This window comes from Pseudoalteromonas sp. MSK9-3 (assembly GCF_003590335.1).
Taxonomy (GTDB): domain Bacteria; phylum Pseudomonadota; class Gammaproteobacteria; order Enterobacterales; family Alteromonadaceae; genus Pseudoalteromonas.
In genome coordinates this window covers 1-115343 of record NZ_MIET01000004.1, presented here as the reverse complement: position 1 = coordinate 115343, position 115343 = coordinate 1, and the positions used below count along the sequence as shown (strand labels likewise).

Genomic DNA, 115343 nt, shown 5'->3' with positions numbered 1-115343 from the left:
TTGTATCTGCGATCAAGAGCCTTAAATAAGAATGCAAAATGCCATCTACCTATGTCATCTTAATCGCGTTCGATAGACTAATATGTAGCTTAATAAACACTAAGCTCTGTGTTTCTCGCATTATTTCTCTGCTCAGGTATAATCCACCCCTCAGGACATTGAGGTAGCTATGCTCTCTAAAAATCAATCGAAACTCTTACGTGCATTAGCACAAAAAAAATATAGAAAACAACATCAGCAGTATTTAGTTCAGGGTGAGAAAAATATCTTGGAGCTTCTTGATGCTGGGTTGAATGTAGTACATCTTTTTGCGACTACGGAGTTTTTATCTGCGCATTCAGCAAAGTTAGCAGGCGTGACCTGTACAGAAGCTGACAGTGACAGTTTATCAAAAGTCAGCACTTTAGTGAGTAATAACGCAGCGATTGCAATTGTCCCTTTTCCTGAAAGTGCAGAAGTCGATACGTCAGGGATCGTATTAGCACTCGATGGCGTGTCTGACCCAGGTAACCTTGGTACGATTATTCGGTTGGCTGATTGGTATGGACTAAATCAGGTCGTTGTCAGTGAAGATTGTGCTGATCACCTAAATCCCAAAGTGATCAGTGCTACGATGGGCTCTTTTGTACGTATTGATGTTGTGCGTTGCGACCTTCCAGAGTTTTTAGCGTCTTATTCAGGTGATATTTATGGCGCATATTTAAATGGCGAAAATGTACATGGCACAGCTTTTTCTGCGCGTGGTGTACTCGTTATGGGAAGCGAATCACACGGTATTCGTGAACCTGTAGGTCAGTACATTAATGCCCCGATTACCATTCCTGCGTTCGGTGTTGCAGAGTCTCTTAATGTGGCAATGGCGACAGGTATTATTTTAGATAATATGAAACGCCAGAACTAACGATGTTTGATTTATAGCCCTTTATTTTGATGAGTAGCTAATTAGCATATGCGCTTAAGTAGTATTAAACTTGCGGGTTTTAAGTCTTTTGTTGAGCCAACAAAAATCCCCTTTATTGATCAGATGACGTGTGTTGTTGGCCCTAATGGCTGTGGCAAGTCGAATGTCATTGATGCGGTACGGTGGGTGCTCGGTGAAAGTTCGGCGAAAAACTTACGCGGTGATGCGATGACCGATGTCATTTTTAATGGCTCAACAAACCGTAAACCGATATCACAAGCATCTGTAGAGTTGATGTTTGACAATGCCCAAGGGCGTTTACCAGGTACATTAGCCGACCGTAACACGGTATCAATTAAAAGGTTGGTGACGCGTGATGGCCAGTCCTTGTATTTTCTTAATGGCAGTAAGTGCCGTAAGCGAGATATTACCGATATTTTTTTAGGCACAGGTCTGGGGCCTCGCAGTTACGCAATTATTGAGCAAGGCATGATCTCGCGGCTGATAGAGAGTAAACCCCAAGAGTTGCGTGTTTTTCTTGAAGAGGCTGCGGGCGTATCTAAATATAAAGAGCGTCGAAGAGAGACGCAAACAAGGATTAAAAGTACTCGAGAGAACTTAGAACGATTACTTGATGTACGCAAAGAGCTACAATTGCAGCTAGATCGTTTAGCAATACAGGCAAAAGACGCACAGTCTTATCGAGCATTAAAGCAACAAGAGCGGACTTACAAAGGTCAATTAGCAGTTTTAAAGTGGCAGGGCTTTCATCAAAAGCAGCAACAAAAACTACAGCACATCACAAAAGTACAATCTGAGATTACATTTTTAAATACTGCGCATAGCGGCCATCATGACGTGCTTGCAGCACTGGAAGGGCAAGTAACACATTTAAATGACGGGATCGCAGAACAACAACTCAGTATTCATCAAATTCATACTAATTTAACCAAGGCTGAGCAGCAGAAAATACATTTAGTGGATAAGCATAGTGAGCTTCAAAAGCAGGCGATTATCTATAAAGCAGACACAACGGACGCTCAGGTACAACTGATGGCACTAAAGGTTGAAGCAACAGAATCTCATGAACAATTACAAGAGAGTATTGAAAGTCAGTTAATTACGCAATTGCAGCTAGATGAATATCAACACATGCATGATGAGATGTTGTCAAAAAACCAAGCTGATGAAATACAATTGCAGACGTCTATTGGGTTACTTGAACAATCCCAAGCTGAACATACTAAAATAGAACAGCACTATATTCAGGCTCAGCAATCTCACAAGCATAACCAAGAAAAGCAGCAAGAACTAACCGACCAAGTTACCGCTTTGATTGCCGATGACCCTCGAGAGAAAAGCAAGCAAGACCAGCAAGCGCTTGTTGAAAAAACACAGAAAGTTGCTCAATTACATGCAGCTGGACACGCGCTTACTTCACAGATAAACACCCTTACTCAGCAGCACAATGAAGCACAGCAAGCACTCATAGAGCAGCAACAGGCGCATACGCATTTAATCGCTAATATTGATGCATTGGCGACAGTCTTAGCGGTAACAAATACAGATGAACACCGTAACTTGCTGAGTACTTTAAGAGTGACAGCGGGTTTTGAGATGCTGGTGGAACGTGCTCTGTTAGGGTTGAGTACGTTAAACGTGACAGACAGCCCAGCTGATAATGCGGTCTGGCCATTTGAGCAACAAGCTAAAGTAGGCTCGGTAGCACAATTTATTGAAAGTGATATTTACCCATCATTGTTAAACAGAGTGCAACTAATAGAAAATAACGGGTCATTTAATACGCATGAACAGTGGATTTTTGGTATTGATTTATCTGGCGGATTACATGGAGAAAATTGGCGCGCAACGGTAAAAAATGACGAGCAAGATAACATATTAAGCCAACATGCACGGTTAAGAACGCTTGAGCAAAGTTTACCTAACGTAGTCGCTAAATTAGCTTTAATAGAGCAAGATGTTTTAACACTCAAAACGCAATTAGCGGACTGCCAGTCAGCCCAAGCAGATAATAAAGAGCAAGTGCATCAGTTGTCTCAACAGGTTGCGGCATTGCAATCTCGCCATGAAATACTAAAGCAACAAAGTAGCCAGTGGCTTGAAAGTTATGAGTCTTTGCAGCACAAGCTGCAAATATTAAACGGGCATGTGGCGAATGATCAAATAGACTTAAATAATGCAGAGCAAGCGTATACTGATTCCAAGATAAGGCTGTCGCAGCGCCAATCTCAATGTTTACAGTTTAAAGAACAATTTGAGCTGAAAAAAAGTGAACAAAAGCAAGCGCTCATTAATAAAGAATTAGGGCTAAAAAAGCTGCATGCAGCGACGCTCGCAGAGCAGCAAGCTAAAAGCGCTTGGCAATTAATTCAATCAAAAGTAGTACACAGTGAAAAAAGTTATACTCTCGCTTTTGAGCAGTCTCAAAGAGTGAATGAGGAGCTGCAACGATTAACTACGCCGATGAAAGACATCGATGACAGTATCATGCAATTGCTATCAAGTCAGTCTAAGCAACAAAAGATATTAGATGACCTGCAACAGCAATTACAACACGCGAAAGTGCAGCTACAAGAAAAGCAAATTGCGTTAAAAGGGGCGACCAGTGAGGTTGCACGTTTACGAGAGCTGCTACAAAAACATCAATTAGATGAACAAGGTTTGGCGATTAAAGCACAAGCTGCGTTAGAGCCGCTAGAGAGTTTAGAGCAAAATGTGCATGACGTCTTGGCGACATTGCCTGAAAATAGTAATGTTAACGCGCTACAATTACAGTTAAATACAGCTTTGGACGCATTACAGGCTTTGGGTGCGGTAAACTTAGCGGCAATCAGCGAATTTGATGAAGCCAGTGAAAGGAAGCGTTACCTAGATAGCCAACTTGATGATTTAACCTCAGCATTAAAAACATTAGAGAATGCGATCAGAAAAATAGATAAAGAGACCAAAATTCGCTTTAAGGCGACATTTGATCAAATAAATGATGATTTAAAAGAGTTATTTCCTAAAGTTTTTGGAGGGGGTAGTGCATACTTAGAGTTGACCAGTGATGACTTGCTAGAAAGTGGTGTGAGCATCATGGCAAGACCACCAGGAAAGAAAAACTCAACAATTCATCTGTTAAGTGGTGGAGAAAAAGCGCTGACCGCATTATCATTGGTGTTTTCGATCTTTAGACTGAATCCGGCACCGTTTTGTATGCTAGATGAGGTTGATGCACCGTTAGATGATGCAAACGTCGGACGTTTTTGTCGTTTAGTTGAGGAAATGTCTCAAACGGTACAATTTATTTATATTAGCCATAACAAAATTGCAATGGAAATGGCTGGTAAGCTGACGGGGGTAACTATGGCGGAACCTGGTGTTTCGAGAATGGTTGCCGTTGACATAGAACAAGCAGTGCAAATGGCACAAGCATGAGAATAAAAAAGGTGAGCAATGGCCACAGAATTGAGATGGGCGTTAATCGTGATCAGCGCATTAGTAATTGGTGGATTACTGATCCATGGTTTATGGTCGGTGCGTAAAAAGGACCAACCGGATGAGCAACAACGAGAACAAGAGGCGGAGCCTCAAGTTGAGCAGCCTTCGTCAATACAAAGTAACGATGAACCAGACATTGGTGAGTTGAACTTTGCTGCCTTAGATGATGAGCCTATTGCGACTAAAGATGCTGACACTGCCACAGTGCACACACAGCAAGATACGCAGGTAGACTCTGGTGCAGAATCAAGCACACAGGCGCAACCAGAACCATCTGATTTCATTATATTGCACATTGCTATGCCAGAAGGGTTAACAATGGCAGGTTCAAGGTTGTTACCTGCAGTATTAAGCTTAGGCTTTAAATACTCAGATGAAGGTTTTTTTAACCGCCATGTGGAGCCGTCAGGTAATGGGCCGGTATTATTTCGTTTAGTTAATATGTTCAATCCAGGGACGTTTGACATTGATAATATGGAACAGTTTGGTACCGCAGGGGTTAGTCTCTTTATGACCCTACCGTGTGAAGGTGACAGTCTCGCTGCATTTAACATGTTGCACGGTGCGGCAAAAAAACTGGCTGATGAATTTGGTGCGACAGTGTTAGACAGTAGTCGTGAGCCTTTGTCAGTCAATGCAGTGCGTGCTTACGTTGAAAAAGTACGTGAGTATGCAGTTTAAGTAAAGTGTTGGGCGTCAGAGCCATTTTTGTAAACCACGAGTAGCCGCGCCTACTCGTGGTTTTTGTTTTTTAGAGGTTAAGATGTCAGAGTCTATCAATAATCAAATCCAGTCGTTAAAGCAGCAACTAGAAGAGCATAATTATCAATATTACGTCATGGATAACCCGTCGATACCGGATGCTGAATATGACCGCATCATGCGGGAATTAATGGCGCTAGAGCAGGCAAATCCTGAATATTTAACGGCTGATTCACCTTCGCAAAAAGTCGGAGGGGAGGCCCTAGGTAAATTCGAGCAAGTGAATCATCAGGTCCCCATGTTGTCATTAGATAATGCCTTTGATGAAGCTGAATTTACGGCGTTTAATCGTCGTATCAAAGAGCGGTTGCTTGAAAATAAAGAACTCGATTTTTGCTGTGAGCCTAAATTAGATGGGTTAGCGGTTTCTATTTTGTACCGTGATGGAGTGCTTGTTCAAGCAGCCACTCGTGGCGATGGACAAGTGGGGGAGAATATTACAGAGAATGTTAAGACAATTCGTAATATTCCGCTTCGCTTGCGCGGTGACAATATACCAAAAGAAGTTGAAGTACGCGGCGAAGTGTTTATGGATAACGCCGGGTTTGCACGTTTAAATGAAACAGCTGCTGCAAAAGATGAAAAAATCTTTGCTAATCCGCGTAATGCTGCAGCAGGTAGCCTTAGACAGCTGGACTCAAAGATCACCGCCAAACGGCCATTAATGATGTATGCATATTCCATGGGGGTGGTCACAGGGGCTGATCTGCCCGATACACACTTTGGACAATTAGAGCAGTTAAAAGACTGGGGCTTACCGATGTGCCCTGAAACTAAACTCGTGTCAGGCGCAGATAAGGCCCTAGCTTATTATCAATATATTATGCAGCGACGCCCTGAGTTGGCCTATGAAATTGATGGCGTGGTGATCAAGGTAAATAATAAAGCGTATCAGCAGCAGTTGGGTTTTGTTGCGCGAGCGCCAAGGTGGGCAATTGCTTTTAAGTTTCCGGCTCAAGAAGAAATTACCCAGTTACTCGATGTTGAGTTTCAAGTAGGGCGTACTGGTGCTATAACGCCTGTAGCAAGGCTTGAACCCGTGTTTGTTGGAGGGGTGACGGTTTCTAATGCGACCTTGCATAACCGAGATGAAATAGAGCGGTTAGGGGTTAAAGTTGGGGACACTGTGATTGTGCGGCGTGCAGGTGATGTGATCCCGCAAGTAACGCAAGTGGTATTAGAGCGTCGCCCTGATACGGTGCGTGATATTACGTTTCCAGATACTTGCCCTGTGTGTGACTCGCACGTAGAGCGGGTAGAAGGGGAGGCGACAACTCGTTGCACGGGCGGTTTGGTATGCCAAGCGCAGCGTAAACAAGCCATTAAACATTTCTCATCACGTAAAGCGCTTGATATTGATGGGTTGGGAGACAAAATTGTCGAACAATTGGTTGATAGAGAACTTATACATACGCCTGCAGATTTATTTATTTTAAAACAAGGTCATTTTGAATCGCTTGAGCGTATGGGGCCTAAGTCAGCAAAAAACTTGGTTGGCGCACTAGAAGATGCCAAAACAACATCGTTGGCGAAGTTTTTATATGCGTTAGGTATTCGAGAAGTGGGTGAAGCGACAGCGCAAAATCTGGCGAATCATTATTTAACGCTTGAAAATGTGTCAACCGCCTCCATTGATAGTCTACAAGAGGTCAGTGATGTGGGGGTGATCGTTGCTCAGCATTTACATGCCTTTTTCAATGAACCACATAATCAAACGGTAGTGAGTGCACTCCTTGACGTTGGTGTGAATTGGCCTGAGATTGCTGAAAGGTCGACACAAAGCCAGCCATTAGATGGCTTGACTTATGTATTAACAGGTACACTCACACAGCTAAATCGAAATGATGCGAAAGCGCGTTTACAGGCGCTGGGAGCCAAAGTATCGGGCAGTGTATCTAAAAATACCCATGCTCTGGTCGCAGGAGAGAAAGCCGGTTCTAAATTGACCAAAGCGCAAGACCTAGGCATTGATATATTAGATGAAAATGCACTGATTGAGTTGTTAACAGAGCATGAATCATAATTAAGACTGTTAAGTGTTATCGGCAAAAAGGTGAGTCAACTTTTTGCCGATAAGTGGAGTAGTATAATGAAACAGTATGGCCCTGAATATTGGGATAAATACGGCGTGTATCGCACCCCAATAGGGTTTAATCTCACTTTGGTAGTATTACTTCGAGCTTATTTTCTTTGGGTTTTTTCTGCTATTGCTCGCCGGCCTGATTTAGATTTTATGTCTTTATTTTTTCAATCCAAACACCATTTTTTTGTTGCCTTAGGCATTGGTGCTATCGCGTTAGTGCCCACCATTATTTTTTCATTACGCAGACCTTCTAGTTCACGGTATTTAGCAAAATACTGGCGTTATATGCGTTGGCCTTTGCTGGTGGCTGCACTGGCGGATCTTAGTTGGCTTATTATACAGGCATCACAAAGTTACTATCAGTTTTCGTTATATCTTGCTGTGCAGATGGTGATGCTGCTTTGGGTGATTTTATATTTAGTACGCAGTCGCTATCTAAAGCATTTTTTTAATGACTGGCCTGAACCAGAAAAAAGCGCTAAAAAAGCTTAACTGTTATGCAAAAGGGCTCGGGGATAATTCAGGTACAAAATAAGGTGACAATGATGTGCGTTTGTGAGCAGAGGTCTTACATTGTCTCTTTGCATAATTGAGCCAAATAGGTAGCCATAAACGTAGTACAGTAATTTGGTTCTCACTCTAACAATGAAAGGTGAATAATATGCTTAAATGGCGCGATATACTAAGATTGGCGAACGATGGTAATCTAGCTCCCGATAAGCGAGTTGAAAAAACACCTGAACAGTGGCAAATGCTACTGGATGATGATGTGTATTATATTACGCGCAACAAAGGCACTGAACGGCCGTTTAGCAGTGGCAGTTGCACATTGTTTGAACCTGGGAAATATGCGTGTGTGTGTTGTGATAACTTATTATTTGATGCACATGAAAAGTTTGACAGTGGGTCGGGTTGGCCATCATTTACACAGCCTGCAGCAGAAAATGCCATTGCTTATATAGGCGACAATTCTCATGCAATGCAACGCGTTGAAATTGTATGTAATGTATGTGACGCCCATTTGGGCCATGTGTTTCCTGATGGGCCTAAACCAAGTGGATTACGCTATTGTGTGAATGCCTTATCGATGGTCAAGGTACAAGACTAATCGACAGACAACCCCATTTCATTGAGCTGTGCCATGAGCTTATCGAGGCGGGTTATTTGCTCTGGTTCTAAAGTCGTGCTTTGATTAAGCGCAGACACACATTTTTTGGCTAATGTGGAATTGAATGTCTGGCCATTTTTACCCGTATTATCGAGCAAGCATTGTAACAAGTTGAGAGCAATGCTTGCATTTTTAGGCATGATCCTAAATGCCTGAGAGAATGCTTCAAGCGCCATATCTAAATGACCTCGGTTAAATTGATTAACCGCATGGTTATTTAATTCTTTAGGCCCCATGGTAATATCACGACGCTCACTTTGCTGCTGCTGAATATAGTGCATAGTAATTGGGTCACTCACATTATCGTGGCGTTCACAGTGGGCGACTATCTGCGTAAATAGCTCTTGTGCTTTGTGATGAAAGCCGAGTTCATGGTAGGCTTTTGCTTTGTCTAGTGAGGCATCTACAGACCGTATTGAAGGTTCATCTTCTAACTGTTCAATGAGCTTCCGTGCATTTCTGCTTTCATCTTTTAAATAATGTATGCGCGCATTGAGCACATCAATTTGAGCTTGATTATCGGCATTTGGAAATTGTTTTTTTAATTCCCCTAAATATTGCTGAGTCTGACGCGTTATGCGGTTTACTTGCTCGGTTTGGTCGGTACTCAAAGCAAAATCAATTCCGGCTCTTACGGCGTTTAAATACACCTCTGGACTATCATGAATGGAATGTTTGGCATATTGGGCAATATCTTTTTGCGCATGGTAACTGCGTTCATAATCATGGTTTATGAGCGCGATACGACTGAGTGATTTTTGACGGTCGATATTACGTGGTGCAATTTTGGATGCTTCGCTTAAAAAGCCTTGAGCTGTTTCAAATTGGCTTAGCTTTATTTCCAGTCTTCCTAGTAGGTCTAGGGCGATTAAACGGGTCTCAGAGCGCTCCAGCATAGTTTTAAGCATGCGTTGTGCAAGGGCGTCTTCATTGTTAGCAATTAATGCTTCAATAAGGCCTATTTTTGCCCAAGTAAACTTTTGCAAATTGAGCGCCGACTTATAAAACTTTTTAGCATCTTTGACACGGTTGAGCCGCAATAAAGCTTCGCCTTTTAGCTTAAGTAATATTGGGCTATACGCATGACCACGTTTATCTAATTCAATGTCAATTAACTTAACGGCTTTGGAGTCGTTACCATCATCAATAAAAGTATATATTTTCTTTAATGAGCGCTTGCGCTTTAATACGCGCTCAATCCGGCCTCTTAATTCTTTAATGGTAAAAGGTTTAACTAAAAAGTCGTCGGGCTGTAGTTCAATCACACTATGAACGAGCTCTCCACTGGTTTCTGCAGAAACAAAAATAAAAGAGGTCGCATTTCGTACGAGGCGTTTACTTTTCAGTTCTTCATAAAGCTGGTAACCGTCTTGTCGCTTAGTAAGATCAAAAGAGCAGATCACTAAATCAAATTTTTCAATACGACAATGTTCAATTGCTGCTTGTGCATGTTCAGCAAATTTCAAATTCCTAAAGTCTAATTGCTCTAAAGAACGCTTCATATGGCTCAGCGCCAAAGGCTGTTCTTCGACAATTAAAATTTTGGTGTTGATAAAGGGCTGAACACTCATGCAAATGAATAACTTATAATAAAATGTGCTGTGAATAGTTTAGTCGCTTAACAAGCATTTTGAAATAGTTTGATTTTAAGATGAGGGGTTTATTGCGAAATTAAGAATATATATGAAGATAATAGGAGATTTAAACGATATGTGGTGGGTGATACTGGACTTGAACCAGTGACCCTCGCCTTGTAAGGGCGATGCTCTCCCAACTGAGCTAATCACCCACATAAAGTTTTTTGATTATTTGGTGGGTGATACTGGACTTGAACCAGTGACCCTCGCCTTGTAAGGGCGATGCTCTCCCAACTGAGCTAATCACCCAAATAATCAATGCTTTGCTTTCACCATAAAATGGTGGGTCGTACTGGACTTGAACCAGTGACCCTCGCCTTGTAAGGGCGATGCTCTCCCAACTGAGCTAACGACCCGCAAAGTTTCTAAAATGGTGGGTCGTACTGGACTTGAACCAGTGACCCTCGCCTTGTAAGGGCGATGCTCTCCCAACTGAGCTAACGACCCATTTTAGAATGACAAATAATCTGGTATCCACAAAAAAAGTGGTGGGTGATACTGGACTTGAACCAGTGACCCTCGCCTTGTAAGGGCGATGCTCTCCCAACTGAGCTAATCACCCAGATAATCTATTCTATTTGGTGGGTCGTACTGGACTTGAACCAGTGACCCTCGCCTTGTAAGGGCGATGCTCTCCCAACTGAGCTAACGACCCAAATAGAATATTTAGATAATGGTGGGTCGTACTGGACTTGAACCAGTGACCCTCGCCTTGTAAGGGCGATGCTCTCCCAACTGAGCTAACGACCCATATCTAAATCAACAACGTTTGCCGCGTCGTTGTGGGGCGCTATTATAGGGAGACTTGAAATAGTGTCAATACTTGAAGTTACAAAATTAGTTTATATGCGGTTTTTATCGCCAATAAGTAAAAGCGCTACATTTATTACCTATAGCGAAATTATTTTGTTATTTAATGAGAGTGGGGAGCAACTTAGTTACTGAGGAAGTTGAAAAGGGGCGTTGCGACGGGAGGGTGAAGCAAAATAGATGTGTGTGTATGGTGACTTCGGATCTTCATTCATAACAAACCACTGTTATAGATAGGGTGTTAAGTTTAGGGCTGTTGATCTTTCAGGTTCATTTCCATGTGAGTCAGCTGATAACATAGTAGAAAAGCCAATCAAGCGCTGTCTACCGGTTCTTTTGAGCGCCCTTTTCTCTTTGTTGCTTAATATTCGCTAGTCCCTATTGTTCTGAAAGCGATTGGTGTGAATAGAGCTGAAATTAATATCATCTAAAAAGCGGGAGAGGGCTTTGTAGCAGCCAAATACTCACCTTATCTAACTATGCACTCAATGTGTAAGCGCAAGAAACGGCAATAATCTTTACTCTTAAAGTTTTATATAGAATGAAAGCCCAGAAGGGCACTGATAGATTTACTGAGTTTACAGCGTTTATCAGTTAAACCAGGTATGTCATGCAAAAGTGCCTGTGAATTGGCATGTATTGTGGAATCCCTGTTTAGACCAAACTGGTACTGTAAGTAGGTGAGGTGAAAGAGGAATAGAAGAAGGGGATCACGTTTTGTCTTTGATGAAAGACGTGCTTGATAAATCTTCGATGAATTAATTTGATACTTTTTTGAGCAAAAACAAGGGTTTTAATTGAAGTTCGATTTTGATGTGGTTATATTAGCAACAACCTGATGGTTTTTAGAACGCTTGATAAAAAGTTAACTGAAAACTGTTGACTTTGTTTGTGTGCCTGCATAGAATGCGGCCCGCACTCAGCGATACAGGCTCGCAAGTTATTTTGCTAAGTTTGTTACTGGTTTGGGGCTAAATAACAAGGTATGGTCGACTTTTCTATCCTTCAAGCTTAAGTAATGATTTATTATTGTTTTTTAATCGTTTGAGTGAAGATTATGGCTACAGGAAGATCAGACTATACTAATCGGGAATACGATTACCCCAATACATATAACCTTTTATCTACGACGAATACGAATGGCCAGATCAAGTATGCAAATAAACAGTTTTGTGAAGTTGCAGGGTTTGATCTCGCTGATTTAGAAGGTAAACCACATAATATAGTGCGTCACCCAACCATGCCAAAGGCGGCTTTTAAAAACCTTTGGGACTTTATTGGTTCAGGAAAGCCTTGGATGGGGTTAGTAAAAAACCGTTGTAAAAATGGAGACCACTATTGGGTAAACGCATATGTCACACCAATAGCCGATAAAACAGGAAAAACCGTAGAGTACCAATCTGTTAGAACGAAACCAGATCGAGATGTTGTTGCCAGAACTGAAAAAATATACGAACAATTGAATAATGGCACATCACCAGAGTCGATAGCAAAGCAGTCATGGTCATTGTCGAGCCAAATGATAGCCATTATTATCGGCTTTTATATCCTTACTATGTTTTTAACTTCATTGGCATCGCCTTGGTCTTATATTTTAGAAACCGTATTGGTGATTGGTGTCGTTGCGCTAACATACTCTCGGTTAGCGCCGGTAAGGGTGCTCAGTGAAAAAGCTAAAAAAGTTTACGACAACCCAATGATGCAAAAAATTTTCCTTGGTCGAGTGAATGATATAAGTGCGATTGAGTTAGCGCTTTTAGCAAGAGAATCGGAGCTTAGAGCTGTACTTGGCCGAGTAAAAGACTCAAGTAGTACGGTAACAGAGCATGCAGATGAAACAGTGGCTGAGTGCAACCGTAGTGCAGACTTATTAAATAGTCAGCAAGCGCAAACGGGGTCGTTAGCAACAGCCATTAATGAAATGACGGCAACCATCGCTGAAATTGCCAATAATACCACTAATGCTGCGTCTCAATCAGAGTCTGCACTAGAGTCAGTAAAGGCGGGTAGTGTTGCAGTTAATGAGAATATGGAAAACAATTACGAGCTGTCAGAAGAGTTGTCTAAAACACAAAAAGATATTGAAGACCTCAATGCTCAAACGGTGAATATTGGTGGGGTTGTTGATGTGATCCGTGGCATATCTGAGCAGACAAATTTGCTAGCGCTAAATGCGGCAATAGAAGCCGCAAGGGCAGGGGAGCAAGGCCGAGGGTTTGCGGTAGTCGCTGATGAAGTAAGAGCACTTGCGCAACGTACACAAGAGTCAACAAAGGAAATTGACAGTATTATTGCTGATCTGCGTCAGCGTGCAGAACGTGCGGTAGGTGCGATTCAAAATGGCGTAGACAAGTCTGGTAAATGTGTAAGCAAAGCCGAAGGAACCAAAGAGAGTCTAGAGAGTATTAACTCGTTGGTAAATGAAATATCGAGCCTCAACTACCAAATAGCGTCATCTACCGAGGAAATGTCTGGAGTATCAAACGAGCTTAATAATAATGCGGTGACGATTTCTCAGTTGGCAAATGATTCGTTAGAAAGTTCGGATCGAACCTTAAAAACCATGTCTAACACACAGACTTCATTGGTCGATCAAGAAAGCCTTGTAGACCAGTTTATGGTGAAGTTTGTTAAGTAAGGGAGCGTTAGGGAAGCTGAGTTGATGACAATGATAGCGCCAGCTTACTTCCCATTTGTTATTCTCTAAAAAATTAACGCGCTACCACCTTGGTAGCGCTTGTACATAGGCTTCCATATTCTAAAAGTCGAGTGATATTGCGATGAAAAGGGGCAATATTAGCCTCTATTATGCACAGACATATAATCAATTCTCGGACCTGACGGCACGACTTGAGTTGGGTTGATAGTCTTATGGCTATAATAATAATGGCGTTTAATATGATAAAAATCGACCGTATTTGCGATCTCAGGGTGTTGATATAATGCCCTGATATAATTAGAAATATGGTGGAATTGCTCTAGCTGACGTTGATTGCATTTAAAATGACCAAAGTACACCGAATCAAAGCGGATCAAAGTGGTAAATAGGCGCCAATCGGCTTCAGTGAGGCGCTCACCTACTAAATAACGCTGTGTTGATAATCGTAATTCGATTTTATCAAGGGCTGAAAATAAAGCGTTGTAAGCCTGTTCATAGGCACTTTGAGTCGTCGCAAACCCGGTTTTGTACACCCCATTATTAATGGTGTGGTAAACAAAGTCGTTCATTTCGTCAATTTCTTGCTGCTCTTCTTCAGGGTAAAAGTTCAGTGTATTACCCGTAATGAGATTAAATGCGTCGTTAAACATACGGATAATTTCCGAGGATTCATTACTGACAATACAGTTTAGGTGTTTATCCCATAGAACAGGGACGGTTACTCGGCCACTATATGTCGGTGAGTGTTTGGTATAAATTTGATGCATATATTCAGCATCAAATAAGAGATCTCCACTACTGTGGCTCGCAGTGTCAAAAGTCCATCCACTCTCTAACATATCAGGACTAACCACAGAAACAGAAATGTGGTCTTTTAAACCTTTTAGTGCCCTAAAAATAAGGGTTCTATGTGCCCACGGGCATGCGAGTGAAACATATAAGTGGTAACGATTAGATTCAGCTTTAAACCCACTTCTGCCTGTAGGTCCCGCTTCACCTTTTACGGTGATCCAATTACGAAGTTGAGCATCCTCTCGTTGAAACTTTCCTTTAGTTTCTGCTGTGTCATACCATTGGTTATGCCAAGTGCCATCTATTAATAAACCCATAATTTTATCCTCTTCTATTTTTAAATCTATGCTGTATTAAGGCAACTCAAAGATTAATGCAGTAATATCGCTGCGACTTTCATTGCAGAAAGTTAGCGTTTCTTCATGCGTTATTTGGGCACCATCACCTGCAGATAACACGGTGTTATTGATGTGAACTGTTCCCGTTATTTGATGCACGTATAGGTTATTTCCCTGACTTTGACTAAACTGAAATGTTTCACCAGCTCCAATGATGAGCTGATGCAGCTTTGCCTCTTGAGTGATTTTGAGCGTGTTATTTTCTCCCGTCGGGGTTGCAATGGTGGTTAATCCAAGTGCTTTACCAAAGCTCTTTTGTTGATAACTCGGTTTTGGACCAACTTTGTTGGGTTCAATCCAGATTTGAAGAAAGCGTAAAGGGTGATGTTTTGATGCGTTATATTCACTATGAAATATCCCTTTACCCGCCGACATAAGTTGAAACTCTCCGGCAGGTAAAGTTTGAATATTACCTGAGCTGTCTTTGTGTTCGATAGAGCCTTCGAGCACGTAACTGATAATTTCCATATCCCGATGTCCATGAGCATCAAAGCCTGCACCAGGGGCGACTATATCGTCGTTGATCACTCTAAGTACTGAAAAGCCCAAATGTTCTGGGTCGTAATAGTGACCAAATGAAAAGCTATGTTTGCTGTTGAGCCAGCCAAAATTAGCTTGACCTCTGTCTTGTGACTTTCTTAATATGAGCATTTTATTCTCCAAATACTGGTGAAATAATGTGTGGTTAAGCTAATTTCTTTGCTAAATAATTGTCCAGAGAAAGCTTTCCGCTGCCTGAGATGGCGACTGACACGCTCGCGGCTAATAGTGCCAATGCAAACTCATATCCATTATTTGACATAAACAAACCATTGCTGAAGTGGACAGAGAAAATAGCCACGATCATCGTGATAGCGAGCACAGCAGCGGCAGGCCTAGTTAATAGCCCTAATAAAATAAATAACCCCCCGAAGAACTCTCCGCTACCTGCTAACACCGCCATTAAAAAACCAGGTGCTAGGCCAATTGATTCCATCCATCCGGCCGTACCTTCTAAGCCGTAAGCACCAAACCATGCAAATAATTTTTGCGCACCATGGGCCATAAAAATAATACCAATGGGTATACGTAACGATAATGCAGAGTAGCTTGCATGAGAGGTCGTCACCGTTTTAAGTAATGTTTTCATCTGTAATCCTCACTATATTTAAATGTATATCATCGCTGTTGAGCATCTAACTTACTTGTTGAAATCAAGTATAGGTGTGATAGGTTCTATAAAAAATCGAAACATTTTGAGTTTTTGGTTCAAAATATTTGAATAAAGGTTAATGGAGAAAGTTATGCATCAAGCTATCACCATTGAGGCGCTAAAGGCGCTTGATGCGATTGATAAAAAAGGCAGTTTTGCCGCTGCTGCTCAATCGCTTTACAAAGTGCCTTCAGCACTCACTTACACCATAAAAAAACTGGAAGAGGATATTGGTACTGCGTTATTTGACCGCTCTAAGCAAAGGGCACTATTAACCCCCGCTGGAAAGTTGGTTTTAGCGCACGGTCGCGAAATACTGTATGCCACTCATAAAATGGTAGACGCGGTTGCTTTACTCGAGTCTGGTTGGGAGAGAGAGTTGTGTATTGCCCGTGACACGATAGTGCCTCAGGATATCTTATTTGAGCTATTGGCCGAGTTTGCCCGGTTACCTCAAAGTGTTGATATTACTTTAAGTGAAGAAGCGCTAGGGGGAGGGTGGGATGCACTGCATAGCAAACGGGCTGATATTGTCATCGGTGCATCAGGTGAATTGCCTAAAGGCATGTTTAATACCCATAAAATTTATGACGTAAGCTTTATTTTCGCTGTGGCACCTGATCACCCATTGGCAAGTATTAACGAAGTGATAGATGTAGAGCACTTAAGGTTATACCCGTCAATAGTGGTTGCCGATACATCGCAAATATTACCTACTCGGGAAACCGGCTTTTTTAACAGTAAGCAGGTTATTAGGGTAAATAATATGAATGCCAAGTTAGTGGCGCAGCGACAGGGCATTGGCGTTGGTTTTTTACCGCAACATCTCGCTGCACCGTATTTAAATGATGGTTCTTTGATACAAAAAGAATGCGCCATTCCTAGACCTAATCAAGATCTATTTATTGCATGGAATAAGGGGCAGCAAGGGAAAGCGTTAAGTTGGTTTATTGACAAACTATGTAATGTTACCTGGCGGTTTTAAATTGGCTAAATAACCTCAGCTCTGGATAAGCGAATTTGCCCAATAAAGTTATTTTTCTCACTCCCGGGTTTGCTTTCATTTGTAATAGCTCGCTATTACTGCATAAAAGCGCCTTGATATTGAGCAAAATATCATCATTGGATTGTAGTTAAATTTGTTTTCAAAACATTTACTATTCCAAAACCCTAATCCCAACTTGAGGTTAAACAAGATCTTCACTTGCAGCGCTAAAGTAAAAGTTGATCAACTCATAAAAGCGAGAAACATGAGGGGGTTTATTAGCATGATAGCGGTGGATAAAATAGAAATGCCACGCTTGTCCTGTAATTTCGGGGAGGATCTGTACGAAGTTGTGTTTAAAAGTATGCGTTAGCTGCCCGGATAAGATTTTTTTCTTAATAATTGAGTGTGGTAATAGCGCTATCCCCATATCTTGTTCCACCATATCGACTAAGGTGACCAAGCTGTTTGTAAACATAGTGTGTGGTAACACATGTTCAATTGCTTTGCCATTTTCGAAGAGCTTGATGCGACCACTTTGCCACGGGGTAGCGATCAACTTGTGATCTCCTTTAATTAAGTCTTGTAAAGAGCCTATGTCTGCATGTTGTTTCAAATAACCCGGAGATACCGTAAATACATCGTGAATTCGACCAATAGATTGCGCTTTATATTCACAGTCTCTCATTTTCCCGCCAAATATTGCCACATCTAGTTGATGCTCAATCAAATCAACCCAGCTGCCAGTCACAACGAGCTCAGGTTCTATTAGGGGATATTCAAGGAGCAATTGTTTCAAGGCCGGTACCACCATGTTTTGCTCAAAAAAAGGCGGGACAGATACTTTAAATCGTCCACTAGGTTGTGCTTTAACCTGCTGTATATCTTGCACTACATGGTAGATTTGGCCACTCAAAGACTCGCTTCTTTTAAATAAAGCCTCTCCAGAGCCTGTAAGTACAACACCGCGAGTATTACGTGCAAGCAACTGCATTTTAACGTCATGCTCCAAGCGCTTTATTTGCAGACTGACGGCTGATTTACTTAAGCCAAGCTTTTTTGCCGCTTTAGTAAAAGACTTCTGTTTAGCAACTTCGACAAAAATGAGCAGTAACGGAGCAAGCTTTACGGTGTTCATAATATTAAACAATCAGTTTATTTTTTGGTTGTTGTTTAATAATTACATCAAAAATAGAATGAGTCTAGCTGTTCAAATGTCTTAAGGAGAATAAAATGGCGTTCGTAATCGTAGAAAGTAACGTGAAAAATCAAGAGTTATTGCAGCAATATGGTCAACAAGCGGGGAAAACGGTGGCAAAATTTGGTGGTAAATTCATTGCCAAAGGGCCAGCAGAGTCACTACATGGTAAATCGCGATTTGCTAATAGGGCTGTCATTGAGTTTAGCTCGGTAGCACAAGCTCAGTCTTGGTATAACAGTGATGAGTATCAAGTGCTCATTGAACTGAGAGAGCAGGCAATAGAAAGCCGCTTTGTTGTAACAAATTCTATTTAAGGCGACTTAGTTCGTATAAATAAAGCCAAGCACAGGTAAAGTACTTGGCTTTATTAACGCTTTGCGTTACTGAAATATAACTAAGCTGTTGAGCGTATAGTTTGATAATTTTAATTTACTATCACGGGCCAACCAAAACAGAATAAAGGTAGATCAAGCGTTTATATTGTGGCCTTTTTCATTTTCTTTCCCAGTAAATATTTTGTTTGCATCCGTTTTTTTGATCATCGGTCTTATTTTCAACCCCTTTAAACCTTTGTTGCCTTTTTAGCGACTAATACTGTTTAAAGAGGAGAATTTGAATGAAGAAATTGTTTGTGAGCTTGTTTTTTATCCCTTTATCTTTAACGGCTTGTTCAAAACCGGTAGTTGATTGTACGGTATTTCCAGCTCTAGAAAGTTCAGCCTATTTGTTACCTTACGAGGTGGGTACTACCAGAAGTGTTTATGCTGCGACTGAGCATTATCGCGCTTCAAATAATGGAGTCGGTACTTTTGCAATAGATTTTGTAATGCCTATTGGTACAAAGGTACTGGCATCTAGAGCAGGCGAAGTAGTAAGTGTTCGAGAAGTTTTTGAAGATGGAAATAATATAGATTTGGAAGAAAACTACATTTTTATTCAACATGATGATGGCTCAGTAGCAAGATATTTTCACCTTACAAAAAATGGGTCGTTTGTATCTGAAGGGGACAACGTAAAAGCGGGAGATATTATCGGGTTAAGTGGTAATACAGGGCAAAGTGGCGGCCCTCACTTACACTTTGATGTGCAAAAGTGCGGACCAAATTTACCACCGAATTATAATGCGCTTCCTTGTGGGCAAACAATTCCAATTACATTTAAGAATACGCAGAGCCATACCTGCGGCTTAAAGAGCGGAACAGAGTACAAAGCACTTATACATGATAAGAAAAAGGCATAGTGCTATCTAAATTAGACCATGGTGTTAGTAAATCGGCTCTTCCAAGACTGAATAGCTTAATGCGCCTGTACTAGAATGTTAATTAGATCAGAGTATTACCTGTATAACTCTGATCTTAAAGCAGGCCTATTCGGTTTTATCTTTAAGCTCACACAAACCTTCAATGAGGCAAGAATCACACTTAGGCTTACGAGCGGTACACACATAACGGCCATGTAGAATAAGCCAGTGATACACGTCGACTTTAAATTCGGCAGGCACCACCTTTTAGAGCTTTTTTCGACCTCAACCTCATTTTTACCCAGAACAAACTTATTAGTACAATTTAAAACACGGTCAATATGGGAGTCGATCGCTATGGTTGGTTAGCCAAAAAAACCAAGATAGATGGTACAGTTCACCATTACGGTAGCCTCTAGCATTGCAGACGTTAGTCTCAATGAATACCTTATGAATTCATTTAGTTGTAGTAGCTTTAGTTCTTTTTTCGATCCATCACTTTCATAGGGATATTAATGAAACCGCTATTTAACCACTCTATCTTAAGTGGTATCGCACCATCTGCATTACTTTCATCGCTCACATCTTTGCCTGTACCAAAATTAATTTGCGCCATTTCATTTTTATTGACATTCAAAACGACGACTAATCGACTTCCCTTTTTAAATAATTTACCAGTCATACGAGTATCTTTAAAAGGAATGGTTTCTACTTTATGAGGGGTGAGTAACTGTCTATTACTGGGATCTTTCGCATAACTAGCTCGGCCAATATAATAAAAAAGTTCAAAGTACTTTCCATCAGGCGTTAATTCGTAAAACGTCATACCCAAATCAAAGTCTTTTTTATTAATTTTTACTTTTATTTCACCAGAAAAACTACCGTGTACCGAGGTGTCTTGTGCAAACGGTAAGCTCGCAAATGTAAAGCCTGTTGGATCAGTGAGTCGATCTTTGATAATTGGCCAATAATAAGATTCGGTATTAGTACTTGTTGTTCGATCTGCTAAATCAACAACTTGCTTCAAAGAGTCTACTTTACTGCTAATTTTTTTAGTTAATAGGTAAGTACTTTTGTATTTCTCAGTACTCAAATAAAAGCGCTGATAGTCACTATTTAGCTCAGGTAATGAATTCGCATGCTGCCAAGAGTTGTCTCCCATCAGTTGATAGTTAACTTTACTTTTTATTAAATCAGGCTTTTTTTTACCTTTTAAAACATAGTCAAACCATTGAAATGCAAGTTCTGTTCGATCTAATTCTGCTACGGAATCTTTCAGATAACCATTAATTTTTTTCGATTTACTAAAAAAGTGGTTGTAGGGGCCGATAATCCAGTAATGTTCAGCATTTTTATTATGTTTTAAATGTTGATTTAAATAATACAATGCGGATATGTGACCATCATCGTAATAACCATTAATAGATAAAACCGGTATGTTTATCTTACTGTATTCATTTCCCCTTGGCCCCATATTTAGCCAAAAGTCATCATGAGATGGATGATTTAAAAACTTTTGTAATAAAGGGTTGGGGGTTCCTTCAATTTTATCAATGTCACGATATGAACGGCCGCTCAAATACCAGTCATTAATAGCTTTATGCCAATAGTCTCTATTGTTATTTACTTTCTTATCTAGTGTTTTATTATTCATTACATAAAACGGCCACTGATAATTAGGGGTAATAAAAATGTTATTTTCCATCGGCAAGCCTTGCATAGGGTTGTTGGCAACAGAAGGCACAATAGTTTTTAAAGCTGGATGCATATATTTAGTTGCGGCCCATTGGGTAAACCCCAAATAACTGCCACCATACATAGCAACACGTCCGTCACTAAAGTCTTGTTTACTTATCCAGTCAATTACGTCATTGATATCTTTTGCATCATGTTCATACGGAATAATTTGGTCAGGGCTTAGACGCTTACCTCTGGTGTCAACAACAATGCCAATATAACCATGCTTAGCGGCATTTATCGCTGTTTTTACATGCTCTTTTACATCAGTGTAAATATGAAACTGTAACGCTGTTGGTTGAGGCTTTTTCATGGTTTTGGGCAGAACAATAACGGCAGAAAGTGTTGCACCACTAGATGTTTTTATCAATACATCAGTATTGATGACGAAATCTTTACTATGAGTTGCTTTGTTACCTTGGAGTGACTCTGTTCCGTGAATTGTTTGCGTGAAAATAGCTATAAAGCAGTATAGGCTTAAGTAGATTAATTTTTTTAATATCATTATGTAGTCAACGTGTTTGTAGAGAGGGCTGAACAATATCTAAAACATGAAATACAGTAGTGATTTACCGATGATTAATGATGATTAGTTGTGATCAAGGTATAATTTGCTTTAACAACTAACCAAAGATATTGTGTGAATGACTGATATAATCTATAAAATCAATGGTATAGTTTTTTCAGAGGTAAAGCAGACACTTACTTTTGAAAAACATACCATTGAGCTTGAAGTTAGAGAGTCAGAGGTTTTAGCCTACTTTTGCAAGCATGCACATCAACAGATCACCCGAGGTGAGTTAATTGATAACGTATGGCATGGACAAATTGTTACTGATAATGCAGTAAACCGGGTCATTACTAAGCTAAGAAAAGCACTCGGTGATGACGCCAAAAAATCAACATTCATTAAAACTTTACCGCGTATAGGCTACAAGTTTATTGCCAATACAAGTTTAGTCGAACCACATAAACTTAAAAGTGCTGACTTAAATAAACCGTCATTTCAATGGAAATTAACCATTTTCTTTCTGCTAATAGCCATGACTTATTTAGTCTTTATGTCGAACACGTCAGAGGTTAAACCGCTAAAAGTTGTTTCAGCATTAACGCGAGATGCAGGGTTAGAAAGTGACGCGGTTATATCTCCTAATGGTCGTTTTTTAAGTTACAGCAGCCGAAATAAGGGATGGGAAAAACTTATTCTGAAGAATACTGCAACAGGTGCTATTTTTCAGTTAAGTGATAACGCGGGCGATGCGAGTTCAGCGACCTGGTCAGCAGATAGCACTAATCTTATCTATATGTATAATAATCATTCGGTTTGCCAAATTAAACGAGTGTTTCTATTAGGTAATACAATAAGCAGGGAAGAGGTTATACATAATTGTCCAATTGGCAGCTTTGGGCGAGTAGCATATAACCATAACAATTCGAAAATTGTCTACAGTGAAAGAAGAACGGCTGAGCATCCTTATTTATTATACGTAATGGACCTTCATAGTGGTTATAAAAAACAGTTAAATCAACCACCTCCTTTCAATGCCGGGCACGTTTTTTTTGACCTACATCCGACTGAAGATAAATTACTACTCTCTACCCCCGACGAGCAGCAATGGCATGCTTTTTACTTGTTGGATTTAGAAGAAAGTATTTCTACTTATTTATTTAAAAAAGACGAATACATTTGCTGCGCAATTTTTAATCATTCAGGTAATAAAATTGTGGTAATGGGCCCTTACCCTAACCAAAGTTTGGTTGAGATGGACCTTGCTGGTAATAACACGAAAAAAATCATAAATACGACTCACCTTATCAGTCCAGTTAGTCGTATACACAACAATAGTGACTATATCTATAGTGGTAGCCAGCTTAACTTCGATATCCGTTTTTATGAAGAAAAGTTAAAAAGCAGTGTAGCAATTATTGATTCTTCAGTTGTTGATCGATTACCCGATATTTCAAGTGATAATAAACAGCTAGCCTATATATCGAGAGAGGCGAATACGTCGCAAGTTTGGCTTTACAACGTTAATAACAATTCTAAAAGGCAAATATCTCAGTTTACAGATTACCAGCACTATCAAGATCTACAATTTTCCCCAGATAATAAAAAATTAAGCTTGTTAATGTCTTATGGCATAAAGCTGTTAAATATAAGTACTAAAGAAATTAAATTAGTAAAAATTCCACTGCAAGTGGCTCGGGGGATGTCATGGTTTGATGAAACTACTTTAGCTTTTAGCCTAAGGGTTGAAGGAAAATGGCGAGTTCACCATTATTCTATTCTTACTGAAGAGATTACTTTGATTGACGAAGATTGGGCATACATTAAATACAGTAAAAATCCAAAAGAAACAGCGTTTATATCTCAAAATAAGGAGCTTTATATTAATAACATTCATATGAATTCGGCAACATTTACTATGATTGACTACATCGGTGTGTTTAATTTTCAAGTTAAAGGTGAGCACCTGTATTACCTCGATGATTCATCCAACTCATTGAGTGTTATTAAAATGAATTTAACAAATAAACAACAAGAACTATTGTTAGAAAATGTATCCCCTACTAAATTAACGATTGTGGAGAATGGGATTTATTATACTCATATAAAAAGTCATAGCAGCGATATATTTAGAACGTTGGATCAAGACTAAGCAATAAAAATAGATCACGCTAAAACCCAGTAATATTGTATGTAATTTTCTATCGTGATTGAAAGCCATTATGACCATTAGGGGGGTGGCTTTTTCTACTGTCAGTAACAAAAACGATTAAAGAATCTACATAGCGTAAATACTAATTAATGTAACGTACGAGTTCGTATCGCAGCAGACAGAAGTTACTCTGTCTTATCTTTAAACTCACACAAATCCTCAATGAGGCAAGAACCACACTTAGGCTTACGAGCGGTACAGACATAGCGTCCATGCAGAATAAGCCAGTGATGCACGTCGACTTTAAACTCAGCAGGTACAACTTTCTCAAGCTTTTTTTCGACCTCAACAACATTTTTACCCATGGCAAATTTAGTACGGTTGGAAACGCGGTCGATGTGAGTGTCTACAGCTATAGTCGGCCAACCAAAAGATAATAATGGTAGATGTGGGCTGGACCAGTTGGTTTAATCGTGGTTTAAGTTTAAAAAAGTCATTATCTCAATACTCTTTCACAGAATCTTCCTGAAAACGATAATCCAAAGAAGTCATAACTTATCCCCAAAATAATCTAGTGATGACTTCTTATTTTGATTGCAAATATCTAGGACTCTTCTTGTTCAAAAAAATAACTTGTGAAAAGCAACCAAGTATATCATCATGCTGTTAGTTGCACTAGCTACTAATAATTATGCATAATTTAGAAAACATCGCAGAGAAATTTAAAATATTGGGTTTTACGCTGCTTGAAAGTGATATTTACTGTTATTTGTTACGCCATGGTCTTAGTACTGGATATTCTATTGCTAAGGGTATCAATAAGCCTGCTGCAAATGTATATAAAGCGTTAGATACTCTTAGCCAGAAGGGAGGCGTGGTTGCGTCACAAGGAGCGAGTAAATCGTATAACGCAACACATTGGAAGGAACTGCTTAATAGTCATCAGAAGCAATTTGAAAAAGGGCTAGATGATTTAAGCGACAAGCTAAAGTTAATTGAAAAGCAAGAAGCTGACGAACAAGTTTATCAAGTAGATAACTACGCACAGGTAATAGATCACACTATAGATTTAATAAAAAGTGCTAAAAAAGTTGTTTTGGCTGATATTGAGCCAGACGCGATTCCATTATTTGAACCTGCATTGGTTGAAGCAGCTAATCGAGGTGTTGAAGTTAGAATAAAGGCTTATGAAGAAGTTGAGTTAGTCGGGGTGCATGTGACATTGCGACGTCACGGCTTGGATATTCATAAAAAAACTACCGATGTATCTTTCACTATTTGTATTGATGGAAATGAATTCTCAACAGCGATGTTGGCGCCGAATAATCTAAAAGTCATACAAGCATTTCGCAGTCAGAGTGCGTTAATGAATTCAATCGTACACAACTATGTTTTGTATGGGCAAGTGCTCACCGAACTTAAAGCTCAACTTAAAGACAATGATTTCGAACAGGCAAAAATGACTTTGAAAAATACAGAACATTTGCATCCATTAAGTGAAGAAAACTTTGTCTTTTATAACCTTAAACAACGATATGATATCTAATACATCGCTGCGAAAGGATATACGTAGTTAATAAAACATTTATCAGGGAAAATAATTGATATGAAAACGAAACTCTTTTTAATACTGCTTTTTTTGGGGGGGTACAGCCCTCTTTTAATGGCCGCTTCCGCACAGAAAGCAGCAAAGCAAACGGCTGAATACCTTAAAGGGTTTCCAGATCTTAATCCCGGTTATGGGCTAGTAGTAGTAACGCCTGATGAACTGGTGTTAAATCATGTTCAGGGGCTGAGAAATAGTGAGACCAAAGCACCATTGACAGTCAATACACCTATTTACATTGCCTCTCAAACAAAGGCTATCGTAGGGTTATTGGCTCATAAGTTGGATAAAAAAGGGGTTCTCAAATTAGATTCCACGCTGGCTGACCACTGGCCTCAACTTAAGTTGCCAGGAGCTATAAATGCAGCAGAGTGGACCATGTCTGATTTGTTAAATCATATGTTGCCCATCTATGCAGATGATCTGGTTTATTTGGAAGCGTATGTAACAGAGCTAAATTACCAAGATTATCCCAAAATTATCGAAACGACCGCAGTTAAAAGAGAGAGTGGATTTGAGTACGATAACCTAGGTTACAATATTTATACTGCCATTTTGCATCAGGCCACCGGGAAGCCTTGGCAACAATGGTTGCAGGAAGAAATATTTCAACCATTGAAGATGACTAAAACTTCTGCGAAAACATCTGACTTTCCTCTTACTGAATTGTCATGGAATCATGTCTGGCTAGGGGATGACAAAGGCTATATCGCCGTTCCTCCTAAAACAGACGCGATGATGCAGTCTTCAGGTGGCGTTGTCACCTCTACAACAGATTTGGCGAAATGGTTACAACTTCATTTAAAACAAGGCAATCAGATTGCTGGATTCAGTCATAAATTAATGACTTCAGCGCAGCAGTTGGGAACCAGTTATGAAGCCAGTGACCGTAATCCTTATGGTATGTTATGTGACGGTTATGCGTTTGGCTGGAATACGTGCAGTTTTAAAGAGCATCAAGTCTATTTGCACGGCGGGGGCTATACAGGGGCTAGAACAATCATGGCTTTTGTACCTAAGTTGAATGTAGGTATTGGTATATTTTCTAACTCCGACAACCAAACCGGTTGGCATACCGGTAACACCTTATCTCAGTTTCTTCATTATATGATTGATGAATCAACGGCCGAAGTGGCGGCCAAAGAACGTCAACTAGCCTATCCAAAGCGGATCAAAAGAAGTTTGGAAAATCGTCATAAGCGTATAGCCAAAAAACGTGGCGAAGCGTTATGGGGTAGCTGGCTGTGGAAACCAGCTAGGGCCGAGCTGCAGAACTATGTTGGTACTTATCATCATCCCTTGTTTCCAAAGCCAGTAATGGTAAGCCTTAATAAACAAAGCCTTCACATTCAGGCTGATAGTTTACAAGGAAAATTGGAGCCTGCGGTCGAAGACTTATTTGGGATGACGTCCAGCCCTTTGGGCAGCCCGATGCCAATTCAGTTTTCTCGAAATGCAGACAGTCTGGTAGAAGGCGTAACTTTGTACGGCCTTCAGTTTAAAAAACAATAGGGCGCAGAGTAAAAGGCTAACTGAGAATATATTGATCTAAAACAAGCTAGCGGTTTGGGCTTTATTTAGAACAGTCATGGCTCTTGCCTTGTTTGGTAATTTCCTTACTGGGATAACTTGAGAGAAGATATTCGAATGTTGACCAGACGGTTATAAAGTAATTGAGCCTAAACAACAAACAAAGTCATGTTGCTAAACTAAAAACCGTAATGGGTGTTTATGGAAGTTGTAGGTATCCTTTTAACTAAAAGGTTCCTGGTATTTAGGTGCACATTGAAAAATTTTAAATTCAAGCTTCTATAGTAACAATTGTGCGGTTAGTGAGAATTAGTCGCTAACCGTGCTCTTAAATAATTACTCTGTCTTATCTTTAAACTCGCACAAATCCTCAATGAGGCAAGAACCACACTTAGGCTTACGAGCGGTACATACATAACGGCCATGTAAAATAAGCCAGTGATGCACGTCGACCTTAAACTCAGCAGGTACAACTTTCTCAAGCTTTTTCTCAACTTCAACCACGTTTTTACCCATGGCGAACTTAGTACGGTTGGAAACGCGGTCGATGTGAGTGTCTACAGCAATCGTCGGCCAGCCAAACGCGGTATTTAGCACCACATTAGCTGTTTTTCGGCCTACGCCCGGGAGTGCTTCAAGTGCTTCACGGTTTTCAGGCACAATGGAGTTATGCTGTTCGACCAATATATGGCACATTTTATAGACATTATTGGCCTTTGAGTTAAATAAGCCAATGGTTTTTATATAATCTCTTAACCCTTCTAGACCAAGATCAATGATCTGTTGTGGGGTATTGGCAACAGGAAATAGTTTTCGAGTCGCTTTATTTACGCCGACATCGGTCGCTTGTGCTGAGAGTGTGACGGCTACTAACAGCTCAAAAGGAGAAGAATATTCTAGCTCGGTTTCAGGGTGTGGATTGTCATCCCTTAACCGAGTCAGAATTTCATAACGTTTTACTTTATTCATGACGGTAGTACTTACTTGTTACGTTAAACTGGTTACTCGAGCTCTTGGTGCTTTCTCTGGCGTATCAACGGTTATTGCTTTCGCTTTGATTTGCTCATCAATGACATTTTTACCTGCGATCAGCAGACCCAACCCTAAAAATGCGCCTGGTGGTAAAATTGCCACTAAAAACTGGCTATCAAACGTGAATAACTCAATACGTAAGAGGGTTGCCCATTCCCCAAGCAGTAAATTTGCACCATCAAATAATGTCCCTTGGCCCAGTACTTCTCGCATTGCCCCCAATACAAGTAATACCATGGCGAAGCCAAGGCCCATCATAATGCCGTCCCATGCTGAGAGTAAGGCATTATTTTTTGAAGCAAACGCTTCGGCGCGTCCAATGATGGCACAATTAGTAACAATGAGTGGTATGAAAATACCAAGTGATTGATACAGTCCAAAAGTGTAGGCATTCATCAGCAGTTGTATAATGGTGACGAATGCGGCAATGATCATGACAAACACCGGGATCCGGGTCTCTTTTGGCACCCATTCTCGTACCAATGATACGGTAACATTAGATCCCACGAGTACCAGTAATGTGGCAATACCTAGCCCTAGTGCATTGGTTACTGTACTACTTACTGCAAGCAGCGGGCACAATCCAAGTAATTGAACTAGCGCGGGGTTATTGCCCCATACTCCTTCTTTCATTAAAGCTTTTAATTGACTCATAGCGTTGCTCCACAGGCATTGTCTGCTTCGAATAATTCATCAAAATGTTGAATTGCATACCAGGTTGATTCTTTGACTGAGTCGACGACAGCGCGAGGTGTGATAGTTGCGCCAGTAAACTGATCAAATTGACCACCATCTTTTTTGACGGCAAAGCTGGCATCATCTTTCGTATTAACTGTTAAACCATTGAAGGTCGTAACCCAGTCGGATTTAGCTAATTCAACTTTATCTCCCAGCCCCGGGGTTTCTTCATGGCGCGTTATTCTCACACCAGAAATGCTTCCATCACGCATGACGGCAGTCAGGATATCAATATTACCGCTATAACCGCGTGGTGTGATATGCCTGATAAGTAAGGCCGTTGGTTGATTATTCATCTTGGCACGGTAAATCATGTGCGGCCCTTTAGGGCCTAACTCTGGTGCATTACTTAGTACACAGTCTTTATACAGTACATTATCGTAGTTGCTTTGTGGCAGTACTTGATTGAGTTGTTTTACTAAATTTTGTTGCTCTTGTTCTGCGATCCGTTCAGCGGTAATCGTTTGGATCAGTGCCACGCTGCCAGTGGTAGCCAATGCAAATGCAGTGAGGATCAAGCCATTCTTGTACATAGATTGTACGATCATTTCTTCGCTCCATGTCCGTACGTGCGGGGCTGAGTGTAATGCTCAATTAAAGGAACCGCCATGTTCATTAATAACACGGCAAATGCGACTGCATCAGGGTAACCACCGAAATGGCGTATCAGGTATATTAATAACCCAATTGCTGCGCCAAAAATGAGTCGACCTTTATTGGTGGTGCACGCAGAAACAGGATCTGTCGCGATAAAAAATGCCCCAAGCATGGTCGCACCACTAAATAAATGAAACATAGAACCGGCTTGCGTACCCGGGCTTACAATGTAGCCAATTGCACTACATATGGCGAGTGTCGCTATGAGTGAAACAGGAATGTGCCAGTTAATAACCTTGGTTTTAATTAAGTAAATACCCCCCAGTAAGTAAGCAACGTTAACCCATTGCCAACCAATGCCAGCATAATCAGAAAACTGTGCGCCTTTCATTGCTTCAGAGACAGTAAAACTCTGGCTCACTGCGGTTTTAACAGCATCTAACGGCGTTGCCATGGTTGTGCCATCAATACTGGTACGGACATTGTCTAAGGTTAATCCTGCGCTGTTGGTATGAGTAAATATCAAAGAGAATTGGTCCGTGAGGGCAATGGGGGCTCCAAGAAGCTGTTCTACGGGTATCCAGCTCGTCATTTGTACTGGAAAAGAAATAAGCAGTAAAACATAAGCTCCCATAGCAGGGTTAAATATGTTAAAGCCTAATCCGCCATATAGCTGTTTCACCATACCTATGGCAAAAACAATACCAATAACGGTGATCCACCATGGTGCGAGTGGGGGAATACTGATGGCAAGTAGCACTGCGGTAAGCCAAGCGCTTCCATCGTTTAACGTGGATAATATAGGTTTGTTGCGTAACTTTAAGATAACAGCTTCAACCAAAGTTGCTGTAACTAACGCAATAATGAGCTGAATTAGTACTCCAAACCCAAAGAAATAAGCTTGAGTAAGTATGCCTGGAATACAAGCACACATCACAGTGATCATTAATGTGCTCACTGATTTTTGGCTGTGATTGTGTGGTGATGAGGCCATGGTTAATTTCATGACGGGTCATTTCCTTCTTGTTCTTTACGTTTTTTCTTGGCTTTTGCCCGTGCAATGGCGGCAGCAACAGCAGCTTTTCGTGGGTCAACGTTGGCTTCAGTACTTACTGGGTCGCCAGTGTCTAATTCAGGCTTAGATACAGACTCAGCATTGTTTGCAAGTGGCGCTTCATCGCTGCCTTGTTCTTGTGCAAGCTTGGCCGCTTTTTTGGCTTTTGCCCGAGCAATGGCAGCAGCAACAGCTGCTTTTCTTGGGTCAACGTCGGCCTCAGTACTTACTGGATCGCCAGTGTCTAATTCCGGTTTCGATCCAGACTCAGCATTGTTTGCAAGTGGCGCTTCATCGTGGCCTTGTTCTTGCGCAAGCTTGGCCGCTTTTTTGGCTTTTGCCCGAGCAATGGCGGCAGCAACAGCAGCTTTACGTGGGTCAGCGTCGGCCTCAGTAGTTACTGGGTCGGCAGTATCTAATTCAGGCTTAGATCCAGACTCAGCATTGTTTGCAATTGGCGCTTCATCGCTGCCTTGTTCTTGCGCAAGCTTGGCCGCTTTTTTGGCTTTTGCCCGAGCAATGGCGGCAGCAACTGCGGCTTTACGTGGGTCAGCGTCGGCCTCAGTATTTACTGAGTCGGCAGTGTCTAACTCAGGTTTCGATCCAGACTCAGCATTGTTTGCAATTGGCGCTTCATCGCTGCCTTGTTCTTGCGCAAGCTTGGCCGCTTTTTTGGCTTTTGCCCGAGCAATGGCGGCAGCAACAGCAGCTTTTCGTGGGTCAGCGTCGGCCTCAGTATTTACTGGGTCGGCAGTGTCTAACTCAGGTTTCGATCCAGACTCAGGGTTGTTTACATGTGGCGCTTCATCGCTGCCTTGCTCTTGCGCAAGCTTGGCCGCTTTTTTCGCTTTAGCACGTTCTATGGCTGCGGCGACTGCGGCTTTTCGTGGATCAGTATCACTGTGTGTTTTCGCCGTTTCTGAGACTTCTTCAGGTACATTACCGTCAGAAGGTTTGGCAGCTTTTTTCGCTTTAGCGCGTGCAATGGCTGCGGCAACCGCTGCTTTGCGAGGATCAGCCTTTGTTTCATCAGGTGATGGTGTTTCAGAGGCGCAAGGCTTAGTTGTATCCAGATCTGCGATTGCCTGATCATCCGATAACTTTGCTGCTTTTTTCGCTTTGGCACGAGCGATGGCAGCAGCAACGGCAGATTTGCTATCGTTAGGTGTGTCATCATGTTGCTTTTGCGCTTTGTACTGACGAGCTTGTTCTTTACGCTTTTCGCGCTCTTGCATCATTTCACTGTTATCAGGCTGCACACTGCCATCGGCCATTTTTTTGGCTTTAGCGCGCTCAATAGCTGCTTGAACCGCTGATTTTTCGCCTTGCTTTTGTGTCACGCGTGACAGGGCATCAGCGACCTTCGCTTTTTCAGCTGCGGGTTTAGCTGGACGAGAAGAGGTGCGTGAGTGACGATTTTTACGTTCTTCTTGCTCTTGTTCCAAACGTGCTTTACGCGCTTCAAAGCGCACTTTAGCTCGCTCGGCATTGATCTGCTCTATTTTTTGTTCTCGGATCTCGGCTTTTGCCACACGATAATATTGCACAAGTGGTATTTCACTTGGACAAACATAAGAGCAAGCACCACATTCGATACAATCGAATAGGTTATAACTCTCTAATTTGTCGTACTCTTTGCCTTTAGCAAACCATTGTAGTTGTTGTGGTAATAAGGTTTGTGGGCAAACATCAGCACAGGCGCTACAACGAATACAGGCTTTCTCTTCACCTGCATGTGCTAATTCTGAATTGTCTGGCGCTAAAATACAGTTGGTTGTTTTGACCACTGGGATCCGAACGGTTGGGAGCGTAAAGCCCATCATTGGCCCGCCCATCACAACGCGTTGCGCCTCTACGGGTTCAAACCCTTGGCTATCTAATAGGTGCTTTATTTCAGTGCCAATTAATGCCCACACATTACGTGCATCTGTAATGGTACTGCCTGTTACGGTGACGACGCGCTCAATTAACGGTTTACCTTTAAATACGGCTTCACTTACAGCAAATAATGTACCGACGTTTTGCACCAACACACCTATGTCAGCGGGGATCCCGCCACTGGGTACTTCTTGAGAGGTGAGTACTTTGATTAACTGTTTCTCACCACCAGATGGATATATTGTTGGTATTGCTCTGACAATAATATTTGGATTATGTTTACTGGCATTTTGCAGCGCGTCGACAGCTTCAGGTTTGTTATCTTCTATCCCAATAAGCGTGATTGTGGGCGTAAGAAGATGCTGCATTATTTCAATGCCTTGTACGATTTGCTCTGCGTGTTCACGCATTAACATGTCATCGGCAGTGATATAGGGCTCACACTCTACGCCATTGACAATTAAGAACTCAACGGGGCGTTGACTGTCAGCTTTGATATAAGTTGGAAAACCAGCGCCGCCCATACCGGCGATGCCTGCATTGTGAATTAGATCTATCAAAGCTTGATGAGATAGCTGCTCTATGCTGGTTACTGGAGTGAGTTCAGTCCAAGTGTCTTTACCATCTGGCGTTAAAATAATACTTAATTCAGGTAATGCGGATGGATGAGCTGAGGGCATTGGAGCTATGTCAGTGATTTCGCCTGATGTTGGCGCATGAATCGGCAATGACCAATTCCCACTGGGTTGTGTGAGCGCTTGCCCTTTTAAAACATGTTGCCCTTTATTTACAATTAATTGCCCGTTTGCGCCAATGTGCTGTTTGAGCGGTAAAACTAGCTTAGACGGCAGGGCTAAACGTGCAATTGGCTTGTCGTTTGACAGTGTTTTTTGCTGTGGCGGGTGGATCCCGCCAGGAAACTGCCAAAGCGTCCCTAGTTCTATTTGTTCAAGTAATGTATCCACTTAAACCTCTTAATCTATTTGCGTCACGGAGATAGCATTAAGCTGCCATTTCCATGTTTGCTTTGTTTGTTCTACTGGAAGCATATCAATGCAATCGACGGGGCAGGGTTCTACGCATAAATCGCACCCTGTACACTCATCATCGATGACGGTATGCATTTGACGGGTCGCACCGACAATTGCGTCGACAGGGCAGGCTTGAATACACTTTGTACACCCAATACATTCATCTTCTCGAATGTAGGCTACTGTTTTTATGGGCTCTGCTTCTTCGCCACCGGCAAGGGGTTTGGCATCAACCCCCATTAAATCTGCGAGTTTTTTAACCGTGGCGTCACCACCTGGCGGGCATTTATTAATTTCATCGCCATTTGCGATAGCTTCAGCATAAGGGCGACAACCTGGGTAGCCGCATTGTCCACATTGGGTTTGAGGTAAAATAGCATCAACTTGTTCAACAATGGGGCTACTTTCAACACGGTATTTTACGGCGGCATAACCTAAAATTATACCGAAGATGAGCGCTAAGGAGCCCAGCGCGATTAAAGCATACATCAACGTCATCGTTATAACTTCACTAATCCAGAAAAGCCCATAAAGGCGAGAGACATAAGGCCTGCGGTGATCATAGCGATTGACGCGCCTTTAAACGGTGCTGGCACGTCGGCAAGTGCTAAACGTTCACGTAATGCGGCAAACAAAACAAGTACTAACGAAAACCCGACCGCAGCACCAAATCCATATACAGCTGACTCAATGAGCGTATGGTCATTTTTTATGTTTAGCAGTGCAACACCCAGTACTGCGCAGTTAGTTGTGATCAATGGTAAGAAGATACCAAGCAGGCGGTAGAGCGTTGGGCTGGTTTTACGCACCACCATTTCTGTAAATTGGACCACAACCGCTATCACTAGAATAAAGCTCATCGTTCTTAAGAAATCGAGCTCTAGTGGTAACAAGATATATTGATTCACTAAATAACTGGTCACTGAGGCCAATGTCAGCACAAATGTTGTGGCTAAGGACATGCCTATGGCGGTGTCTAACTTACCTGATACACCCATAAATGGGCATAAGCCAAGAAATTGCACCAATACAAAGTTGTTTACCAGCACCGTGCCAATAAGCAACATAATATATTCAGTCATTAAAGCCCCTTTGCTAAAAACTGATGGATGGTCATTTGGTTGGGATTTTAGCAATTTTAAACGAGAAGATCATAATAAATACAAAGGTGTTTATTTAATATCTACCTGATTTGCGCGTTTTTGTTGACAGCCTAGTTAGTAAGTCATAATACCAATACGGTATTATGACTTATATAGATTGGCGTAATGCTTATATTTCTTTGGGTTTTTCGATGTAATAGCCTTGCACGCCATCTAGGCAGAGGGTTTCTACAATGTGCTTTTCTTCTTGGCTTTCAACACCTTCGGCAAATACACTGACCCCAATCCTATGGGCAAGATCGACCATTAATCTCATAAAGTATTGGTTATTTTTATCTTCTTCTAAACCTCGGGTGTAGCTTGCATCCATCTTAATGAAATCAGGTTTCAAGTCTCGGAAGAATTTAAACGAGGTTAGGCCCACACCAAAGCGTTCAACGGTAATACGCGCACCCACGCGGTGCACCATATCAATAAAACGTTTACTTGCTTTAATATTTTGCTGTAACCCAAATTCACTGACTTCAAAAACCAGTTTAGAGGCGATGTTAGCGTCTTTAAGTAATCGTCTCTCAAGCCAAATAACGAATTGGTCGCTGTGAGCACTTGAAGCCGTCACATTGATGCCAAAAAACTTTTCAGTAAAGTTGCGTGTTTTAATTAATTCTAGTGAGCTGTCAATAATTAGCTTATCAATTTCGATTGCCATATCGAGCTTTTCTGCCATGGCAAGAAAGGAAGCCGTTGGCAGCATTTGGCCTTCTTCTGTTTTAAAGCGCGCTTGAATTTCAGCATACGCTTTCACATTTTTACCAATGGGCATGATGTTTTGCATCATTAAGCTAACGCGTTTAGAGTCGATTACATCGTGAATGACTTTGCGCCAGTTTTGGTTACCAAATCCAGCCCCTACATTATTTACCAGATCCGACTCGCGCTGAATATGCCATGCATTGGCTTGTTTACTTTGTGCCATACTCATTGCGTTATCTACTACTGATAGGAGTTCACCGAGTGGTTTGCCTGTTTCGTAAGGCACAATGCCTGTGTTTGCTACTGAGCTGAGCTCTTGATTTTGCTGAAATTGCGTAAATCTTGCTTGTAAAGTTTCGCCGAAATGCTCAGCTTCTTTAGAAGGAACATTTGGTAATATAACCGCAAAATCAGAGCTATTTAAACGAAACGTTTGGCTGCCTGTATAGGTGCCACTTACATGCTTTATTATGTCAGAGACTGACTTAATGTACTCATCGCCTTTTTGGTAACCACGAGTTTGGTTGATCACTTGCAATTCGCTACAGCGTATCATTGCCAAAGTACCAAAGCTTTTCTTATTGCTAGATTCAATCTGGTGCTCGTAATATTCCACAAACATATTTCGATTGCCTAGACCTGTTATTACATCTTTGTAGGCTTCTTGCTTAATACTTTGCGCGGCTGTTTGAATATCTTCTTGCTTGCTTTTTAAAAAGTGGGCTAAGCGATTGAAAGAGGGGGCGAGTTCTGCACCCAAAGCCTGCATTTTCGTGGTATTGAATTCGTTTTCAATGCTTTCTGTAACTTGATTTTGCGTTATGTACACGTCAACGGCATTTGCAACGGTAATACTCACATTCCGGTTTAAACGTTTATATATTGCTTTCATATAAATGATAGGAATAAAGGCAACGAGTGCCGTGAGGATAAAAAGCAAGAGTAGGGCTTGCTGCAGCAGCTGAGCCTGACTTTGCGCATTAATCATAAATTCAATTTTTATATCTTTTGCGACATTGACAGAAAACTGGGGGCGAACGGCATTTATATTCGCTTCAATCATTTCTGCCAAAACAGGGAGTGGGGCAGCGGTATCGACATTTAACACGGTATCGCCGTTAAAGTCGCGAACGATAAATGTAGAAAACACATTGCCATTAGATAACGCCTGGCGAATATGATCAGGTGTTACGTTATTCATTGTTTTGTTTTGGATATATTGCGTCACCATGACTTGCGCGCTTTGCTGGGCTCTGCTCACTGCGGAGTCAAAACTAGAAGCAAAGAAGAATGTGCCAATCAATGAAAATGTTAGCCACAGAGACAATTGTAAAAATATAAGTTTTTTAAAACCAGCCATTGTTTTATCTATCTGTTAAGGAAGAGAAAATTTTGTATTTTTAAGTAACCAGTGATGGTTTTCGAAAAACTTTTGTAGAGTAGTGCAAATAAGAGGAAAAGTCTATTAGATTCGTCATATTGGCTCCCCCTCCCCGACTCGAACGGGGGACCTGCGGATGTTACAAATAGGCCTCTTAAACAAAAGTGGTGAATTTTAAGCATTAAGGTGTAATTTTGACCAAAAAGCCTGTTTTTTACAAAATTGATTTTGATCATTCTCACTCAGTGCAGATCTACTGGCCTTGATCATGGCTTTTATGAGACAAAAGTTTGCATACTAACGATATAAGGTAGGTAATTTGTGCTGTTGTCAGGATCATTCAGAGTACTTTTATTCATTGTAAAAAGAATTTTATTTTAAAACATGAACTTATCGTTGCTTTTCCGAGCAGTGCATTTTCTACCAAGAAATGCTCATAGCACAGAAATAATATTGTGAAGAGAAAGATCATCATCAAAGTGTATAAAGATCGTTCAGTACCAAAAAGCGTATAATAGTTGATCGTGCCGTAGGGCCTTATTTTATTGGCGTTTCTAGAGTTACCCACAGAATCTGTGGATAACACTGTTTATTAATATTTAAGAAGTGTGTCAACGCTATGAATATAGGGCAATACAGGCATTTCAATATCTTTTTAAAGAAAATTTTTTCTCAATATTTTCAGTTGGTTACTATGTTTTGCAGAAATTGGCTGAGAATATGTTTTTGATGAAGGTTTTGTGACCAAATTGCCGTTTGTCTGTGCAAAAAAAATACGTTTTACTCGTGTGATTGTAAGTAAATTGTCATCTAAGCGATTTAAGCCTTATTTTACGACATATTCCACTTAAAACCATTCCATGAGGACGAAGTAGGGGGTTTCTCAGCTTATTAAAGTAATTATTCGTTTATGGTCTGGGTTTAGTGAGTGGGATGATCTAGAATACTTGGCTCACCAACAGAGGTCCTAAACGTATGGCATCCGTGCAGCAGTCAGACAAAATTAATGACATTCTTGAAGGGTCAATACCTGCCACCTTAAAGAGAATGACCATCCCCATGATATTTGGCATGATCACTTTGATGATGTTCAATTTAGTAGACACATTCTTCATCAGTATGTTGGGTACCGAACAATTGGCAGCCGTTAGCTTTACCTTTCCTGTTACTTTTACTGTGATCAGCTTAGCTATAGGTTTAGGAATTGGCACATCCGCTGTTATTGCTAAGGCACTGGGCAGTGGAAATATAGAAGAAGCGCGCTTTGATGCGACGGTTGCGTTACTTATTTCTGCCGTGTTTGTGTTTTGTTTATCGATAATTGGCTATTTACTCATTGAGCCAACTTTTTATTTACTTGGTGCAAATAATGATGTGATGCCATATATCTATGACTATATATCAGTATGGTTTCTTGGGAGTGTGTTTTTAATCACCCCTATGATTGGTAACTCGGTTCTTCGTGCCAGCGGAGATACTAAAACGCCAAGTTTTATTATGGGGTTTGCAGGGTTAATAAATGCCATTCTTGACCCGTTATTAATATTTGGTGTTGGTCCATTTCCCGAGCTTGGTATTAAAGGTGCTGCCATTGCAAGTGTCATCGCTTGGTCTGTTGCTGTTGCCATCATCCTGTACTTATTAGCGGTAAAAAAACGTTTGTTGAGTCTGAATCCTGGGCGACAAGGTGTAATAGCGGCGAGTAAAAAAATATTGAAAATCGGTTTCCCCGCAGCTGGCGCTAATATGTTAACGCCGATTGCGATGGCGGTTATGACTGCGATTGTTGCAAAATATGGCCCAGAAGCAGTCGCAGCATTTGGTGTCGGCAGCCGTATTGAGTCAATTGCGAGTTTAGTAGTACTCGCGCTGTCTATGACGCTACCCCCATTTATCAGCCAAAATTATGGTGCAAAAAGCTACGATAGAGTTAAAGAGGCGTACCGTACCAGTCTAAAGTTTGTGATGGCTTTTCAATTTGCGGTTTATCTTGTACTACTGATCAGTTCTGGGTTGATTAGTCGAACATTTGGTCATGAGCCGGAAGTAATACGAGTTATAGAGTTGTTTATTTATATCATGCCTTTAAGCTATGGTTTTCAAGGGGTGATTATTTTAACTAACTCATCGTTGAATGCCTTACACAAACCTATGAATGCTTTGGTGTTGAGTGTGATCCGTTTATTTGTGTTTTATGTACCATTGGCGTATGTCGGTTCGCGTTTAGGTGGGCTGCCGGGGTTGTTTATTGGTGCCGCGTTAGGCAATTTATTAACGGCGTTAGTGTCATATCAGTGGTTTTGTCGCAGCATTGAACGTATGCATAGCGCGTCATTAAAAAGGTCAATGTCATGAGTGAAGATTTATTTAAATTGGTTTCTCCGTTTACGCCTAATGGAGATCAACCGAGTGCCATTGCCCAATTGTGCGACGGACTGGAAGCAGGGCTTGCACATCAAACCTTGCTTGGTGCAACCGGTACCGGTAAGACATTTACAATGGCCAATATTATCAACACATTAAATCGGCCAACCATTATTATGGCGCACAATAAAACATTAGCGGCGCAGTTATATGGAGAAATGAAAGAGTTTTTCCCTAATAACTCTGTTGAGTACTTTGTGTCATATTATGATTATTACCAGCCAGAAGCGTATGTTGTTGCCAGTGATACGTTCATAGAGAAAGATGCGTCAATCAATGAACACATTGAACAAATGCGCTTATCTGCGACGAAGGCGCTATTAGAGCGCAGTGATACCATTATTGTTGCATCAGTGTCTGCTATTTATGGTTTGGGTGATCCCGATTCATATATGAAGATGATGTTATTACTTAAGGTTGGGGAGACCATAAATCAACGTGATATGTTAAGGCGTCTTGCGGAACTACAATATACGCGCAACGACACCGACTTTAGTCGTGGTACTTATCGAGTGCGGGGTGAAGTGATTGATATTTTCCCAGCTGAGTCTGACACTTATGCTATTCGTGTGGAACTTTTTGATGATGAAGTTGAACGTTTAAGTGTTTTTGATCCATTGACTGGGGCCGTTGAGAAGTTGCTAATACGTGCCACAATTTACCCTAAAACTCACTACGTGACGCCACGAGAAAAGATTTTATCAGCCATTGATAATATTAAGGACGAGCTAAAGCTTAGGCGTGAACAGTTATTATCTAATAATAAATTGGTGGAAGAGCAACGTGTTGCGCAGCGTACACAATATGACATAGAAATGATGACCGAGCTTGGTTATTGTTCAGGTATTGAAAATTATAGTCGGTATTTATCAGGACGAAATCCTGGAGACGCGCCTCCGACCCTATTAGATTACTTACCAGATAATGCATTAATGATCATAGATGAATCCCATGTCACGGTTTCTCAGATTGGTGCCATGTATAAAGGTGATAGAAGTCGTAAAGAGAATTTGGTCGAGTATGGTTTTAGGTTACCTTCTGCGATGGACAATAGACCATTAAAATTTGATGAATTTGAAGCCATCGCACCACAAACGATTTATGTGTCGGCAACACCGGGTGACTTTGAACTGGAGCGTTCTAATGGAGATGTTGCTGAGCAAGTTATTCGTCCAACAGGGTTGTTAGACCCTGTTTTAGAAGTGCGACCCGTATCAACCCAGGTTGACGATTTACTTTCAGAAATATATTTACGAGTAGAAAAGAAAGAGCGGGTATTGGTTACCACTTTGACTAAGCGAATGTCGGAAGACTTGACTGATTATTTGAGCGACCACGATGTCAAAGTCCGTTATTTGCATTCAGACATTGATACCGTTGAACGGATGGAGATCATTCGAGATTTGCGCAAGGGTGTTTTTGATGTGTTAGTTGGTATTAACTTACTTCGTGAAGGCTTAGATATGCCAGAGGTATCGTTAGTAGCCATACTTGATGCTGACAAAGAAGGGTTTTTACGCTCGGCACGTTCACTTATTCAAACAATAGGGCGAGCAGCTAGGCATCTTAACGGTCGCGCTATTTTGTATGGAGATAAAATTACAAAATCAATGCAAAAAGCCATCGAAGAGACTGAGCGCCGCCGCACTATTCAGCAAGCATATAATGAAAAACATGGTATAGAGCCACAAGGTTTAGTGAAAAAAATCATTGATGTAATGGATGTTGGAGAAGAAGTCAGTGACGGTTCAGTAACAGAAGCTATAGTTAATACTGAAAATCGTGCCGGTGGTACACTGGATGCCAAACAGTTAGCTCATAAAATTAGTGAATTAGAAACACAGATGATGCAGCATGCACGTGATCTCGAGTTTGAAAAAGCTGCTAGAGTGCGAGACGAAATTCATGAATTACAGCAGCTGTTAATTAATATTTAATCCGAATTAATAGCGTAATGTGGATAATGCTTGTACATATTCACACTTACTCCATGATTCCTGTTTAATATCTGATTGGGTTTTGTTATTTGCAAGTATTGATCATCTCTATGCAGTTTATTATTTTTAAATGAGACATTGTTTACTATGTCGACGCACTTTTGGGGTTATTGGGTTACTTTTACTAAGTCGCTTCTCTTGGGCTATGCAAGATTTAGTCGATATTCAAGCACAATTAGCCCATGAACCAAAAGTTGCATTGCAAGCAGTTACTTTAAAGCTAGAAGCGCTGAACGATGAAACTTTATCTATTAATCATGAAGTGTGGTTTGCGTATAAAGAAGTCGAAATTACAGCACAGATTAAGCTGGGTTTATTAGATGAAGCTAAAGCCAGTGCTCTGGTGTTGTATGCACAATATGACGCCGATGGTTTTCCTATTTACCGTGCTAAAACAGCATTTTTATTAGCTGTTGCCAATCAATCTACCAGTAATTCACAGCAGAGCGTCGCTTACTTAGAAGAAGCAATGGCCTTGGTGGCAGATAAAAATGAGCCAGAGTTGCAAGCGGATATACTTGCTAATTTGGGACGTGCTTACCGATACAAAGCGGAATATGACAAAGCATTAAATTACACCACTCGTGCGTTAGAAATAGCATTTGAATTAAAAAGCCCTTCAAAACAAGCCAATTTTCATAACCAAATAGGCGTTATTTACGATTATATTGGCAATGTAGAACTTGCGTTGCTGCATCATGAACGGTCATTGCGGCTGCAGCAGCAGCTAGGGAACCAGCAAGGGATTTCTAATTCACTCTATAATATTGGTGAAATCTATCGAGATTTAAACAAGCTGCCATTGGCACTCTCTCACTTTCGTCAAGCATTGGCCGTTGATGAGTCATTAGGTAATCCCATTCACATTGCGAATAGCCATAGTAAGTTAGCTCAAGTGAATATGAGTTTGAATAAGCTCAGCATCGCCAAATCACATGTTGAAACCGGCTTAGCATTAGTCAGGGAGCTTAATGCACCCAGTGATATCAGTTGGCAATTGAGTATATTAGCCAGTATTTACTTGGCGATGGGAGAGTTTGGGCAAGCAAAAGTTTCTGCCAATGAGGCATTAGAGCTTGCTATTTCGGCGCATGCAAAAAGAACGGAGAGGTCTGTCAGGTTAACGCTGATAGAAATTGCTGTTGCGCAAAACGCTAACCCTGAAGCGTTAAAACAAATTGAGACGATGCTTGCTTTACCTGGTTTAAGTCGCACATATCAGAGCCGCTTATATCAACTTCAAGCAACTGTGCATGAAAGAAATAAGGCCTTTGAGCTTGCGATTGTCAGTTATAAAGCCTATCAAGATGTCCAACAGGCGTTATTTGAGCATTTAGATAAGCAGCAGACAGAACGTCTAAAGAAAAGTGTTGAAGTGGTACGTCAAGATCAAGAATTATCCTTGTTGCAAAAAGAACGTGCATTGCAAAAAGCAAGCTTAGCTAATTTAGAATTACAACGCGGCATAGTCATTCTGTTATTACTCTTACTGTTCGGTGTGCTGTGCTTGATTTTTACACGACAAAAACAAAAGCAGCGCTTATTTGATGTAAAAGCCAAGCTGTTGGCTGATAACTTAGAGCAGAAAAACCGTTTACTCGCAGATGTTTCTCATGAATTGCGGACACCTCTGACCGCTTTGAAGCTTTCTATAGAAGCGCTTCAATTCAATTTAGAGCCCAACATTGAACGTGCATATACTAAAGTTCACAGTAAAATATCTCAGTTGGATAATTTGATAGCCGATATTTATCGTTCAGCACAATTTGATAATAATGCTTTGCGGCTAGACAAAGAAGCCTGTTCAGTTAATGCGTTGATAGAAGATGTAGAGCAAGATTTTATACCTCGTTATAATGGGAAGCAGCACACATTGACGACAAACTGCCAAGATAATGTTGCTATCACATTGGACTCAGAGAGGGTTAAGCAAGTTCTAATTAATTTACTCAATAACAGTTTGGCATATACGAATGAGGGGGGGGAAACTCGCCTTACAATGCAAGAAACTCATGAAGGAGTTGAGATCACGGTGGAAGATTCTGCTCCGGGGTTAACTGACGCTGATCTAACACGTGTTTTTGAAAGACTGTATCGATGTGAAGAGTCAAGAAGTCGGGATTTAGGCGGTTCTGGGTTGGGTTTATCTATTTGTCAGCAAATCCTGTTAGCACATGAGGGCCGTATATATGCCGAGCATAGTTTATTAGGGGGTGTGAAGTTTGTGGTGGTACTGCCATCAGAGTAAGGCGTGATTGATTAATTTTGTGAAAATAACCCTCAAGACTGGTTATTTTATTGTGCTGGTTATTTTATTGCACGAAATCTGTTGCGGGTTCAGCTCGCTGAATAAGAAGGCGAGTGTCACCTTCTTATTTTATTCGTGTATAGAATTTCCTAGAAACGGTAACTTAGTCCAACGCCTAAAGTATTCACTTCCAGATCACCCATATCCATATATTGCCATGCTAAGTTTACGGCAACGCCATTGTCCCAGTCATACTGCCAACCGGCTTCTGCAAATATGCCCACACCGTCTTCATCTACAAGTACTTTACTCGATTGTGCGATTTCGTATTCATAAAATTGTGCCCCTAACTTTGCGTAAACATAATTGTTTTCGGTAAGTTGATACTGACCCTTTGCAGCCGTAATAAAGTTGGAATAGTCCAACTTGTTTGCATTTAAATCAAATAACAACTCATCCTGACGATCACAGGTGAATTTGTTATCTGTTATTTCTTTGCATTTCCAATCATCTGACTCCGAGCCGGCACTGATCCCAGCTTCAAATGCCCATACAGCGTTAAACTGATAGTTATAATAAGTATATAGTTGACCTACGCCGTCACCATCTTGCTTTGAGTTTTGATACGATGCACTGCCGCCAGATAATTGAACGCCAATACGGTGTTGTTCATCGTTTTGTGCCGCTTGGCTAGTAAATGTTAAAGTGCCGACTAATGACAGTGCGATAGCAGAGAGTATTTTCATAGTATTCATTCCTGAGTATGTGTTTTAAGGGCTATCTTAAGCAAGGGGCGTGTTAGTGTCTGTTGCAACTCTGTGAGTGGATGTGGGAGACTGTAAGTGTTTGTAAGCACCCTACGTATTTCATGCGCAGATTCATTAGGAATGTTTTGTAAAAACGTACTTTACCTCGATTTCGTATAGATAAGTCGCTAAAAGAAAGGCGCCCACATATTTGGGCGCAGAAACGTCTGATGGAAATACTTTATTTTGCTTGAGTGATCACGGTATCGATTAAGTGGACTATGCCATTGGAAGTGTATATGTCTTTAATAATGACATTACTGCCTGCAATTTGTAGTGATGTCGTGGGTAAATTGACCGTCCACCATATATTATTGATACCATTGCCATTTTTATCACCCATCTGCTTGTCATTGATGTAGTGATAAAGTGGGCGGCCAAGATAAGCAACTTGTGTTGTTGCATCATCTCGGGTGATCAGTGACAAGCCTTGGATGTTTTGAATACTTTGCTCAGTACCTAGTACCGGTGGCCAGGTGTCTTTGCATGCATCGTTACAGGTACTGCTAGTTTGCTCGAGATCGTTATCAAAGACATAAACAGTCATGCCTTTCTTGTCTGCACCATTACCCGTCACTAACCCTTGTTGTGCGCCGCTGTAGGCTATGCTGTCGTTTGCTGTGTTAGACGTTGAGCCAAAGTTATAGATAGACACACTCAATTTGCTGTTGGCAAGCGTCGTCACTTTTTTTGCATTATTGGCATAAGCAGACTGGCTGTTTATGGCTCCTTCAATCGCGTGTTGAGTGAGTATGTTGGTGAGCGCACTTGAGTCTGCAAGTAGCGCGGTTAAAGTGTCAGCTGGTAGCTTTTTAAAGGCGGTATTTGTAGGTGCAAACACCGTGTATGACTTAGTCGTATCGTTAAATGTATCGACGAGGTTAGCTGCTTGTAGAGCACTCACAAGCGTTGACAGTTCGGGTGTATCTATTGCGGTTTGCGCTATTGTCTTGGTTGGCTCTCCCATACTTTTTGGCGGGATCATGACTGAATTGACCACATGTATTACGCCGTTGTCAGCGTTAACGTTTGCGGTGGTAACAGCAGAGGTATTTATAAACAACACCATATCAGAATACGACAGAGTCGCTTGGCTCTCATTGGCCATATTTATCATCTGATTGTTGCTATTGGCTACCGCAACAGCGGCATCTTGTAACACGGTACTGTCTGCAATAAGATGATAGAGTAGTATATTTTTTAATTGCTCGGTGTCATTTAGTAAAGCGGTGAGTGTTTCTTGGCCAAGTGCAGCAAATGCATCGTCTGTTGGGGCGAACACGGTAAATGTTTTCGTTGGATCTGCAACGAGTGCATCGAGGCCTGTCGCACTTAGCACACTCAATAAAGTAGTGAAGCTACCCGCTTCGGTGGCAACGTCAGCTAAAGTACCATAGCTTTCAGGTAATGCGACATCTGCAGTTATTACAGCGTCAATAATGTGGATCACGCCGTTGGTTGTCATAATATCAGTCGTCGATACAGGAACGCCAGCAAATAAAAGAGTGTCTGTTGCTGGATTAATTGTGATGTTTAATTCATTGCCTAGTGCGGTGGTTGCAGTTTTGCCATTAAGTGACATCGCGGTTACCGAATCTACTTGCGCCGTGATGACATGTTGTTGCAGTATTTTCTTTAACGTCTCAGGGTTCGCTAGCAACGTATTAATTGTTTTTTGCCCCAGAGCTAAGAATGCAGCATCTGTTGGTGCGAATACGGTGTACTTGTTTTCACCGTTGCTTAATACGGTGTCTAACCCTGTAACTTTCAAAGCTGATAAGAGTGTGGTGAATACCCCAGCATCGTCAGCCGTCTCGACTATATTGCCGGTTGCTTCGTCCGTACTATTTATGGGCTGCAATACGGCATCGATGACGTGAATTACTCCATTACTGGCTTGGATATCTGTGGTTGTTACTGACGCTTTGTTAACGAGTAAGGTATCCGAGTCTAATGATAAGGCGATATTTTCTCCATTAACGGTCGGGACAAGGCTTCCTGCTAAGTTAACTGCGGCTTGCGCTGCAACTTCGCCAGCGACAACATGATAAGTTAGTATACTGCTGAGCGTGTTTGTATCTGCCAACAATGCATCAATTGTTTCTTGGCCGAGAGCTTCAAATGCGGCATCAGTTGGTGCAAAAACGGTATATTTTTCGTTCTCATTGGCCAAAGTGCTATCAAGCCCAGTTGCTTCAAGTGTTGCGATTAGCGTTGTGAAGTTCCCCGCGCTTTTTGCAACCTCAACAATCGTTGTTGCTGTTGGTTGGACGGTTGGTGTAACTGCGTTGTGATCATCATCGCTGTTACAAGCAACGAGTAAAATAGCAGCAAAAGCTGCTGATAGGGTGTGTGTTAGTGCTTTCAATGTTCCATTCCTTCAAGTTAAGAACTAAATGAAAGTACGCTGTATTATTTATGAACGATCAGTGCGATATTGAATTAACTCAGTTTAATGTACAGCCTTTTAAAAGAGCTCCACTTCTTGATGGGACAGGTTGCCTCGTAACTTTTCAACCATCACGTTAAGATCATGATTGGCATTTGCAACGGTTTTACTTACTTTGTCACTCTGTGCTAACGCTTTGTAATTATTTGATATTGATTGAAGTTGAAGTAAGGTTTGTTGCAATGATTCTGTAATGTTTGATTGCTGTTCTGCAGCATGTGCCACTTGATTATTTAACTGTGTCATTTGCACCATCTCTTGCATTATTTCTTTCAAAGATTGTTGGGCTAATGTTGTCTGCTCTGCATTTTTTGTTGTGATAGAGATTTCTTCTTGCATCGCGCTAACCGCATTTTGCGCTGCACTTTGTAAATTATTAATAACTGAGGTGATACTCAAAGTCGATTGTTGGGTTTTTGATGCCAAACTACGTACTTCATCAGCAACGACGGCGAACCCACGACCAGCTTCACCTGCTCGAGCGGCTTCAATTGCTGCGTTAAGTGCTAGAAGGTTGGTTTGTTCTGCAATACTACTTATGACATCTAAAACAGAACTGACACTGCCTGCTTGTTGTTCTAAGTCTTGTATAACAGCAGAGGTTTTTTCAACCTCAGTAACCAGTATTTTCATACTGTTTGCAGAGTTATCAACGATGTCTGTGCACTGTGTTGCCTGATTCGTCACTGTGTTAGTTGAGTTGAGTGCCATTTGGCTGTGCTGTTGTAACTGCTCAGCAATATCAGCGAGACCTGCGATGGTTTTTTCCATGTCTGCACTGCATCGCTCTTGGTCATTAGAGCCTTGCGTTATTTGTTCACTGACGTTATCTATTTCGCCAAATGCCTCTTCAACTTCTCCTTTGACCACCGTTATATTCGAAACAGCTTCGACAATATGTGTTTTAATATCGACAATGGCATTCGATAAATCACCGAGTTCATCTTGATACGGGTAGCTCATGGGTAAATCATACTTTCCTTGTGCGATGAGTACGGTATTTGCTATCAGTGCCCGCAGTGGCAAGATGATGGTTCTTTTTAAGAGCTGTAACATGACGACGATGACTACCAATGAAATAATAAGTGCAATAATTGGATAGACGGTCATCACGAGAGTTTGCTGGGCATTAATAGCTGCTAAATGTTGGTTGGAGGCTGTTTGCACATCAATTCGTGTTTCTTTTAAGAAGTTCGCCATATCTCGGTCGATACCACGGACCATTTTATCGGTGTTTACAATGCTTTGTGTTGCGTTAAAAGCTTGATAGGCCGTTAAGTACTTAGGTAACAGTGTGTTATGTTTATTTTTGACTTGGGTTAGAAGTGAAATATACTCAGCGTCTACCTGTGTTAATTGGTTTAGGCTATTTTTGATATTTTTTTGTATGGTAGAGTGGTGAGTCTCAAATTGTTGCCAATATTTCTCTTCGTTACGGATCAACACATTTTTCCATGCTTGAACTTGGCTTTTAAATTCGGACTCTAAGCTTGCGATATGATTTAAGCGGTGAATATCTTGTTGGAATAACTCTTGATATTGATGGATAAGTAGTTCTAGACGAACAATGCTAAAAATACTGCAAGTGAGGATCAGAGTCATCGCACATACAACAGGGAGAGTCACTTTATATCTGATATTCATAACGTCACACTTCAAAGGTAAGTCACACTCAATTGTTGATGACAGTGGACTATTTGTCTAATTTTATGCGCGTTAACCGATAGGTTAGGTTGATTTTACGAGATTTTTGTTAACAATAAGGCGAATAGCAAAGAGCATTATCCCGAATTTAACAGTTAAGCTCGGATATATATCAGAGAAACGTTTAATTGCATATGGGTCAAACGTCACATAGTGGCAGTGACACACTGGAAAAACTAGGTGGTTTATTCTACACCGCGAGATTTATCCCAGTTTGACATACTGGGAGTATCCATATAAGTCTTTTAATATTCTAAATAAATTGTAAACCCATATTGAACGAATGTTATTTTTAACGTGTCATTTGGTACCTATTTTGGGTTTTTATCCAGATATTGAGAAATTTAATCAAATGAAAAAAACTTTATTGTCTTTAGCCTTGTTAGCTTGCTCCTTTTCTCCAAGTTCTAAAGCGGAACAAACCGAAGGCTTTGACTTACAGCATTTAGAAATAGTTTTAAACTGTGATTCAGTTTGTGAGCCAATTAAAACATTAGGTTTGATTGCTCCCTCATTAAAGAAACTTAACATCGACCCTTCATACAAATTTACTTTTGTCAGTAGCGATGGAAATACGGTAGCTTATACCGTAGGAGAAATATTAATCTTACTTCACGGAACAGGGTTATTTAGTAACTCTTCTTCATTGACACCTGAACTTTCCAGCTTTCAAAGCCTTGAATCCACCCAAGAAATTGGTGGGGAGTTGTTGTTTGATGAGTATGAGCATTATTTAAAGGAAGCCCTCGAGACAATGCCAGTAGTGCAAAACGTGACTCAAAAGTACCTTGATAGCCAAAAGCAAGCACGCTCTTATGTAATGAACACTCTCACCTGGACCTTCTTTGGTACTGTTTCTTTAAAGGTAGGGATTAAAGTCGCTGGCGAGAGCGGGTTTGTTGCTCAAGCATTAGCGTCATTAACAGGAGCATCTTTAAGCGCTGTATTCAATAATGACATACCATTTTATACAGAAAATAAAAGAATTGGTGATAAAATGGTTTTTTTGAACGGTCAAATGGGATTATACAGGAATGGAGAGTTTTTATCTGAGCTGTCTACTAAAGGTTTCCAAAACGCGCTTTTAAAGCTGCCAAACGACAAAAAGAATGGATTATTAAGAATTGTTGGCTCGAGTTCTAATGCTGCTGGTGGTTCGTCAGGTGGGGGAAGCAATTATAACTTCGGCTCCAATGAAAGCGGAAGCCGTGTGTCAATTTCTTGTAGATCAGTAAGCACTGGTAGTGGAGCGGGTTGGGTTTCTGATACCATATGCTGGCCTGTACGCGCGTAACTTTTTGTAACTTTGGCTCAAGCTAAATACTTAAGAGCTTTTTAATGATGTTTTAAGTAATGATAATTTTATATATAGCGTTAATATTTTTAATTTCTTTTGCTTTTAATGAGGATTTCAAAAAAACGTTTTTTTATATTTGTATACCTAGCTCCTATTTTATTAGTTTAGAGCTACCTTTACCCTTTGGAGGTATTATTTGCTTTATAGTGTTTTGGGGCGTATTTAAAGTAAATAAAGTAAAAGCAATGGATGTTGAGTCTGTTATTAACATGTTTTTATTTTTTTCATTGGGAGTTACATTTACCTCGCTACTAGGCTTATTGAATGTATTTGAAGGTACAAATATGTATTATCTTAATTGGATAATAACAGCCTCTCTGTTATGGATTTTGTTATTCTTCAGTAAAAAATATCAAAAGGAATGAGTCAGTAGGTTGTTAGAGTCAGGTTTTACACTGAACGATAGTATTCAAAGGGGTCAGAGTCATTGACCCCATTAAAAATATTTAGCTCTAACTAGTTGAACATTCAAATCCGAAGTGAAAGAGTAATATGGGATAGGCACATAATTGTACATTCACTATTGCAAGCCGGGCGGGATCACACTTTGTAAACAAGGCAAATCTATGATCTAATAGCATCAGTTTTCCTATTTATCTATCGCAATATCTTTATTTTCTCACCTCGAACTAAGGGGCTAAAGGCCAGTATTGATACACATTATTACCTGAGTTCATCAAGAGATAACACGCTCATATCAAAAGCAATTCGCCAACACTGGTTGATAGAAAATCAACAGCATTGGATACTGTATGTGGTGTTCAAAGAAGGCAGTTGCCAAATTCATGAGGCACTGGGCGCCCAGCATATGGCGCTATTTAGGCGAGTTGTTCGCAACATGGTTAAGCAGCACAAAAAAGCAAAGGGTCGATTCGAAGTAAACTCGTTGCCGCAAGTTTTGACGATGATTTTAGAGCTGAACTTTTGTTTGGTTAACAGGAATTAACAAAGTGTGCTCGCGCACTGGGCCTTACCCAAGGAGTGAAGTTTTTATCAGCGTCATGACAAGTATAACAGCAATAATAATCATCGATGTACCAATTTTATATAGATAATCAATCCGCTATGTTATCGAGTTTTACCATACTGTCTATCTGACTAAAACGAACTTAATCGCAAATAATATCTGATTATGCGTTGACATAGTCCTCAATTTTGATACAAATGTAATCCTTGTACAATTTTTGACAAACACAATGATCTTACTAACTACAGCATTTTCTAATCGACCATGGCAAAGTACACTTGTCGTGTTGTCGTGGATGCGCTGCGGTTAAGTTTTTGGCTAACCGTGATGTTAGAAGCGGTTAGTGAGTCTATATTCTCCCCCCACTTTTATCATCCTTTTTAAAGGAGTTATCTAATGCCAATACAGGCATCGTATATTTTTGTTATTTTTATTTGGTCAACGACCCCGCTCGGTATTGTCTGGAGCAGTGAAACTATGCCGGCGACCTTAAGCGTATTCTTGAGAATGTCTATTGCGTTAGTGTTAGCGGGACTCGTTATCGCAATGAGTAAAATTCGTGTGCCATGGCACCGTCAGGCATGTACTTTATACAGTTACTCTGCATTAGGTATTTTTGGTGGGATGTTATTGAGCTACCTTGCGGCAAAAACAGTGCCGTCTGGGGTCATTTCGTTAATTTTTGGTATTGCGCCGATTTTATCTGGTTTGCTAGCTCAAAGGTTACTCAATGAACCCCGCTTTACGTTAGTTAAATTGATTGCTTTAAGCTTGTCTCTTATTGGCTTATATTTGATCTGTGCAGTGCAAATACAAACCTTTCAAGTACCGCCATTAGGATTGTTATATGTATTTTTGGCAGTATCTTGCTTTAGCCTGAGTGGCGTAATGACCAAACGTGTACAACTCGCTGTTCACCCCATGGCAACGACATTTGGTGCGTTAGTATTTGTCACACCTTTGTTTGGTATCGTTTGGTGGGTTATGAATGGAGAGCTAACTCCTGCACTTTGGAGTGAACGCTCTATTTTGGCAACCGTTTATTTGGGCGTTTTTGGCTCATTACTTGGCTTTTTAGCTTACTTTCATATTTTACAAAAATTGCCGGCGAGCACGGTTGCGTTAACAACCTTGATAACCCCTGCCTTTGCAGTGGCTTTGGGAAGTTGGTTAAATGGTGAAACATTGACGGTGACACTATTGGCAGGTGCCGCAATTATCTTACTTAGTCTAGCTCTGTTTACTTTTGGAGAGCAGTGGGTGGGCAGTAAAAAGAATGTTCCGGCGACATAGCCGTTCGAGGAGAACCAAAACAAACTGCAACTGCAGTAAGTCAAGGGCCATTGTGCCCTTTAAACGGTGTATACTATTGATATGATAGCTAAATAAAAAGTTTTAGATTGAATAAGTAATTACAGAGGACGGAACCACTTTTTGACAACAATTGCATTTCATTACCCGAGTCAAATCATTTGCACCGACAGCTTTACGACAACCCATGATTGTATCGTAACGTCACATGCTAAAAAGTACTTTGATGTAGAGCAAGGCCGGGTGTTTGCTACGGGGAATTGTGCTGAAATATATCATTTAAAAAAACATTGGAATGATGGTGAGTTTAAACCCATTACGTGTGAGTTTTTTATGGTCGATAAGCATAAAAAAATATTTTTTGGCGAGGTTAGGAGAGGATTTAAGTATTTAGAGCCTCTCGAGCAAAACTGGGCCATCGGCTCTGGCGCTAAATGGGCTATTGCAGCAATGGATTTTGGTAAGGATGCTGTAGAGGCATTGAGTTATGCTTGCACGAGAGATAAGTCTACTGGTGGGGCGTTACAATCATTTGATGTTAAAGGCTGTGCATTATCAAAACGGGAGCGTGAATCAGTGTGACGACTTTATACATTACAGGTGCTGGTGTGAGCGCCCAAAGTGGGATCCCGACCTTTCGAGGAACCGATGGTTTTTGGACCATAGGAAGTAAAAATTATACACCGCAAGAAATGGCAACTCGTGCAATGTATCAAACGTACCCACGAGAATTTCTCATTTGGTATTATCACCGATTTGCACAGTATCGAGATCACGGACCGAATGAAGTACACGCATGGTTGGCCGATAAACAACTTATTACCCAAAATATTGATGGACTAGACGGTAAAGCGGGCAACGAAAGTTATATTTCAATACATGGTCGGTTAGATCAAATTACCCTGTTTCATACGCAAGGAGATGATGTATCGCGTCACGTGGCGCCATGGCATGAAGTCGATGAAACTTATTTGGGTGACTCGCTACTGTCTTTATTTAAAATAGGCACTCAAGGTCCTGAGCTTAATCAGTCGTTCAAACCTTATGTGCTGTTGTTTGATGAATATTACACCGAGTTATATCAAATTGGCTTGGCGGAACAGCAAATGCGTCACGCCAGTAAAATTGTATTTATGGGTACGTCCTTTAGTGTGAATATTACCCAGATTGCATTGGATATTGCAAGACAGCGGTCTATTCCCATCGAAATTGTTGATCCTGAGCCAGTGCACGTTTTATACGATCAGGTGCAGTATCACCAGATGACTGCACTTGAGTATATCAACCGATAAAATTCAGCTTTAAAGTGCTTTGCATAGTGCTTTATGTAAGGCTTTTATATCAATGGGCTTTGCGAGGTAGTCATCCATTCCGGCGGCATAGCACTTTTTGGCTTCACCACTCATTGCATTGGCGGTAAGTGCGATGATATGCGTGTCTTTATCGTTACTTGTGCGTTGGCGTATTGCCTGTGTTGCTTGATAGCCATCCATATTAGGCATTTGACAATCCATTAAAATCACGTCATAAGGGTCATCGGGTGCTTGATCTAAGCGTGCCAATGCTTGCTCTCCATCGAAGGCAAACTCATAACGCACCTGCCATTTTTTCAGTATTTGTGCTAACACAATGCGGTTTACTGCGTTATCTTCTACGACCAATGCTTTGAAGTTATCGGGGAGCTGTTGTTGATTGTGTACGTCGCTTATTGTATAACCTGATGCTTCACCGATCCCCAGTACCAGTGTAAAACTAAAGGCACTACCAATACCAAACTCACTACTTACACTAATGCTGCCAGACATGAGTTCGCATAAGCGTTTAACAATTGATAGCCCGAGACCCGTACCACCGTATTGACGTGTGGTACTCTGATCTGCTTGAGAGAAGGGTGTGAACAATGTATTTTGCACGGTTTCACTCATACCAATACCTGAATCAGAGACCTGACCATTTATAATGCACTTTCCATCATGTTCAACACTACATAAGGTAATATTAATATGACCTTGTGCCGTGAATTTTATGGCATTGCTGATGAGGTTTTGCAGCACTTGTTTGACTCGTACAGGATCTCCAATTAAGTATTGGTGTTTTAAATTCGATAAATTGAATTCAAGACCAATACCCTTTTCATTACATTGGGTTTGGTAAGCTAATTTAAGGCCATTAATTAAATGTGGCAGCTCAAATTCAGTTTGTTCTAATGACAGCATACCCGCGTCTATTTTTGAGAAGTCTAAAAAGTCATTGAGTAAGCGGGTTAAAGATTGGGTGCTACGCGAGGCCACATCAAGCATATTCTTTTGCGTTTCATCTAATGATGATTGCGCTAATAGTTGTAACATCCCGACAATGCCATTCATTGGCGTGCGAAGTTCATGACTGACATTGGCAAGAAATAAACTGCGCGTCTGCAACATGCGTTCTGCGAGTTCTTTTTGTTCGGTTAATGCAATGCGTGTTTTTACCCGCTCGTCAACATTTTGTATGGCACCATATAAGCGCACACATTGGCCATTTTCAAATACCGCTTTGCCTTGTGTTTCTACCCACACTTTATTCCCTGTTGCAGTATTTAATAAAAACTCTGCTTTCCAGGGGGTGCCTAGCTCAATGGCTGTATTGACTAAATTGGCAACGGTTTCACGATCTTGCTCTTGATAAAACTCAATCGCGGTTTCTACTGTAGGCTGAAAGTCTGCGTCTACTTCGTGAATGGCTCGAGTAGTATCAGTCCAAATAACTGCATTATTGGCAAGGTTTACTTGCCATCCACCAATAATAGCGAGTTCTCCCATTGCTTGTTGGATCTCTTGATTTTGCGTAGAGAGGAGCAAGGAGTGATTGCGAGTGATTTCATTACCTATCCATTGTGACAGCAGCCACACAAAGTCGTGGTCGTCTTGAGTAAACTTACCCGCATGGATATCCGGCGAAGAGAAGTTAACTGTGCCATAACGTTGCCCTTGCACTTGCAGCGGTGCACCAATATAACTTTCTAAACCAAAATTTAAGTAGCAGGGATGTGTTGCTATGTCACTTTCACTGGCATGATCAAATGCCAGTGACGAATTGGCGGCTAAAGTATGGCAACAATATGTTTCACCTAACGGAAACTGCGCCCCAACAGGTAAACTATTGTCTGGTGTATGAACATGTTCTACATGATATTGCTCTGCGTCAATACGACTGACGATGGCGATTTGACAGTTAAAGATACGACAGCCCAGTTGCAATAATTCTTGAATCTTCTGCTCAAATGGCAGCGTATGGTCCGCAGTGATTGAATGTAATAGTTTTAATTTATTCATGGGCATACGCCTTCCTAAGCAACAACATTTTGGCAGTATAACGAAGCTTTATTAAAAAGCGAGGACTAGCGCCTGGGTTGAATAATTTATTTCAACAAATCGCACACTGCAGATACAGATACTTTATATGTGCTGGCTAAAAGTAAAATACGATGATTATCCTCACTCAGCTGGTGGACATGTTCACTGGCTTTCAATTTTTTACAAATGGCGGCTAATACGGTCTCTTGTTGAGGTAGTAATTGTGTTTGTGCTTCAATGAGTGCTAAAAGTGCAGACAGTTCATGAGCAGGTAAATTATCGAAGTGAGTGTTATAGGCAAAGTAGCACTCGATAGCAGTAAGTTGCTGGTTATTACGTTGTTTAAGTGCGTGTATAAGGCCCTCGTTACTTTCAAATAATAAGAGTGAACGAATATAATTAAACGGTGGCACACTGTTATGTGGGTTGGAAAATAATATATGTAGTGCTGTATTTCCTTGTTCATTGGCCTGAGAAAACCCATTATTTTGTTTGAGCGCAGGGGTAAAAAATGTAAATCGCGCAGGGTCATTAATACCTGCTATGACGCCGATAGGCATCGCTTTAGACGCGCTCACCTTGGTACATAAATCTTGATAGAAACTATACACCTCAGGGCTTTGCAGGGCACTTTGATACATGAATTTTAGTTGAGCTATATTTTCTGACGAGTTTGAGCGAGTATATAGTTCACTAATTTCAGGTAAGTTGTGTTTTTTTATCAGGCTAATTAGCGCTGAAACGCTTGGGTCCACGGTGAATCTCATTTTGTTAGCATGGGGTTATGCTATGCCAAAAGTATCTCGATCTAAAGGGTTGTATTTAAATTTACTTGTATATAAATAAATTGGCACCACCTATTTAATAACTTAATTTTTGTATAAAAAGGGGGAAATAATCATGGATATGTTGGTCTTAACAACAATAACAGGGGCACTAATACTGCCGCTGATATTTTTTATCTTATGGCGTATGGTCAAGTGGGCAAAAGGAATGCCAAAAGGGGCGTATATTTTTATTGCGTTTATGCCGCTCATTTCGCTATTTCCTATTCCGCCGACTGTCTTTAAAAACGTTGCTAAAGCCAAACAGGAGCAACGGAAAAAACAAACACAAAGTGATGAATAGGCAGGGTTTTTGTCTATATTTTAATGGGCGTCATAGCGGTTCATCACAACCCATGAGCTTATACCCTAGTAAGTAGCCTACCCCACATAAAAACCATAAAATACCTGCAATGATGGCGAATGTACTTGCCATCTCTGGGTGACTGAGTAATAGAGGAAAAGTGGCTAAACCCCGCAGTATACAAATAGAGCCAATGATATAAATAGCGACACGGGTTAAAGGAAGACGCACGATAGCGCCAGCGAGTGCATACAATGCACAGATAATAAATATACAAGCTATCATCACGGTCGCTAATGGGGCGAAAAGTGTCCCGTGGATGGCGATTCAATGATGGCGCGCGTGCTAATTGAGCACGGTAGCACTGCTCTCCCAATACAATACATGATAAGTGTGCGATGAAAGCGCAAAATAGTAATAAATAACGGCCTGTTTGTTGTGTAAGTAATGTCATTTTTTTCCCTGCTAGATTTGGCTCTGAAAAAGTTACTTTAATTTTTATAGTGCTGTATTTACGCCGTAAATTTGGAAATCAATACCGCATTCAAGCGTACAGGAGGGCGACTTTTAGTCAAGATTGTTACTACCAACCTCTACATTACTTTCACATTATTTGCACTTTGTGTTGTCACTGTTCAGATCCCGAAGTCTTAAATATGCTGGATGTACTATGAGCAAGCAACCTTATTTACTGAGCGCTTTTGCGGCGCTAACTGTATTTGTGTGCAGTGTCGCTGCCGCGTCACCACCGCCACAAAATAAGAGACCGCCAACAAAGCCGCCACAAATAGAAAATCAGCTTGATAGCGAATTGCGTGCCTTGATCGCTCAGTTTGAACTAACTGGGCATATATTAGGGCAAGATACCGGACCGAATATTCACGATCCGATCCCTCAACTGGGTATGCAGCTGTTTTTCAGTAAAGCACTCGGTGGTGAAAAAAGTGTGGCGTGCGCAAGTTGTCATCATCCTAAGTTGGGCGGGGGAGACTCACTGAGCTTACCTATTGGCGTGAATGCCATTGATGCTGACACAGTCGGCCTGAGTCGTCAGGCGATGAATGATGAAATAGATATTCCGAGAAACTCACCAACAATATTTAATGTTGGATTAGCCACTCAAGCCTTGTTTTGGGACGGCAGAGTCGAAAAGGTTAGCCAAGTAGATGAAGCCGGCAATATCAGTGCATTTATTAGTACGCCAGACTCTGGATTTGGGGTTGCGGATAGTAACGCTGGGGACTCATTAGTTGAAGCGCTATCTCGTTTTCCTGTGACGTCAGTACAAGAAATGCGAGGCAACGCGTTTGCCGATGCGTCAAGCAATGACGATGTACGCAGTCACTTGGCGCAACGGATTGGAGATTATGGTGTAGAGTCTGGAGGGTTGGCTACCAACGAATGGTTAACTGAATTTAGAAAAGCATTTAACAGCGAAGCTGATGCGCAGTCATTGATCACTTTCGATAGTATCGACTTGGCGTTAGGGCAATATCAATCCTCATTCATATTGGTTGATAATGACTGGAGTCGTTATGTGAAAGGGAATAATAATGCATTAAAGCCAGCACAAAAGCGTGGCGCGAAGCTCTTTTTTACCCAAGCAGCGGAGGGCGGTGCTGGTTGTGTAAACTGTCATGGTGGCGAGCGGTTTACCAACGATGGATTCTTTAATTTGGCTTTTCCCCAGTATGGCATTGGCAAAAATGATGACAATGCTGATTTAGGGCGGGGGTTGATAGACCCGCAGATACAAAACCAATTTGCCTTTCGAGTACCGAGTCTATTGAATATAGCTCTAACAGCGCCTTATGGTCATGCAGGCGCATATGAAACTTTAGATCAAGTGGTTGCGCATTATGTCGACCCAGCTACCGCGATTGACGCATTTTTTGAACGAGGGGGCGCATGTGGGTTAAAGCAGTTTGCGCAAACGAGTGAGTGTGAGTCTCTTAATGAAAATGCACGAGTTAACAGCCAAACGGCATTAACGTTATTGCAAAGTTCACCATTTGTTGTAGCACCACTTAATAGTGCGCAGCAAAAAGACTTAGTAGCATTTTTACGCGCATTAACCGACAATTGCGCTAAAGATAAACGGTGTTTACAAAAATGGATCCCAGGCCCTAAAACTGTCGACCCAGATAACTTGCGTTTAAATGTACTAACTCGTCATAAAGGATAAAGTGTAACTCCATGAAAGTGACTATACGTGTCAAATTACTGTTGATGATATTAATTGCTAACTCGGCACTGGTGTTAGCAATTTACATTGCAAATCAAATTGCGTTTGAAAAAAGCTTTGCGCAGTATGTGCAAAGCAATGCGCGCGATAAAATGCAAGTGGTGATTGTGAAAGTGGTAGAGACGTATAAAGCACAAAATGGTTTTTCTTGGGTACGTCACCGCTCTGCGCAGTTAAGTGAAATCATGCAGTTGTATCGCCAAGTGAATGGAGATAATACAAGCCGGCCTCCAAAGCGAGGACGCAAGCCTGAAGATGCTCGCCCTGCTGGGCGGGAATACCGCCCTAAACGAGGAGACATGGACGCAAGTGACAGGTCATATCGTCGTCCACCGCCGCAAAATGAAGCGCGTCCAGGGCGAAAGGGACCACCAAGAAAGGGAGAGAGGCCAGCGTCAAACCGGCTCATATTTAAGTTACCAAACGGTCAACTATTGATTGGTAAAGCTGACATGGCCCACTCGGCGCTATGGTTACCTATGTATAGTGGTGATGATAACGCGCAAACGAAAGGGCAGGGAGAGTTAATTGGTTTCATTGGGATTGAAAATGGCACTTTGGTTACGTCTCGTTTTGACTCGATGTTTGCCAAACAACAAGCGCAACAGTTTTTACACATTGCGCTTTTGGCTTTGTTAGTCACGGTTATTTTAGCCATTCCATTTAGTAAATATTTAGTACAACCCATTATACGACTGCGACGAAATGCAAGGCGTTTAGCGGGAGGAGACTATGAAAATAAAGTTGTATTAAACCGTCGAGATGAGCTCGGATTGCTGGCACGTGATATGAATAAGCTGGCAGATACTTTGGCGCAAAATCAGACGGCCAGACAACAATGGATTGCCGATATTTCACATGAGCTACGTACACCTATTGCGGTAATAAGAGCCGAATTAGAGGGGATGATTGACGGTGTTATTGATACTGATGAAGCACAGTTAAGCTCTCTTTATGAAGAAATAGAACGACTTACTAACTTGGTAGATGATTTACACCAATTGTCGTTATCGGATAGGGGAGCACTCACTTACAATATGATGCCTTGTGAACTGAGTGGGGTATTAAATCGCTGTATTGATAAACGCAGTACGGGGCTTTCACTATTTGAGATAACAATGAGATGTGATGATAAGTTGACATTACACTGTGATCCGCAGCGAATTAGCCAGTTGTTTGATAACTTATTGCAAAACACCATTCGGTATACAGATGTGTCAGCACAAAAAAATGGGCAGTTAAGTGTCACTGTGACGCAAACGTCGGATAAAACACAGGTAATATGGGAAGATAGTTCACCAAGTGTTGCCGCTGAGCAATTGCCCAAGTTGTTTGATCGCCTTTATAGAGTCGACAGTGCTAGAACCCGTCAAGCGGGCGGTTCGGGACTCGGCCTCGCAATTTGTACCAGTATTGTTGAGGGCCATCAAGGGACAATACGAGCAGACTTGAGTGATCTGGGTGGACTCGCTATTATAATGGAGTTTTCTCACTAAAACGGACTGCAACCTTTGGATAAAACACGCATATTAATTGTTGAAGATGAGCCTAAGCTGGCAGATATTCTGAGTAAATATTTAGAAAAAGCAGATTATGAAACACGTATTGTTGCTGATGGGGCCGATGCTGAGCATGCGTTTTCAACATTTGATCCACATTTAATCCTTCTCGATATCATGTTACCGAACGTAGATGGAATTGAAATTTGTAAAATGGTGCGTGCTAAATCTAATGTACCAGTCATAATGACGACCGCAAAAGTAGAGGAAATTGATCGGCTACTTGGCCTAGAGATTGGCGCAGATGACTATGTGTGCAAACCATATAGCCCCAGAGAAGTTGTCGCTCGTGTTAAAGCGGTACTGCGCCGAGTGACGCTGAACGGTAATGGTCAAAAGCATGATATAGAAGATAAGCTTAGGCTAAATGAAGATACGCTCTTCGTGTCATTTTTAAACAACAGCGTAAGTTTTACCCATGTTGAATTTTTACTCTTAAAATCAATGCAGTCTCACCCAGGGAGAATTTATAGCCGAGATAAGTTGATGAATCATATTTATGATGATGATCGCATTGTCAGCGACCGTACTATTGACAGCCACATTAAGAAAATCCGTAAAAAGTTGCACGGTATCGCGCCTGAGCATGAGTTTATTCATTCAATTTATGGTGCTGGCTATAAGTTTGAGGCACAAAGCGAGTAATGGGTGGCGTAAATTCAGCATTAGATTATTTAATCACCGCTATATTTGACCTATATGTGCAGTGGTAAGCAAGGTGAATTAGCCTTACGGATTAACTTCATCTCCCGCTTTTTTTATAATAATAGCCTTGGTTTAACATTCATAGCAGTTCAATTGCGCGCTCTGATGCGCGCTTTACATTAAAGCGGGAGAGTGGGACAATAAAATGTTCCTATTTTGTGTTTTTTGCAGAATAGGGTCATTTATAGTTTTTAAATCCCCGTCAAAGAGTCCAATTTAGACATAATTAAATTACGAGAAAAAATGAAATATTCTATTTTAGGTGTAGCCGCTTTATTACTGCCTTTATCTAGCTATGCGCAAATGCAGTTCAGTTCTGAGCTATTATTGGGTAAATCTCAGAACGATATTTATTCTCGAACTGAGTTTAACAATAATAAAAAGCATTATTCGTCAGATCTTGTCACTAATTCTTTGGGTGTGAGAGTCGGTGTAAAGTTTTCTGATTATATTTCTTTTGAGCTATCAAAGCATTTTCATGGAGAGGGCAAAAACGAAACGACCATTAATGTTTATGCACCTTTAGATTATCCATTCTTTGCACAGGGCAGTGAAAAAATAGAACCTATTTCAAGTTACAAATTACCTGTTCCAATTGAGCTTGAGTCTACTCGGTTGGGTATTAAAGCTCAAACACGTTTATTTGATACGGTGTCAGTCAATATGAGGCTGGGTATAGCCCATTGGGGTTATCAAGCATCGACACCTGCAAGACTGACTTTCCCCAGAGCTGGGTATGACATGAAAAAAAGTGGTAATGATGTATTTTATTCAGTGGGTTTGGAACACCAAATAACTGAAAATTGGTATGTTGGCTTTGAGTATTCACTAATGAAAATTAACGAAAGCGATGAATACGTAGAGATAGACGGTATTCCACGTACTTACCACCATGATGTAAAAGATGCCGCGTTTATCCTCGGTTGGCAGTTTTAAAGTAGTCTAAGGGAGTATGCAAAGATCATTGATTGATGCACTATGAGTCAATCTTAAGTCAATGCGTCACTCCCTCTAAAAAATAATGGACTGTAAGGAAGGGTATTGTTTGCCCCTTTTATTACAAACCCGGCCTAGTGTTACTCGGCTTTTTCACTGTAGGGTTCAGCTTCTCTTAACTGAAAGCTAAATTCAGTGCCCACCCCGATTTTACTTTGGACACGAATATCAGTTTTAAGCAGTTTAATTAATCGTTCAGTGATGGCAAGTCCAAGTCCTGCGTGTGACTTTTTACACCCTTTTGAATTACTGGCACGGTATCTTGCTTCAAAAATATAAGGCAGCTCTTTTGCCGAAATGCCTACCCCAGTATCTTTTACAGTTACGGTTAGGTGTTCACCTCGCTGATTAACTTCGATTTCGATTGCTCCCTCTTCACCAGTGTGACGCAGTGCATTCTCAATTAAGTTTGTCAGGACCCGCTCTAATTTACCGATATCAGAATAGGCTTTTATGTCACATACCGTAGGGGATATGGTTAATGACACCCCCATTTTATCTGCGCGAATAGCAAATTTTGCCATGACATCGTATAGCAGTTCACCTAAGTTAAAGACCTCAAATTGCACGTTTGCATGGCCTGATTCTAAATGGGCTAATTCAAAGATTTGGTCAATGAGAGATTTGAGTTGATCGCAATTTTTTAGTGCAACCCCCAAATGCAGGGCTTGCTGTTCAGGATCATGTTTTTTCAATGCAATAATTTCGAGATAGCCTTGCAATGATGCCAAGGGAGTGCGCAAGTCGTGAGATAAATGCGCCAATAGCTGACGACGTTGATCATCTAATTCTGCAAGCTGTTTTACTTGAAGATCAATGGTTTTGACCATGTTATTGACACTTTCACCAAGCTGATGAACTTCGTTACTATGGGCTTTATTCCAATTCAGTAAGGTAATTTTACTGATATCAAATTGAGCGTGCTCTAATTGTTGTATATGTTCCGTCAATGCGGCTACAGGGCGCGTTAAATATTTAAAAAGGAGCAGGAGTGCGGTGAGTAAAAACGCTAGCGCCAATCCTAACCAACTCAGCCCAATAATTAATTGGTCGTTGCCTTTTATGTTACTAATAATTGAGTCATAAAGTTTTGAGCCAATAATAACGTATAAGTATCCTTGCAAGGTGTCACCATTGTAAACCGGTGCGACAGAAAATATTTTTTCTCCACATTCATTACGTGGGTCGTCACCATAAACCGGAAGTTGCTCAGGTTGATCAATTAATTTAATTAACGGAACAAGGTTGATAGTCTGACGTTTTACTTCGCCGGGTTTTGCTGAATATGTCAGTAATTTCCCACTAGGATCTACAAAGTAAAATTCAAATGACGGACCAAGCACCATTAAGGTGTGAAATAAGTTTTCTAGTGCTTTGTAATCATAAACGCCTTGCTGAAGCAAAGGGTTATCGCCAACCAAGTGTTCAGCTAAGCCCATATGTAGCTGTTGCTCTGCTTGGGCACGCGAAACTTGCGATAATGCTTGCGTCCACCAAATAAATAAAGACGCAATTAAAATGAAAATCCCCGCCAGTGACATAGCAAGTTTATGATATAAAGACAGTTTCATGGCTTATGCCTGTGTTAGTTGTTTCGCATTGAGCTTGTAGCCCACGCCCCAGACGGTTTCAATAACGCCTTCTCCGCCATATTTTTCAAGTTTACTGCGCAGCCTGTTAATGTGTGAGTTAACGGTATGTTCGTAACCCGAATGTTGATAACCCCAAACCGACTCAAGTAGCTGTGTTCTTGAAAATACTTGATTTGGGTGGGCTGCGAAAAAGTGCAGTAACTCAAACTCTGTTGCGGTTAAGTCGAGTGCTTGAGCGCCTAAACTAGCCTCATGACACACCGTATCAATACTTAATCGACCTAGCTGTAAGGGTGCTTGTTCTGTGTGTGTAGCTTGATTCTCTTTGGCTTGAAGTAACCTTACATGTCGCAGTTGCGCTTTGACTCTGGCTTGAAACTCTCTATAACTGAAAGGTTTACAAATATAGTCATCAGCGCCCATCTCAAGACCAATAATACGGTCCATTTCACTGCTTTTAGATGTTAACAACACAACGCTAATATGGGGCGTCGAAGTTTTAATTTCTCGGCAAAGGGTTAAACCATCCACCCCAGGCAGCATAATATCGAGCAGCACAATCGCATAATTTCCTTGGTGTAACTTATCCATTGCGCTTTCTCCATCAAACACATGATCAACGTCCAATGATAATTCAGTTAAATGAACTTGTAGAAGACGCGCGATGTCTTGGTCGTCTTCTACAATAAGTACCTGTTGTTGCATAATGTGGCCTTTTCATCGCCCACACAGTGCGTATAGGCGTTATTTAACTCTTGTTATAGTCACGGCCATGAGCGGGTTGTCGAATTTATGTTCAGATGTTAGTACTGACGTACTTAATCCATCATCATTACTGACAACTCCCGGGTGCATAGCCACTTTATCAATGTCATCACGTAGCGAATTAAAGCCTTCACCGCCATCTGCTGGGCCAGGCATTGAACCACTGCTCTCTGAGTTGGCTTCAGTACCTGAGTCATATGCTCGGGTGTTCATTTTAGCGTAGTCGCCAACAGCCATCTGAGAAACATCGATGCTATTAAGACCGGTAAAGCCATCATTTGTATTCACCATCATGCTAATTAACGATATTTTTTGATCGGTTAAGCTTGTTGTGGTTAACATCAGCTCGGTCATTGACCCAGGTCCAAGCGGGGCATCGCTTGAGGCTGATGCGTTAACAACAGACAAACCAAGTAACCCTGAGTTATCTCCGCCTTCGGCCAGTTTTTCTAGTTCTTCACTGGCCATTTCACCAATGGTCCAAAATTGGCCTGTGGTGTGCAGCGCTGCGCCAAGTGGTGATAGCGGTTGCGCATTGGTTAAATTAAGTGCCGTGACCTTAAACTCATATTGCGTTGGAGTTGGCTCAGGAGCGGGTGGTACTGGCGTCACTACCATATTATTATCGTTATCACTGCCACACGCAGCGAGTAACAAGCAAGCAAATGGTATTATTGGGGTTAACTTATTCATAATATGCCCCTTATTTAACCGTTACTGTCACTTTAGCAACAGGGTTTAACCAGCGGTGAACCGTGTTGTGTAAGTCGCTTTTTCCACCAATGGCTTCATCGTCGCCGACGTTACCGCGGTGAATATGCACCATAGTATTCGTTTCTGTTGTGGTTAAGCCACTGCCTTGGGTGCCCGGAGCTGCGCCAGGAGAGGCTGGGATCCCAGGCGTGCCTGGTGCACCAGAACCATCAACAACCAATTCATTGTTTGCTTCGGTACCTGCATCATAGGCATTTAAATATATGTGGTATGTGCCGGCTTCTGTCGGGATCTTCCAAGCATCTAGGCCAACGAACCCATCGTTTGTTGGTAGCATCATTGCGACTATAGATAAGGTGGTGTTATTTTCTGTTGTGCTTAAACTGCCCATAGCAGAACTGGCTGGAGCCAATAGGCCCTCGGCAGGATTGGCAAGCTTATTGGCATTGATACTATCAAGTGTTGCTGATAGCGCATCAATACTACCCCCTTCGGCCATTGCTTGAAGAGCGTCAGAGGCAGCTTGGCCTGTTTGGAATAAATGCGCATCGCTACTATGAGCACCGATTAATATTGGTGTGAAGTAAATCCCTTGGGTGAGGTTGGTGATTTTTACATCTATATCAGCGGCATTTGCTGCTGACATTGCCAATAAACTGCTCGTGCATACAAGTGATAGTAATTTTGCCTTCATGATATTCTCTTTCTTGGTTGTTATGACAGGACTAAGGATGCAGGCTAAATGTCTCGCTGATTTCACCGAAATATCACGTTTTTATCACAATCTTGGCGCAAGTTAGTCACAGTGCTTTTAGTTGTTGATTTTAGGATAAATAAGCCGCTTATGAGTGCGGCTTATTTTTGGTAAATTATTTTATTGCCAATAGCCCAGTGCCATTTCTGTGGTAAAGCCAGGGCCAAATGCAGCTAAAATACCTTGTTCCATACTACTTCTTTGTGAAAATTGCCGTGCGAGAACATCTATTACAGCAACACTTGAGGTATTGCCTGTTTCTCTTAGGCATGCGCGAGAGTGCGTTAGTGCCTCATCTGATAAGGCTAAGCAGCGAGTTACTTCGTCTTGGATACGTCTTCCACCGGTGTGAAATATATAAAAATCTAATTCGTTAGGCTTCTTGTGTGCGTTACTAGTAATAAATTCGTCAATGTGTGGCGCCGCTTTGGAAATCGAGTGCATCACGTCTTTATCTAGCGAAAACTTAAATCCAGAGTCTGTTAATGTGTATTGTATATAAGCTTCGGTATCACGCATAAAGCAGCTTTGATTGTGTGTGACATGGAACCCACTGCAATCGTTATCTGCGCGCATGACGACGGCGGCAGCACCATCTCCAAAGAGTGAATCGGTGATGAAGTCTTGTAATCGATCTGCGCTGCGGTGAAAGCACAGTGACGAGGTTTCTAAGGCGACGATCAGCACATTATTACGTTTTGATGCTTTACAGTGCTCTGTAGCGCGATTGATAGCCGATGCACCAGCAACACAACCCAGTTGCGCAATGGGCAGTTGTATTGTGGTTGCAGGTAAATCTAAATCATTTATTAAGCAAGCAGTTAAAGAGGGCATCATAAAGCCGGTACATGATGTCACAACGACCATGGTTATGTCTTTGGGTTTTAATAAAGCTTGCTCTAATGCTGTTTTAGCGGCTTGACATGCCATCTCTCTGGCTTGCAGCTCATAAATGGCGCCCCGTTCGCCAAAATCTTGTAACGTTAAAATTTGCTCAAGTGGCAATATCATATGTCGTTTTTCAATGGCCGAATTTTTGATCATTTTGAAAGCTTGCTGCTTGTGTGGCGCGTCATGATGCAAGTTATCTAAAAACGAGAGCATATCCTGATTGGTGACAATATTTTCAGGGTGCAATATGGCAGGTCTGGCGAGTGTGGGCATGTTATTTTCCTTAATCAAGTTGTATAGAGGTCCGTGCGTTAGTCACTTACCTCGTTGGTGTATTAAGGTTGGAGTATTTTTTAATTTAATTCATAACGAAATTATAACAATTAAATAACAATGACTGTATTTGTACCTTTTTTATGCGGTTGACTCGTTTAAAGCCAAAGTAATTACAAATAAACGGAGTTTTCGATAAAGTTGATGGCGCTCAGTAAAGAAGCACTGTAAGTAGCGCCAAATCAATGGTAATTAATGCGGCTATGCCAATACGCAATCGAAGGTTCCACTTTGTCAGTTGAAGCGCACTTTGATTGCGCTTTTTAAATTTGGCCTTACACAGCATATGTTCAGACATAATGCGGTCATAACGAGACACCGTTTGGCCGAGCTCACGACTTTGCGTTGTTACAGTGTGTTGCATGTTTTGGATGCGAATACGCTGTTGACTGAGCTGTTGTTGCAACTGGCTTCGGTATCGGATCAACTGAATTGATAGCCGTTGCAATCGACTGACATGTCGTTCTAAGCGTTTGTTGATACGAGCCAATGCGGATATTTTTAACTGCGATTGCGCTTTTATTTGTGTGAATTTTCTAAAAAAACAGGTGTAGAGGGCTTTATACCGACATAGTTGTAACTTGAGGTGCTGGTTCTCTTCCCTTAGCGCTGCTAGTTCGCTGTCATTTTTAAAAAAACGATGCTGAAACAAGGATATGATGTGCTTTGTGGAATGCGGGTTTTTGGCTATGGGAGACAGTGCGTGTACAGGCTTTATTGTCGTATCAGGTGTCATTGTTCGATCCTTTAAACTGAGTTTGACGCTACAAAATGAACTTTACATTGATGTAATCGTTCATTACATATTCCCATTGTATGTGCGTTTGCTGACTTAACACTTAATAGATACCCGTGGCGTAAAAAGGCGTTACTTTTTTCTTGTTTTCATGATGTAGTGTTCACATAGTTGTGCACATGCGACATCGGTTACAGGGTTTTGACTGCTGCTGGCACGGATCAAGACAATATCAACAATAGGTAAAGCTGGTAGCGTGTCACATGTTAAAGGTGTTAGGTCCCCAATACTGAGCTGCGCCATAGCACCAATGGCAAGCCCACTTCTGACAATACCGCGTTGTGCACTTGCACTACCACTACATGCAATGATTTCAAAAGCACGATTTTGTTTATGTAGCCCGTCGGTTGCGGCTTGGTGAAAGCGACAATCGCGTTGAAATATGGCAATCGGTAATGGGGTTTTACTGTGGGCGTTAAACTGTGGGTTGTGTGTCCATACACCGGGGCTTGACTCTAATTTATAGCCCTCTTCTATGTCTGAACCCCGCGTAATGATCCCTAAGTCTAGATGACCGCTGTCGATCATAATTTTGACTCTGTTGCTGGGTGTACAAGTGATTTGTAAATCGAGGTTTGGCCAATAGGCGTGAAGTAAGGAAACGAGTATTGGTAATACTGATTCAGCATAATCATCAGGGCACCCCAAGCGTAGCAATGTGCTTGGCTGAGCTGTATTCATTTGTTGTAACGTTTCGTCATGTAATTGCACTAACTGCTTAGCGTAGCGCGCAAATATTTGGCCATCGTGTGACAGGTTGAGCAGTCTGCCTTGTTTTTGAAAGAGTGTTTTATTTAAATCTTTCTCCAACTTTTTCATCTGCATACTGATGGCCGATTGTGTTCTGTGAACTTGCTTTGCCGCACGAGTAAAGCTGCCTGTTTCGACAAAAGCGAGAAAACTTCTTAATGCATCAATATCCATAACATTTCTTAACCTATTAGATATGTTGATAGGTTATATCAAAATAATCCGTTAGTCAGTAGCAAAAATAATGGCTAAGTTAATAGCAACTTAAATAAAACAAGGTCAGGCTATGCAGCTATTTATAGGGAACAAAAATTATTCATCATGGTCATTGCGAGCATGGTTAATGCTTGCTAAATCAGGGGTTAACTTTAGCGAGGTAAAGCTTACTTTAGATACGCCTGAGTTTTACAAGCGACTTGAGAGTGTGACGCCTACTTTAAAGGTCCCCACGTTAATTGATAATGAGATAGCGGTATGGGATTCGTTGGCAATTTGTGAATATATCAATGATGCTTACATGTCAGGTGCTGGCTGGCCATCAGAACAGTTGATGCGAGCTAAAGCGCGCGCATTGGCGTGCGAAATGCACTCTGGCTTTAATGGCATTCGAAATGAAATGCCGATGAATATTCGTGCTACACGATATGTTGAGTTAAGTGAGCAGGCTAAAAAAGACATCACGCGTATAGAGCAAATTTGGTGTGATCAAATGCAAAAATTCGCCGGACAAGGCGATTGGCTATTTGGTTCGTGGTCTATCGTTGATGCCATGTTTGCGCCAGTGGCTTTACGCTTTAAGACTTATGGGATCACTTTGAATGAAGATGCATCACGCTATATGGAAACAGTGTTAAATTGTTCTGATTTACAATGTTGGATAGCCGATGCACTTAAAGAAACTGACATTGTGGCGATTGATGAAGCGGGCAAAGAACGGGAGTCATAATATGAAAACAGTAGGCTTAATTGGCGGAATGAGTTGGGAGTCTACCGCCAGCTATTATCGAATAATTAATCAGGGGATTAAAGCGCGTTTAGGTGGCTTGCACAGTGCGAAAATTGTGTTGAACAGTGTTGATTTTGCAGAGGTAGAAGCGATGCAACAAGCTGGTGATTGGCAGTTAAGTGCTGAATTGTTAAAAAGCTCAGCACGTAGCTTAGAGGCCGCTGGTGCGCAGTGTATTATGATTTGTACTAATACCATGCACAAAGTGGCAGATGAAGTCGCAGCCACGGTGTCTTTGCCTTTAATACATGTTGCAGATACAACAGCCCGGGTACTTATTGCCAAAGGCGTGACCAAAGTTGCTTTACTTGGCACAAGGTTCACGATGAGTGAACCCTTTTACAAAACTAGGTTAGAGCAGCGAGGAGTTGATGTGGTTGTCCCCACCGATGACGAGCAGACAGTGATACATGATATTATTTATCAACAGTTATGTTTGGGTGATATTAGAGAGGATTCTAAACAGCAGTATCTTGATATCATTAACTTGTTACAACATCAGGGGGCGCAGGGCGTGGTGTTAGGCTGCACTGAAATAGGGTTATTAATCTCTCAGCAAGATACAGATATTCCATTGTTCGATACAGCTGAAATTCATGCCAATGCGGCTGTAGAGTTTGCTTTAAGCTGATAGTGTGCTTGGGTCATGTCAACAGTATTAACGGCGGGAGTTAATACTGTTGTTTTCTAACCTCAGGTTTGGGAATAGAAAATGTTTTGAAAACAAACTTAACTACAATCCAATGATGATATTTTGCTCAATATCAAGGCGCTTTTATGCCGTCATAGCGGGCTATTGCAAATGAAAGCAACGCCGAGAGTGAGAAAAATAGCTTTATTGGGCAAATTCGCTTATCCAGAGCTGAGGTTATCAAGAACGGTTCATACTTAAAGTGCATAATTAAGATAAATAACAGGCTATTAGCCGATTGATTTAGTGCTCTGTTAGGTTATCATCAATGTCATCTGCCTTGTTAAATTTGAACTATGGACACGTCACCCAATCAGCATATTCAAGCCATTGTGCAAACAATTAAATCAGAAGAACAGCGAGTTCGGTCGAAATATTCCATTTTAGCTTATCAAGATATGCTTGGACTGCTGTTTTTACTGCTGTCTTTGTCAGGTATGTTAGGCGTGGCATGGTTGTATTTTATTTCATATCTTCCTGTTTTGTTGAGTATATTTATTATCGCGCTGCTGACATCGGTCGCACATGAAGTAGAACACGATTTGATCCACAAGTTGTATTTTAAACGACACCCCTTTGTCCATAATTCGATGATGTTGATTGTGTGGTTAATGCGACCAAATACCGTTAACCCTTGGTATCGACGAACGATTCATTTACATCACCATAAAGTGTCGGGAACTGAGCAAGACATAGAGGAACGTTTGGTTGGAAATGGGGCTAAAAATCCCATACTTAGATTTATCTCAATTGTTGATGGTTTATTAGGGTTAATGCTCTCTCGAAAGCAATTTAAACAAGAAATAGACGGGTTTAAGTTTTTTACCGTTTTTAATGCTGGGTTTCCGATCACCACCGCATACTTTGGGGTTTTGTATGGCTTTATTACCTTTCATAGTATTGATTGGTGGTTACAAGGAAGCGTCATTTATCCCGAGTGGGTAGTAAGTGGGATGGCGTGGGTTGACTTTTTAATGGTGGTTTTAATTGCACCGAATATCATTCGCTCTTCAAGCCTGAACTTTATTACGTCATCTATGCATTATTATGGTGGGGTGCGTAATATGTTACAGCAGACCCAAGTGCTTACCCATTGGGTATTTGCGCCATTCCAGTTATTTTGCTTTAACTTTGGTTACACACACACCATACATCACTTTTTACCCAATCAACCTTTTTATATCCGGCAATTAATTAGTCGGCGGATATTGCCGGTTATGAAACGTCATGGTGTACGTTTTAATGATATCCACAGTCTTAAGCGGGCTAACTTTTACCATGCGGCAGAGACAGCGCCAGTCAAACACGAGTAGCATAGTGATTAACCTGAACCTTTCCAAGGTTTCAGCAGGAGGCTAGACAGAATTTACACTATACTTTGATGAACGATGGCTGGGTCTAAATTGGGGTCAACTACATTATTTATACATATATTCATGGTGTAATTTTGTCAGTGTCTATGGAATAGGGTGGGTAACTTGAATAAGCTAGCTATTGTTTTTTTTGCGTGTATTACACATTTTTTGCTGGTTCAATTTGGTAATCAATTTTTAGTTCCTTTTGGGTATGCGAGTGTGATCTGGCCTGCAACAGGGGTTGCACTCGGGCTTTATTTATTAAAAGGCTGGCCAGTTTTGGTTGGTGTTTGTATCTCTTTGCTTTTATCACTTCCGCAAGACTCTTTAATCGCAAGTTTACCAACAGAAGCAGCTTATATTTTGGCCGTATTGAGTACGGCGCAGCTCGTTGTGAGTCGTCAGTTAGTCTTACTGTTTTCTCAAGTCCCTATTCGAATCTCAGTGCCTTTTGAGATCATTAAATTTTTATTGCTCACAGGGCCAGTCGCCATGTTACTTGGCGGCGCGACAATTTATTTGGTGTTGTTTTATTACTTAGAGCTGCCGCAGCAAACACTGCTGTATGTTGGTGTGACAAAATGGGTAGGAGATTTTTTTAGTGTTGTGCTATTAACGCCTGTATTCTTATTTTTATATCCCAATATGTTTGTTAAAAAAGCACGAAAAGCATCGGCGGCGATTATTACCAGTTTATTTTGCTTTTCTATTATTTGCTTTGTCTATTTTGTATCAAGTAACAATTTTAACCGCGACCAAAAGCAGCAATTTGTCAATGGGACGGTCTCTTTTGTTGAGCAGATCAACAGTACTCAATCGACCATTAAGTTGTATTTAAAAGCACTTGAAGCGTACTTTCAGGCCAGTGAGCAGGTCACGAAAGAGGAATTTAGTGCGTTCACTTCTATTATACAAAATACCGAAGTGAGAGTCAGGGCGATTGGTTGGATCCCATTAATTACACAACAAGCGCGTACTCAGTTTGAGTCCAGTATGCAAAAGCTGTATGCCAAGCCGATGCATATTAAACAACAAACATCAACAGGGTTCCAAGAGTCGCCACAGCAGCCTTATTATTTGCCCATATATTATACCTACCCATTAGATGAAAATCAGACAGTGATAGGGCTGGATGTCTCTACTCATCCCTTTGCAGGTAAAACGATTAAGCAGGCTATTGCGGCTAAAAACTTTGCGGTTACAGATATTTTCGCGTTAGTACAACAGCAAGATAAAACCGATGGCGTTGTTGTTTACTATCCTATTTTTAAAAAAGCGACGCCACCTAGCTTAGCGTCTTTAATTGGCTTTGTTGAAGTGGTACTAGAATTGGAACTGTTATTAGATCCGATGTATACCGCAGAGAGAGAAGGGATATTTACATACCAAATTAGCTTTGGGGATGGAAATGTATTTTCTCACCCCAGTTATGAGCCGGAACATTTTATTGCCCATAATGTGGCATTTACTTTGTTTGATAAACAAGGGGTTATTCGATTTTCTAGTTCTGACAGCTTTGCTGTTAACTTGATCAATTGGGTCGACTTTATCATCGTCTTTGTGGGCTGTTTATTGGGTGTGATCTGTGTGATGTTTGTGTTTTTCATTGTGTCATTCAACACCAGTTTAGAAAAAAAAGTGAAAGCAAGCACACATGAGTTAACTGAGAAAAACCATGAATTAATATTGGCAAATGACGCAAAAAATCTATTTTTAGCCAATGTCAGTCATGAATATCGGACGCCATTGAATGCCATTATTGGGTTTACGGAATTGGCGAGCAAAGAGACTGAAGACCACATTGCACTAGATTACCTCGCGCGGATCAGCGATGCATCGGCAATCCTATTAAGTACGGTAAATGACGTGCTAGATTTTTCAAAAATGCAGGCTGGCCAGTTAGACCTTGATTCAAAAGTCTTTAAGCCTGAAGAAGTCACGGCCTCCGTGATTGGGATGCTGTCACATTTGGCGGCTGAAAAGTCGATTAAGATAGAATTTAATCACGATGAGCAGTATAGCAAGCAAGTTGAAGGTGATGAGCTTCGTTTTAAGCAGATATTAATTAACTTATTGAATAATGCTCTTAAATTTACGCCTAAGGGGAGTATTAGGCTTGATTGTCACTGTAGAGACCAAGATGACGATAGGCTGCTAACCATAAAAGTGATTGATACGGGGATTGGTATTAAAGCCGAGGATCAACAGCGTCTATTTAATGCATTTGCACAAGCACAGAGTTCGACAACGCGAAATTACGGAGGCACAGGTCTTGGGCTTTCGATTGTTAAACAGCTTTGTATATTAATGCGGGGTGAAATCTCAGTCGTAAGTCAAGAAGGGGTCGGCAGCGAGTTTACGGTTGCTCTAAAGCTTAAAATACATAACGAAACGGAGTATTCGAGATTATCAGCAGAGCAAATGGATAGTACAGCTACTGAGCAATGCGACCACTATAAAGACATGAAGGTGTTAGTTGTTGAAGACAATAAAATTAACCAAATTGTAGTACAAAAACATTTACTGAATTTAGGGCTTGGGTGTGACTTTGCAAATGATGGTCAACAGGCCCTTGAATACTTAAAAGTACAGCAGCCAGATATCATTTTGATGGATTTACAAATGCCAGTAATGGATGGTTTCACCGCCTCTAAACATATAAAGAATGATGAGAATCTCAAGCATATTTCAATCGTGATCCTAAGTGCGAGCGTGGGTAAAGAGGAAAAACAGCAAGCTGCATTGTTAGGTATTAAAGACTTTATTCATAAGCCTTATAAACAAAGTGATTTGGAGCGGGTACTTGTAAAGTATGCGCATTAAATCGACTTTATGTTGGATTGCGCATAGCCCCAACTTTAGTTCGGGGCTTGAAAGGCCGACTCTAAGAGTGACAAACGCTGATGCTCGCAGTCTATTTCAATAGTAATACCCAGCGGTAGTATCATTTGAGGGTCGGTATGGCCAAAATCAAGGTTACATACAATGGGCAAATGAGGGCAATTGAACTCATCTTTAACAACGCTCTGTACTGTGTTGATTAAATGTATTTGCTCGTCGTTACTGTAATCTCTGGGCCTGCCAATCATCAGCCCGGATAACTGCTGAAATATACCCATTACGCCGTAATTTCTAAGCCAGTACTGTACATAATCAATGCTTGGCTTTTCTTGCGATGTTTCTAAAAAAAACACTTTTTTATGCCAAAATGCCGGCGCAGGCCAGTAGTGTGTGCCTTTGAGCATTTCGAGTACCTCGATACACCCTCCAAATAGTGAGCCTGTAGCACTGCCTTTACCTTGAACAAAAATCGGACCAGAATTATTTATCGGTTCTGATAGCGCTCCACATTGTGAGGTATTTTGCCAATCAGGGTAGCCGTGGTAATAATGTGAAAATATTGGTAACACTTGTTCTGTTGGTGGAGATAGTAATTGCGTTGATACATAGCGTTGATATTCAGCACTGTGGTTGTGTAGCTGGGCAAACCCCCCATAACCGAAGGACCATTGAACGTGACCAATCCATGCTGATTTAGGTAGGTTGTGAGGGTGGTTGTATCTGAATACCCCATGAAAAGCTTTGGGTTTGCTGTGATGATGTCCATATCTAAATAGCGCAATATACGTGCAGAATCAGAGCCACCAATCGTCGCAATAATACCATCTACTTGGGGGTTAGCAAATGCGTCATTAATGTCAGCGGCGCGCATTTCGGGGTTTGTAAATAACGCGCTATCAGGTGCTGTGGCACTGGGGTACTCTATGATGTTAAACCCCATTGCCTTGAGGTTTTTAAGACCTTGCTGATAAATATGGGGAAATACAGAAGGTCCACCCCAAGAAGGGGATAAAATAGCGATGGTTGCACCTTGTTTGAGTGCATTTGGCTTAATGGCTTTAATTTTATTCATGGGCTGCTCCTTAGCATTTTATAACTAAGACAGTACCACATCTATGACAGGTTAGTAGTGATATGAGGTGGGGTGATGTTGCCAGAGCAAAGGAGTGCCCTTTGCTCTATGTCTTTGTGTTTAAAACGATATAAACAGAGTTAGCTGATCCGGTGAGGCGGAATATCTGATTTTAGTAAGTGACAGTTCTCTAGATGAAGCACACCTTGATAAACGGTTTCGCCATCAGAGCTAAACTCAAACATAAATTGGCTTTTGATACCGGGTTTACCGTTTCGCAAAATACCCAAACGTCGTTTTTGACAGGCCACGCTTAATAACTGCACTTGCAGTCGTTCAGCTTGACGTTCAGCATGCTGTTTAGCTGATTCGGCAAATTGACGACTAAACCAAAAAAACGTAATCACTGCGCCTGTGAGTATTAAAATCCAAAGTGTTGCCATTTACGAAAATAACCTACCAATTGCCCGCGATAATGTTTCGCTGCGATTTTCTGCTCTTAGAATACTTAAAACATGAGGGCGCAGGCTTGGAATTGCAACCAAATCGGCAAAAATACTTGTAAATAAACCATCAACTTGGGTGTTGTGTGCTGCTTTATCTAATAGAATAAACAATCGGCTTTGTTCACTAAATGCTGACCAACAACGGCCGGTTAAAGTTAGCAGTACATCGGCTTCATTCGCGAGTTCATCGGCCAGTATTTGGTCAACCGCTTGCAGTAATAGTCCCTGGGCCTTGCTGGCAGACAATGCTCTTAAATTACAAATCAGGACGTCGAGTTGCTTATTCTTAAGGGCGGTTATGCAGTCTTTGTAAAGGAGTTCACTGAATTGCGTGTTGCCAGCAACATGCTCAAGCATAGCGCTAAGAGGCTGTTTTACAGGCATTGGTAATGACGACCATGAGGCATTCAGGTGCTCGGCATTTTTACCATGATCTAATCGAAAAGCAAAATCAGCCAACCCTTGTACAGCTAAGTTTTGCCATGCATCTTCAGGTAAGTTACCAGCAAAGTAGAGTTCGGCATATTCATAGTATTGTGATGCTGGGCGGTTTATTTCACGTTTTAATAGTGCGTTAAAAGCGGCTAATTTATTCGCATTTGGTGTAAACACATACGGGTTATTATCTAGTTTGCCTTGTGCTTGTTCCCCAGTAATTTCAGTACCAAGTGCTTCTACTACCATGTTGGCGAAATGATCTCGGCTGGCAGCGACGAGTTTACTTTGCTCATCAAGTGGAAACTTTAAAAACCAGACATAAGGGTCTAACGTCGCATTGTTATCCCAAAACTGTATCGCCAATAAGGCATGTCCTGCTAAAGGGTATGGATACGGCGTTAAGGTACTTTCAATCTGCGCAAACTGTTTTTTGTCTAATTTTGTGATCCTGCGGCCAATGTCATAAGCCCGCCACTGAGTACCTGCGGCTGAAAGTAATTCTCCAAGAGTTGAGATTTGCGCTGTCATAATTCATGCTAGTTAGGAAATATAGCTAGATTATACCTGCAATTTACAGCGCTGATAAGCTTGTGTTGGGGAATGCCCTATTGCGCGGGTATAATCACTGAATTATGTATAAAAATGAATCTCTGATAAGAGCAAATAATGTCAAAGAATACCCAAGTTAATGAATTACTCAGACGATTAACCCATGTACTAATCGATGCGCAGCTTTGGCAGTTAGCGCCAATTGAGCCAAAAAAACTGCTGTCTTCAGAGCCTTTTTGTTGCGACACTTTGCAATTTGAACAGTGGTTACAGTTTGTGTTTATTCCTAAACTACAGCAGTTATTGGATGCACGTTTACCGTTACCAACCAAGGTGTCTATTGCGCCAATGGCTGAGGTGCACTTCTCGAATCATGCTTGTTTTTTATCATTGCACACAGTACTTATTGAACTTGATGACACATTGAGCGGGAGGTAGGGCGTGTTAGAAATTATTTTTCAAGATGAAAACTATGTCGCAATAAACAAGCCTTCAGGGTTACTGGTACACCGCTCCTTACTCGATAAAAGAGAAACACAATTTGCGGTACAAATGCTGCGAGACCAACTCGGGCAGCATGTGTTCCCCGTACACCGTTTAGATAGGCCAACATCTGGAGTATTACTTTTCGCGCTGAGCTCCGAAGCAGCCCGTGATATGAATCAAATATTCATAGATGGTCATATTGAAAAACGGTATTTGGCATTAGTACGTGGCTTTGCGCCGGACTCGACATTTGTAGATAGGCCGTTAAAAGAAGAGCTTGATAAAATAGCTGATAAATTTGCAGATCAAGATAAAGCCCCACAAGAAGCACAAACTCAGATCAACTGCTTGCATCAAGCAAGCCTCCCTATCCCATTTGGTAAATACCCAACAATCCGCTATTCCTTGGTAGAGTGCTTTCCTAAAACAGGTAGAAAACACCAGATACGTCGACATTTAAACTATTTGGCACACCCGATCCTCGGCGATGTAAATCATGGTGATAACAAGCAGAATCATTTTTTCATTGAGCATTTTGAGTATCGACGCTTAATGTTGTTTGCAAGTTCGTTAAAATTTATCCATCCTTACACTCAGAAAACAGTAACTATAAAAGCCAAGTTGGGTGAGCAAATGCTTAGTATCTGCACTCAATTAGGCTGGCCTAACCAAGAGAAGGATTATGAGTAATGGCAGTCGTGTCAATTTTTGTTGGAAGTATGTATGGCAACGCGGATAATTTAGCCGCAGAAGTTAAAAAGTCTTTAGTCGCGCAGGGCCATGAGGCCGAAGTGTTTGACAGTGGCGCTCTCAAACAGGTGAAGCAAGCTGACAATATGTTATTTGTCTCTTCGACCACTGGCGCTGGGGATATCCCAGATAATTTAGAGCCGCTTATTACCCAAATGCAAAGCAAGTCACCTATGCTGACGGGTAAAAAAGTGGGTGTGATCGCCTTAGGTGACAGAAGCTATGGTGAGACATTTTGCGGCGCAGGTAAACACATAGAGCAGGTAGTAAAGGAGTTAAATGCCACGGTGTTAAAGCCGCGTTTAGATGTTGATGCGGGCGAGTACTTTGAACCGTGGGAACCCGTTGAGCCTTGGTTAAAAAGTTGGCAGCAAGGGCTATAAATTCAGCGGAGTGTATCGTATGCAAAAGGCACGGGGTATCGTGCCTTTTGCATTTATTCGCGTCAGTTAAGTACGCTTCACGTCTACCTTGAGCTTTAACTTTTGGCCTGGGTGTAAATATTTTTGACCGGCAAGGTTATTCCATTTGACGATTTCTTTGACGGTTAGGCTAAATTTACTGGCAATGCGAGCAAGTGAATCACCACGACGTACTTTGTACGTAATGGTACGTGTGGTACTGACTAAACCACTTTTTGGCTTGTTATTGGTATTTTGATAAACCGTGAGTTTTTGACCTAAACGTAATACCGACTGAGCTTTAAGCTTATTCCAGCTGGCCAGCTGTTTTATGGTGACATCATATTCTCGGCTTATATCCCACAAGGTGTCGCCACTCTTAACCGTGTGTGTTTTTTTACTCTGTTTATCTTTGTTTACTGCCATTCTGACTTGTGATGGTAAGTGTTCACTCTTTAGTTCACCTTCACTTAATGGCACGAGAAGTTTTTGACCAATACGAATGATATGGCTATCTAGCTTGTTAAGAGATTGGATAGCACTAGAGCTGGTCGAAAATTTTTGTGCGATAACCGATAAGGTATCGCCTTTTTTCACCGCGTAGTGTTGCCACCTTAAACGATCTTTCGCCGTGGTTGAGGCGAGCTTTTCCTTGAACGATTCAATCTTATCGGCTGGTAGCAATAATATTTGTGGCCCATCAGGGTCTGTGGCCCAACGATTAAAGCCTGGGTTGAGTCGGTATAATTCGGTGAGTGTAATATCAGCCATATCAGCGGCGAGGGCTAAATCAATCTGAGAGCCTACGTCAATGGTATCAACCACTTGTGCATTGATGATGGGGTTCCATGTTACTTTAAACTCATCTTGGCGCTTTAATAAGTCTGACAGGGCTAATAGCTTAGGCACATAGGCTGTTGTTTCACTTGGTAAATCGAGTGACCAAAAATCAGTGGGAAGGTGCTTTTTACGGTTTTTACGAATGGCCCTTAATAGGCGACCTTCACCTGAATTATAGGCAGCAATGGCGTTAAGCCAGTCACCTTCTAAGGTTTTGTGTAAATAAGTTAAATAGTCTAGCGCGGCGCGGGTAGACTGCACAATGTCTCGACGACCGTCATACCACCAGTTTTGCTTTAAGTTAAAGCGTTCGCCCGTTTGTGGCATAAATTGCCAAATGCCTGATGCACTGCGATGCGAGTAACCAAATGGGTCAAATGCACTTTCTACGATGGGCAGCAATGCAATTTCAATGGGCATTTCACGCTTTTCTACTTCTTCAACGATGAAGTATAAATAAGGCTCAGCACGCTTTGATATTCTATCTAAATAACGCTGGTGGCGCTGATAATAGTTACGTTCGGCAACCACAGGCCTATTTTGAGGAACATCAATAGACAGCTGATAACGAATACGTTCCCAGACATCATCAAATACAGGAGGTGGCTCATCTACTTCAATTGGCTCTTGAATGGCGCTTTGTAAGGTGTCGCTTATTTCACTTGGGCTAGCTGCATTAGTTAACACAAGAGCCGTTTCGGGTGCCTCAGATGTTGACGTTAAAGTTTGGCAGCCACTCAACAAGGCAAGTAGTGCAATTAAAATAGGTGATTTAGTCATATTTCTTTATATATTTGGGCAAAAACCCGCCAATACTACCTGTAAAAAGCCCAAGTTTAAAGGGCTGCCTTGATTGTGACTCGTCTAAAATTCATCTTTCCAAGCGCGTATTGCTGAGAAATTATCCCATGGGCGTTGCGTATCGCTGGCTAAATGAGGAGGAAGTTGGTGACACATATGGGCCAAGTTAGCACGTAAAAAAGGATTGATCTGTCGCTCGAGGCCAAAATTAGTGGGCAAACTTGGTAGACCTTTAGCACGTTGTGTTGTTACCCACGCTATGTGCGCTTTAATATCATCATTATTTGGTTCAACGGCAGCCGCAAATGCCAAGTTTGCCGAGGTATATTCATGAGTACAATAGATAAGGGTGCTATCACTAAATTGTGAAAACTGCTGAAATGAATGCCACATTTGCTCAGCGCTGCCTTCAAAAAGTCGCCCACAGCCAGCGCTAAAGAGGGTATCACCAGTGAAGCACAGGGTATTATTGGTATAACAGATATGATCTAAAGTGTGTCCCGGTGTACGTAGTATCGTTAAGGTAAAGTCCAATATATCAATAGTATCACCCGCATCAAGCGGGTGGGTGATCCCACTAAACTTTGACTGGGCGGGGCCATAAACAGTGATCCCTGAGGAAGCATTAACGAGCTCAGCGACGCCATTGGTGTGGTCCCAGTGATGATGCGTGATCAAAATACCCGCAAGTGTGGCATCGTGTTGCTTCAGATAAGAAAGTACAGGTTCGGCTTGACCTGGGTCCACAACCCACACCTGATTTTTTGTTGTATCTCGAACCGCCCAGATGTAATTGTCATCAAACGCATTGATTGGCTCTACTTGCACCATCGTAAATTGCTCTATAAAGTGAACGTTAGCAATAGTATAGCGAGCAAGCTCTAGCGATGAAACCAGCATTAAGTTTTCAACAAGGCCCTAAACCACTCGATTGGAAAGATTTTCCTCACGGCGATTACGTGCGCGGAGGCATTGAACGACGAATGGGCAAGTGGCTCACTCGGATGTTTGGTTATCATATGTTAAAGCTGGGGGGGTTGAGTGGTCAGCTTGATACCTCAAAAAGTGCCATTAAACACCAAGTGTGTGTGGCGCCTTTGTCTCAAAAGCATGTGGGTGTGGTGGCTGAAATTGATGAACTGCCTTTCTCAGAGCATAGTGTTGATGCCTGCATATTGAGTCATTGTTTAGAATATCACTCAGACCCACATCATATTTTACGTGAAGCACATCGTACTTTAATCCCCGGTGGATATATTGTTATATCTGGGTTTAATCCCTTCAGTCTATGTGGATTGGCTAATTGTTTACCATTTAGTGGGCAAAAGCTGCCTTGGTCTGGCCGTTTCTTTACTCCTGCTCGAGTTAAAGATTGGCTTGATTTACTCGGCTTTGAAATACTGGCTGATGAGCGCTTTATTCATGCTTCGTTGGCCCGTGGTAGTCGATTATCTCGTTTTGCCCCTTGGCGGCATTTTTGCCGTCATTATTTAAAACCAATGGGAAGCTGTTATTTATTGGTTGCGAGAAAACGAGTAGCGCCTTTAACGCCAATTAAACCTAAGTGGCATGCTCGGCCAAAGTGGGCACCCGCAGTAAAAAACGCGCGGGTCAGACAAACGCGTCAGTCGATGTCAGATGAACATTAACTCTCAGGCTGGTAACCATCATCAGGAAGTAAGTTATCAGCAGATGCGGCATCACGGGCCAGATCGTCAACCAGTTCATTGTATTTATTACCACTGTGACCTTTTACCCACTTCCATTCAATCGTGTGACGTTGGCATGCAGCGTCTAAGCGTTTCCATAGGTCTACGTTTTTAACAGGCTTTTTGGCAGAGGTTTGCCAATTGCGCTTTTTCCAGTTTGTCACCCATGACTCGATCCCTTGTTTTACATATTGGCTATCTGTGTACAATATGATGTCACATGGTCGCTTTAGTGTTTCAAGTGCAACCGTCGCTGCGAGCATTTCCATCCGGTTATTGGTGGTGAGTTGATATCCTTGGCTCGCTTCTTTTTCGTGGCCTTGATAGCGCATATAAATGCCATAACCTCCGGGGCCTGGATTACCTAAACATGACCCATCAGTATAAATCTCTACGGTTTTTTGCACGAATTGACCTGTTTTTATGTAGAATGAAGATATTAAACGCTAACAATAGCAAAGTTAGGTTACTGACGATATGTTAAAAAGACAAATAGTCCTAGATACAGAAACAACGGGTATAGACCCTAAATCGGGTCACCGCATTATAGAAATAGGGTGCGTTGAGCTGGTAAATCGACGTTTAACGGGCAATAACTTTCATGTTTATATCAATCCTCAAAGGAGCATTGAAGAAGAAGCAATTGATGTCCATGGTATAACGAATGAATTTTTAAAAGGTAAGCCGCTTTTTCAAGATGTTGCTCAAGAGTTTTTTGAGTTTATTAAAGGGGCTGAATTAGTGATCCATAATGCACCGTTTGATGTTGGGTTCATGGATCATGAGTTTGCTTTATTAAATCAGGGTTACCCACTGACACACGAATACTGTGAAGTGCTTGATACTTTAGTAATGGCAAGGGATTTACACCCAGGTCAAAAAAATAACCTCGATGCATTATGTCGTCGTTACGATATTGATAACGCGAAACGAACGCTGCACGGCGCTTTACTGGATTCAGAGATACTGGCTGATGTGTATTTAGGCATGACCGGTGGGCAAAAGATGCTAAATTTAGCCTCTGGAAATGAAAAGGGCAGTAAAAACCAACAAGGAGACATAATTAGATTAAGTTCAGATAGACAACCTCTTAAAGTTATTATGGCAAATGCCGATGAAGTGATTGCACACGAAGAACGCTTAAAGGTGGTTAATAAAGATGGCGAGACTATTTGGCAGCAATAATAATGAGGTAAACTATGAAGCGATTAATTGTAGCGGTGTTGCTGGCAATCATTGGGTTTAGTGCAGTCGCGCTGCCGTCTATTACGTTGTTGCAGCGCAATGGAAAAATTAATGAAATCCCGCTGTTAGACAATCGCTTTCGTATTGATCACAAAGTCGACAAGATCACATTACTCTTTTTTCGAACCCGAGGTGCGCCAGCTGTTGTGCTAGTAAAGCCTGACGGCAGTAAGCTATATGCACCGCAAGCCCTTAAAAATGAAAAGCTAGATTGGTTTGATGAACCAAGCTACGACCTCATTACGATTTCAGACCCCACCCCTGGTCCTTGGCAAGTAGTTGGCAGTATTCAACCAAACAGCCGTATTATGGTACTAGGGGAAATAGAACTTCATGTTGATCCATTGCCACCATTACTGTTTCGAGGAGAAACTTTAAAGGTAAGCGGAAAAGTCACCAATGATGGAAAGCCGATTCAAGTGGGCTACTTTCGTGACGTAGTGAGTTTATTTGTTGAGTTTATTAGTACTAATAATGACAGTTACGCGAATTTTGGTGCGGGTACGCAAAGTGTGACGGCATTCAGAGATGATGGCCGTGAGTTTGATGAGCGGCCTATGGACGGGATTTTTACCGGTGAGTTTAAACTCAGCTTTCCAGCAGGGGAGTGGCAGCCCGAATTCTTTATTGAAACGCCTATATTAAAGCGCCGTGTCGTTAAAGAGCCACTCATCATTGCAGAGCCTCCTTTTACGTATCAGTTAGAGTTAGGTGCTAATAAAGACTTAGAGCATGAACTTACACTGCATATAGATCCTGATATTGTGAAACCGGATACGGTGATATTTCAAGGAAAGATTTTTTACCCCAACGGTGAAGAACAAATGTTTACCTTAAATGAAGAAGAAAGATTGTACAGAAAGGTCATGATTGAAAATTATGATTGGGGTAGGTACAGCATTGAACTATCGGCATTTGGAGAAAATGTGAACGGCCGAGAGTTTATGGCGACGTTGCCGATGTATAAATTTGAAATTGAACGACCAATTGAAAAGGTGCCAGAGTTACCAATGGCGGACAAAAAATCAGCTATGGATCAAGTTGCGCCTGAAATTGTAGAAAATTCGATGAGCACGAGCACGATGATCATCATCATTACACTCGGAAATGTGGTGGTTTTATTAATTGGTTGGTTGGCGATTCGTATTTTTGTACAAAATAAACCCATTAAATTTGCCTTTAAGTTACCTTCATTTAAGAAAAAGTCAGATATTGAAAGTGATGACTTGGAAGTTGAGAATGAAAAGCGTGACGCGAATGGCTCAAAAAATGATAAATCAGGTGATATTTTGAACCTTTCGATGTCAGATGACTAAAAAAGCGAGAAAATTACAAAAAAACTGTTGACTCTAAAGGGGTCCATTCGTATTATTCACGCCGCTGTCAGGGAGCAACCTAACAGCAAGAATAATGCGGAGTGGTAGTTCAGTTGGTTAGAATACCGGCCTGTCACGCCGGGGGTCGCGGGTTCGAGTCCCGTCCACTCCGCCAATTATTCAAAAATTTGTAAGAGATGATGGAGTGGTAGTTCAGTTGGTTAGAATACCGGCCTGTCACGCCGGGGGTCGCGGGTTCGAGTCCCGTCCACTCCGCCAATCCTTACAAACGCCGAAAGGCACGCTTTTCCTTTGTGGAGTGGTAGTTCAGTTGGTTAGAATACCGGCCTGTCACGCCGGGGGTCGCGGGTTCGAGTCCCGTCCACTCCGCCAATAGGAAAGCACAGATTAAAACGTCGAGGAGTGGTAGTTCAGTTGGTTAGAATACCGGCCTGTCACGCCGGGGGTCGCGGGTTCGAGTCCCGTCCACTCCGCCAACGTCTTAATCGAAATTTTATTTGCTCAGCGGAGTGGTAGTTCAGTTGGTTAGAATACCGGCCTGTCACGCCGGGGGTCGCGGGTTCGAGTCCCGTCCACTCCGCCAATGCAAATAACAAAAATGATATCTCTGCGGAGTGGTAGTTCAGTTGGTTAGAATACCGGCCTGTCACGCCGGGGGTCGCGGGTTCGAGTCCCGTCCACTCCGCCATTTGATATCTAGGGGACGCCCGAAATACGTCATATACCACTGCGGAGTGGTAGTTCAGTTGGTTAGAATACCGGCCTGTCACGCCGGGGGTCGCGGGTTCGAGTCCCGTCCACTCCGCCATATATGCTAAATACTTCTCAAGCATATACTTATAATTACCTCTCTTTATTTCTTTGAGAAAACTCATTACCTTGATGTATCTCTGTATCTCTGTATCTCTGTATCTCTTATGTGCTGATGTGCTTACCTACAAAACAATAGCGTGGGAGATATGAGAAAATAGCCGAGGGCATACAGTGCAGACGGCTATCGGGTATTTAGGGGTTGTTATGAGAGCTTAGTAAACTGAGTTTTTTAATATCACCTTCAATGGCTTCCATTTTTGCAATATTCAAAGAGTTATCTTGGGCAATGTCGTAGTGCCAGATCAGCTCATCGGATTTGATAAGTGAGACGGTTGTTTGCTCTAGCGGGAGTTGCCAAATATAGTCCTTCGCAGACCAACTAGATAACCAATATAAGGTATTATCTCGCAGCTTGAAGTTTCTAAGTTGATTATATTGCTGCTTTGAAAAACGATTGATTGGGGTCCAGTCTCCACGAGTGTTTAGACTGGCTAAACTATGTACGCTATATAACGTATAGTCGTCAAACACGAGCCACTGAGCACTTTGATTATTGTAAATAAGGGCATCGACTTGCAGCGTTATATTGTTAAGTTGTTGCCCTGTTAGATCATAAGTCAAAAGCGAATTGGCATCATATATCCACACCTGTTCATTGGTATGCCAGCCCAACTGTGCAATAGTCGAGGCTTGTACAGGTTGAAATTGTCTGACTTTGCCTTGCCTATCATACACAAGTACATTTTTGTCACGGTTAGTGAGAAGCAGATTGAGTTGCGGTTGCCATTCTATATGCTTAACGTATTCATAGCCTTGATTATAGGAAAGTTGTTTAACTTGATCGTCAGAGTATAAATAGATTTCACAGACGCCACTTCTTTTAGACATGAACGCCGTTTCACCAAGCAGGTTACTGACAGGCAGGTAATCAATACTGGTGGTTGAAAAAATAGGGAGTTCATCCTTATCACGAATATTCACTTGCCAAGTTTCTACTGCAGTATAAATATCGCCAGCAGCATCGACAGATAAGTCGGTGAATATACCTTGTACAACATTAGCAATAATGTGCTGCTGACCATCTCTTGATGTGGATACCAACGTGTGATGTTTATCAGAGTTATTAGAAATTATAGTGTGTTGCTTAGGGTCGTAAGTCAGCATGGTGATAGGGTGCGCCCACCGCATATGTACAGTGCCATCTAATGTGATCAATTTGCTTTTATGATCTGTTGATGTGATCAGGTAATAAGTTTTTCCTTGCCAAGCTGTGATGCTGTGCTGAAATGAGTCTCCGTCTTGAAGGGCAATTGGGATTTCAAGGGTGTATCCTGTATTGATATCGTAATGAAAAGGCTTAAAGTGTGCATCGTCGGCTAAGTTTATTACCAGTTGTGTATTTGATTTCCATGATGATGCCCGAGTATGACTACATTTTTGCCCTTTAGAGCGATGCACAGCCTGACCTGAAGACTTATAAACATGAAGAATGCATTGGTCTTGGTAGTATTGCCAAAATGTGATCAAATCGAGCTCATTGTGCCAGCTTGGGTGGTGGATGCGGCTGGGGAACTTGATGGTATGTAATACCATACCTTGCTTGTTGCTAAAGACGAGGTCGTTAAAGTCTTTGATATAAGCGATGAGATCTTTTGTTTTATGTGCATCAACGTTGTACTCAAGACCAAGCTCGTAACTCATATCTGACATTTCATAATGAGCTTTAGGGGTTTCTATCGTATTTTGAGAGTAAAATGCAATTGCGCTACCGCACGCTATCACGACAGGAATTACCGCTATTTTCCACCATGAAGGCTGAGTGAATATCTTCTTTTTACTCGATGTGGCCGTTATTTTTTTTGGCATATAAGGCTGTGTTTGAGCTATGAATTGGTAGCCCTTTTTAGGCACGGTCTTGATGATCCTTGGTTGTTTTGGATTGTCGTTGAGTAAGCGCCTTAATTTAGTTAGCAATTGATATAAGCTGTTATGCTCAACGACGATGTTAGGCCAAATCTGTGTAAATATGCTATCTCGAGTAAGCAATGTGCCGTTACTGTAAATAAATAACCTCAGCAACTGTGCGACTTGAGGCTCTAACTTCGTAGTTTTTTCTGTACTTAGATCGAGCAATTCATCCGTATTGTCAAAAAATACCCAAGTTAAAAATTGTGTATTTGTATTCATTGCATGTCATCTATGTTCTTTATATCAGTACAAAGTTAACTTTTATCAGTATAAAGTCAAGACTGCTAAGGACTTAGCGAGCTTTCTTCAGAGAATATTCAGTATTTTTCATCTAGATATTTGTTTTTATAGTGGAAGGTTTTCCAATTGGGTTGAAGTATGAGTAGTACGTTACGAAATATAGCGGTATTGATTTTATGGCTGATGGGTTTATCGGTATACGCCAAAGAACAGATTGTATTAGATGGCCAATTAAATGATAAAGCGTGGCAGAGTGTGTCTGCGACAACGGCTTTTTTTGAAGTTGTGCCTGCAACCCATACTAAATATCAAGATAAAGTTGAAAGTAGGATAATGACCACTGAAAAAGGGGTGTATGTGGGTATTATTAATTGGCAAAAAATAGGAGAAAGAAAGAAGCAGTTTAATTTACAAGATGGGTTTATCCAAGCTGACTTTAATCGTATTTATTTAGATTTTTCAGGTGATGGCAGCGGTGCGTATCTATTTGTAGTGGGGTTAGGAGGAGGTGTTCAAGACGCAGTGCTTACCCCACAATTAACGACTGACGATGATTGGGATGGAGATTGGCAGACCTCATACTATGAGGCCGCAGATTACTGGTCTAGTGAAACGTTTATTCCATGGCATACGGTGTCTTTTTATAATAAAAAAAATCTTCGAGATGCATCAGAAATTGGCGTATCAGTTCAGTTGTACCAGTTAAGTAATAATCACCTGTATGCATCACATAAACAGACGACGGCAAACGCAAACTTCTTTTTAGCCATGCCTAAAGTCAAAGCGATTATTCCAGAAGATCATCAGATCACCCTTGTGCCGTATATCACTCGTCAACAAGATGTTATTAACAATACTGGGCTCAATGATATTGGTTTTGACTTAACTTATAAGCCAGATCACCATCAAAAACTGAGTGTTGCAGTTAACCCGGACTTTGGTCAGGTAGACAGTGATGAAGTTGATTTAAATTATAGTGCTGTAGAGACTCGACGCTCAGATAAGCGACCATTCTTTACTCAAGATATAAACGTTTTTAATGTCCAAAGCCTGCAAGATACGACACTTATTCATACTCGGCGTATTGGGGCTAGTAGCGATGATGCAACGCGCCTTACAACCCCTATTGATGCTGCGGTGAGGTTTGTACAACAGACAGAGCAACTACAGCTTGGTGCTTTTGCTGTAAAAGAAGATACTTTAGAAAATGATGCGGGTAAATCATTTTATGCTCTGAGGGGGAAATACCGTCATGAATCTTGGCAGACTGGGTTACTGCTGACGCATACGGAGCGCCCATTTATTGCGAGAAATGCTCGCAGCGTAGCGTGGGACTCTCAGTATCAAAGTGGAACGTGGTCAATGCAAAGTACCCTGATGCACAGTGATATATCGCATAGGCAGGCAAGCCAGCAAGGCAATGGTATGTCATTCAAGTTAGGATATCAATTCTCTGCTAATACCCAATTTGAGTCATCCTACCTACGGTTAGATGAGCAGTTTGATGTCAGTGATTTAGGGTATATTAAACGCAATAACTGGCGTAATTGGCAAGGGGAGTTCAGTCATGCTATTAACTTTGATTCTGCGTCTATCACGCGTATAAAACAAAAAGTATCAATGTCCTATGAGTCAAATGATGAAGGCATTAAATTGCCCGCTCAGCGTCAGTATAGTGCGAATGTGATGTTAAATAGCGGAGCAGAGTTATCGGCGGCACTGACGCACAACTCATCAGGGTGGCAAGATAATGTGGGTTACGATAGTGCGCGTTTTCATCAGCCAGATACATGGGGAACCCGAGTATTTTATCGTAGTTCTTATGTCGGGAAGTTTAGCTGGGCTGCCAGTTACCAGTATGATCAAGAAGGGCTAAATGGCATAGCGCAACAGTTTGCCTTAGATCTCACGTTTATGCCTCATGAGCTCTGGACTATCAATATTAATAACTTTTACCGTAAAGGTGATGGGTGGTTAATAGCAAACGCACATAATCAACTAACACAGTATGATAGAGCTTATTTTGTAAATGAAAATAAAATTACAGGGCGGTTAACTGACAATCTTGAATTAAGTTTTTATTTACAATGGGCTGTACTTGAAGCAAAAAGCGAACAGGTGTTTAGTATTGACGAGCAGGCTTTAATAGAGCTGGCGAACCTTGATACTAGTTTTGAAGACAAGCGACTGGTATCGCAAATTAAGCTGCGTTATCGTTTAGGCGCGTTTTCGGATATATATTTGGTCTACGGGCGAGGAGCGACGCAAATTGACACGATGCAACAACAGAGCGTGGCGTCTACATCTTGGTTACGAAGCGTTGAGCAGCTTTGGCAAACGCCGCATGAGGAGCGTATCACCTTGAAGTTTAGATATGGCTTTTGAATTTAATGTAATTGAGAATAAGTTAACTTTAACTTACTAATATTCCTTGTTATTCTTGAATATTCACCTTGGTATTAATGTATGACTAACCAAGAATAGGGTGTGATTTCAAGCCATAACAAGGATTACACAGATGACACTCGGTCACTATATAAAACAATTACGTACCACAGCAAATATGAGCCAACCTCAACTTGCAGAGAAGATGGGGGTAGAACAAAGTTATTTATCAAAGTTAGAAAATGATAAATCTGTGCCCTCCAATGAGGTTTTTCGTCAGTTACTAGATGCGTTAGAGCTTACAGTCGATAACTTTATGCTCGGGGCTCAAGGGCAAGCGAACAAACATCATTTTAGCCAAATCCCAGATATAGAGTCATGGTATGCCCGCCAGTTTCGCGATAATTCAATCAAACAGCGTACTCTGTTGTACATTGCTATATTGCTCGTATCACTCGGGGGTAGCTGCTTTTATGTCGGCTTTCAAAACTTAGTGTTTCCACACACACTGTATGAATATGAGTCAAGAGGGGTTGTTTTACCCAATGAGCCTCAAGATATTTTTTTTAGCTGGTCTCGTTTTGTACCAGATGATGCAGATATGCGAGCAGCACGGCGAGCCATGCTCAAACGAAGAGACATATCTATTGTTTTATCGTTTGAATATTTAGGTGATGAATTTATTAAAGAGGTTAAACAGGGTCGCCGACTTTATACAGTAAAAAAAGACGTTAAACAGCAAACACGATTTGGCAATACGTTATTGCAGTTTTTGGGGTTGTTTTGCGTTTTATTGGGTGTTGCCCTGATGATCATTGAACCTAGGCTGACGCGCAGCAAGGTTTAGCTTCTACCATATTAAGCTAACTCATAGCACAGGTGACCTGTGTATTATTTATTCTCAATTAACAATGAAGATGCCACAGGTCATACTAGATAAATTTAAGGATAAGATATCAAAATGCATAAGTATTTATGGTGGATATTGGTGCTGTTAGGCGGGTGTCAAAATAGCGCAAATATAGCGAACAAAAGTACAGTGACTAACAATAGTAGGTTTGAGCGCTTTAGTGATGTTAAACAAGAGACCTATCGTGCGATTGACTGGGTATCTGATGGCACATTCACCGAGGGAATTGAAGGTCCAGCGGTTGATAGTAACGGGGTTTTATATGTGGTCAATTATACGCAGCAAGGCACGATTGGGGCTGTACAAGATAAAAGTGATACAAGGCTTTGGGTGACTTTACCCGAAGGTAGTATTGGCAATGGCATTCGCTTTAATCAGCATGGTGACATGTTTGTTGCTGATTATGCCCGTCATAATATCTTAAAAATAACGCCACAAGGTGAAGTGTCGGTCCATGCTCATGAGCCATTGATGAACCAGCCAAATGATATTGCAATACGTGATGATGGGGTAATTTTTGCGAGTGATCCAAACTGGGCTAATGGTCGAGGTCAACTTTGGCGAGTAGAAACCGATGGTCAAGTTACCTTGCTAAAAGCTGATATGGGAACGACCAATGGCATAGAGGTGAGTCCTGATAATAAAACCTTATATGTGAATGAAAGTAAGCAACGACGCATATGGGCATTTACACTCAATGAACAAGGTGATGTGAGTGATAAGAGGTTGTTTTATCAGTTTGTTGATCATGGTTTAGATGGTATGCGCACTGACAGCCAAGGCAACTTATATGTTGCACGATATGGTGCGGGTGAAGTGGCGGTATTATCACCCAAGGCGATGCTTTTACAGACAGTGCGATTAAAAGGTAGGCATCCAACCAATATCGCATTTGGTGGTCAGGACGGTAAGCAAGTGTTTGTAACAATGCAACAACGGGGAGCGATTGAATCTTTTTACAGTGAATATGCAGGGCGTGCTCATACATTGCATTAATCTTGTATACTTGTCGCAGGGCATAGGAGTTATTCACGGTATTATAGGAATAATTCCAGGTATCAAATAAATACATATTCTTTTTAAGGGAACACAATGATTGAACAAGGGCAAAATTTACCTGCAGCGACACTTAGCCAGCTAACAGACGAAGGTATGGTAGAGCACCAAGTCACAGAGTTATTTGCAGATAAAACAGTGGCTTTATTTGCAGTGCCGGGCGCTTTTACACCGACATGTTCTGCGGCACATTTACCGGGCTATGTGGTACTGGCTGATCAGCTTAAAGCCAAAGGGGTTGATATTATTGCTTGCGTATCAGTGAATGATGCATTTGTTATGAAAGCATGGGGTGAGGCACACAATGCATCAGAATTAATGATGCTCGGTGATGGTGACGCAAGCTTTACTCAGTCTTTAGGGTTGGAAATGGACACCGCTTCATTTGGTGGTGTTCGTTCACAGCGTTATGCCATGATCATAAAAAATGGCGTTGTTACTCAGCTTAACGTGGAAGCACCTAAAACATTTGAAGTCAGTAAAGCTGAAGCTATTTTAGCGGCGCTTTAATATCGCCAAATATCGATATTTTTTAAATGGGCACTCTGTGCCCTTTTTTTGTAATGCGCATTATTAAATGGATCAGTCACACATCGTGTAACATTCTTAACGACACCTGCAACATAGCCTATGTTAAAGTCACCTAATAAAGGAACTAAAATAGGCCTAATGCAATAATGATTGAAATTACTAATTTAACAAAGTATTTTGGTGACAACTGCATTTTCGAAAATTATAGTCGTACTTATTCTTCACAAAAACTCTGTATCGAAGGCAATAATGGCCTCGGTAAAACCACGCTTTTTACGATAATAGCTGGACTCGATAGGTTTTACTCTGGACACATTATACTCAATGGTCAGCAACACACTGAGTTGCAAAACCAGGTTGCTTTAGCGTCGGATAAAATTGTTTTTCCCGAATTTTTAACTGCCCAGAAAGTACTCGCGATGACAGCATCCAGCTGGCAGTGTGCTTTACCTCAAAAACTGATAACTGATCTGTGCTTTGATACGTTTTTAAATACTCGTGTGGAAGATTTATCGTCCGGCAATCTAAAAAAATTACAGCTTATCAATGCGGTGATGCGTAATACTCCTTACTTAATTTTAGACGAGCCAAGTGCTGCACTGGATAAACGAGGGCTTGATGTGGTTTTGGAGTGGCTCAGCATCTACTCTGGCCAAGTGCTTATTAGTAGCCATGAACCTCAACCTTTTTTTGATATTGGCTTTGTTAGTCAGTCGCTTAAGAAAGTTTAAGTACAAGGGGCTAAACAGATCATGATGGCACACTTCTATCAATATCGATACCAGGCCTTTAAGGCTGAACTCAAAGAGTTAGTAAAACAACTTAATCAATTTATTTTGATGATCACAACGCTATTTTATATCTTCTTACCGGGGTTAATTGCGTCACTGTTTTTTGGCTTAGGTAAGATTGTTCAAAGTGACAGTGCACTGGTGAGTATTCAAGTTGCATTTGCTTATTTACTGCTGCAAACCCTATTAATCACGGTTCTTAAACCTGCCATTTTAGATAGTCGGCATCGATGTTTTCAAATTAGTATATCACCCCGTACCAGGCACCAATATTTGGCTGATATCGTTTTATTATTAGCAAGCCATGCCTTACTTATCACAACAATGATATTGGCTTTAGCTATGGGACCACAGAAGCTAAGTCAGGCACCACAGCTTTTACTGTTTATGCTGACTCAAGTGAGTTTTGCCGTCGGGCTACTATATCGACCGCAAGCAGTGATTTGGGCGCTATTTATCGCGTTTATTTCCCTGTGGTGGACATCATCTATTATGCAATTTTTAGTCGGTATTAATCTTCTATTGGGTGGTTGCTGGTTTATACCTAAATTACATACCCCTAATCTGACGTATTCAATCAATATATGGTCATTTTGGCTTTACTATGCTTTGGCGCATTATTGGGCGTTAATTTGGCGTGCTACAGCGACGTTTTTAGTATTGTGGGCAGCGATGATCATTCAAACGATGCGACCTGATTTATTACACTGGTACTTGTTAGCTGCGGTACTTATTAACCAGCTTTGGTGGTCAACATTAATGATTGAAACCAACCAACAGCTACAAGAAACACGCTTATTTTGGGAGTCATTAGGTAAATATAAAAAGGTTTTTCGCGTGCAAGCTGTATTAATATCAATGATATGTATTATTTTATGGTGTGGTTCAGGTCTTTTGCTGGGCTTTGATATTTATATGAGTGGTGCTTTACTGTGTGTGCCTATACTGATGTACTGTGCAGCATATAAACCTAAATTAATAGCAGTTGCATGGGCTGCCAGTTCAATAACTTTGTTTGTAATAAAAGTGATTACTTAGCCAGTTTTAAGCCTTAGAGTGCAATATGACCGTAAACAAGCCAGCATATGCTGGCTTGTTTAGGGTTGGGTTAAACTGTTTTATCTTGCTTTATTGTTTATGCAGCGTCTACACCTTGAGCAGCGGGTTTGGCTGCTTGGCCGGCCATTAACTCGCTTGGATCAAAGTCATCGACATTGATCACCGCAAGGCGCTTAGCTTCAACTTCAGCGAGTTGCGCGGCTTCATCTTCATTAAGAATATTTGCTTCAAGCCCCATTTTGGCGACTTTGTCTAATTGTGTGAATGGTAGCTTTTGCCCTTTCGCACGGCAAACTTTGTCAAATAGCGGTTCTACAGCAAGAATATCTTTTAATGTCTGTTCTTGTTTGCCAATTAAGTTCAAGGGTTCATTGGTTAAATAAATATGGGCAGCCAGTCTATCTCTTGATTCATTTGGTGTTTGTAACAAATGCGCAAGTTTGTGTTCTAGCGTGTCGGTTGGTTTACGAATCGGTCTACCAAACGGGAATAAGACCAGCTTTAATACAGCACGTAATGGTGCTGATGGCATATTGTTTATTAAGTCAGCCAAGGCACGTTGACACAAGTATAAGTGCTCCTGACAGCTCCACTGTACAAATGGTAAATCTTCTTTTTTACGACCTTCATCGTTGTAACGCTTGAGTGTTGCAGAAACAAGGTAAAGATAACTTAATAAATCACCTAGTCGCGCAGATATACGCTCTTTTCGTTTCAATGAGCCACCAAATACAGCCATACAGATGTCAGACATAAGCGCTAAAGAGGCGCTATATCGACTGGCGTTGCGATAGAAAACGGCTGTTTCATCGTTGTAAGGCACTTTGGTAAAGCGCGCCCCTGTTAATGCTAGCCATTTGGTACGCACAAGGTTCGATATGGTGAAGCCGATATGGCCCATTAAAGATGAATCGAAACTGTCTAAAGCGGCTTGTTTATCTGTCATACCAACCGCATTGAGTTCAGCAAGTACGAAAGGATGACAGCGAATGGCACCTTGTCCGTATATGATCATGTTGCGGGTTAAGATATTTGCGCCTTCAACCGTAATTGCAATGGGCGCGCCTTGATAGCCTCTTCCCAAGTAATTATTAGGTCCAAGACAGATCCCTTTACCACCATGAATATCCATAGCGTGCATCGTTGAAGTACGCATTTGCTCTGTTAAGTGGTATTTCAATATTGCAGAGACGACTGAAGGCTTTTCGCCCAAGTCAACCGCGCCGGTAGACATGGTGACAGCCGCGTCAGTGCTGTACGCATACCCAGCTAATTTCGCCAGTGACTCTTCTACACCTTCCATTTTACCAATTGGAAGCCTAAATTGACGACGAATACGGCTATATGCACCACTTGCTAATGCCAGTGATTTTATACCACCGGTTGAGTTTGATGGCAGAGTAATAGCACGTCCAACAGACAAGCACTCAACCAACATGCGCCAACCTTGGCCTGCCATTTCAGGCCCACCTATGATGTAGTCAATTGGGACAAAGATGTCATCGCCTTGCGTCGGACCATTTTGAAATGGCACGTTCAATGGAAAGTGGCGGCGACCAATTTTAACGCCTGGGGTTGTGGTTGGGATCAAAGCACATGTAATGCCCGGCTCTTTATTATCACCTAACAGTCCATCAGGGTCTCTGAGCTTGAATGCTAACCCAAGTACGGTTGCAACAGGGGCTAGTGTAATATAACGCTTATTCCACGTTAATCGAATACCGAGTGTTTCTTTTCCTTCCCATTCCCCTTTACAGACTATACCAAAGTCAGGAATTGCTGATGCATCAGAACCAGCTTCCGGAGATGTGAGTGCAAAGCATGGGATCTCTTGACCTTTAGCAAGTCGAGGAAGGTAATGGTCTTTCTGTGCTTTAGTACCATAATGCTGAAGTAGTTCACCTGGTCCGAGAGAGTTAGGCACGCCGACGATAGAAGATAGCAAGGTTGATTTACTGGTTAGCTTTTGTAGTACGCATGATTGCGCGTAAGCAGAGAATTCAAGCCCACCATACTGTTTCTTAATTATCATGGCGAAAAACTTATTGTCTTTTAAGTATTGCCATACATCCTGTGGTAAGTCGGTCAGTTCATGAGTTGCTTTCCAATCGTCTAGCATCGCACAAACTTCTTCAACCGGGCCATCTAAGAAAGCTTGTTCTTCAACGGTGAGTCTTGGTTTTGGATATTGGTGTAATTTATCCCAATTAGGGTTACCACAAAATAAATCTGCTTCCCACCAAGTTGTCCCTGCGTCGATGGCTGACTTTTCAGTATCAGACATCGTCGGTGTGACTTTTTTAAATGCTTTGAATAAAGGGGCAATAACGTACTGTTGGCGAATGTTCGTAAGAGATAATGGCACAGCAATAGCTAAGAAAATTAACCATGAAAGTGCACCAAATGCTCCAGAGAGCGTGCCGATAAGTAATGTTACAGCAGCCACACCAACACAGGTGTTCCAGCTAGCCCTATGATAGCTTGCTGCGCTGAGTAGAGCGAGCAATGCCAATGTAAATATGAGTGTCATTTTGTTCTTCCTTATTAGAGGTCTGACCACCTATTAAGACTAGCGGCTAAGGCAAATATTTACAAGAGAAAATATAAGGACTTTAAATTTGATTATTTAATGTGAATCATTGATTGTTGCGCCCAGTGTATGCCCCGCTTTAAGCAATAAAAATACGAGTTAGCATGATTTATGCGATGAGGATCATGGTCTATATAAGACGTTCTATTGTGTTTTATTTGTATATTTAAAGTTGTATTTATGTTGTTTTGATCTATTTTTAAGTGAGTCATATATCAGGAAGGAACCTAAAATGATGAACACTACAATTTCAATTTCTTTATCTTTAATCGCAACATGGATGTCTTTTAATATCTACACGCCTGCCGTTTTTGTTAGCTTGTTCTTTTGTCTCGTGAGTGCATATTTTGGCTACCATCGCTGTGTATATACTGCATTGTTTATTGCGTTTAGCAGTATTACAGCCATCCTTATGAGTCCGCTTATTTTGTTGCCAGAGCAAAAACAAGCCACTTTGATGGTGTTAATACTTATTATTGTTATGTTTGTGGGGATCGGAGCTGGTGTTCATAAGTTAAAAGGGCATTAAGTTATATCTACGTGTTGTTGGCACTCGCATTTGCTAAAGGCTTAGGTATACAATATGGCGCAAAGTGCGTACTTGGGAACAACAGATGAAGATCCTTGCAGATCAAAATATGCCATTGGTAGAAGAGTACTTCTCAGATTTAGGCGAAGTAAAGCGTTTTGATGGTCGCAACTTAGCATCAGAAGCGCTAAGGGGTGTGGATGTGTTATTAACGCGTTCGGTGACCCAAGTAAATAAAGATTTACTCAGTGAAGCGAATCAACTTAAGTTTGTCGGTACAGCCACAATCGGAATCGATCATATTGATACCGAACTGTTGGCCCAGAATAATATTGCGTTTAGCAGTGCACCTGGTTGTAATGCGATAGCTGTCGCGGAATATGTGATCAGTGCTTTATATGCTTATAGCCAAGAAACAAATACCAAATTAGCTGGTAAAACATTAGCTATTATTGGCGTTGGTAGTATTGGGCAATGTTTACATGACAAATTATTGGGCATGGGGATCGAACTGGTATTGTGCGACCCGATCCGTTATGAAAATGGTACGCTTAACGAGCATATTGAATTAGATACCGCGTTAAGCAAGGCTGATTTTGTGACGTTTCATGTGCCTTTAATTAAAAGTGGTGAACATAAAACGCATCACTTGCTAAACGCTGAGCGCATCAACAAGCTAAAATCTGGCATGGTTGTTATTAATGCCAGCCGAGGTGAAGTTATCGACAATCAAGCGTTGTTAACTGCATTAGACTCTGGGAAAAAGTTAGAGCTGGTATTAGATGTATGGGAGAATGAGCCCAATATACTGACTGATTTGCTCTCTTATGTGAGGTTTTCGAGTGTACATATTGCTGGCCATACTCAAGAAGGCAAAGCGCGTGGTACGCAAATGTTATATCAAGGTGTTTGTCGTTTATTTGATGTGCCAGCAACCAAAACATTGGCTGATTTCTTGCCAATTCCGGCGCTTACTAAATGTCAAATAGAGCAAACATTAACCGAACATGATTTAGGCAGAATAGTCCACTTAGTATATGACATTCGCCGTGATGATGGATTGTTACGGGCGAACTTGCAAAACCAAGGTTTTGATAGCCTACGTAAGAATTATCCACCACGTAGAGAGTTCAGTACGCTGAGTATAGAAAACCGCAGTGAGCATGGTGCTATGTTAGCGCAGCTTGGCTTTAATGTAATAGAAAAGAATGAGGAATAACATGTCGCAAAAATTTAATGTGGCAGTACTAGGCGCAACGGGACTCGTTGGACGCCAAATTATTGAAACTTTACAAGATAGAAAATTTCCGGTTGACCAACTTTTTGCGCTTGCAAGTAGTCGAAGTGCCGGTGAAGACATTGATTTTCGTGGCGAAAAAATTGAAGTCATTGATGTTGAAAAGTTTGATTTCTCTCAGGCACACATAGGTCTATTTTCAGCAGGCGGTAGTGTGTCAGAGAAATATGCTCCGATCGCGGCTGAAGCGGGTTGTGTGGTGATCGATAATACATCACATTTTAGATATGACTTTGATGTGCCGTTGATAGTGCCTGAAGTTAATAAAGACAGTTTAGCCGATTTTCGCAATCGAAATATTATTGCGAACCCAAACTGCTCAACTATCCAAATGATGGTTGCTTTAAAGCCGATATATGATGCATATGGCATAGATAGAATTAATGTATCTACCTATCAGGCTGTGTCAGGTGCAGGTAAAGAAGCCGTTGATGAATTAGCCAAGCAAACGGCTAATTTAATGAACGCTCGCCCGATGGAAAATAACATATTTACCAAACAGATTGCGTTTAACGTTATCCCACAAATCGATACTTTCCAAGAGAATGGCTACACCAAAGAAGAAATGAAAATGGTGTGGGAAACGCAAAAAATATTGGGTGATAGCAGTGTATTGGTTAACCCTACCGCCGTAAGGGTACCTGTATTTTTTGGTCATGCTGAATCGATTCATTTAGAAACACGCATGCCACATGATATTGAGCATATAAAACAATTGCTTAATGAGGCGCCTGGCGTTGAGTTTATTGAAGATGAGCAAGATTACCCAACGCCTGTGAGCGATGCCAGTGGTAACGACACCGTATATGTTGGCCGTTTACGCCAGGATATTTCGCATCCTCATGGTTTAAATTTGTGGGTTGTATCGGATAATACGCGCAAAGGTGCTGCCACTAATAGTGTGCAGATCGCTGAAGAGCTGATAGAAAATTACTTGTAATTCATTGGCTTATTAGCATAAAGCTGCTGAGCGGCAGCTTTTTTCCTCCATAGTATAATTTCACGCCAAAGATTTGACCTTTTGAAAACTAAGTAGTTTTCTCTCTCATCATAAACTATTATAAGCATGTTAAATTTCAATACGTTGCAATGGATATTCGTAGACAACTGGTTTATAGTTTGCAATTGGAATAGAGCTTGCAAAAGCTACCCTTAGCATTATTAAAATGTTTGGCGAGATGCTGAACAATGTACAGAAAGGATCAACATGCGCGGTTTTGTCTTTTTTTGTATCTTTGCGTCTGCATTGATCACCATGCCAGTTCTTACGCAAGAGGCTGCCCAAATTAAAGGGCCTAAAGGCGCAGATTATGGCATGCAAGGCCGAACTATAGGGCCAATAAAACCTTCCGACACTTTGTGGCGTATTGCTAAAAAGGTGCGCAACGACGAGTCCGTGACTATTTATCAAGTCATGAGTGCATTTTATACAAAAAATCCAGATGCTTTCTTAGATAAAAACCTAAACCATATGCGTGACGGTGCCTATTTGCGTATTCCAACCTTGGGTGAAATGCGTAAAGAAAATCCTGTGTTTGCGAAGCAAAAGTCGGATCAAGATGATGCGTTATGGGAAATGAAGAAAAATGGCATGCTTGATAATGACACGATTGAGCAAGCCCAGAAAAAAGTGACTCAAGCGCGAAAAGTTGATGTAGAAGAAGCAAAAGTCGAATTAGCAAATAGACTCAAATCTTTGCAAATGGATCAGGATTCCAAGTTATTAGAACTACAAAATCAATTTAAAAGCTCAGTTCGTAACGTTGAAGATATTCTTAAAGAAAACAATAAACTTAAGCAGAAACTCGGCGATATCTCAGATGAATTGAAAAATGTTCAGCAGCAATTGGGTCAAGATAGCCAAATACAACAACAGCTTAAGTCACTGATCGATTTACAAAACGAATTATTAGCAGAACAAGCAGCGCAAAAGCAGCAAGATTCGGGTATGAGCGGTGAATCGCTGATGTCTAACCCGATTATGTTGTTGTTGATGTCAATATTACCAGCCTTACTTGCAATTGGTGGTGTCGTCTTTTTCTTGAAAAAACGTAATAAAGATGAAGCCGCTGATAGTAGTGGAGAGGATGATTTCTTACCTCAAACCCCGGTTGCAGCTGATCCTCTTGACCTCGATATAGCACCAGCCGCCGCACCGGAACCAATTGATGAAAGTGTCCAGCTCGATGATGATATGTTACCAGAAGACGATGACATCATGTTTGACTCGTTGGAAGATGATGCTTTTGAAGAGGGAAATGACACATTAGATCAAGATGAGCTCGATGGTTTACTCAGTGACGACATTGTATTTGATGATGAAACTGATGAGCTTGATAGTGGCGATGATCTTGATGATTTCTTACAACAAAACTTTGATGAACCAGATGGATTAGGTGACGAAGTTGCATTGGATATAGAGCAAGACTCCGGTGATATTTTAAATGACGGAGACATTGACGATCTATTCAACGAAGTATCAAGTGCTGATGATAGTAATGACGATGAACTTGATATTAGTGATGATGCGCTAGCTGCTTTAAGTGAGGAGCTCGCTGAAGACTCACAAGAAGATGTAGATATAGATTCAATTTTAGATGAGACGTCGAGTGAACCTGATGTTGACTCCCTGTTAGAGTCTAACGGGCAAGAAACTGTTGAATCGTCAGACAATTTAGATCTGGATGATATCGATAGCTTGCTAGATGAAGCTGGCAGCAGTGATGCGAAAAGTGAAGTGGAAGATTTCGATATCGATGATATTGATGGGTTATTGGACGAAGTTGCGACGGAATCTGACGATACCTCATCTGAAGATGAATTTGATATTGATGATATCGATGGTTTGATTGATGAAGCAGCACCTGAAGCACAAGCGCCATCATTAGAAGAAGAGTTCGATATTGATGATATCGATGGTCTGATTGACGAAGCAGGCTCTGAAGAGGAAGCCTCATTACCTGAAGATGAATTTGATATTGATGATATTGACGGCCTGATTGACGAAGCAGGCTCTGAAGAGGAAGCCTTATCACCTGAAGATGAATTTGATATTGATGACATCGATGGTCTGATTGATGAAGTTGCCCCTGAAGTGGAAGAGCCTTCTTTAGAAGAAGAGTTTGATATTGGTGATGTCGATGGGCTGATTGATGAAGTGGCCCCTGAAGCGGAAGAGCCTTCTTTAAAAGAAGAGTTTGATATTGATGATGTCGATGGGCTGATTGATGAAGTGGCCCCTGAAGTGGAAGAGCCTTCTTTAGAAGATGAGTTTGATATTGGTGATGTCGATGGGCTGATTGATGAAGTGGCCCCTGAAGCGGAAGAGCCTTCTTTAAAAGAAGAGTTTGATATTGATGATGTCGATGGGCTGATTGATGAAGTGGCCCCTGAAGCGCAAGAGCCTTCTTTAGAAGAACTAGATAGTGATGACATCGATGGCTTATTGGATGAGGCTGGACCAGAAGTTGAATCGCCATCATTGGAAGAAGAGTTAGATAGTGATGATATCGATGGTCTGATTGATGAAGCTGAACCTGAAGCGCTAGCGCCTTCTTTAGAAGAAGAGCTTGATACTGACAATATCAACGATTCGGTCGAAGAAGCAGATGAATTAGTTACGTTAGTTGATGAAAGTGAGCCTGATGCTGCAGACACAGACGTTGCAGCAGAGCCCGAGTTAATAGAAGAGACCGATGAGTTAAGTGATGACGACCTAGGCGTAGATGAACTTGATGCGTTGGTTGATGAAGATGAGTCTGAGCTTACTGACACTGAGTTAGACGTTGCAGCAGAGCCTGAATTAATAGAAGAGAGTGATGAGCTAGGTGATGACGACCTAGGCGCAGATGAACTTGATGCGTTGGTAGATGAAGATGAGTCTGAGCCTACTGACGCAGAAACAGGCACTGACTTAGGCGTTGCAGCAGAGCCTGAATTAATAGAAGAGAGTGATGAGCTAGGTGATGACGACCTAGGCGCAGATGAACTTGACGCGTTGGTTGATGAAGGCGAGCCTGACCTTACTGGTACCGAGTTAGATGTTGCAGCAGAGCCTGAATTAATAGAAGAGACCGATGAGCTAGGTGATGATGACCTAGGCGTAGATGAATTTGATGCGTTAGTTGATGAAGATGAGTCTGAGCTTACTGGCACTAACACTGGCACTGACTTGGACGTTGCACCAGAGCCTGAACTAATAGCAGAAACCGATGAGCTGGATATTGAAAATATCGATGGCTTGTTAAATGAACCTGACGATGAATTTGACATAGAAGAGATGGATGAATTACTGAGTGGCAATGAAGATGCTACGACCACAAGTAATTTATCTGATGATATTGCAGGTGATCTGCTTGATGAAGTTGATGATGAGTTGCTATCAGAGACAAATCAACATGCGCACAATGACAAGGCGTCCTTAACAGAAAGTGATTTTGATATTGATGACTTGGACTCTCCAGATAATGGGTTCCAAGCGGACACGATGCACGTGCCGTCTGAAGATGACAGTATATTGCCTACATCAGAGTTTGAGGGTGATGATAAAAAGAATGGCCAGAGTATTGATGAACTTTTAAATGCACTCGATGATTCAGGTGACTCTGAGTGGGATGATGAGTTAGCTGATGGAGACGAAATTGATTTAGGCGATGACCCATTGTTAGAAGGGGCTGACTTATCTGAGATAGAAGAGTTTGACGAGCCAGACTTAGTGACACCAAGTGCAGAGTTAGATAGTTATCCAGAGTTAGAGTTAGATAGTGAATTTGATGAGACGCCTTTATCGGCAAGTGAGACGGAACAAGCGCTGTCTGATGCACTACAAAATAAAATGGTATCTGAAAATGCATTAGAAGGTGAATTAGATGACTCTCACGGTGACGATGACTTGGATTTGTCATTCGAAGATGACGAAGCAGCCCCCAACAAAAATGTCATAGACGATACTACGTCTGTTGAAAATGAACAGGCTGAGCAAAATATAGAAGATCTTCCTGAGTTTAATGAGCAAGACGCTCTTGACTCTATGGATGACGAGTTAGAAGAACTTAGTGCATCAGAATTTGAGTCTTTGCTGCAAGCAGAAGATGATCTCCCACCGCAACAGGAAGCAAATCTAAATACAGCACAAGAGTTAGCGGGGATCGCTGAATCTTCGGAACTTGAAGCCCAAAGTGCCGACCAGGCCTTCTCGTCAGAGACGGAGGAGCCACTAGAAACGCTTCCTGAATTTGATGAACAAGCTGCGTTGGATGCTGTAGCCGATGAGCCAGAGCAACCTCTTGAAGTTGAAAATGAAGTAGAAGATGAACTGGATGTTGACTCAGCGCTTGAAAATACCTCAGAGGGTGACTTTGAGGAAGAAGCGGTTATTGAGCCCTCAGAGCTTGATACGCAAAGTGCTGACGAAGAGATAAACCTTGAGGCTGAAGAGCCGATTGAAACGCTTCCTGAATTTGATGAACAAGCTGCGTTGGATGCTGTAGCCGATGAGCCAGAGCAACTTCTTGAAGTTGAAAATGAAGTAGAAGATGAACTGGATGTTGACTCAGCGCTGGAAAATATCTCAGAGGGTGACTTTGAGGAAGAAGCGGTTGTTGAGTTCGCAGAACTTGATACGCAAAGTGCTGACGAAGAGATAAACCTTGAGGCTGAAGACCCGATTGAAACGCTTCCTGAATTTGATGAACAAGCTGCATCGAATGCTTTAGCCGATGAGCCAGAGCAACCTCTTGAAGTTGAAAATGAAGTAGAAGATGAACTTGATGTCGACTCAGCGCTTGAAAATACCTTAGAGGATGACTTTGAGGAAGACGCGGTTATTGAGCCCTCAGAGCTTGATACGCAAAGTACTGATGAAGAGATAAACTTTGAGGCTGAAGAGCCGATTGAAACGCTTCCTGAATTTGACGAACAAGCTGCGTTGGATGCTGTAGCCGATGAATCAGAGCTGCCTCTTGAAGTAAAAGACGACGTCGAAGAAGAAGTGCTTATTGAGCCTGAGGAGTTAATAGGTACTGACGCTGTAGTTGAAGCCCCGCTTCCTGCTAACTTAGCCGATGCGCCAGAGTTTGAATTTGAGTCTGAGGATCACGAGGGTGATACTTTACAAAACTCACCAGATGAGTTTTTATCGCAACTTGATGAGTTGAGTGAAGCACAAGAAGCTGCTGAACAAGGGGTTATTGATGAAGCGGCCATTGAAAATGAGTTTATGGCAAACTTATCGGATACAGATTTCGATTCATTGCTTAATGATATGGTTGAACCTGAGCCGGTCAATATCGCTGAGTTAGATGATGTGGACGTGGATTTTGCATCACTATTGAATGATGAGCCAGACACCGAGATAGAAGAACTACCTGAGCTCAGCGACGACGAAGAAGATCAATTTGTTGATATAGACGATTTATTGTCGCAAAGTGATGATTTAGAACCACAAGATGAGCCATATAACGACGCGGATATGGATGTGGGCTTAGGTGACTTTGATGAGTTTTTAGCAGGTGATAATGCCACTGATGTTGACTTAGAAGCCGATGGTTTTGCCGCCAAATTAGATCTGGCACGTGCTTATATTGAAATTGAAGATTATGACGGTGCGATGGGTGTGATAAAAGAGGTCTTAGATAAAGGTCCTGAATCAGTCCAAAGTGAGGCACAAGCTTTACAGAGCAAACTAATTTCTTAATCTCACTCGAGAATACATTGAACTACTCAATAAAAATGACGTAACACCTGACGTCATTTTTGTTTTCTTAATGCACTTTTTCTATCAACATTGTGTTTGCGCATAACTGTTATCCTAATAAGAAATATCTTATGTATGATGCAGCAAGCTTTTATTCGTGCGTGCAATCGCATAAAATGCACGGCTATTAAACATAGAGGTAAGAGTCAGTATGCGCGTAGCAATGGGAATAGAGTATAACGGGGCAAATTACAGTGGTTGGCAGCGTCAGCCCCATGTAAATAGTGTGCAGCAAGAAATTGAAACAGCATTATCTCGTATCTGTAACCATAAAATTGATATTGTATGTGCAGGGCGCACTGACGCTGGTGTACATGCCACTGGCCAAGTTGTGCATTTTGATACGCACGCAGAACGCGATATGAGCGCCTTTACGTTAGGCCTTAACTCTATGTTACCCGATGACATTGCAGTACGTTATGCACAACAAGTTGACGATGAGTTTCACGCTCGTTTTAGTGCGACAGCAAGAAGGTATAGATACGTGATTTATAATCATGCCTATCGTCCCGGTATATTACGCAGTGGGGTAACGCACTTTCACCATCCACTTGATGAAACATTAATGCAGGCTGCATGTCCTGCCATGTTAGGCGAGCAAGACTTTACCTCGTTTAGAGCTGTGCACTGCCAATCAAATACGCCATTTCGCAACATTCATCATTTAAGTGTTGAACGAGTAAATGATTATTTAGTTATTGATATTAAAGCGAATGCATTTTTGCACCATATGGTGCGAAATATTACAGGGTGCTTAACAGATATTGGTATGGGTAAACAGTCACCAGAGTGGATGGCAGAACTATTAACACTTAAAGATCGTACCCAAGCTGGTGCGACGGCAAAACCAAATGGCTTATATTTGGTCGATGTAGACTATCCACAAAAGTGGAACATACCTTCGACTTCACTAGGGCCGTTATTTTTACCGAATAAAGATATTGAATAATTAGCTAATTGACTCGTCATTAACAATAGTACCTTTATTGAATGATTTGCAAAAACACATATATGAAAGTGAGTGTAGAGCCATAACAGTGCTAATTTGAAAAATAGTGCGAACAATGTTAATGATAATAAACATAAGTAAATTATTATTGATTTGTTTGTTTTAGCTCGTATTATGGTGCGACTACTAAGACCAGTTTTTTATACCGTTGTAGACAAAATCATGTTTTAATTGAAACAGTTTGTCTGTACTTGCAGACGTCGCGACACAGAATTAGCACAAGAGAGTTGCAAATGAGTTGGTTAGAAAAGATCTTACCTAAAACAACAAAAGCGTCAGGGAAAAAAGAAATCCCTGAAGGTGTATGGGCAAAATGTTCATCATGTGATGCTATTTTATACAAAGCAGAACTTGAAAAGTCATTAAATGTTTGTCCTAAATGCGATCATCACATGCGCTTGAGCGCCCGTAAACGTTTAGAATACTTTCTAGATGATGCCGACCTTCAAGAAATTGGTGCTCAGCATGAGCCGCAAGATGTCTTGAAATTCAAAGACTCGAAAAAATATTCAGATCGTATTTCATCAGCGCAAAAAGTCAGTGGTGAGAAAGATGCGTTAGTTGCGATGACAGGGCGCTTGAAAGGAATGCCTGTTGCTGCAGTATCATTCGAGTTTGCCTTCATGGGCGGTTCAATGGCGTCAGTTGTTGGCGCACGTTTTGTGGATGCGGTGAATCAAAGCTTAGAACATAATATGCCATTGGTATGTTTCTCTTCTTCGGGTGGCGCTCGAATGCAAGAGGCACTTATGTCTTTGATGCAAATGGCAAAAACAAGTGCAGCATTGGCAAAAATGAGTGAGAAAGGTTTACCGTTCATTTCAGTATTAACTGATCCGACTATGGGTGGTGTATCAGCATCACTTGCGATGTTAGGTGATATTAATGTTGCTGAGCCTAAAGCGTTGATTGGTTTCGCGGGCCCACGTGTTATTGAGCAAACGGTACGTGAAACTTTACCTGATGGATTCCAGCGTAGTGAGTTCTTACTCGAGCATGGTGCGATTGATATGATTGTTGACCGCCGAGAAATGCGCGACACATTAGCACGTATACTTGCTAAGTTTATGGACTTGCCTTCGACTGAACAAGAGCATAGAGTAGCGTAAATTTTTTAAGTTTAAGTTACGAATATGACAATTCAGACACCTAGCCAATCGTCAACCCTTGATGATTGGCTTTGTTATTTAGAAAGTGTACACCCGGCTAACATCGAAATGGGATTAGAGCGGGTTCAACAAGTTGCACAAGCCATAGATTTACTCAATACCCCCAGTAAAATCATTCTTATTGCAGGCACTAATGGTAAAGGAACCACGGCGCGTTGTATGGAGTCTATTTTACTAGCGCAAGGTTACAATGTCGGCACCTATGCTTCTCCCCACCTAGTTCGATATAACGAACGTGTGAGAGTGAATGGCAACGAGTTACCAGATCAAGTGCATGTAGATGCCTTTCATCAACTTGAACAGGGTCGTGGAGACACGGCGCTCACATATTTTGAGTATGGTACTTTAGGCAGTTTAGCTATTTTTAAGCGCTTTGCCGTTGACTATATTTTACTTGAAGTGGGCTTAGGTGGCCGTTATGACGCGACGAATATAGTCACACCATACGCAAGTGTGATCACCACCATAGATTTAGACCATAAAGAGTATTTAGGTGATACACGCGAATTAGTCGGTTATGATAAGGCTGGTATCTTTCGTAAAGACACCCCAGCCATTGTTGGGGACTTGAATATACCTCATACAGTTACAGACTATGGTGTGGAAGTAGAAGCAGACTTGATTTTGTCGAAACGAGACTTCTTATATATTCCAACAGAATCTGGTTTTAGGTGGATTTACCATGACCTTGATTACGAATTTACCAAGCCGTCCATTCCTGCTCAGAATGTAACAACAGCCTTGACTACCTTGGCAACATTGAATTTATTGCCATCAGAAGCTGTGATAAAACACTGTTTGTCAGAATTAAAAGTTGAAGGGCGCTTTCAGCAATTGAGTGAGCAACCGAAAGTTTTTACTGATGTTGCACATAACCCTGAGTCAGCGCGCTATTTAGCCCAGAAGTTGACCGACTTTAAAGCACAAGGCTTTAAAGTTCATGCATTAATCGCTATGCTAGCGGATAAAGATAAAGTGAGCGTTATCAATGAAGTGGTTGATTTAGTCGATGTATGGACTTGTGCTTCATTAGAAGGGCCTCGCGCAGAGTTAGGCACAAATTTACAATCATTGGTACCAAACACAAGACCTGTGTTAGTTTTTGATAGCGTAAAAGAGGCATTAGTTCATACGTTGCCAGCGTTAGATGATAAAACGGTATTAATTATTTTTGGCTCATTTTTTACGGTGGCGCAAGCCATTGCATATTTTGAATAAGTAGAGAGTAATAACGTGAACTCAGGATTTATTAACCGTCTAGTAGGAACAAGTATCGTCGTGGTTGCGGCAATAATTTTTATTCCCAATATTCTTGATGGTGAAAAGGTTCACTATAAAGATGGCTTCAAAGCGATACCTGAACGTCCTGAGTTTACGACAGTCGATTTAAAAACAAAAATAGACCTAGAGGCTGAGAATGCGCCAGAAGTTCAGGGGGATGTTGTGGAGACGATAAGCCCTGATGACGCGTTATTATTAGATACTAACGATACTACTGAACTGGTCGATAAAGCGGATTCTCGTAGTAATGACAGTGATATCGTGGATGAGCTGGCTCCAGCACTCGCCACGCAAACCACAGAACAACATACAGACACCAAGACACAGCAAGAGACGCCGCCTAATTCAGTTGAACCATCAACAGTGGTCACCGAGGTTTCTAAAGCGAAAGAACCCAAGCGTGCACCGACCTCTAACTTAACTAAAATGGCCTATGTTATTCAATTAGGGAGCTTTTCACATAAACCTAATGTAGATGCATTGGTACAAAAGTTGAAAAAGAGCGGCTTCAAAGCATTTACGCGCCCGGTTAAAACGCCGAATGGTACATTAACAAAAGTGTTTGTTGGTCCCGACTTAGATAAGAGTAAACTTGAGTCTAAGCTTGCAAAACTGAAAGAATTGACCAAATTGAATGGCCGACTTACTCAGTTCAATATTGCAAAATGATCTGGTAATTGCCTGTCGGCTCTTATAGAATGCGGCCCAAATTAACGACTTATTGGTTATTATGATCTGGGTTGATTACGCTATTCTCTGTATTGTCGGTTTATCGACATTATTTGGCTTACTTCGTGGTTTTGTTAAAGAAGCTATGTCGTTAGTTGTGTGGGTCGGCGCATTTTTTATTTCCAGTTTCTTTTATCAATATCTAGCAACCTTCCTCACTTCCATTTCAGAACCCCTTTTAAGAAATGCAGCCGCGATTGCCATATTATTTATTGCGACCTTGATGTTGGGTGGGTTTGTTAACTATATCTTAGGTGAGCTCGTGCAGCGCACGGGGTTATCTGGCACCGATCGACTCTTTGGGTTCGTATTCGGTGGTTTACGAGGTGCTTTGGTCGTCAGCGCCTTATTGTTTTTTCTGGATGCATTCACTAGTGCGCCTGGCACGCAGTGGTGGTCAGCATCTATTTTGATCCCTGAATTTGGCTTTGTGATAGAGTGGTTTTTTACCTACCTTGAGCATAACTCCAGCTTTTTAAATTCAGTAAACCGTTAATCGGCGAGGAAAATTTCATGTGTGGTATCGTTGGGATAGTCGGAACATCTCCTGTAAATCAGGCGATTTATGATGGCTTAACTGTTTTGCAACACCGTGGCCAAGATGCTGCTGGCATTATTACCATTGACAACAATACGTTTAGTTTACGTAAAGCAAACGGCTTAGTAAAAGACGTGTTCCATACGCGTCATATGAAGCGTTTACAAGGTAATATCGGGATTGGGCATGTGCGTTACCCAACTGCGGGCTCATCAAGCTCTGCGGAAGCGCAACCATTTTATGTGAACTCTCCGTTTGGTATTGGCCTTGCGCATAACGGCAACTTGACCAATGCTGAAGCACTTAAAGAACGTTTATTTACCACGGCACGCCGTCATGTAAATACGACGTCAGACTCTGAGATTTTATTGAATATTTTGGCGCATGAGTTAGGTAAGCCTAACAAAATGAAGCTTGATGCCGAAGATATGTTCAATGCTATCTCTGAAGTAAACGAGCAAGCAACAGGTGGTTATGCAAGTATCGCAATGATCATCGGTCACGGTATATTAGCGTTTAGAGACCCTAATGGTATTCGTCCATTGGTGTTTGGTAAGCGTGAAACCAGCAATGGCGTTGAATATATGTTTGCGTCAGAAAGTGTCGCACTGAAAATTGATGGTTTTGAGTTTGTGCGGGATGTAGCGCCAGGCGAAGCGATTTATGTAACTGAAAGTGGTGAATTTCATTCAAAAATCTGTGCAGCTAAAACACAGCATGCACCTTGCATTTTTGAGTTTGTTTATTTTGCTCGCCCAGATTCAGTGATGGACAATATGTCTGTTTATGCAACTCGTATGAACATGGGCACTAAATTAGGTGAAAAAATCGCAAAAGAGTGGGCTGATAAAGACATCGATGTGGTTATTCCTATTCCTGAAACATCTTGTGATGTTGCACTAGAGATTGCGTCTGAACTTAAGTTACCTTACCGTCAAGGTTTTGTAAAAAACCGCTATATTGGTCGTACCTTCATCATGCCAGGGCAAGAGCTGCGTAAAAAGTCTGTACGCCGCAAGTTAAATGCCATCGATAGTGAGTTCAAAGGTAAAAATGTATTGTTGGTTGATGACTCTATCGTCCGTGGTACCACATCAGCACAAATAGTTGAAATGGCGCGTGAAGCCGGTGCAAAAAATGTGTACTTTGCATCAGCGGCACCAGAGGTACGGTTCCCTAACGTATATGGTATTGACATGCCATCTGCTGCAGAGCTTATAGCCCATGGCCGTGAGCTAGAGGACATCAATGAGAGTATTGGTGCCGATGGCCTTATCTATCAGTCATTGAGCGATTTGATTGCTGCTGTTGGTAAAGAAAACCCTGATATTAAAGTGTTCGAGACATCAGTATTTGATGGTGAATATATCACAGGTGATGTTGACCAAAACTATTTGAATCGCATCGATGCTTTACGAAATGACTCTGCCAAGTCAACGCGTGAGCAAGCAATGTCATCTGGTTTAGAGCTGCACAATCAAGAGACCAATGAAGACGAGTAACCACCTCGTAATTGACATAGTGTAGTCACAAAAAAGGAGCGATAATTCGCTCCTTTTTAAATTTAGGATAAAAGCAAGGGGCATCGAATACGTTACCCCTTAATTAAATGTAGGACTAATTATGCCATTGGTCCACAATATTGCTGTTGCTGCTAGTATGATCACCAACAGTATCAAGCCACATGTCACTACAGAGCTGGCGTAAATAAACCCGCGCTCTTCAGGAATATGCATAAGTATAGGCACACCGGTATACAGTAAATAAACAGAGTAGGCCAACGCAAGCATACCGGCCGATACCACAAACCATAATTCTGGGTAAAATGCTGAAAATGCCGACATAAACATGGGCGTCGCAGTATATGCAGACAGCTCCAATGTTTGGGTAAAGGTGGGTTTAGCACCAAAAGTGACCGCCATCCAATGTGCCAAATAAGAAAGTGCAAAAATGCCAAGGATCAATGCCGTGTACATTGCAATCCCGATGAGTAATGCGCTGTCGTGTGTTAAGTAAACTGCATCACCAACTCCAATTTCCCACCCTAAATGCACGGAAGAGTAGTACCCCATAATACTTGGAATAAGTGCTATAATCGCAATATGAGACAGGCTATATTTCACGCTTTCATGACGGTTGTCTATTGTTTGCCATTCTTCTAACGGGTGAGCGTACAAGCCCCATAAATGGTTAAAAATCATTTTATGCCCCTTCTTGTTGTCTGTATTATTTTTATACTGCTCAATTAATTTATGAGGGATTGCTCAATTTTTGTCAAGAAAAGGTTAAACTTTCGTCTAATTGAAAAGTATTAAATACTTTGAAATATAGCGTTCTCATATTCTGAAATAACCAATCGTGACGTAGGGACATGGACTCCAGAAGGCCGACGAGCTTGTGGTATAATTTAGGTCACGGGGTTTAAGCGTTGTTATTTTCCTGACCTTTTGAAAAGACATGTAAACTTTGGACGAGCTACTACACCCAATTAAGCAATTTTTGCAGTGTGAAACACCTCAAACTTGGATTGACGTTGCCATTGAACCAGAAAATTTATCAATCGTGTTAATTGACCATTTGATATGTGAGCAAAAGTGTATATTGCGCAAACGATAGGATGGTGGCTTAAATAAGAATAGTTCAATCTTGATGCCTGTATTAAACGAAGTAATTTACAATGTATTTGTATTTCTTCGCTAATCTAAGTTTATCGCATGCATGTTTAGTTTCTCTAACCTAAGTGTTTGATTGGTATTTTAAATTTCGCTTGATAAAGTATTAGGTATTCCTTTTTTGTTGTGCCAACATCCACTTTAATTTAAATTTAACAAGGGTGGAGTTATTGTGAGCACCGCATTTAGCTACGTAAGACTCAGTTCACTGGGTCAAGCAGATTGAAGTCCAGGGCTTAATTTTGAATATCAATACTTAGGCTTTAACCGTAAGAAGTCTGGAGATCATGCTCAGTGTTGTCGTCTATTTAACAAGAATATTCAAATGGCATTCGGGATTCCAAGAGATAGAAAACTTATGTCGATAGATAAAACAGAAAGAGTTCTTCATTCACCTAACGAGGCATCTGTGACATACTGATTACATTATAAATATTCTAATAGTTTACTTTCATCATGGATGACGTTGTAAGGCTTTTCAAACGCCTCAAAAACTTTCTAAAACCAAGTGAAGCTAGTGAAGCTAGTGGAGAAGTTCACCAACAATTTCAAAGTGTAGATGAGCTTCTTGATATGTCTAAACACTGGGATGGCTTTAAGCGTGAAAACGCAGTCTTACGGCTAGGAATGCTCGGTAACCCGTTAGCAATATCGCACTTGCTGACTCGTGCCAACGATTGGGTTCCTCAAGTTCGTGAAGCTGCTATTAAGTCTTTGAGCAAGCTAGTCACCAATGAGAATATTGATGTAATCATAGAATGCCTTCCTCAAATATATCACCTGAGAAACTGCGGTAGAGCAAACCACGAACAGCTTATTAGCGTAATCGAGAAGCTGTTATTAGAGCCACAAAATACAGGTAAGCTGATTGAAAACATAAACAGTCAGAATAGCTATGTCGCTCGCTTATGTTTGAGTTTAGCAATTGACAATGAAGTGATAGATGTATCAGAACTGCTGTCTATAGCGTTTGCAAGCCGCGATGTTTTGGTTAGGGCTAATGCCTTTAAATGGGCTGAACTAGAGTATCCATCTGATCTAGCCAAATATCATAAGCGTTTGCTTAAAGACTCGTTCATGCCCATTCGTAAGGAATCGCTCCGGCAATTACTCTCTGGTGCCGACGCTATTGAAATAGCTGAGTATGCTCTGCTTGATCGCCACTCTTCAGTCAGGGAGCTTGCATTAAAGCATTATCTTGAAAGAGGTAAAGACGCAGTAACTTTTTATCGACTTAAACTCACTGAAGGTTCAAAAGGAAAGGCTGCTATTTGGGGGCTTGGCTTTCTTAATAGCTATGAAGATCTTAATCATATTAGATCCTTTTTTGAAACAGGTGCTCCGTCTATAAGAAAACAAGCTCTTAACAGCCTTTTGAAGCTGGATTCTCAAAACAATGAATTATATCTGATCAGGGGACTAAAGGATTCATCACCTTCAGTCTGTAAGGAAGCCGCGAGGTTAATTGTTAAAACAATACTCCCTCTCTGTGCTAATGAGCTTATGCAAATAATAGATGAGTCGGAGTATACCCATACTACACTCTCATGTGTCGCTTTATCCCATCAAATCAACAAGTGGGAAAGGGTTGTTTTCTTACTGTCATTGCTAATAAATGAAAGAGCATTGTCAGCCCTTAAAGAGGAGCAAGTTGAAGCTGAGCTAGGAATTTGGAATGGTGACTACAATCGTTCCTTTAGTCAGCCGACTAAGCAGCAAGTAGCCGAAATTGAAACCCTGATGGGAAACCCGCGTGTAAGTAGAGTTAGTAAGCAATTTGATTGCTTGATTCATGCGGTTAAATCAATGGGTATAAGCAAGTCGATATTGAGTCGAAAGGAATTCTAGTGAAGACGCTAAAAGAGTTGATTCAAGATACAATGCATGAAGGCATGATTGTACCCGAACCTATAGAAAAATTGCTTGACTGGATTGAGAGCAACGGCTTTTGTGAAAACACTGAGTACGGAAGAGTTGGCTACCTCTATCCAGATAAAAAACTAAGAGACAGTTGGACTGATGGCGAGCGAAGCGGCGGAACTTTGATAGGATTTTACGCTGAATCAGAAACTGATTCATACCACTTTGTTAATGAAGAGACCAAAGGAAGGGTTAGCACCTTTGCTAGAACTGGAGGTGATGGCTCTGTCGCAGCATTTTGGTTAGATGATGAAGGACAGCAACACATAGTTCATGTTGGTTCGGGTTCAGGCTCTACGTTAGCTTGTGTTCTTGCATCAGACCCTGTTGATTTTTTGAGGCTAATAGCAATAGGTTACGATGAGATTTGTTGGAACGAAGACTTTGCACTGACAGCGCCTGAAAGCTATGTGAGAAATGAGTTCAATGTAACACCAAACCTAAAGTTTCAAGATTGGCTTGTACACGAGTTTAATACAACGATTCCTAAAATTGGATTGGAAGTTGTTAAAACACCAGCAGAATTTGGGGATGTGGATTCATGTGATGCATTTTGTCGTTGGCTAGAAGACAATGATTAAAAAGATTCTTTATACTGTTGCTGGCTCTTACGTCTTAATTTGGTTTGTAATGGTCAACTAATTTTGGCCACAGTTTTAGAATCTTTATATCTTACTTCAGACTCATTTGGTGCTAGGCCAGCATTATAGTGATGCGGCCTAACGTAGTTGTAATATTCATTTATATAATCGCTAATACTGTATTTAGCTTCTTTAAAATTCTGATAGCCAACTGTTGGCATCCATTCTGTTTTAAA

General features: G+C 41.4%; 92 protein-coding genes, 14 tRNA genes and 3 pseudogenes. 62 read left to right on the top strand and 47 right to left on the bottom strand.

Going from position 1 to position 115343, the window contains the following annotated elements:
• Positions 1 to 169 precede the first annotated feature (169 nt).
• The 6 genes from BGP78_RS00925 to msrB all read left to right on the top strand — a co-directional run bounded on the left by BGP78_RS00925 (position 170) and on the right by msrB (position 8358).
• Positions 170 to 901 (top strand): RNA methyltransferase, encoded by a 732-nt coding sequence (locus BGP78_RS00925; protein WP_119859641.1) that lies wholly within the window; start codon positions 170 to 172, stop codon positions 899 to 901.
• A gap of 48 nt (positions 902 to 949) precedes the next feature.
• Positions 950 to 4342, top strand: coding sequence for a chromosome segregation SMC family protein (locus BGP78_RS00920; protein ID WP_119859640.1), 3393 nt, complete (start codon positions 950 to 952; stop codon positions 4340 to 4342).
• A gap of 18 nt (positions 4343 to 4360) precedes the next feature.
• Positions 4361 to 5086: a cell division protein ZipA gene (gene zipA / locus BGP78_RS00915; protein WP_119859639.1), complete on the top strand. Its 726-nt coding sequence runs from the start codon at positions 4361 to 4363 to the stop codon at positions 5084 to 5086.
• Between the two features lie 82 nt (positions 5087 to 5168).
• A complete protein-coding gene (gene ligA, locus BGP78_RS00910; protein ID WP_119859638.1) occupies positions 5169 to 7190 on the top strand; it encodes an NAD-dependent DNA ligase LigA in 2022 nt (673 codons plus the stop codon).
• A 66-nt stretch (positions 7191 to 7256) separates the two neighbouring features.
• A complete protein-coding gene (locus BGP78_RS00905) occupies positions 7257 to 7742 on the top strand; it encodes a DUF2919 domain-containing protein (RefSeq protein ID WP_119859637.1) in 486 nt (161 codons plus the stop codon).
• Positions 7743 to 7911: 169 nt separating this feature from the next.
• Complete coding sequence (gene msrB / locus BGP78_RS00900) at positions 7912 to 8358, top strand: peptide-methionine (R)-S-oxide reductase MsrB (protein WP_119859636.1); 447 nt, start codon at positions 7912 to 7914, stop codon at positions 8356 to 8358.
• Here msrB and BGP78_RS00895 read toward each other — a convergent pair.
• From BGP78_RS00895 to BGP78_RS00860, 8 genes are all read right to left on the bottom strand, one after another.
• Positions 8355 to 9989, bottom strand: coding sequence for a tetratricopeptide repeat-containing response regulator (locus BGP78_RS00895; RefSeq protein ID WP_119859635.1), 1635 nt, complete (start codon positions 9987 to 9989; stop codon positions 8355 to 8357). The two genes, msrB and BGP78_RS00895, sit on opposite strands and share 4 nt — an antisense overlap.
• Before the next feature lie 142 nt (positions 9990 to 10131).
• Positions 10132 to 10207: transfer RNA gene (locus BGP78_RS00890), tRNA-Val, on the bottom strand.
• A gap of 21 nt (positions 10208 to 10228) precedes the next feature.
• Positions 10229 to 10304, bottom strand: a tRNA-Val gene (locus BGP78_RS00885).
• Between the two features lie 31 nt (positions 10305 to 10335).
• Positions 10336 to 10411: transfer RNA gene (locus tag BGP78_RS00880), tRNA-Val, on the bottom strand.
• Between the two features lie 15 nt (positions 10412 to 10426).
• A tRNA-Val gene (locus tag BGP78_RS00875) sits at positions 10427 to 10502 on the bottom strand.
• 39 nt (positions 10503 to 10541) lie between these two features.
• A tRNA-Val gene (locus tag BGP78_RS00870) sits at positions 10542 to 10617 on the bottom strand.
• A gap of 17 nt (positions 10618 to 10634) precedes the next feature.
• Positions 10635 to 10710: transfer RNA gene (locus BGP78_RS00865), tRNA-Val, on the bottom strand.
• A 19-nt stretch (positions 10711 to 10729) separates the two neighbouring features.
• Positions 10730 to 10805: transfer RNA gene (locus BGP78_RS00860), tRNA-Val, on the bottom strand.
• A gap of 1117 nt (positions 10806 to 11922) precedes the next feature.
• Between BGP78_RS00860 and BGP78_RS00855 the strand changes: the two genes are divergently transcribed.
• Positions 11923 to 13503 (top strand): PAS domain-containing methyl-accepting chemotaxis protein, encoded by a 1581-nt coding sequence (locus tag BGP78_RS00855; RefSeq protein WP_119859634.1) that lies wholly within the window; start codon positions 11923 to 11925, stop codon positions 13501 to 13503.
• Positions 13504 to 13661: 158 nt separating this feature from the next.
• Here the strand turns inward: BGP78_RS00855 and BGP78_RS00850 are convergent, their stop codons facing one another.
• The 3 genes from BGP78_RS00850 to BGP78_RS00840 are packed head-to-tail and all read right to left on the bottom strand — an operon-like array spanning position 13662 to position 15843.
• Positions 13662 to 14633 carry a glutathione S-transferase family protein gene (locus tag BGP78_RS00850; protein ID WP_119859633.1) on the bottom strand — a complete coding sequence of 324 codons (972 nt, stop codon included), beginning with the start codon at positions 14631 to 14633 and terminating at the stop codon, positions 13662 to 13664.
• 36 nt (positions 14634 to 14669) lie between these two features.
• Positions 14670 to 15365, bottom strand: coding sequence for a pirin family protein (locus tag BGP78_RS00845; protein WP_119859632.1), 696 nt, complete (start codon positions 15363 to 15365; stop codon positions 14670 to 14672).
• A 34-nt stretch (positions 15366 to 15399) separates the two neighbouring features.
• Positions 15400 to 15843 (bottom strand): DoxX family protein, encoded by a 444-nt coding sequence (locus BGP78_RS00840; RefSeq protein ID WP_119859631.1) that lies wholly within the window; start codon positions 15841 to 15843, stop codon positions 15400 to 15402.
• Positions 15844 to 15997: 154 nt separating this feature from the next.
• Here BGP78_RS00840 and BGP78_RS00835 point away from each other — a divergent pair, with 154 nt between their 5' ends.
• On the top strand, positions 15998 to 16891 hold the full coding sequence (locus BGP78_RS00835) for a LysR family transcriptional regulator (RefSeq protein WP_119859630.1): 894 nt from the start codon (positions 15998 to 16000) through the stop codon (positions 16889 to 16891).
• Positions 16892 to 17093: 202 nt separating this feature from the next.
• Here BGP78_RS00835 and BGP78_RS00830 read toward each other — a convergent pair whose 3' ends face one another.
• Positions 17094 to 18029, bottom strand: a complete 936-nt coding sequence (locus BGP78_RS00830; protein ID WP_119859629.1) for a LysR family transcriptional regulator — start codon at positions 18027 to 18029, stop codon at positions 17094 to 17096.
• 95 nt (positions 18030 to 18124) lie between these two features.
• Between BGP78_RS00830 and BGP78_RS00825 the strand changes: the two genes are divergently transcribed.
• Both BGP78_RS00825 and BGP78_RS00820 read left to right on the top strand, forming a co-directional pair.
• Positions 18125 to 18406 carry a DUF1330 domain-containing protein gene (locus tag BGP78_RS00825; RefSeq protein WP_119859628.1) on the top strand — a complete coding sequence of 94 codons (282 nt, stop codon included), beginning with the start codon at positions 18125 to 18127 and terminating at the stop codon, positions 18404 to 18406.
• A gap of 302 nt (positions 18407 to 18708) precedes the next feature.
• Entirely contained in the window at positions 18709 to 19332 is a 624-nt protein-coding gene (locus BGP78_RS00820; protein ID WP_119859627.1) for a M23 family metallopeptidase, read from the top strand.
• Between the two features lie 126 nt (positions 19333 to 19458).
• Here the strand turns inward: BGP78_RS00820 and BGP78_RS00815 are convergent.
• Both BGP78_RS00815 and BGP78_RS00810 read right to left on the bottom strand, forming a co-directional pair.
• A pseudogene (locus BGP78_RS00815) lies at positions 19459 to 19697 on the bottom strand (endonuclease III); the annotation flags it as partial.
• 110 nt (positions 19698 to 19807) lie between these two features.
• Positions 19808 to 21574: a CocE/NonD family hydrolase gene (locus BGP78_RS00810; RefSeq protein WP_119859626.1), complete on the bottom strand. Its 1767-nt coding sequence runs from the start codon at positions 21572 to 21574 to the stop codon at positions 19808 to 19810.
• A gap of 139 nt (positions 21575 to 21713) precedes the next feature.
• On the opposite strand from BGP78_RS00810, the gene BGP78_RS00805 reads away from it, so the two are divergent.
• Positions 21714 to 23729 (top strand): winged helix-turn-helix domain-containing protein, encoded by a 2016-nt coding sequence (locus BGP78_RS00805; RefSeq protein ID WP_119859625.1) that lies wholly within the window; start codon positions 21714 to 21716, stop codon positions 23727 to 23729.
• Positions 23730 to 23914: 185 nt separating this feature from the next.
• Here BGP78_RS00805 and BGP78_RS00800 read toward each other — a convergent pair.
• Positions 23915 to 24163 (bottom strand): annotated as a pseudogene (locus BGP78_RS00800) (endonuclease III); the annotation flags it as partial.
• A gap of 257 nt (positions 24164 to 24420) precedes the next feature.
• Between BGP78_RS00800 and BGP78_RS00795 the strand changes: the two are divergent.
• Together BGP78_RS00795 and BGP78_RS00790 are read left to right on the top strand one after the other, a co-directional pair.
• A complete protein-coding gene (locus tag BGP78_RS00795; protein ID WP_119859624.1) occupies positions 24421 to 25275 on the top strand; it encodes a TrmB family transcriptional regulator in 855 nt (284 codons plus the stop codon).
• Between the two features lie 60 nt (positions 25276 to 25335).
• A complete protein-coding gene (locus BGP78_RS00790; RefSeq protein WP_119859623.1) occupies positions 25336 to 26847 on the top strand; it encodes a serine hydrolase in 1512 nt (503 codons plus the stop codon).
• A 354-nt stretch (positions 26848 to 27201) separates the two neighbouring features.
• On the opposite strand, the gene nth is transcribed toward BGP78_RS00790, so the two are convergent.
• The 8 genes from nth to BGP78_RS00750 all read right to left on the bottom strand — a co-directional run bounded on the left by nth (position 27202) and on the right by BGP78_RS00750 (position 36411).
• The gene (gene nth, locus BGP78_RS00785; protein ID WP_010367941.1) at positions 27202 to 27834 is read right to left on the bottom strand and encodes an endonuclease III; all 633 of its coding nucleotides are present in this window, start codon (positions 27832 to 27834) and stop codon (positions 27202 to 27204) included.
• An 18-nt stretch (positions 27835 to 27852) separates the two neighbouring features.
• Positions 27853 to 28551 carry an electron transport complex subunit E gene (locus tag BGP78_RS00780; RefSeq protein ID WP_119859622.1) on the bottom strand — a complete coding sequence of 233 codons (699 nt, stop codon included), beginning with the start codon at positions 28549 to 28551 and terminating at the stop codon, positions 27853 to 27855.
• On the bottom strand, positions 28548 to 29183 hold the full coding sequence (rsxG, locus tag BGP78_RS00775; RefSeq protein WP_119859621.1) for an electron transport complex subunit RsxG: 636 nt from the start codon (positions 29181 to 29183) through the stop codon (positions 28548 to 28550). The genes BGP78_RS00780 and rsxG overlap by 4 nt, the downstream gene beginning before the upstream one ends.
• Positions 29180 to 30238 carry an electron transport complex subunit RsxD gene (gene rsxD / locus BGP78_RS00770; protein WP_119859620.1) on the bottom strand — a complete coding sequence of 353 codons (1059 nt, stop codon included), beginning with the start codon at positions 30236 to 30238 and terminating at the stop codon, positions 29180 to 29182. The genes rsxG and rsxD overlap by 4 nt, the downstream gene beginning before the upstream one ends.
• Positions 30235 to 33129 carry an electron transport complex subunit RsxC gene (gene rsxC / locus BGP78_RS00765; RefSeq protein WP_119859619.1) on the bottom strand — a complete coding sequence of 965 codons (2895 nt, stop codon included), beginning with the start codon at positions 33127 to 33129 and terminating at the stop codon, positions 30235 to 30237. The genes rsxD and rsxC overlap by 4 nt, the downstream gene beginning before the upstream one ends.
• A 9-nt stretch (positions 33130 to 33138) precedes the next feature.
• A complete protein-coding gene (rsxB, locus tag BGP78_RS00760; protein ID WP_119859618.1) occupies positions 33139 to 33693 on the bottom strand; it encodes an electron transport complex subunit RsxB in 555 nt (184 codons plus the stop codon).
• A gap of 2 nt (positions 33694 to 33695) precedes the next feature.
• On the bottom strand, positions 33696 to 34277 hold the full coding sequence (rsxA, locus tag BGP78_RS00755) for an electron transport complex subunit RsxA (protein WP_119859617.1): 582 nt from the start codon (positions 34275 to 34277) through the stop codon (positions 33696 to 33698).
• 190 nt (positions 34278 to 34467) lie between these two features.
• On the bottom strand, positions 34468 to 36411 hold the full coding sequence (locus BGP78_RS00750) for an EAL domain-containing protein (RefSeq protein ID WP_119859616.1): 1944 nt from the start codon (positions 36409 to 36411) through the stop codon (positions 34468 to 34470).
• Positions 36412 to 37407: 996 nt separating this feature from the next.
• On the opposite strand from BGP78_RS00750, the gene BGP78_RS00745 reads away from it, so the two are divergent.
• From BGP78_RS00745 to BGP78_RS00735, 3 genes are all read left to right on the top strand, one after another.
• Complete coding sequence (locus BGP78_RS00745) at positions 37408 to 38787, top strand: MATE family efflux transporter (protein ID WP_119859615.1); 1380 nt, start codon at positions 37408 to 37410, stop codon at positions 38785 to 38787.
• Complete coding sequence (gene uvrB / locus BGP78_RS00740) at positions 38784 to 40793, top strand: excinuclease ABC subunit UvrB (RefSeq protein ID WP_119859614.1); 2010 nt, start codon at positions 38784 to 38786, stop codon at positions 40791 to 40793. Before BGP78_RS00745 ends, uvrB begins: the two co-directional genes overlap by 4 nt.
• Before the next feature lie 130 nt (positions 40794 to 40923).
• Positions 40924 to 43101 carry an ATP-binding protein gene (locus BGP78_RS00735; RefSeq protein WP_119859613.1) on the top strand — a complete coding sequence of 726 codons (2178 nt, stop codon included), beginning with the start codon at positions 40924 to 40926 and terminating at the stop codon, positions 43099 to 43101.
• A 149-nt stretch (positions 43102 to 43250) separates the two neighbouring features.
• Here BGP78_RS00735 and BGP78_RS00730 read toward each other — a convergent pair whose 3' ends face one another.
• From BGP78_RS00730 to BGP78_RS00720, 3 genes are all read right to left on the bottom strand, one after another.
• Positions 43251 to 43847 (bottom strand): porin family protein, encoded by a 597-nt coding sequence (locus BGP78_RS00730; RefSeq protein ID WP_119859612.1) that lies wholly within the window; start codon positions 43845 to 43847, stop codon positions 43251 to 43253.
• A 241-nt stretch (positions 43848 to 44088) separates the two neighbouring features.
• Positions 44089 to 46275, bottom strand: coding sequence for a fasciclin domain-containing protein (locus tag BGP78_RS00725; RefSeq protein WP_119859611.1), 2187 nt, complete (start codon positions 46273 to 46275; stop codon positions 44089 to 44091).
• Between the two features lie 99 nt (positions 46276 to 46374).
• Positions 46375 to 48000 (bottom strand): methyl-accepting chemotaxis protein, encoded by a 1626-nt coding sequence (locus tag BGP78_RS00720; protein ID WP_119859610.1) that lies wholly within the window; start codon positions 47998 to 48000, stop codon positions 46375 to 46377.
• Between the two features lie 376 nt (positions 48001 to 48376).
• Here BGP78_RS00720 and BGP78_RS00715 point away from each other — a divergent pair, with 376 nt between their 5' ends.
• From BGP78_RS00715 to BGP78_RS00690, 5 genes and pseudogenes are all read left to right on the top strand, one after another.
• Positions 48377 to 49354, top strand: coding sequence for a hypothetical protein (locus BGP78_RS00715; RefSeq protein WP_147386046.1), 978 nt, complete (start codon positions 48377 to 48379; stop codon positions 49352 to 49354).
• 688 nt (positions 49355 to 50042) lie between these two features.
• Positions 50043 to 50353: pseudogene (locus tag BGP78_RS00705) on the top strand (ISAs1 family transposase); the annotation flags it as partial.
• A 427-nt stretch (positions 50354 to 50780) separates the two neighbouring features.
• A complete protein-coding gene (locus tag BGP78_RS00700) occupies positions 50781 to 51677 on the top strand; it encodes a DMT family transporter (protein ID WP_119859607.1) in 897 nt (298 codons plus the stop codon).
• A 141-nt stretch (positions 51678 to 51818) separates the two neighbouring features.
• Positions 51819 to 52277, top strand: a complete 459-nt coding sequence (locus tag BGP78_RS00695) for a proteasome subunit alpha (RefSeq protein ID WP_119859606.1) — start codon at positions 51819 to 51821, stop codon at positions 52275 to 52277.
• Positions 52274 to 52987 carry a Sir2 family NAD-dependent protein deacetylase gene (locus tag BGP78_RS00690; RefSeq protein ID WP_119859605.1) on the top strand — a complete coding sequence of 238 codons (714 nt, stop codon included), beginning with the start codon at positions 52274 to 52276 and terminating at the stop codon, positions 52985 to 52987. The genes BGP78_RS00695 and BGP78_RS00690 overlap by 4 nt, the downstream gene beginning before the upstream one ends.
• A 9-nt stretch (positions 52988 to 52996) precedes the next feature.
• On the opposite strand, the gene BGP78_RS00685 is transcribed toward BGP78_RS00690, so the two are convergent.
• Both BGP78_RS00685 and BGP78_RS00680 read right to left on the bottom strand, forming a co-directional pair.
• Positions 52997 to 55009, bottom strand: a complete 2013-nt coding sequence (locus BGP78_RS00685; RefSeq protein ID WP_182912188.1) for an ATP-binding protein — start codon at positions 55007 to 55009, stop codon at positions 52997 to 52999.
• A gap of 86 nt (positions 55010 to 55095) precedes the next feature.
• A complete protein-coding gene (locus BGP78_RS00680; RefSeq protein WP_147386045.1) occupies positions 55096 to 55797 on the bottom strand; it encodes a hypothetical protein in 702 nt (233 codons plus the stop codon).
• 133 nt (positions 55798 to 55930) lie between these two features.
• Here BGP78_RS00680 and BGP78_RS00675 point away from each other — a divergent pair, with 133 nt between their 5' ends.
• Positions 55931 to 56158 (top strand): hypothetical protein, encoded by a 228-nt coding sequence (locus tag BGP78_RS00675; RefSeq protein ID WP_119859602.1) that lies wholly within the window; start codon positions 55931 to 55933, stop codon positions 56156 to 56158.
• 30 nt (positions 56159 to 56188) lie between these two features.
• On the opposite strand, the gene BGP78_RS00670 is transcribed toward BGP78_RS00675, so the two are convergent.
• Positions 56189 to 56443: a hypothetical protein gene (locus BGP78_RS00670; RefSeq protein ID WP_119859601.1), complete on the bottom strand. Its 255-nt coding sequence runs from the start codon at positions 56441 to 56443 to the stop codon at positions 56189 to 56191.
• A 385-nt stretch (positions 56444 to 56828) separates the two neighbouring features.
• On the opposite strand from BGP78_RS00670, the gene BGP78_RS00665 reads away from it, so the two are divergent.
• From BGP78_RS00665 to BGP78_RS00650, 4 genes are all read left to right on the top strand, one after another.
• Entirely contained in the window at positions 56829 to 58343 is a 1515-nt protein-coding gene (locus BGP78_RS00665; protein WP_119859600.1) for a cytochrome-c peroxidase, read from the top strand.
• An 11-nt stretch (positions 58344 to 58354) separates the two neighbouring features.
• A complete protein-coding gene (locus BGP78_RS00660) occupies positions 58355 to 59899 on the top strand; it encodes an ATP-binding protein (RefSeq protein WP_119859599.1) in 1545 nt (514 codons plus the stop codon).
• 15 nt (positions 59900 to 59914) lie between these two features.
• The gene (locus BGP78_RS00655) at positions 59915 to 60607 is read left to right on the top strand and encodes a response regulator (RefSeq protein ID WP_119859598.1); all 693 of its coding nucleotides are present in this window, start codon (positions 59915 to 59917) and stop codon (positions 60605 to 60607) included.
• A gap of 303 nt (positions 60608 to 60910) precedes the next feature.
• Complete coding sequence (locus tag BGP78_RS00650) at positions 60911 to 61603, top strand: outer membrane beta-barrel protein (protein ID WP_119859597.1); 693 nt, start codon at positions 60911 to 60913, stop codon at positions 61601 to 61603.
• A 140-nt stretch (positions 61604 to 61743) separates the two neighbouring features.
• On the opposite strand, the gene BGP78_RS00645 is transcribed toward BGP78_RS00650, so the two are convergent.
• From BGP78_RS00645 to BGP78_RS00615, 7 genes are all read right to left on the bottom strand, one after another.
• Positions 61744 to 63234 (bottom strand): cell wall metabolism sensor histidine kinase WalK, encoded by a 1491-nt coding sequence (locus tag BGP78_RS00645; RefSeq protein ID WP_119859596.1) that lies wholly within the window; start codon positions 63232 to 63234, stop codon positions 61744 to 61746.
• A 3-nt stretch (positions 63235 to 63237) separates the two neighbouring features.
• Entirely contained in the window at positions 63238 to 63960 is a 723-nt protein-coding gene (locus tag BGP78_RS00640) for a response regulator transcription factor (RefSeq protein ID WP_119859595.1), read from the bottom strand.
• 39 nt (positions 63961 to 63999) lie between these two features.
• Positions 64000 to 64713 carry a spondin domain-containing protein gene (locus BGP78_RS00635; RefSeq protein WP_119859594.1) on the bottom strand — a complete coding sequence of 238 codons (714 nt, stop codon included), beginning with the start codon at positions 64711 to 64713 and terminating at the stop codon, positions 64000 to 64002.
• 10 nt (positions 64714 to 64723) lie between these two features.
• On the bottom strand, positions 64724 to 65428 hold the full coding sequence (locus tag BGP78_RS00630) for a spondin domain-containing protein (protein WP_119859593.1): 705 nt from the start codon (positions 65426 to 65428) through the stop codon (positions 64724 to 64726).
• A 180-nt stretch (positions 65429 to 65608) separates the two neighbouring features.
• Positions 65609 to 66652 carry a type III polyketide synthase gene (locus BGP78_RS00625; RefSeq protein ID WP_119859592.1) on the bottom strand — a complete coding sequence of 348 codons (1044 nt, stop codon included), beginning with the start codon at positions 66650 to 66652 and terminating at the stop codon, positions 65609 to 65611.
• A gap of 211 nt (positions 66653 to 66863) precedes the next feature.
• Positions 66864 to 67448: a hypothetical protein gene (locus BGP78_RS00620; RefSeq protein WP_119859591.1), complete on the bottom strand. Its 585-nt coding sequence runs from the start codon at positions 67446 to 67448 to the stop codon at positions 66864 to 66866.
• A gap of 132 nt (positions 67449 to 67580) precedes the next feature.
• Positions 67581 to 68432, bottom strand: a complete 852-nt coding sequence (locus BGP78_RS00615) for a LysR family transcriptional regulator (RefSeq protein ID WP_119859590.1) — start codon at positions 68430 to 68432, stop codon at positions 67581 to 67583.
• 112 nt (positions 68433 to 68544) lie between these two features.
• Between BGP78_RS00615 and BGP78_RS00610 the strand changes: the two genes are divergently transcribed.
• The 4 genes from BGP78_RS00610 to BGP78_RS00595 all read left to right on the top strand — a co-directional run bounded on the left by BGP78_RS00610 (position 68545) and on the right by BGP78_RS00595 (position 74133).
• Positions 68545 to 69204: a glutathione S-transferase family protein gene (locus BGP78_RS00610; protein WP_119859589.1), complete on the top strand. Its 660-nt coding sequence runs from the start codon at positions 68545 to 68547 to the stop codon at positions 69202 to 69204.
• Between the two features lies 1 nt (position 69205).
• Positions 69206 to 69895 (top strand): aspartate/glutamate racemase family protein, encoded by a 690-nt coding sequence (locus tag BGP78_RS00605; RefSeq protein ID WP_119859588.1) that lies wholly within the window; start codon positions 69206 to 69208, stop codon positions 69893 to 69895.
• A gap of 356 nt (positions 69896 to 70251) precedes the next feature.
• Positions 70252 to 71268, top strand: coding sequence for a fatty acid desaturase (locus BGP78_RS00600; protein ID WP_119859587.1), 1017 nt, complete (start codon positions 70252 to 70254; stop codon positions 71266 to 71268).
• A gap of 165 nt (positions 71269 to 71433) precedes the next feature.
• Positions 71434 to 74133: a CHASE domain-containing protein gene (locus BGP78_RS00595; protein ID WP_182912187.1), complete on the top strand. Its 2700-nt coding sequence runs from the start codon at positions 71434 to 71436 to the stop codon at positions 74131 to 74133.
• 35 nt (positions 74134 to 74168) lie between these two features.
• Here the strand turns inward: BGP78_RS00595 and BGP78_RS22800 are convergent, their stop codons facing one another.
• The 4 genes from BGP78_RS22800 to BGP78_RS00580 form a co-directional block, all read right to left on the bottom strand.
• Positions 74169 to 74555: a hypothetical protein gene (locus BGP78_RS22800; RefSeq protein ID WP_259386061.1), complete on the bottom strand. Its 387-nt coding sequence runs from the start codon at positions 74553 to 74555 to the stop codon at positions 74169 to 74171.
• Positions 74556 to 74635: 80 nt separating this feature from the next.
• On the bottom strand, positions 74636 to 75223 hold the full coding sequence (locus BGP78_RS22795; protein ID WP_259386059.1) for an LD-carboxypeptidase: 588 nt from the start codon (positions 75221 to 75223) through the stop codon (positions 74636 to 74638).
• Between the two features lie 140 nt (positions 75224 to 75363).
• The gene (locus BGP78_RS00585; protein WP_119859585.1) at positions 75364 to 75666 is read right to left on the bottom strand and encodes a DUF3301 domain-containing protein; all 303 of its coding nucleotides are present in this window, start codon (positions 75664 to 75666) and stop codon (positions 75364 to 75366) included.
• Positions 75667 to 76695: a DUF3549 family protein gene (locus BGP78_RS00580; protein ID WP_119859584.1), complete on the bottom strand. Its 1029-nt coding sequence runs from the start codon at positions 76693 to 76695 to the stop codon at positions 75667 to 75669.
• A 138-nt stretch (positions 76696 to 76833) separates the two neighbouring features.
• Between BGP78_RS00580 and BGP78_RS00575 the strand changes: the two genes are divergently transcribed.
• Genes BGP78_RS00575 through BGP78_RS00565 form a run of 3 tightly spaced genes read left to right on the top strand, consistent with a single transcriptional unit; the run spans position 76834 to position 78335 of the window.
• On the top strand, positions 76834 to 77154 hold the full coding sequence (locus BGP78_RS00575) for a YqcC family protein (protein ID WP_119859583.1): 321 nt from the start codon (positions 76834 to 76836) through the stop codon (positions 77152 to 77154).
• A 3-nt stretch (positions 77155 to 77157) separates the two neighbouring features.
• Positions 77158 to 77892 (top strand): tRNA pseudouridine(65) synthase TruC, encoded by a 735-nt coding sequence (gene truC, locus BGP78_RS00570; protein WP_119859582.1) that lies wholly within the window; start codon positions 77158 to 77160, stop codon positions 77890 to 77892.
• Positions 77892 to 78335: a flavodoxin domain-containing protein gene (locus tag BGP78_RS00565; RefSeq protein WP_119859581.1), complete on the top strand. Its 444-nt coding sequence runs from the start codon at positions 77892 to 77894 to the stop codon at positions 78333 to 78335. The genes truC and BGP78_RS00565 overlap by 1 nt, the downstream gene beginning before the upstream one ends.
• A 66-nt stretch (positions 78336 to 78401) precedes the next feature.
• On the opposite strand, the gene BGP78_RS00560 is transcribed toward BGP78_RS00565, so the two are convergent.
• Both BGP78_RS00560 and gloB read right to left on the bottom strand, forming a co-directional pair.
• Positions 78402 to 79973 (bottom strand): LysM peptidoglycan-binding domain-containing protein, encoded by a 1572-nt coding sequence (locus tag BGP78_RS00560; RefSeq protein WP_119859580.1) that lies wholly within the window; start codon positions 79971 to 79973, stop codon positions 78402 to 78404.
• Positions 79974 to 80057: 84 nt separating this feature from the next.
• Positions 80058 to 80825, bottom strand: a complete 768-nt coding sequence (gloB, locus tag BGP78_RS00555; protein WP_119859682.1) for a hydroxyacylglutathione hydrolase — start codon at positions 80823 to 80825, stop codon at positions 80058 to 80060.
• Between the two features lie 56 nt (positions 80826 to 80881).
• Between gloB and BGP78_RS00550 the strand changes: the two genes are divergently transcribed.
• Positions 80882 to 81643, top strand: coding sequence for a class I SAM-dependent methyltransferase (locus BGP78_RS00550; protein WP_119859579.1), 762 nt, complete (start codon positions 80882 to 80884; stop codon positions 81641 to 81643).
• Here BGP78_RS00550 and rnhA read toward each other — a convergent pair.
• Complete coding sequence (rnhA, locus tag BGP78_RS00545) at positions 81640 to 82110, bottom strand: ribonuclease HI (protein WP_119859578.1); 471 nt, start codon at positions 82108 to 82110, stop codon at positions 81640 to 81642. The two genes, BGP78_RS00550 and rnhA, sit on opposite strands and share 4 nt — an antisense overlap.
• Positions 82111 to 82180: 70 nt before the next feature.
• On the opposite strand from rnhA, the gene dnaQ reads away from it, so the two are divergent.
• The 9 genes from dnaQ (at position 82181) to BGP78_RS00500 (ending at position 85093) form a co-directional block, all read left to right on the top strand.
• Positions 82181 to 82888: a DNA polymerase III subunit epsilon gene (gene dnaQ, locus BGP78_RS00540; RefSeq protein WP_119859577.1), complete on the top strand. Its 708-nt coding sequence runs from the start codon at positions 82181 to 82183 to the stop codon at positions 82886 to 82888.
• Positions 82889 to 82902: 14 nt separating this feature from the next.
• Positions 82903 to 84264 (top strand): TIGR03503 family protein, encoded by a 1362-nt coding sequence (locus tag BGP78_RS00535; protein ID WP_119859576.1) that lies wholly within the window; start codon positions 82903 to 82905, stop codon positions 84262 to 84264.
• Between the two features lie 98 nt (positions 84265 to 84362).
• Positions 84363 to 84439, top strand: a tRNA-Asp gene (locus tag BGP78_RS00530).
• Positions 84440 to 84466: 27 nt separating this feature from the next.
• Positions 84467 to 84543: transfer RNA gene (locus BGP78_RS00525), tRNA-Asp, on the top strand.
• 37 nt (positions 84544 to 84580) lie between these two features.
• Positions 84581 to 84657: transfer RNA gene (locus BGP78_RS00520), tRNA-Asp, on the top strand.
• Positions 84658 to 84684: 27 nt separating this feature from the next.
• Positions 84685 to 84761 (top strand) — tRNA-Asp (locus BGP78_RS00515).
• A gap of 30 nt (positions 84762 to 84791) precedes the next feature.
• Positions 84792 to 84868, top strand: a tRNA-Asp gene (locus BGP78_RS00510).
• Between the two features lie 28 nt (positions 84869 to 84896).
• A tRNA-Asp gene (locus tag BGP78_RS00505) sits at positions 84897 to 84973 on the top strand.
• A gap of 43 nt (positions 84974 to 85016) precedes the next feature.
• Positions 85017 to 85093 (top strand) — tRNA-Asp (locus tag BGP78_RS00500).
• A gap of 197 nt (positions 85094 to 85290) precedes the next feature.
• On the opposite strand, the gene BGP78_RS00495 is transcribed toward BGP78_RS00500, so the two are convergent.
• Positions 85291 to 87285: a winged helix-turn-helix domain-containing protein gene (locus tag BGP78_RS00495; protein WP_119859575.1), complete on the bottom strand. Its 1995-nt coding sequence runs from the start codon at positions 87283 to 87285 to the stop codon at positions 85291 to 85293.
• A 159-nt stretch (positions 87286 to 87444) separates the two neighbouring features.
• On the opposite strand from BGP78_RS00495, the gene BGP78_RS00490 reads away from it, so the two are divergent.
• The 6 genes from BGP78_RS00490 (at position 87445) to BGP78_RS00465 (ending at position 94017) form a co-directional block, all read left to right on the top strand.
• Complete coding sequence (locus tag BGP78_RS00490) at positions 87445 to 89691, top strand: DUF5916 domain-containing protein (RefSeq protein ID WP_119859574.1); 2247 nt, start codon at positions 87445 to 87447, stop codon at positions 89689 to 89691.
• 133 nt (positions 89692 to 89824) lie between these two features.
• The gene (locus BGP78_RS00485) at positions 89825 to 90538 is read left to right on the top strand and encodes a helix-turn-helix domain-containing protein (protein WP_119859573.1); all 714 of its coding nucleotides are present in this window, start codon (positions 89825 to 89827) and stop codon (positions 90536 to 90538) included.
• Positions 90539 to 90652: 114 nt separating this feature from the next.
• Positions 90653 to 91597, top strand: coding sequence for an SMP-30/gluconolactonase/LRE family protein (locus BGP78_RS00480; RefSeq protein ID WP_119859572.1), 945 nt, complete (start codon positions 90653 to 90655; stop codon positions 91595 to 91597).
• Positions 91598 to 91693: 96 nt separating this feature from the next.
• The gene (locus BGP78_RS00475) at positions 91694 to 92167 is read left to right on the top strand and encodes a peroxiredoxin (protein WP_119859571.1); all 474 of its coding nucleotides are present in this window, start codon (positions 91694 to 91696) and stop codon (positions 92165 to 92167) included.
• Positions 92168 to 92334: 167 nt separating this feature from the next.
• The gene (locus BGP78_RS00470; protein WP_119859570.1) at positions 92335 to 92919 is read left to right on the top strand and encodes an ATP-binding cassette domain-containing protein; all 585 of its coding nucleotides are present in this window, start codon (positions 92335 to 92337) and stop codon (positions 92917 to 92919) included.
• 21 nt (positions 92920 to 92940) lie between these two features.
• Positions 92941 to 94017, top strand: coding sequence for a DUF6136 family protein (locus BGP78_RS00465; RefSeq protein ID WP_119859569.1), 1077 nt, complete (start codon positions 92941 to 92943; stop codon positions 94015 to 94017).
• A 97-nt stretch (positions 94018 to 94114) separates the two neighbouring features.
• On the opposite strand, the gene fadE is transcribed toward BGP78_RS00465, so the two are convergent.
• Complete coding sequence (gene fadE, locus BGP78_RS00460) at positions 94115 to 96568, bottom strand: acyl-CoA dehydrogenase FadE (RefSeq protein ID WP_119859568.1); 2454 nt, start codon at positions 96566 to 96568, stop codon at positions 94115 to 94117.
• Between the two features lie 292 nt (positions 96569 to 96860).
• Here fadE and BGP78_RS00455 point away from each other — a divergent pair, with 292 nt between their 5' ends.
• From BGP78_RS00455 to purF, 10 genes are all read left to right on the top strand, one after another.
• Entirely contained in the window at positions 96861 to 97157 is a 297-nt protein-coding gene (locus BGP78_RS00455; protein WP_119859567.1) for a DUF6419 family natural product biosynthesis protein, read from the top strand.
• An 85-nt stretch (positions 97158 to 97242) separates the two neighbouring features.
• The gene (locus BGP78_RS00450; RefSeq protein ID WP_119859566.1) at positions 97243 to 98376 is read left to right on the top strand and encodes a 4-phosphoerythronate dehydrogenase; all 1134 of its coding nucleotides are present in this window, start codon (positions 97243 to 97245) and stop codon (positions 98374 to 98376) included.
• Between the two features lies 1 nt (position 98377).
• Complete coding sequence (locus tag BGP78_RS00445) at positions 98378 to 99394, top strand: aspartate-semialdehyde dehydrogenase (RefSeq protein WP_119859565.1); 1017 nt, start codon at positions 98378 to 98380, stop codon at positions 99392 to 99394.
• A 267-nt stretch (positions 99395 to 99661) separates the two neighbouring features.
• Positions 99662 to 105148, top strand: a complete 5487-nt coding sequence (locus BGP78_RS00435; protein ID WP_119859563.1) for a FimV/HubP family polar landmark protein — start codon at positions 99662 to 99664, stop codon at positions 105146 to 105148.
• Between the two features lie 211 nt (positions 105149 to 105359).
• A complete protein-coding gene (truA, locus tag BGP78_RS00430; protein ID WP_119859562.1) occupies positions 105360 to 106157 on the top strand; it encodes a tRNA pseudouridine(38-40) synthase TruA in 798 nt (265 codons plus the stop codon).
• 293 nt (positions 106158 to 106450) lie between these two features.
• Positions 106451 to 107326, top strand: coding sequence for an acetyl-CoA carboxylase, carboxyltransferase subunit beta (gene accD, locus BGP78_RS00425; protein WP_119859561.1), 876 nt, complete (start codon positions 106451 to 106453; stop codon positions 107324 to 107326).
• Between the two features lie 24 nt (positions 107327 to 107350).
• Complete coding sequence (folC, locus tag BGP78_RS00420) at positions 107351 to 108604, top strand: bifunctional tetrahydrofolate synthase/dihydrofolate synthase (protein ID WP_119859560.1); 1254 nt, start codon at positions 107351 to 107353, stop codon at positions 108602 to 108604.
• A 15-nt stretch (positions 108605 to 108619) separates the two neighbouring features.
• On the top strand, positions 108620 to 109336 hold the full coding sequence (locus tag BGP78_RS00415; protein ID WP_119859559.1) for an SPOR domain-containing protein: 717 nt from the start codon (positions 108620 to 108622) through the stop codon (positions 109334 to 109336).
• Positions 109337 to 109397: 61 nt separating this feature from the next.
• Positions 109398 to 109892 carry a CvpA family protein gene (locus BGP78_RS00410; protein ID WP_119859558.1) on the top strand — a complete coding sequence of 165 codons (495 nt, stop codon included), beginning with the start codon at positions 109398 to 109400 and terminating at the stop codon, positions 109890 to 109892.
• A 17-nt stretch (positions 109893 to 109909) separates the two neighbouring features.
• Complete coding sequence (gene purF, locus BGP78_RS00405) at positions 109910 to 111436, top strand: amidophosphoribosyltransferase (RefSeq protein ID WP_119859557.1); 1527 nt, start codon at positions 109910 to 109912, stop codon at positions 111434 to 111436.
• Between the two features lie 99 nt (positions 111437 to 111535).
• Here the strand turns inward: purF and BGP78_RS00400 are convergent, their stop codons facing one another.
• The gene (locus tag BGP78_RS00400; protein ID WP_119859556.1) at positions 111536 to 112135 is read right to left on the bottom strand and encodes a Yip1 family protein; all 600 of its coding nucleotides are present in this window, start codon (positions 112133 to 112135) and stop codon (positions 111536 to 111538) included.
• A gap of 265 nt (positions 112136 to 112400) precedes the next feature.
• Between BGP78_RS00400 and miaE the strand changes: the two genes are divergently transcribed.
• From miaE to BGP78_RS00385, 3 genes are all read left to right on the top strand, one after another.
• Entirely contained in the window at positions 112401 to 112550 is a 150-nt protein-coding gene (gene miaE, locus BGP78_RS00395; protein WP_404936032.1) for a tRNA isopentenyl-2-thiomethyl-A-37 hydroxylase MiaE, read from the top strand.
• A gap of 512 nt (positions 112551 to 113062) precedes the next feature.
• On the top strand, positions 113063 to 114454 hold the full coding sequence (locus BGP78_RS00390; protein WP_119859555.1) for a HEAT repeat domain-containing protein: 1392 nt from the start codon (positions 113063 to 113065) through the stop codon (positions 114452 to 114454).
• On the top strand, positions 114454 to 115107 hold the full coding sequence (locus BGP78_RS00385; RefSeq protein WP_119859554.1) for an SMI1/KNR4 family protein: 654 nt from the start codon (positions 114454 to 114456) through the stop codon (positions 115105 to 115107). The genes BGP78_RS00390 and BGP78_RS00385 overlap by 1 nt, the downstream gene beginning before the upstream one ends.
• A gap of 53 nt (positions 115108 to 115160) precedes the next feature.
• Here BGP78_RS00385 and BGP78_RS00380 read toward each other — a convergent pair.
• Positions 115161 to 115343, bottom strand: a 183-nt coding sequence (locus tag BGP78_RS00380; RefSeq protein WP_147386044.1) for an IS3 family transposase, incomplete at its 5' end; no start/stop codon positions are given.

Bases quoted from the DNA above. Each gene is read 5' to 3' on its own strand.
- BGP78_RS00830 (WP_119859629.1), bottom strand. From the start codon at position 18,029: ATGAACACCGTAAAGCTTGCTCCGTTACTGCTCATTTTTGTCGAAGTT.
- rsxA (WP_119859617.1), bottom strand. From the start codon at position 34,277: ATGACTGAATATATTATGTTGCTTATTGGCACGGTGCTGGTAAACAAC.
- msrB (WP_119859636.1), top strand. From the start codon at position 7,912: ATGCTTAAATGGCGCGATATACTAAGATTGGCGAACGATGGTAATCTA.
- BGP78_RS00665 (WP_119859600.1), top strand. From the start codon at position 56,829: ATGAGCAAGCAACCTTATTTACTGAGCGCTTTTGCGGCGCTAACTGTA.
- BGP78_RS00845 (WP_119859632.1), bottom strand. From the start codon at position 15,365: ATGCTCATATTAAGAAAGTCACAAGACAGAGGTCAAGCTAATTTTGGC.
- BGP78_RS00660 (WP_119859599.1), top strand. From the start codon at position 58,355: ATGAAAGTGACTATACGTGTCAAATTACTGTTGATGATATTAATTGCT.
- BGP78_RS00585 (WP_119859585.1), bottom strand. From the start codon at position 75,666: ATGGCAACACTTTGGATTTTAATACTCACAGGCGCAGTGATTACGTTT.
- folC (WP_119859560.1), top strand. From the start codon at position 107,351: ATGACAATTCAGACACCTAGCCAATCGTCAACCCTTGATGATTGGCTT.
- BGP78_RS00750 (WP_119859616.1), bottom strand. From the start codon at position 36,411: ATGGCTGGTTTTAAAAAACTTATATTTTTACAATTGTCTCTGTGGCTA.
- BGP78_RS00480 (WP_119859572.1), top strand. From the start codon at position 90,653: ATGCATAAGTATTTATGGTGGATATTGGTGCTGTTAGGCGGGTGTCAA.
- BGP78_RS00670 (WP_119859601.1), bottom strand. From the start codon at position 56,443: ATGATAGCTTGTATATTTATTATCTGTGCATTGTATGCACTCGCTGGC.
- BGP78_RS00550 (WP_119859579.1), top strand. From the start codon at position 80,882: ATGAAACCAGCATTAAGTTTTCAACAAGGCCCTAAACCACTCGATTGG.
- BGP78_RS00790 (WP_119859623.1), top strand. From the start codon at position 25,336: ATGAAAACGAAACTCTTTTTAATACTGCTTTTTTTGGGGGGGTACAGC.
- BGP78_RS00635 (WP_119859594.1), bottom strand. From the start codon at position 64,713: ATGAATAAGTTAACCCCAATAATACCATTTGCTTGCTTGTTACTCGCT.
- BGP78_RS22795 (WP_259386059.1), bottom strand. From the start codon at position 75,223: ATGAATAAAATTAAAGCCATTAAGCCAAATGCACTCAAACAAGGTGCA.
- BGP78_RS00610 (WP_119859589.1), top strand. From the start codon at position 68,545: ATGCAGCTATTTATAGGGAACAAAAATTATTCATCATGGTCATTGCGA.
- BGP78_RS00680 (WP_147386045.1), bottom strand. From the start codon at position 55,797: ATGAGATTCACCGTGGACCCAAGCGTTTCAGCGCTAATTAGCCTGATA.
- BGP78_RS00465 (WP_119859569.1), top strand. From the start codon at position 92,941: ATGATGGCACACTTCTATCAATATCGATACCAGGCCTTTAAGGCTGAA.
- uvrB (WP_119859614.1), top strand. From the start codon at position 38,784: ATGAGTGAAGATTTATTTAAATTGGTTTCTCCGTTTACGCCTAATGGA.
- BGP78_RS00920 (WP_119859640.1), top strand. From the start codon at position 950: ATGCGCTTAAGTAGTATTAAACTTGCGGGTTTTAAGTCTTTTGTTGAG.
- BGP78_RS00625 (WP_119859592.1), bottom strand. From the start codon at position 66,652: ATGCCCACACTCGCCAGACCTGCCATATTGCACCCTGAAAATATTGTC.
- BGP78_RS00925 (WP_119859641.1), top strand. From the start codon at position 170: ATGCTCTCTAAAAATCAATCGAAACTCTTACGTGCATTAGCACAAAAA.
- BGP78_RS00605 (WP_119859588.1), top strand. From the start codon at position 69,206: ATGAAAACAGTAGGCTTAATTGGCGGAATGAGTTGGGAGTCTACCGCC.
- rsxD (WP_119859620.1), bottom strand. From the start codon at position 30,238: ATGAAATTAACCATGGCCTCATCACCACACAATCACAGCCAAAAATCA.
- BGP78_RS22800 (WP_259386061.1), bottom strand. From the start codon at position 74,555: ATGCTCAAAGGCACACACTACTGGCCTGCGCCGGCATTTTGGCATAAA.
- BGP78_RS00575 (WP_119859583.1), top strand. From the start codon at position 76,834: ATGTCAAAGAATACCCAAGTTAATGAATTACTCAGACGATTAACCCAT.
- BGP78_RS00805 (WP_119859625.1), top strand. From the start codon at position 21,714: ATGACTGATATAATCTATAAAATCAATGGTATAGTTTTTTCAGAGGTA.
- BGP78_RS00820 (WP_119859627.1), top strand. From the start codon at position 18,709: ATGAAGAAATTGTTTGTGAGCTTGTTTTTTATCCCTTTATCTTTAACG.
- ligA (WP_119859638.1), top strand. From the start codon at position 5,169: ATGTCAGAGTCTATCAATAATCAAATCCAGTCGTTAAAGCAGCAACTA.
- gloB (WP_119859682.1), bottom strand. From the start codon at position 80,825: ATGGTGCAAGTAGAGCCAATCAATGCGTTTGATGACAATTACATCTGG.
- purF (WP_119859557.1), top strand. From the start codon at position 109,910: ATGTGTGGTATCGTTGGGATAGTCGGAACATCTCCTGTAAATCAGGCG.
- BGP78_RS00735 (WP_119859613.1), top strand. From the start codon at position 40,924: ATGAGACATTGTTTACTATGTCGACGCACTTTTGGGGTTATTGGGTTA.
- BGP78_RS00445 (WP_119859565.1), top strand. From the start codon at position 98,378: ATGTCGCAAAAATTTAATGTGGCAGTACTAGGCGCAACGGGACTCGTT.
- BGP78_RS00580 (WP_119859584.1), bottom strand. From the start codon at position 76,695: ATGACAGCGCAAATCTCAACTCTTGGAGAATTACTTTCAGCCGCAGGT.
- BGP78_RS00675 (WP_119859602.1), top strand. From the start codon at position 55,931: ATGGATATGTTGGTCTTAACAACAATAACAGGGGCACTAATACTGCCG.
- BGP78_RS00535 (WP_119859576.1), top strand. From the start codon at position 82,903: ATGAAGCGATTAATTGTAGCGGTGTTGCTGGCAATCATTGGGTTTAGT.
- BGP78_RS00745 (WP_119859615.1), top strand. From the start codon at position 37,408: ATGGCATCCGTGCAGCAGTCAGACAAAATTAATGACATTCTTGAAGGG.
- BGP78_RS00650 (WP_119859597.1), top strand. From the start codon at position 60,911: ATGAAATATTCTATTTTAGGTGTAGCCGCTTTATTACTGCCTTTATCT.
- BGP78_RS00645 (WP_119859596.1), bottom strand. From the start codon at position 63,234: ATGAAACTGTCTTTATATCATAAACTTGCTATGTCACTGGCGGGGATT.
- BGP78_RS00475 (WP_119859571.1), top strand. From the start codon at position 91,694: ATGATTGAACAAGGGCAAAATTTACCTGCAGCGACACTTAGCCAGCTA.
- BGP78_RS00795 (WP_119859624.1), top strand. From the start codon at position 24,421: ATGCATAATTTAGAAAACATCGCAGAGAAATTTAAAATATTGGGTTTT.
- truA (WP_119859562.1), top strand. From the start codon at position 105,360: ATGCGCGTAGCAATGGGAATAGAGTATAACGGGGCAAATTACAGTGGT.
- BGP78_RS00455 (WP_119859567.1), top strand. From the start codon at position 96,861: ATGATGAACACTACAATTTCAATTTCTTTATCTTTAATCGCAACATGG.
- BGP78_RS00400 (WP_119859556.1), bottom strand. From the start codon at position 112,135: ATGATTTTTAACCATTTATGGGGCTTGTACGCTCACCCGTTAGAAGAA.
- BGP78_RS00495 (WP_119859575.1), bottom strand. From the start codon at position 87,285: ATGAATACAAATACACAATTTTTAACTTGGGTATTTTTTGACAATACG.
- BGP78_RS00685 (WP_182912188.1), bottom strand. From the start codon at position 55,009: ATGAATAAATTAAAACTATTACATTCAATCACTGCGGACCATACGCTG.
- BGP78_RS00720 (WP_119859610.1), bottom strand. From the start codon at position 48,000: ATGAATATCAGATATAAAGTGACTCTCCCTGTTGTATGTGCGATGACT.
- accD (WP_119859561.1), top strand. From the start codon at position 106,451: ATGAGTTGGTTAGAAAAGATCTTACCTAAAACAACAAAAGCGTCAGGG.
- BGP78_RS00615 (WP_119859590.1), bottom strand. From the start codon at position 68,432: ATGGATATTGATGCATTAAGAAGTTTTCTCGCTTTTGTCGAAACAGGC.
- BGP78_RS00485 (WP_119859573.1), top strand. From the start codon at position 89,825: ATGACACTCGGTCACTATATAAAACAATTACGTACCACAGCAAATATG.
- BGP78_RS00470 (WP_119859570.1), top strand. From the start codon at position 92,335: ATGATTGAAATTACTAATTTAACAAAGTATTTTGGTGACAACTGCATT.
- rsxG (WP_119859621.1), bottom strand. From the start codon at position 29,183: ATGATCGTACAATCTATGTACAAGAATGGCTTGATCCTCACTGCATTT.
- BGP78_RS00780 (WP_119859622.1), bottom strand. From the start codon at position 28,551: ATGAGTCAATTAAAAGCTTTAATGAAAGAAGGAGTATGGGGCAATAAC.
- BGP78_RS00855 (WP_119859634.1), top strand. From the start codon at position 11,923: ATGGCTACAGGAAGATCAGACTATACTAATCGGGAATACGATTACCCC.
- BGP78_RS00850 (WP_119859633.1), bottom strand. From the start codon at position 14,633: ATGGGTTTATTAATAGATGGCACTTGGCATAACCAATGGTATGACACA.
- BGP78_RS00410 (WP_119859558.1), top strand. From the start codon at position 109,398: ATGATCTGGGTTGATTACGCTATTCTCTGTATTGTCGGTTTATCGACA.
- BGP78_RS00490 (WP_119859574.1), top strand. From the start codon at position 87,445: ATGAGTAGTACGTTACGAAATATAGCGGTATTGATTTTATGGCTGATG.
- BGP78_RS00630 (WP_119859593.1), bottom strand. From the start codon at position 65,428: ATGAAGGCAAAATTACTATCACTTGTATGCACGAGCAGTTTATTGGCA.
- dnaQ (WP_119859577.1), top strand. From the start codon at position 82,181: ATGTTAAAAAGACAAATAGTCCTAGATACAGAAACAACGGGTATAGAC.
- BGP78_RS00810 (WP_119859626.1), bottom strand. From the start codon at position 21,574: ATGATATTAAAAAAATTAATCTACTTAAGCCTATACTGCTTTATAGCT.
- nth (WP_010367941.1), bottom strand. From the start codon at position 27,834: ATGAATAAAGTAAAACGTTATGAAATTCTGACTCGGTTAAGGGATGAC.
- BGP78_RS00565 (WP_119859581.1), top strand. From the start codon at position 77,892: ATGGCAGTCGTGTCAATTTTTGTTGGAAGTATGTATGGCAACGCGGAT.
- BGP78_RS00905 (WP_119859637.1), top strand. From the start codon at position 7,257: ATGAAACAGTATGGCCCTGAATATTGGGATAAATACGGCGTGTATCGC.
- BGP78_RS00835 (WP_119859630.1), top strand. From the start codon at position 15,998: ATGCATCAAGCTATCACCATTGAGGCGCTAAAGGCGCTTGATGCGATT.
- BGP78_RS00640 (WP_119859595.1), bottom strand. From the start codon at position 63,960: ATGCAACAACAGGTACTTATTGTAGAAGACGACCAAGACATCGCGCGT.
- BGP78_RS00450 (WP_119859566.1), top strand. From the start codon at position 97,243: ATGAAGATCCTTGCAGATCAAAATATGCCATTGGTAGAAGAGTACTTC.
- BGP78_RS00600 (WP_119859587.1), top strand. From the start codon at position 70,252: ATGGACACGTCACCCAATCAGCATATTCAAGCCATTGTGCAAACAATT.
- BGP78_RS00825 (WP_119859628.1), top strand. From the start codon at position 18,125: ATGGCGTTCGTAATCGTAGAAAGTAACGTGAAAAATCAAGAGTTATTG.
- fadE (WP_119859568.1), bottom strand. From the start codon at position 96,568: ATGACACTCATATTTACATTGGCATTGCTCGCTCTACTCAGCGCAGCA.
- rsxB (WP_119859618.1), bottom strand. From the start codon at position 33,693: ATGACGTTGATGTATGCTTTAATCGCGCTGGGCTCCTTAGCGCTCATC.
- BGP78_RS00390 (WP_119859555.1), top strand. From the start codon at position 113,063: ATGGATGACGTTGTAAGGCTTTTCAAACGCCTCAAAAACTTTCTAAAA.
- BGP78_RS00840 (WP_119859631.1), bottom strand. From the start codon at position 15,843: ATGAAAACATTACTTAAAACGGTGACGACCTCTCATGCAAGCTACTCT.
- BGP78_RS00620 (WP_119859591.1), bottom strand. From the start codon at position 67,448: ATGACACCTGATACGACAATAAAGCCTGTACACGCACTGTCTCCCATA.
- BGP78_RS00560 (WP_119859580.1), bottom strand. From the start codon at position 79,973: ATGACTAAATCACCTATTTTAATTGCACTACTTGCCTTGTTGAGTGGC.
- BGP78_RS00895 (WP_119859635.1), bottom strand. From the start codon at position 9,989: ATGAGTGTTCAGCCCTTTATCAACACCAAAATTTTAATTGTCGAAGAA.
- BGP78_RS00730 (WP_119859612.1), bottom strand. From the start codon at position 43,847: ATGAAAATACTCTCTGCTATCGCACTGTCATTAGTCGGCACTTTAACA.
- zipA (WP_119859639.1), top strand. From the start codon at position 4,361: ATGGCCACAGAATTGAGATGGGCGTTAATCGTGATCAGCGCATTAGTA.
- BGP78_RS00700 (WP_119859607.1), top strand. From the start codon at position 50,781: ATGCCAATACAGGCATCGTATATTTTTGTTATTTTTATTTGGTCAACG.
- BGP78_RS00435 (WP_119859563.1), top strand. From the start codon at position 99,662: ATGCGCGGTTTTGTCTTTTTTTGTATCTTTGCGTCTGCATTGATCACC.